Below are 115343 nucleotides of genomic sequence, written 5' to 3' on the forward strand. Positions count from 1 at the left end.
CGGACACATGACCGCCTGATGGTCGAGAACCGCGCCGGTTCGGCAAACCTCGCCGAAACCGCAGCCTTCATGGACGACCTCAAGCGCATCCTCGTCTTCTCGGATGCCGGCGGCACGGGGCGCAGTTACCACGCCGAACTGTCGGCGCGGAACCGGCGTCTGCGGGTGCACTACCTGCTCGAACCCGGCTGGAAGGCCGATGCAGCAATCCAGGGCCTCGGCCGAACCAACCGGACCAATCAGGCGCAGCCGCCGTTGTTTCGTCCGATTGCGACCGACGTGAAGGCCGAGAAGCGCTTTCTCAGCACGATTGCGCGCCGCCTCGATACGCTCGGCGCCATCACCCGCGGTCAGCGTCAGACCGGGGGGCAGGGGCTGTTTCGGCCCGAGGATAATCTCGAGAGCATCTATGGCCGTGATGCTCTGCGCCAACTCTATTTGCTCCTGGTTCGCGGCAAGGTGGATGGTTGCTCTCTTGAGATGTTCGAGAATGCGACCGGGCTGAAGCTCGTCGACTCCAATGGCATCAGGGATGACCTGCCGCCGATCACGACTTTCCTCAACCGTCTGCTGGCGCTGACCATCGCGCTGCAAAACGTGCTGTTCACCGCCTTCGAGCAGTTGCTGACGGCGCGGATCGAAGGCGCAATCGCCTCCGGAATCTATGATGCGGGCCTCGAGACCCTTCGCGCCGAAAGCTTCGTCGTCACGCATCGGCGCACCATCTATACCCATCCCGCGACCGGCGCCGAGACACGGCTTCTGACGATCATCCAGCGCGAACGCAACCGCCCGCTCTCGCTGGATGATGCCCTCGGCCTCCTGTCGGATCGCCGCGCCGTCCTGCTGGTGAACGAACGTTCCGGCCGCGCGGCGGTGCAAGTCCCGGCTCCGAGCCTGATGCTGGACGACGGCGAAATCGAACAGCGCGTCAAATTGGTTCGGCCCATGGAAAGCCACAATGTCCCATCCAAGGCCATGGCCGAAAGTCATTGGATCGAGACGGATCGCGAGCAATTCAGTGCAGCCTGGACAGCTGAGCTTGCAGACGTGCCGGCGTTCACCGAGAGCACGATCCACGTCGTGGCCGGGCTGCTCCTGCCGATCTGGAAACGGCTGCCGAAGGAATCGGCCCGCGTCTACCGCCTCCAGACCGACGCCGGCGAGCGGATCATTGGGCGGAAGGTCTCGTCCGCCTGGGTCGCCGACGCGCTTTCGGGTGAGCGGCCGACACTCAAACCCGAAGACGTCTTCGCCGCCTTGCGCGACGGTCGCGCGTTCGTCGAGCTCGCCGAGGGCCTGACACTGCGGCGCGTCCGCGTCATGGGTGCGCATCGCATTGAGCTCGCGGACTTCAACGACACCATGCGCGATCGCTTGCGGACCTACGGACTGTTCAGTGAGATCATCTCCTGGAAGCTGCGCATGTTCGTGCCGACCGATGCAAGCGGGGCCGTCGTGCTGGGCAAGGTGCTCGAATGCTACCCGGTCGAGCGCATCTGCGAACGCGAGGCCGCCTGATGCGGCGCGATGCGTTCGAACTGGCATGCCGCCTCGCGCGTGAGGCCGAGGCTGTGTGCCGCCACTCTTTCTCCAGCCGCAAGGGCGAGGGACGCTGCTGGCTGCCGGGCGATGTCCACAACCGGCCTGGCCGCTTCTTGTTTGTGCGGCTCCACAACTCGTCCAAAGGATCCGCCGGCAAGTGGGCCGAACAGGGCGCGCGGCGGATCAGCTTGCGCGTTTGCGCTTGGGTGCTGCCTCACAGACGGTTGACAGCTCCTGCGCAACCAACTGCCAGCGCAGTGCGGGAGGTTGCGTGATGACCCGCGACGCTTCTGAACTGGCGCGCCGCCTCGCCCGTGATGCCGAGGCGGTCTGCCGCCATTACCTGTCCAATGGACGGCGCCAGGGCCGCTATTGGATCGTCGGCGACGTCCGAAATACGCCCGGCCGCTCGATGTTCGTCCGGCTCAGCGGACCGGACTCTGGTCCCGGCGCCGCCGGGCACTGGCGAGATGCTGCCTCGGGCGAACATGGCGATCTCCTCGACGTGATCCGCGAGAGCTGCGGTTTCGTCGATTTTCGCGATGTCGCAGGCGAGGCACGACGCTTTCTGAGTCTGCCGCGCGCCGAACCGCGCCGTAGCCCAAAGCGCACACCCGTCCCCGCCGGATCGGCGGAAGCGGCACGGCGGCTCTTCGCCATGTCGCAGCCGATCCGCCGCACGCTTGTTGAGACCTACCTCGGCCATCGCGGCATCAAGCCTGTCCACGATGCGGGCGCGCTGCGGTTTCATCCGCGCAGCTACTATCGCCCGGACGACGGTTCGCCGACTGAGACCTGGCCGGCGATGATCGCCGCCGTGACCGATCTTGCGGATCGCATCACCGGCGCACATCGCACCTGGCTCGCGCCCGACGGCTCTCACAAGGCGCCGGTCGACACGCCGCGACGGGCCATGGGCGGTCTCCTCGGCCATGCCGTCCGCTTTGGCGCGGACGACGACGTCCTCGCTGCGGGCGAAGGTATCGAGACGATGCTGTCGCTGCGCTGTGCGCTGCCTGCCATGCCGATGGCCGCTGCGCTCTCGGCCAACCATCTTGCCGCCCTTCTGCTGCCGCCGACGCTGCGTCGGCTCTACGTCGCCCGCGATGCCGATGCCGCGGGTGACACGGCGGTCGCGGCATTGACCCAATGCGCCGAAGCCGCGGGCATTGAGGCGCTTGTCCTGTCTCCGCGGACGGGCGACTTCAACGAGGACCTGCATGCATTCGGCCTCGGCGCCCTACGGGCGGCGCTGTGCATCCAACTCGCGCCGCAGGACGTCGCTCGGTTTATGCTGTTCGCCGATGCCGGGACCGCTTGACCGACCGATCTGCGGTGCCGCCGGCAATTGAAGAGATGATGTCTGTTGTCGGTTATGTTGCGGACCGCAGTTGAGTTTGGAAGAGCGCTACAGCCGGCCTTGCCCAATCGCTGCCGAGATCCGCGGCGCAACCACTCGGCAGCGATCTGAGCGACAGCGACCGTGGCGCTACCGAATTTGGTAGGTCAGCTTTGACCAAAGCAGAACAGTTGATGATCGTAATCGACCTGCGGTTTGTGCTACGCGACGCCTGACGAAAGGGATATCTGATGGCATGGCTATACATACTTCTGGCGGACGTGTTCGAGGTCGCTTGGCCTTTCATGTTGAAGCGCTCGGTCGGGCTTCCGAAATGGACAACAGTGTTTTCGGCGGTGGTCTTCGCTCTTCCGATTTTTCTTCTGTTGGGTGAATCTGTAAAGTGCTTGCCCGCTTCGACGGTTTACGCGGGCTTCGCCGGAATTGCGACCGTGGGGACAGCAATTGTGGGCATTGCGTTTTTCGGCGAGAGCGCAAATCCTGCTCGCCTCTGTTCGGTCATGTTGGTTGTTGTCGGTCTGGTCGGCGTCAAGTTGTTTTCGGAATAGTCTGTATTTGCATCGTTCGTAAACGGATCATCAGCCATGGCGAATGCGGCTGTCATGTGTTATCGAAGCGCGCACATTGCGGAAGTTGACGCGCTATGGAAAAACGCATTCCGGATGACAAGAGTTGAAATGTCGCTGCCGCAGACATCCCGGAGAAGATCCGCTTCCAGCCGGATCTCATGTTGCTGGCTTTAGTAGGGTGGATCCAACCCTGATTTGCAACGCTGTTGCTGAGTTCCTCTCAGAAAACGTCAAGCGGCGTTCTGAATCCGAGTCTCTTGCGTCGTCGCTCGCAGAGGCGTTGCTCGACCCATCGCAGGCGCTCTTCGGTGATGGTGCTGAAGTCGGTGTCGGCAAGTGACTTGCGTGTCAGTCCATTTGCGGTTTCGTTGCTGCCGCGTTGCCAAGCAGCGTATGGATCGGCAAAGTAGAGATCGGCCTGCAGGGCGCTGGCAATGAGTCGCCGTCCTTGCGCCGGCTCAGGGCGGTGTCGCTCATGCTCGCTCCATTCGTCGCATCGGGCGACGGCGTTGCGCCGGATCGGACCGACAGCAGCGCGCGCACCGCCGCCTCCCGCGCGTTCAGGCCGGCGCACGCTTGCCTCCCCCCGCAGCGTCGCTGCGGTAGCGGCCGGTCGAGGTCTGGTAGTACTGCGCGCGCATGGCCGCCATGGCCTCGATCAACGGTCCCCACGGCGCGGGAAAGCGTTCTTCCGCCATCACCCGCTGCAGCATGCGCGTATGGCCGGCCAGCTCGTCGTTGAGGAACTCCACCACAGGCATAGCCGGATAGCGCTGCAGCAGCAGGATCGCCGCGTTGTCGGCCTCGCCGGCCGACCTGTCCTTGTCGCGTCCATGCAGATCGTTCTGCAGGCGCCCTATCGCGGAGATGAGCCGCAGGACCTGGCGAAACGCCGGACGCGCGCGCAAGGTCGCCATGTCCAGCCCCCACAGCAACGACAGGCAACAGAACACGTTCTCGTAGGCGATCGAATCGATACCGTTGTGCAGGTACTCAGCGTAGGACCAGCGTTCCGCCCCTGCCGCCTGCGCGTGTCCGGCGCGCAGCGCCGCGCAGTAGCACAGGGTATCGTCGAGAAGCTGAGCATAGTCGCGACGATCGTAGGCGAGCGCGGCCAGCGAGGCGCGCAGCACAGCGCAGCCCACGAATCCGGGGAGCGCGCACGGCACGCCCTGCGTCAGCGCCTGCTCCACCGCGGCGAGCTGCTCCGGCGCGATCAGGCCAAGGTCGTTGCAATCGTCGAGCCAGAACAGCAGCGCCAGTTCGCGATAGAACGCCACGATCAGCGTTTCGTCCTGCGGATCGCGGCCGGTGCGGGCGCTGGTGTCGCGCAGGCTCGGGTGGATGCGCTGCAGGATGTACTGGCCGCCCCTGACCGCTTCTACGGCATGCTCGTCGGCGAACCCGGTCAGGGAGCGCCCCCACTCCAGCACCTGCTGCAGCGCGCGTTCGGTCTGGATCATGGCGCCGCTCCTGCTCCCTCGGCCAGGACGCGCCGCCCCCAACGAAGCGCCAGCCACAACCCGGCGAGTTCGGCCACACGCACGACCCGGGTGGGGCAAAACAGTTCCTTACCGATCCACAGCGGCGTCTGCGGCAATGCATGCGCCGCATGGCGGGCGAGCATCCAATCCAGCGCACGCGCCACCGCCTGCGCGATGCGCCGGCGCCCTGTCGGCTCTTCGCTCCCGTCCATCACGTGCAACGCGAACAGCGCATAGGCGGTTTCCTCGAATGTGGACGCGCGACCGGCGCCCCAACCGCCGTCGTCACGCTGCGCCTGCAGCAGCGCCGCCAGCGCGCGCTCGTCGCGCCGCTGGGGCTTGCCTTGCGCCAGCGCAGCGACCGCATGCGCGGTGGGATACAGCCACGAAACGTGCCATTTTTCGTTGTCCCATAGACCGTGCGGGTTGCGATGGGCCTCGACGTAGGCGCTGGTGCCGGCGGCGGGCTTTCCCAACAGTCGCAACGCATGCAGGGCATGGATGTTGGTCGACACCGAGGCATTGCGCTCGCCGGGGAAGGTGACGAACAGCTCGCCGATTTCGAAATGGCGCAACGCATCGACCGCCGGGTCGCGGCCTGCAAGGCGCAGGACGCACAACGCAATTGCGGTGTCGTCCGCATCGGCCGCGAAGTGCAAGGCCGGGCCCAGACCGCGCACGCCCAGGCGGGCGTCGAGCTGCGCGACGATCACGCGCACCGCCTCGGCGAGCGCGGGATGCGCGAACAGCCCGGCCAGATGCAGGGTGTACAGCGACCAGCATGGCTCGAACACATTGATCGGCCAGACGTTGGGAACGACACCTTCGATGCCGCTGCGCGTCGCCCGCGATGCCGCCTGCAGATACGCGTCGGCGCGCTCGACCTGCGGCGTGCTCCCCTGTGTCACGGCGTGCGCACGCCACGCGGCGGTGGCCGCCGGACTGATGCCGATGCTGCCGTCATCATCCGGGCATGTGGTGGTCGGCGACGTCCCCCAGGCTTCCCAGGAGTGCAGCAACGGATGGCCGCTCGGCAACGTCGCCATGGCCCCCAGCTCGGCCCCCAGCTTGACCAGGCGCGCGTCCCGCAACGGCAACAGCGCCGGGTGGCGCGGAAACGCCACGCCGCCCGGCAGGGATGCGGCCTCGCCGCAAAATTGCGGCAGGATCAGCTCCGCGCCGATTGGCGCGTCTTCCGGCACCGCATGCGCGTAGGGATCGGGGTGGCGCTGGAGGAACCGGGTTGCAGCCTGGACTGCGTCGGCAGCGCCGGGAAGAGGATCGGCACGCTGCAATGCCAGCATCGCCGCCCATGTGGGCGCATGGCGGAACAGCGGGAAGTCTGCGCTTCCCCATCCGCCATCGGCCTGTTGCTGCGCGATGAGCCACGCGTATGCGTCCTGCCGATCGGTGACGTTGCCGTGGAACTGCAGAGCTCGCGCCGTGTCGTAGACGGACGGACCGACGCTGCCGCCATCGCTCATCTCGCTCAGCAGGTGGCGCAATTCGGAAAGGATCTGTTCGGACAGCGCGTTCACGCGGGATGTTCCTTCTGCAGACGGTTGACGAGAACCAGGATCGGGCAGATGCCGCGCACGTCGCCGCAGGCCCGTCGCGGCCCGGCGTATGTTCGGCGCAGAGAAGACGCGCCAGCGCCTGTTCGACCCGTTTTGCGCCGTGCTCATCCAGATCTCCGGCAGCAGCCCGCTGGATGCGCCGCGCGCGTGCGCGCGCAATCCGCCGAGCGCGGAAACGCCAGGTCGGTCGTCGTGTAGCGTCGAACCGGTCTGCATGTTGTTCATGTCCTCGTACCTGACAGGAGACGGCCACGGCGAGCGGCGAGCCGCCGCGGTGTTGCCGGCGTCGCACCAAGCGCGCGCGCCGAGTGCAGCAATGCCGCGCGTCGCCGGTGCCGCTGCCTCGCCACACGGGGTATGCGATGTCGGTTCATGAGAATCCGATCCGGATTGTCATGGACGGATGTGCGGTCGGGTAATAGCGCTGGCCCTCGACGCCGCTCAGCAACCGCGGCCGTACCCCGGCCTTGTGCATGGTCAGCGCCAAGGCGATAGAGAACTGCACCAGTTCCAGCCATACCAGGTGGTAGCCGATGCAGACGTGTGGGCCGGTACCGAACTGCAGCATGTCCACCGGCCGGATCGGCTCCGTGCGTTGCAGCCACCGCGCCAGGCTGAACTGATCAGGCGCCTCGTGCAGCAGCGCCGAGGTCGAGAAATGCAGCAGCGGGATGCACAGATCAGTGCCCGCGGGAATGCGCCGTTGGCCGAGTTGCAAGTCCTGCAGCGCGCGACGCGGCAGGACCGTGGTCGCCGGATGCAGGCGCAGCGTCTCGCGGAACAGCGCCTCGGCGACCGGACATTGCGCCAGGTCCGCGTGCCGGGTCGGCACCGCGCCCACACGTTGCGCCTCCTCGACCAGGGTGTCCCACAGCATAGGTTGCCGCGCCAGCTCGATCACCATCCAGGCCATCGTCGAGGCGGTGGTGTCGTGACCGCCAAGCAGCAGCAAGCGGATATTGGCGACCAGGACGTCATCGGAGAGCGCATCGTCGCTGCGATCGAAGGCGCTCACCATGTCGTTGATCAACCCGGTGCGCGCGGCATGCGCGCGCGCGTCGCGGACGTACTGGCGCAACTGCGTGTCGATCCAGTCGCGGGCGGCGCGGCCGCGCCGCAAGGGCAGTCCGGGCAGGTCGACCGGGGGCGCGACGATCAACTGCAGCAGTTGCCGGTACTTGCGATGCCATCCCGGCAGGTCCTGCGCGGGGATTCCCATGAGGCTGAAGATGAGCTTGAGCATCAGGTCGCCGGTTTCGCGCAGGATGGTGACGTCGCCGCGGTCGCGCCACGCCTGCACCCGCGCCCGGATGACGGGCGCGAACAGATCGCCGATGCCGGCCTGGGTCAGCCCCTTGGGCAGGAACGCCGCCTTGATCGCATCGCGCGCCTGCCGGTGCGCGCCGCCGTCCTGGGTGACCAACGTTCCGCGAAACAATTCGGGCGCGATGTCTTCGATCAGCGCGGAGGACACGTCCTTGTGCCGGAGCAGTGCGAACGCATCCGGATCCACGCAGGTCATCAGGTGTCCGGCAGGGCCGAAATCCAGCCAGAAGTGGCTGCCCAGCGTCCGTTCCGCGCGCCGCAGCAGGCGCGGCAGGTCGCAGACGATGGCGGGAAGATGCCCGACCAGGGGGTAAGCGCCGGGCACGACCGGGATGTCGCACCGCAGCCGGTGCCGACGGTCCAGCGGGTTGAGCAGCATGTCCATCAGAGCCGCGCCGCCGCGGCGGCTTCGGCGGTGTCGCCGGCAGGCCGCGCGGCGGGGCTGTTGCCACCGTCGGCGTATGTCGGCACATGCGCCAGCATGCCGCCGTCGATGCACAGCACCTGGCCGGTGATGAACGCAGCATCGTCGGAGAGCAGGAACGTCACCAGCGCGGCCACGTCCTCGGGGCGGCCGACGCGCGGCAGGAGCTGGTGCCGGCGCAGATGCCGTTGCATGCACTCGTCCAGCTTGGCGAGGAGACGCTCGGTCATGATGAGACCCGGCGCAACCGCGTTGCAGCGGATCTGCGCATGACCGTACTGGGTGGCGAGCGAGGCCGACAGCATGTTCATCGCCGCCTTCGACGCGGCGTAGGACGTCAGCGCGGTGTCACCGCTGAGCCCCTGGCACGACGACATGTTGACGATCGCGCCACCGCCGCGGGCGATCATCCGTGGGACGGCCTGCCGGCAGCAGAGCAGCGTGCCGCGCAGATTGGTCGCCATGGTCTGATCCCAGACCGCCAGGTCCAGGTCAAGGATCGCGCCGTCGCGCGGGGTCAGATGCATGGCGCTCGCGTTGTTCACCAGCAGGTCGACCCCGCCGAAGTGCCGCTCCGCCGTCTCGAACAGCGTTGCCACCGCCTGCGCATCGGCGATGTCCATGGCCAGAGCCAGCGCGTGGCCCGCTTCGGCCGCGATCTGCGCGGTGCAGGCGATGGCCGCCGAGCCATCAATGTCGGCCACCACCACTCTGCCGCCCTCGCGCGCGATGGCGAGGGCGCATGCCTTGCCGATGCCGGCGCCGGCGCCGGTCACCACGGCCACCTTGCCTTCAAACCGTCCCATCGTGTCCTCCTGGATTGCGTTGGTCTTTCGCGGCATGCAGCTCGGCCTCCGCCGGAGAAGGCGCAGGGTCGGCGCTGGCGCGCTCGTCATCGCCAGCGTCGCTTTCGATGACCCGAATGGCGGCGACCGGGCACTGGCTGGCCGCGAGCCGCACGGCGGCGTACAGCGCCTGCGGGACCGTCGCCACGCACACTTCGGCCACGCCGTCCGGCTCGCGCTGGCGAAAGGTGCCCGGCAGCGTCAGCACGCACTGCCCGGTGGTTCCGCACAGATCCTGGTCGACCACGACGTGCATCTCAGCCACCCCGCGCATGCAGCCGCACCGGCAGCGCGCGGAACGTCCTAAGGAACGCGGAGGGCTCCCGGGTCGGCTGCTCGGCTAATGCCAGTGCGGGGAAGCGCGCCTGGATCCGCGGCAGGCTCTCGGCCAACTGCACCCGGGCCAGTTGCGCACCGAGGCAGAAGTGGATGCCGTGGCCGAAGCTCAGCATGATCTTCCCGTCGGTCGACATGCCGGGACTGGTGCCGTAGAACCGCGCGGGATCGAAGCGGTCGGGATCGGCGAAGGCGTCCGGGTCGCGATTGCCGGCCGCGATCAGCACGCGCACGTCCGCGTTCTTCGGGATCACCACGCCGCCCAGTTCGATGTCGCGCTGGGCGATACGCGGAATGGAGCTGAACATGGCGGGCGCGTCGCAGCGCAGGACTTCTTCGACGAATGCCTTCACCCTCACGGCGTCTCCCTGCAGCCAGTGCCGCTGTTCGGGATACGCCAGCATCGCCAGGACCGCATGGTCGATGGTCGCAGCCGTGGTGGCGAAGCCGCCCAGCAGCATGCCCCACAGCATGCTGATCAACTCCGCATCCGACAGCGTGTCGGCATCGTCGTCGTGTGCGCCGACCAGCATCGACACGATGTCGTGGCGGGGATCGGTGCGCTTGCGCTGTATGAGGTCGCCGAAATAGGCCTTTACCCTGGCGCTCGCCGCGTCCGCCGCGGCAAGCTGGCGATCGCTGGCGTGCGGGCTCAGGCCTTCCAGAATGGCGCCGATGCCGGCGGCGAGCCCGAACATGTCGTCCTGGGGCATGCCGAACAGTTCGGCGAAGACCAGCATGGGCAAGGCCAGCGCGAATTCCCGATGCAGGTCCACCGCCTCCCCGCGCTCCAGCGCGGGCGCCATGCCGTCCAGGCGCGCTGCGACGATGCGCGCGATGCTCGGCCGCAGGTTGTCGATCTGGCGTATGGTGAAATCGCGCGAGATCAACCGGCGCAGACGCGTATGCGTCGGTGGGTCCTTCATCCCCAGCGTGGACGCCAGCAGATTGAGCGACAGGCTGGTCGCCGCGCGCGGGAAATAGCGCGCCAGTTCGCCCGGCGCCGGTCCCCGAAACGCATCGCCCGTGGCCTCGAGCGCCCAGTAGATGTCGGCGTGGCGGCTCAACAGAAAGCGGCCCGACGCCGCGCGATGCACCGGATCATGCTCGCGCAACCACCGCATGAACGGATACGGGTCGTGGATGCACGCTGGCGACGCCAGTTCGGCGAAGGCGTCCCGGCATGCTGCCGTGGTGTCTGGCACGTCCATCTCTTACCTGTTGGCTGGCTGATCTGACCGGCGCGCGCCAGGCGTGCCGGCAAATTGCGGAGACGATCGCGATCCCCGGCGGCGTCCGCGCATCACCAGAGCACCGGGAACTCCTCGAACCCGCCAGTGATGATCTCCTTGCGCAACTTCAGTTCTTCGGGCGCCACAGCCAGGCGCAGCGCGGGAAAGCGCTGGAAGATCGAACCGAACACCAATTTGAGTTCGAGCCTCGCCAGCGCCACGCCGATGCACTGGTGCGGCCCGTGGGAGAACGCCAGGTGCGGCTCCCCGTCGCGTCCGATGTCGAAGATTTCCGGGTCGTCGAAATGGCGCGGATCGAACGACGTCGCCGGCAGGCCGACCAGCACCTTGCTCTCCGCGGGAATATGCACGCCCGCGATGGTCACGTCGGTCCTCGGATAGCGCATGATGCCGTCCCAGCCCGCGCCCGGCGGGTACATGCGCAGGATTTCCTCCACCGCCTTATCCAGCAGGGATGGATCGCCGACCAGGCGTTCGCGCTGTTGCGGATGGCGGAGCATGGCCAGCAGGCCGAATTCGATCTGCGCGACGGTGCTCTCGTGCCCCGCCACCAGCATGCCCGCGGCCAGGCCGATCGCCTCTTCCTCGGTCGCCTTGCCCTGGTCGACCGCCGCGAGCAGATCCGTCAGCAGGTTGTCGCCCGGATCCTGGCGCTTGTCCCGCATCTTGCCGCGAATGTAGGCGCGCAGTTCGTCCCAGGCCAGGCGCGACGCGCTGCGCGGGCCGCTTTCATGCTGGTGCGTCATCACCTCGTCGGACAGCCCGGCGAAAAAGACGTGATCCTCGTAGAGCACGCCCATCAGCGCGCTGATGACCATGGCCGGAAGCGGAAAGGAGAGGTGGCGCCGCAGGTCGGCGGGCTGGGGCTGGGCCGCCAGCGTCTCGAACAAGTGCGCGGCGATCGCTTCGGCCTGCTGCGTTAGCAGCTTCATCCTGCGGTTGCCGAAGGCCGGCGCCACGATCGTGCGTAACCGGGCATGCTCGCCCCCCTCGTGCGAGACCAGCCATCCCGGCGAACCGAGAATCACCGAATCCGGGGTGAATGCCGCCGGCGGCATTCCCGCGGGCCGGAACGCCGCGTCGGACAGCACCGCCTTGGCCTCGTCGTAGCCTGTCACCCACCAGCCTTCATGCCCGGACGGGAAGCGCACGCGGTGGATCGGACCGTTGGCGCTTAGCGCCAACATCTCGGGCGAGGGCTCGATGTGATCGACGCGCCACATCGGCAGCGTCGGCAAAGGTTGTTCGGACATCAAGGGTTGTTCGGACATGGTGGCACTTCACTCTCTCAGCGATGGAAGGGCGGAAGGTGACCGGCAGGCGCTGCGGGCAGTGAATGACGTAAGACGGCATGTCGACGACGTCCTCCGCGGCGATGGTCAGCGCCAGATCCTCCAGCCGCACGAACAGGGCGGGAAAGGCGCATCGCAATTCCAGGCGTGCTAGCCGCGGCGCCCAGGCAGAAATGCGCCCCTAGCCGAACGACAAATGCGGGTTGTGCCGGCGGGTGACATCGAACCTGGCGGCATCGCCATAGATCGACTGACCGTAGGATTGGTGAAGGAGGTTCGACCGTCCCCGCCCACCGACGTGTCTGCCAATATAGCCTCCGGACGAGTCCCACACCGCCGGTGGCAGTTTCACGCCTGGCTCAAGGTCTGCCGCTTTGGTTGCATCGCTCGCGAGGAGCGCAATTGTCGTGGCTCCCAAAAGAAGAACTCCAGATCGCATCCAACACTTCCCTGCATTTTCTCGGTCCACAACCGAGCGCCAAGTCATTGCCACAGCAAACCGCCGGAACGGACCAGACGCGAACAGCGACGCGCGCCGTGTCCGTCCCGAAGACCATCGCACTGCGATTGGTGATGATGCCGTGAACACAGCAAATCGCGTGCCGAAGTGAATTCGCAGGCCGAGCAGGCACTTCGTAGCGGCGCGTAGTGTCAGGTTTCCGGCATTGGTCTCAATGCCGACAACCGGCGCAGCAAGTGTCCGACAAAGGCCTGCTCTTGCGGAATATGCGCGAGCATGTCGTCGAATATTTTCAAGGCGGCGGTCACGCGTCAGATCTATGGTCTGTCGAGATTGCCGAGAACAGAGCAACTGTCATGCCGGGTCGAAAATGCTGATACTCCAGGGATGAGCATCAGGGATGAGCATCGAATCGACGGCAATGGACGCAAAGCTGACAATCGTGTGCGATTGCACACATTCTCAGGCTGGTTCGATCAGTTGGGATGACTGGAGGCAGCACACCGCACGCTGCTTGTAGGTCCTGGAGCGGCATGACGCGAGCGCGGCGTGCTGCATTTGAAAGGTGCTCGACCTGATTAGCTCGCATATTGCTGGGTTATCCTGCAGACTGGTCGCTCGGAGATTTGACGGTGTTCATCCGTATCTGGCCGGTGACACAATGTCCGCAACTCAACCTTTGAACCTCGGGGCTCGCACCGGCGCGGCGCACCCGTCGTCGCCATTGACGCATTCACTGCACAGATGCTCTGGTGGCACACCAATTGCTAATTAGGTCCCAGATCCCTGACCGGTCAGTCGTTCCGGTCCAAGCTCCAGTCGCGACTATCAACCATGACCAATAGCTTGAGATGTCAGCCTATCTGCGCAAGCTCTTTCGCGCAAAGGATAAGGCGAACAGGCATCGTCAACTTCATCGACCGCTGAGCTGAAGGAGTCAACTATCAAAGGTTCGAGATTCGGCCGTCCCATCAGGCTCTACGGTTTCTCGATTGAAAAGCATCATGATCCGCCGGCGTCGCCGCGTCGGCTGATGAGAATTCTCGGCCCGATTGTTGAGAGATTTGTGCCAGCGATGTTCGGCGTGAACGCCCATCTTCGCCCTCGTCACGCCGTACGAACCGAGCTTGTCAGCGATCATCACGCGCGGCGGCGTGCCGGCGAATTTAAAGAGCTTCGTGATGAGCCGTTGCGCAGCGCGCGAGTTTCTTCGGCTTTGGATCAGGACGTCGAGAACGACGCCATTCTGGTCGACAACGAGCCGGAGCCAATGTTGTTCGCGTGATCGAGATAACGAATTCGTCCAGATGCCATGTCGCCGCGAGTGGGAGTGCGCCGGGCGATCCCGATGGGAGAACGCCTGCCGAGTTTGCGCCCCCACTGACGCCCGGTTTCATAGGTCACGCCAATACCACGCGCCGCCAGCGTTTCGTCGACCATGCGAAAGCTTAAGGAAAGCCGGAAATACAACCAGACGGCATAGCTGATCACTTCCGATGGGAAACGATGCGCCGATAAAGAGGGCCCCGTGCGGTCGGCATGCCGGTCGCCAACCCCTTGGCCGTTCCAATTCGTTGACTTGACGGTGCCCCAGAATCTGAAGAGACGCAAAATTGGCCTTTCATTCGGCACCGGTTGAACCACGCCCTATTCCGGTTTTTGTCTCAAAAGTGGAGATGCGATATGATTTCGAGTCACCCAGTCGATGTGGTTGGCGGTAGCGACGAGCTCATCGAGCAGGCGCTGCGAGCCGCGATGGGTAGTGCTCTGAGTCCGGAGTCGCCGACTCACCTGCGGGAAGCGCTAGAAGCGGCAGTGTTTCCAGGTGGCGCCCGGATGCGCCCCAAGCTCTGCTTGAAAGTCTTCAATGCATCCGGCGCAAGCCATCCGGAGCTGGCTGCAAGAGCTGCGGCAGCAATCGAATTGCTGCACTGTGCCTCGTTGGTCCATGACGACCTGCCTTGCTTCGATAACGCCGCGCTGCGCCGCGGCAAACCGACGGTGCACCGGCTCTTCGGAGAGCCGACCGCCGTTCTGGCCGGCGATGCCTTGATCGTGACGGCTTTCAAATACCTCAGCCGGCAGGCTGCGCGGGCACCTGAGTTGGTCGCGCGCATGATCGAGGTGGTCGCGGAGGCGGTCGGCCCCAGTCATGGACTGATCGCCGGACAGTCGATGGAGGCCATGACGCACGTCCCAATCGACCGCTATCACCATTACAAGACCGGCGCCCTCTTTGTGGCGGCGGCCACGTGCGGCGCCCTGACAGGTGGTGCTGACCCGGCCCTATGGGCGAAGGTGGGGGAACTGCTCGGGCATGCGTACCAGATCGCCGACGACATCGCAGACACGGTCGGCCGCGCCGAGGCGCTTGGCAAATTGCCTGCCGTGGACACGCAACTGAATCGACCCAATATCGTTCGCAGCCAAGGGTTGGATAGCGCAGCCGCCAAATTTTACGCCTATCTCGAACAGATAAGTGACACCATTCCTGCCGGCCCTCACAAAGGGTCCTTCGTTGACTGGCTGAACCAGGCGCTTTGCAAGGGCATAGCGGGCCCGGGAAAAGCCGGACTGATACAACAAGCGGCGCTGGAATGCGTCCAACCTTGATGAGAAATGAATTACAGCAAGGAAATCTGGTCGTTGGCTCCGTCATGGCTGGATACAATCGACATCGAGGCTCGATCTTTCCGATCGCCGTGCTGAACTCTCACCGGAAAAGCTAGAGGACAGGAGCTCATTGCTCGTGCAGAAGCGCGGCTTGCGACACTCGGCTGCGTCAAAGTCAATCTACAAGTGGTCGAAATCCAACTCAGCCTTGCGCGCACAACGCGTGCCCGAGGATCGCCCGCGTTCTGCCGCGTCCAAGGGGCGCTACGGGATAGCGCCAAGCAATTTGAACTCGATATCGTCATGACCGGTCATTGCGTGGGCAGCCTTTGCCGGGCGGGGCGCGCCCAGGGCCTTCTAGCGGGCGATCGGACGGCAAGCGGCCCGGCCCGGCAATGGCAGAGGTGCGGCTATTTTCCGCCGGCGCTCACGCGCCTTTGCATCGCGAAACAAAATAGCCGCACCTCTGCCATCCTCCGCTTCGCTGCGGCCCTGCGCTTCCACCTGCGCCCTGCGGGCTTCGGCGGATTGATCGCTCCGGGTTCTGGTCCGTTCCGCCCGCCGTCTGGTGATCGCCACGAAGGCCGCGATGGGCGCGGCCGAACGGCAAAGGACCCTAAGCCATGATGACCGAACACGACGACAGCCAGTTCGAACCGCCGCACGGCTCATCACCGACCGATCATATCCTTAACGAGCTTCAGCTCTATGGCCATCGTCCCTTTCACGACGAGCCTGATCCAAGGCCGCTCCCGGAAGCCAAGGCCATCACAGGCGCGATCGCCGACATCTTTGATGCGCTTGTGGCGACCCTGAGCGACACACGGCTTGAACCCGACCTCGAAGATCTCCTCTGGTCGACCGTCAATCTCTTCCATCGCGCCACGGGCCGCATCGAGCGCGAACTCGACGACAACGAAAAAGCCCAGCAAAAGAGCCAGCGCGAGCAGAATGGATCGGAGGTGCGATCGGTCGAACTGGAAAGGCTCACGGCCGAAGGCGTCACTTTGGTCGAACGCCGCAACGCCATGGAGCTGTTCCGCGATCTGGCGACTGAGCAATTCGAGCTTCATACCGGCTCGCCCTGGCGCCCCCGGTCCGGATCACTCGTCAATCATCGCACGCTCACCTCTGCGATGATCGACAGCCGCGATTTCCTGGCTGCCAAACGTCGCGCGGACACAGAGGCGTTGCTGCCGTCGGGACCCAAGATCGCGCTTACCGGTGGACTCGATTTTGACGACGTCTCACTGATCTGGGACCGCCTCGACAAGGCCCATGCCAAGCATCCGGACATGGTGCTGCTGCATGGTGGCTCGCCGAAGGGCGCCGAGCTGATCGCCGCCAAATGGGCGACCAACCGCAAGGTTCCCCAGGTCGCCTTCAAGCCGGACTGGACGAAGCACGGCAAGGCAGCTCCGTTCAAGCGCAACGACGCCATGCTTGCAGTGCTGCCGATCGGTCTCATGCACTTTCCGGGCACCGGGATACAGGACAACCTTGCCGACAAGGCCAGGAAGCTCGGCATTCCCGTCTGGAAGTTCGGCGGCGCGTAAGCGCCATCGGCGCTTCTTCATCGAGGACCAAGTTCGCCCGCGCAGATCAATGCAATTCTGTGATCGCGACCGATACGGAGCTCGAGCAGAAGCTTCGGGTCTTGTCCGATTCGACGAACGAGGCCACGCACTCGCACAGCGGCTCATTCTGCGCTATTATTCTCATCGCGCCGTGGTGGTGGTGGAAGGCGCGAGCGTCATGTCTTTTGCCGCGGAGCCACCCCCATGCTTATCATCGCACTCGTCCTCAATATGCTTGGCTTCGGCCTGTTCTGCTGGCTAGGTCTCACCCTTGCTGTCTACGCGCTGCCATGTTTCGTTGCGCTTTCTGCAGGATTGGCGGCTGTTCACGCTGGGGCAAGCATTGCCTCCGCAGCTCTGGTCGCAATTCTTGCCGGCGCCGTGACCATTCTCATCGGTCAAACCGCCTTGATCTGGGCTCGATCCAGCTTCGTGCGCGCGGTGATTGCCGCAGCTTTCACCGTCCCGGCGGCTGTCGCGGGCTATCACCTCGCCCATGGCCTGTCGCAAATCGCGATGCCATCCTCACTTTGGCGGGAGATCTTCAGCTGGACCGGCGCTTTTGCCATCGCCGGCATGGCTTGGAGACGGATAACCAGCTTTGCCGAGCCTCCGGCATTGGGCGAGGCTTTGCTGGAGGAACATCAGTAGCCCCTCTCGGCCAAGACGCGAAAGGATAAGCCTTGGGTCTCGACGCTGAGGCTGCTCAGTTCCAAGCGCTGGCTGGGTCGAAGAGCTTGAGCGAGAGATAGTCGCGGCGTTCTCGAAAGGCTTTGGCACCCGGCACCTGACCTCCCGGCGGAAGGCACCAGCCAGGGGCATCTCATCGCCGATGGTTCACGGCAAACGCGATCGCCTTTTCTTCGCTTTTGTTTCCAACTCTACGCCTGAGCGCAGCGACCTCTTGTGCAGCCGAACCGAGCGGCGCCACAACTTCTTCCGGGGTTGCTGTTCAGCGCACGGACCACCTGGCCTCTTGATGGCTCGATCTGGCCGAAGAGCGGCTGCGCCTCGATCGCCTGAACGCAACGCCAGCGGTTCGACTTTCTTCCCCTGGGCTACGCCCATTCCTCGCGAGGCAAGAAAGTCGCCCCGCTGGCGTCCTCCGCTGCGCTGCGGCCCGCGGGCGGGTGCGTCGTCGATCGTCTTCGGCCTGTAGATCGCCATCGAGGCCGCGGTGGTCGCGGCTCGAAACAGCAAAGGAGAAGTAACATGGCTAACATCGGTTCTTTCAAGAAGATCGGCAGCGACTTCCAGGGCGAGATCGTCACCCTCAGCCTCCAGACCAAGGGCGTCCGCATCGTGCCCGAGGCCAACCGCACCAACGAGAACGCCCCCAGCCACCGCGTCTTCGTCGGCCGGGCCGAGATCGGGGCCGCCTGGTCGAAGCGCTCCGAGGAGGGCCGCGACTATCTCTCGCTCAAGCTCGATGACCCCTCGTTCAACGCACCGATCTACGCCAACCTGTTCAACGACGAGGACGGCGACGGCTTCAGCCTGATCTGGTCGCGGCCCCGTAAGAACGGCGACTGAGGTCGCCAAAAAGCCCCGCCCGGTCCGCCGGGCGGGGCTTCTCAATTCGAGGTAACTGCGAGTTCGGACGCGTGCGGGCGGGTCGAGCCGCTCGGGTCCCACTGGTATTCAGTCTGCCGCGCGTCTTTTGTTGGCCCGTGCGTATGGCGACGCGATCGGTGTTGAAATCTGTGAGATCGGTCGATTCTTGCGCCATTATAACTATCCGGCCCTTGGTAGTGTAGGCGCTCGTCAACCCCGCCCGAGGTCTGAAGGGGCGAAAGCTAAACTATATCGATCGACTTTTTGATCTCGGCGAGTATCTGCTCGAATGTCGGCCTACCGGCGTAATAGAGCGCTCTGCTGCGCTCATAGGCGTCGGTGTAGAGTGCGCGCGTTTTCGCGTCCCTCAAGATGAACGCTTCGTTTTCAGCAATGTTCTGATTGTCGTCCTTGCGAAAGCGCGCCTGCTTGTGGGTCTTGTAGGCATCAGTGCCAATAAACTTCTGAACCTCGGGCCGTCGCAACAGCTCATAGACATCGTAGTAGTGGCGCATGAATCCGACCGGATCGCTACGGTCGGCCTGCTGCTTGCGGAATTTCGTAGAGATCGTTTGCAGTTTTTCGACAAAAGTGTAGCCGGGGTCGTAGCAAGGAACCGCTTTGGCTCGGTTGTCGATGACATCCACATTGCTAGCAACGGCCCGGTCGTAAAGCCAGGAACTGATGTCTTTTGGCGTGTTTGGGGCCACGGTGTCGAAGCCGACCTCCAGCAGGACGCCTTCGCGCAGACCTTCCATGGCCTCGACGACCGTTGTGTGGTTCAGCTTGATGCCCGCGCTCCGATAGTTCGGCACATCATCGAACGCGGTGTCCCTTTCGACTGCCGTAATGCCGTCGATCTTGATCGTCTGCGTCAGCCAGTCGTAGAATTCGGTCCGTGTCTTGATTTGCGCTGCACTGTTCTGATTCTTCCCCGGTTTCACATCCCGGTCCTTCGGAGGCTCAATCAGGATATCGATATCCTCCGAAAACCGGTTGATGATCTGATGTCCCTTGGAAAGGGATGTGCCGCCCTTCAGCTGAAATGTGAAGCCAAGCTGCCGAAGCCCGCAAAGGCAATGCATGATCCAGTAGTCTTTTTCGACGAGTGCGGGATCAATGCCCTTTTCTTCCGCCACGATCCGGATCAGGTCGGCAAATTGCGGATGGTTGTGGAGGGAATCACGCGGCATGCAGTTCGTCCGCTCTCAGCACACGATCGAAGAACTTCTTCGTTCTTTCGTTTCCATAATCGCGAACCGCGCGGCGTAAGCGCCGCCGGTCGGTCGATGCGGCACGCTGCATCACCCGCTTCAAGACGTCATCCTTGGCTTCCGCAAGCTGATCGACGTTGTTGACGAGATCGACAAGCAGAAACTCCTTCGTGAGCGACTTCGGAAAGCGCGGCTTCACGCGAAACGCGAACTTGCGGTTGCCAAGCTGAAACTCGCCGTGGCGCTTGTGATTGTAGACGACCGTCTTGTCATAGAGCTGCGTCGTTCCCACACCGAGGCTGTTGTAAGCATTGGGGGAGGCCAGCAGAAACGGATCGTTCTTGAGGAAAGCGCCGACCACTTCCTTGTCGGAAGCCGGCGCCGGGCCGAACGCGGTTTCCTTCGGATAGGCGTAAAGTCCGCCCGAAAGCTTCTTGAGCATGCCGCTCTCAACCAGCTGCTTGAGGTGCCGATCGACGGATGTCGACCAGCGGGCCAAATCCGCTCGCCGATAGGCTTGGCCGGGCTTCAGGCGCTTCTTGAGGGCATCGAGCTTCGTCATGGCTTGGAGTATAAGTCAGAACTGACTGTTTGCAAGTTATTTCATTGAAAAATCATGCATCGACTTGGCATAAGGTACTGAAATTTCAACCGAACCCTGGCTCGATCCGGAAGGCTCCTACGTCAAAGACACAGAGCTTCCGAACGCTTAGACTTCGGCACTTCATCTTGATCACATCGCGCACGTGGCGCATCGCAAGCCTCTCCGTCGGCATCCAGGTCCCCCTTCGCAAAGCCGAAAGGGCGGATCTATGGGAGCCGAAGAGGCCTCGTCATCTTGGCGGCATCATCCCGGAATGGTGGGCGCCATCATCTCGGAACGGGCGGGCGAGATCAAATCGGAACGGTGGGCGGGATCATTCCGGAATGCTGGGCGACATCGAGCGGAATCAGCGCGCGCGATCTGCGCAATCGTACAATTCGCCTCGTGCAGACGGGAACAGATCTGCTGAGCTGGGCGACGACGCCCAAAACTTCATGGAAATGGGACAGGGCCTTCACTCGGTAATAGTCGCTTTGATCCCGCAAGGCGCTTCGTCATCGTTTCTGGCTCACAACAGACGTGGGTCAAGAACGAAAGGCTCGACAGAGATCACAGAGATCCGCGCCGCGCCCTTGTGAGTGTGGTTGATCAGGATGTTGACGTCGGGGGACTGATCTACAGGGACGATGGCAGAGGGAACGCGGAGGAGGGGTGTCGCGAGCGAGGCGTGCCATTGATCACCTCGTTGCTGGGTCCAAACTTCCTGGCGCCGCCAATCGGCGGGCAGATCGCTTAAGCCCAGCGTCTCGACGCCAAGGTCATCTGGCCCATCGTAGCGCACCATCATAAGCGCGGGCATGAGAGCTGGATCCTCGATATGGACCAGTTTTTCCAACACGCACAGCGCAGGCGACGTGCTGCAGTAGGTGACAGGCCGTCCGACCGTATTCCAGCGTCCGTCAAAAAGCGGGCCATAGCCACCATCGAACGTCTTGGCATGCTGTATGCCCGACAAACGCCAAAGAAGCATCAGGCGGCGGCGCCCCACGCGATCTTGCCGAGTATGGTCTCGATGACGCGGGCGCCAGTTTCGGTTTGTGCTACCGCCAACGGCGTCTCGCCATGAAGTTCTGCTAACGAACGCCGGAGCCATATATTGGCCTTGTCGGCGTCGCCGAAGGTCTCCTCGGCAAGTGTCTGCACCCGCAGCAATCGCACTGCCCGGTCGGATTCTTCCACGGTGAGCGGTTGCTTTTTCTCCGCGCGATGCCGGCGCGTTCGTTGCGGAATGACGAACAATTCGATTTCCTGATCACTAAGTCCCGCCTTCGCCAGCCCATGCAGCGCGGTCAGGGGAAGCCGCTTTCGTACCGCCAGGGCGAGGTCCGCCTGCGAGCGTATGACCCCTCCAAGGACCGAGCGTCCACCCAGCTTCCTTGCTACGATTTCGACGATGGACACAGGGGCCTCCCAGAACCTGGCGGCAATATGCCGTATAGATAGCGGCATATTGCCGAATTTGCAAGGGCTCCACACAGGCCCGCCTGCGAGGAGCCGGAGTGGGGACAGGGTCGTCGGGGCAGGTACTTTCGATGCAGGGGCATGTTGGCACCGCTGGCAACCGCATCCACGCACCGGGAACCGTCCTGAACGACAAGTTTGGGAGCGCAGATCTTGGAGCGACTATCTTACCGCGCTTCAGAGCCGAAATCCGGTCATTCGAGCGCGCGGGATCATCGACACTGCAGCCTTTCGACCTATCGGCGCGTTATCGAAGAGAAAGGCAAAGGCCGTCTTCCGCAATGCAATCTGATTTCTCCACCAGGATCTCCCTATCGGATTCGCTCTCCTCGAGCTCCTCCAACAGCTTGTCCACGCACGCAATCTCATCAGAAAGCTGGTCGCCGTCGGCCGATCTGAACTCAAGCTCCTGTCTATCCTTTCAAGGGCCTTGTATTGGCCCACACGAAGGCAGGCAGGGCATTGCAGGGCGAATTATTCCAGGCAATCGAATCCATCTCTTCCTTCGCTAGTGTTGTTTTCTCCACGCCTGAGCGTAGCGACCTCTTGTGCAGCCCAACCGAGCGGCGCCACAACTTCTTCCGGGGATGCTGTTCAGCGCACGGACCACCTGGCCTCTTGATGGCTCGATCTGGCCGAAGAGCGGCTGCGCCTCGATCGCCTGAACGCAACGCCAGCGGCTCGACTTTCTTCCCCTGGGCTACGCCCATTCCTCGCGAGGCAAGAAAGTCGCCCCGCTGGCGTCCTCCGCTGCGCTGCGGCCCGCGGGCGGGTGCGTCGTCGATCGTCTTCGGCCTGTAGATCGCCATCGAGGCCGCGGTGGTCGCGGCTCGAAACAGCAAGGAGAAGTAACATGGCTAACATCGGTTCTTTCAAGAAGATCGGCAGCGACTTCCAGGGCGAGATCGTCACCCTCAGCCTCCAGACCAAGGGCGTCCGCATCGTGCCCGAGGCCAACCGCACCAACGAGAACGCCCCGAGCCACCGCGTCTTCGTCGGCCGGGCCGAGATCGGGGCCGCCTGGTCGAAGCGCTCCGAGGAGGGCCGCGACTATCTCTCGCTCAAGCTCGACGACCCCTCGTTCAACGCACCGATCTACGCCAACCTGTTCAACGACGAGGACGGCGACGGCTTCAGCCTGATCTGGTCGCGGCCCCGTAAGAACGGCGACTGAGGTCGCCAAAAAGCCCCGCCCGGTCCGCCGGGCGGGGCGTTTCGCTCGCCCGGGCATCAAAGAATAGTCGCGAGGCCACTGCGCTTCAGCGCCTCGCGTTGATCGACTTTCGCGGTCCTGTCCGTGAACGATCTGCGGATCGTCGACATCCTTTCATCCGGCGAGGAAGCACCGTGCCGGTTCGATTCCTCCGACGCCTCTCGTCGCGGAAAAATGCGGCAGGATTCGTTGAGCGCTCCAACGGTTCATCCGCTGATGGCAACTCGGTATCAACTGGGATGCATAACGCGAGAGCGCTTGCACTCTGCCGCGCCCGATCGGGTTACTTGTGCAGCGATCAGTGCAATCACGATGATCACGATGAGCATCTAATCGCACGCTGTCGGGGGTTAGAGAGGCTTCAAAGTCGCAACGATCGATGGATCGGCCAACTGGAACTGCGCCAAAAAGCGCTGCAGCCCTAAGGTCCGGCATTACGAACATCATCCCTGAACGGATGTACGCGTTAGATTCAGAAATAGCCGCCGTTACTCAAGACTCGGGTTGTCGTGTTCGGTCGTGTCCGCTCGAAGACGTTTATGTCCCTAATCGGACGCGCGAGGCGCAAGTCTTCCGTCTTTGCCGCTCGCAGCATATGTTTTTGGGTTCTCTCCAAGCAAGGCGCGCTCGCTTCTGGTGGCACGCCAATTGCTGGTCCACAGTGATGGAGTTTGTTGGGCCGTGTCGCTCAGCGCAAGCATGCAACGGCGCGCCAATGTCGGCCCCGATTTGGAGGAAGCCAGATGAAGCTTGGTGTCCGTTTCGAACTTCGATTGCTCCCCAGGGGTGAGGGGGACCGGACAGAAGTTGTGCGCGAGCCCGCTGGACCGGGCCGAGTTCGCCCAGCGATTCCGCTTTCGTCACATCTGGGGGCTCGCGCATCATTTTTCGAGGAATCCTTCAGCGCCGTGTTTGAAGCATCGGGTGCCGCTTCGCGACAGACGAACAATGTTCGCCTCGGCTGCGAGGTCTGATTATCGTCGTCGAACGAACTCAGCCGCCATCGTGTCCTGCCCCGCACGCAAACGCTGAAGGAGTCCAAAAGATGCGCGCGCCAAGCTATTCCGAAGCCTTGGAGTTCGCGATCGATCGGTCGTACGACATCAACATTGACATGTTGAGGTCGCGAAATTTGCACCTTGACACGTTTAACGATTATCTCGTCGGTACATATCCGCCTCTTAAGGCAATGGGGGACTTCAATCCCGAAAAGTTGTTGGATCGGATTGCCCCGTCAATTGATCTGTATTTTCACATCCCCTTCTGCCATCAAAATTGTACCTTTTGCCACTTCGGCAAGCAGATTAATCCACCTCGCGGGCGAATCGAACGTTACTTGGCAGCTCTAGAAAAGGAGATGAGTTGGTCGGAGGCGGCGCTTGCCGGCAGAACCATTGAGACAGCCTTCATTGGAGGCGGCACCCCTTCATTTTTGACGAACGATCAACTCAAAACGCTGTTTGGTATGATCAAGCAGCGCTTTGATTTGTCCAAGTCCGAAGTGAGTTTCGAATTACATCCCGCTCTCGGGAAGCAAGTGGACGCTGTAGATCGCGTGTCGGCTTTACTGAGAGGCGGCGTAAATCGCTTCGTTCTCGGTGTTCAAACTCTCGATCGAAGTATTTTGCGCATCCTCAACCGCGGGCACGGTGTAGACGAGGTGATGCAGACAGTGAAATTGCTGAACGACATGGGCGTTGGGAATCTATCCCTCGACCTCATGTATGGGTTGCCGCAGCAAACGCTTCGGAGTTGGTACGACTCCCTCATCGGCCTCATCGTTATGGGAATAGAGAAGTTCAATGTATTCCCATTGATGTTCAAATCGACGGACCTCGTAGCCCGCCATTTGGCTAGCGGACGATATCAATTCGCCGGGGCTAAGGAGCGCATTATAATGCATTTCATGGCGGAGCACATCCTTACGAGCCTCGGCTATCGCCATGGGCCGATTTTCTATTGGACTAAGAGGTCGCAGCCGCACTCCGTTCAACAGGCCCGCAAATACGATTCCTGGAACGACAATAACCTGGTCCCGTTTGGAGTTAGCGGATTTGGTTACATGAGTGAGTGCCAGTTCTATAACGAGGTAGATTTGGATCGCTACTTGGACAAGGTTGAGGCGGGCGAGAAACCGGTGTGGAAGGGTGCCGTCTTGTCGCGAGACGATCTCATGCGCAGAACGGTCATATTCGCTTTGCGAAGCAGCGGCGTGTTGCTCTCCCGTTTCGAGCAGGAATTTGGGGTGTCCCTCGAGGGGTACTTTGCTCGCGAGCTTAAAATCCTGAATGAGGCAGGACTCATCTGCATTTCAAATGATGGCCTGCTTTCGTTAACAGCTTCCGGCATTGTCAATTCGGGCGCAGTGTCATTGCGATTTTTCTCGGATAGCGTGCTTGAGCAGGTCGCGTACAATGACAGCAGGATAAAAGACAAACGAACTGATCCTCTCGAAAAGCACGACTACTCGCCGGCCGCAAGATACGGGTCAAGCGCCGAGATGAAGGCTGTTTTTCAATGAGGTAGGTATCCTCAGCTATGATCGATACTGGTTCGTTTGCCGCCCCAGAACCGCCGCTCCTGGCGTCGCGGGACATATTCTCTCATCTGACCGACACCATCGATCGTAAGCAGCGAAAACGCCCGCTTGGATTGTTCAGTGATTTTGTCGTCGATCAATTGCCCCACCGTATTGCGGACATCAAATGCAGTGAACGACCGAGCGAAGCGGTTAAGGCCCTTCGTCGTACCATAAACGCAATTACTGCGGAGGTGGACTATGATGCGCTGCTGCTGAGTTTGCCGAAGTCCGATTTCGAGGTCGCCAAGACAGACGTCCAGTACCTCGTCAATTGTGCTTATCAGGTGTCCGCGTTCGCCGGCCTCCATCCCTGGGACGCCGAACAGACCGTGGGAGTGGCATTGAGTCGTCTGGCGCGCTTGACTCTTGAACGGCAGCCTAGCATCGGGGTCCTCTCCTATGAAGATATGATCCTTACGAATCCGGTGCAAAGCGACCCTCGCGTATATTGCCTTGGCGCGGCTGGGGTCGAGGAGCGCGACTTTTGCTTAGGCCATCAACTGATCGAGACCGAACTGCAGTCAGCAATTGAGGCGCTGGTTGAGTTGCGTGATGTCGCCGACGCGGATGCAGGTCAATGTCTTTCGCGATGTCTAGAGCGCCTTGAGTCGGCAAATTGTGTACTGACGCGCTTTTACGAACATATGTCGCCGGACCTATTTGGCCAGTTTCGCGTGTTCTACGAAAAAAATCCTTACAAAAATACACTTGGCCCAAGCGGCCGTTTCTCAGCCCGCGTTGTGGCAGTCTCGGTGCTGTTGATCGGCGAAGAGCTGTTCCGCCAAAGGCCCCAATTTTATAGGGACGTATATCGGCTGTCTGAATACTATCCGCAGGGATGCATTCGCGAGGTATTCCGTTGGCTGTCGCCAGACAAGGAGAGCGCCTGGGTCAAGCCAGGTTGGCTAGAAGGGAAAATGAACTTTCCTAGGTCTGCAACCATTTCGCCCGTGACGGAGCATCCTCACGGTGAAATCGCGAGGTTGCGCGCGTCCTGCGTTTGTGCGTTGGATCGGTTTACGCGGATGCACCGTGGTGCGGCTTTAAAATACACGGTTGGGCCAGGCCGATCAATTGTCGGCGTTGAGGTGTCGGAAACTGTCGAGGCTGTACTGTCTCAGCGGTTGTTGACTCCAGCGCGTCCGTAAGCCGGGCGTGGTATTGTCCTCGGCAGACGCCAGGGGTGGCAGAGAGGGGTAGCAGAGTCTTGGGCGTTCCGATGCAACTTGGAAGGTGATTGGTCAATGTCTCAGGACGAAGTGGTCTTTCGTCGCTTTGAGTCAGCCGATACCGATGACGTGTGGCATCTGCATAGAACCGCATCGGAGGATGTTGGTGTGTGTGGCCCGGAAGGTAAATGGGAGGATGATTTACGGAATATCGGGGAGGTCTACATTGCGTCAGGCGGTGACTTCATACTGGCGCATATTGGTTCCCGTCTCGTTGCAATGGCTGGGCTGAGACCTATTGATGATGATGTCGCAGAGTTAAAGCGTATGCGGGTCGATCCCGCCCTCCAAGGACGGGGACTTGGAAGAAGGATTCTTGGTGCTTTGGAAGCGCGAGCCGTTGTGCTGGAATTCAAGTCGATCGTGCTCGACACGACAACGATCCAAGTAGGGGCTCAAAGACTTTATGAGAGCTCTGGCTATGTTCGACGCAAGAAAGGGATGCGACACGGATATGCGGTGATCTTTTACGAGAAGCGGCTCACGGGCCAGGATGATCCCTTCTGGCCAACCAAATAAGGTTGGCGGCTGCGTAATCCTGTCGCGCTGCAGATGACTCTATAACGCAGATCCGCCAATCAAGGCTATCAAGTGAGTGGATGGACAACTGGCGTAGCTGGGGCTGCCGTGGCTCTCTCGCAACGTTCCTATTGCGGGAGGTCGTGCGGAAAGGATCGTGAATTAGAGCCACTTCATGGAAAACCCGGTTGCGCGGGGAGCCCGAGGAGGAGCCGGCCGGCGCTCTGCAGCGTTCCCTCGCTGAGAAAGGCGTGCTGGGCTACCACAAAACTGTCGCACATCGCCCGCGCCAGATTGTGCGTTGCGTAAACTGATCTGGTTCCGGCGAGACCGCAGGCGATCTTAGCGACTTCGGCGCTGCATCGTGCGGCATTCGTCGCAGCGAGCCGCATCAGCATCACCGTGGTCGGATTTGCAAGACCATTGAGCGCTTCGTTCCACAGCTCCTCGGTGGCCTCATAGAAGAAGGAACGGGCGGAGCGCAGCATGGCCTCCGCTCTGGCTATCTCCAGCTGGATGTAGCCGCGCTCGGCCATAGCGGGTGCTCCAGTGATCGAGGGGCCGCTCCCGGCCATGGCGATGACATCGTCCAGCGCGGAGCGCGCAATACCGATGCCGACGATCGCAAGCACCTGCGCGGCGAACGCCACGGACGGATAGCGGTAGATCGCTGCATCGAGCGACGACCGGCCGCCGCGGATCAGGGTCCATTCCTCGGGCACTGCGACATCCCTGACCACGAGCTCGTGGCTGCCGGTGCCTTGCAGTCCGATCACGTCCCAATTGGAGCGGATTGTCACTTTGTCGGCCGGCATCACGGCAACACGCGGAAGGCCCTCGGTTGAGACGCCTTTCACTGTGATGCCGACGCCGATCAGGTCCGCGCCGGGCGAGCCGCTGCCGAACTGCCACACCCCGTTGACGATAAAGCCGTCGGTGCTGCGCCGGGCCGGCTGCAGCGGGAAAAGCCCGCCTGCGTACACCACGTCGGGTCCATTCGCATAGATCTTGCGAAGCGTCTCAACGGGAAGCGCGGCGAGATAGCAAGCGGCACTCCCGAAGCTTGCCACCCAACCTGCGGAGCCGTCCGCCTCGGAAATGCGCTCGATCACGCGGCAAAACTGCGCTGGCGTTCGCTCCTCGCCGCCGAAACACTTGGCGACCATTGCTCGATAGACGCCAAGCCGCTTAAAGCCGTGGATGATGTCGTCTGGGATCTTCTGCGCGATGACGAACTCAGACCGACGCGCCCGGATCTCGGCGAGCAGGTTCGACAGAGTTATCCCGCCTGACTTGCTTGTCGTCGCACGCTTATCCGGCTCTTTTTCCTGGGTGCTCATAACGGCACTCCGCCTGCTAGACCCTTTTCGAGAAAACGTTTCGCGTTATTGCCGAGCATAAAATTCTTGTGCCAAGCCGATAACGAGCCGATTAGTGCGCGTCACGCCTTCACGTATCCTCAGCGCAGTCTAGGTGCCGCCTCATGAAGACAATTAGGGAGCCAGACTCCTTGTTTCCTCGGAACCGACGGAATGACATGCCGCGCTCGGTTTGACAGTGGGCAACATTAACCAGTCAACGATCCGGCCTAAACCCACCTAGGCCAATGTATGCCTTTCCGCTTCCTTGATGAGTGCTACTTCATGAAGTTAGCATCCGTCCGCTCCAGCATCCGCCTGAAGGCGGCCCATTCGATATCAGATGTCCCCTGCACTTCGATGCTGTCGTAAAGATTGGCGTATTGCTGGGCGGTGTAACGGGCGACTCCTTCGGAGACAGGCGCAATTGCGGCCCCCGTAGCCTGGATCGCGAGCTGCGCACGGCAGGACCGCTCGAGATTGTGCATCAATTTGAAGGCTTCGGCGACCGAGCGTCCGCAGGTGACCAAGCCGTGGTTGCGCAACACCATCACGAACTTGTCGCCGAGATCGGCAACCAGACGAACGCGCTCATCGAGATCGAGCGCGACTCCTTCGTAATCATGGTAGGCGACACGCTCGGTGAACTGCAATGACCATTGATTGAGCGGCAACAGCCCCTCCTTCAGCGATGAGACCGCAACGCCCGCAATCGTGTGGGTGTGCAGCACGCAAATCGCATCTTTGCGCGCTGAGTGGATCGCGCTGTGAATGGTGAAGCCGGCCGGATTTATGCCGAGCCGGAGGGGATCGTCGACAATGTTGCCGTCCATATCGACCGTGACAAGGTTGGAGGCGGTCACCTCTTCGAAGCGCAGGCCGAACGGATTGATCAAAAACCGATCATGAGCGTCGGGAATGCTGACCGAGATGTGGGTGTAGATGCCGTCATCGAGACCGAGCCGGTGTACCAGCCGATAGGCTGCGGCTAGGTCGATCCGCCTCTCCTGCACTACGTCTCTGACGGCGGACAACGGCGCATCTCTCGTCATGGCTTCTCAAAACTTTCCGTTTGTGACGGTAGCCGCCGGGCCACTGCGGACCAAATCAAAGGATTCCTCGGCCGGTGAGTGTTGGATCGCCCCGATCGTACGAATACTTGGCCGTGTTACAGCAATCGACGTGCCAGCAAAGATGTTGTGCGTGCCTTGCTTGAACTGAGCAAAGATCATGTGATTCGTGCCGGGTCGACAGAAGGCTCGTGGCTCAGTGTCTGGTTCCGGACATAAACATCGCCAAGTGGACACGGCGAGCTGAACACGACAGCGCGGAGGTTGAATGATAACGTCGCCTCTCAGCCCGAACTCGAACGTTCGTTCGAGGATGTCTTCAATTGCGATCCGGACTTCAGACATGGTCGCTGCACTGCGCAACTGAAGCAATGGAGCAGAACCTAGCCTTCCGGATCAGATCGTCGGTCTCGTGTTGAGCGAGGGACAGCGTCTCTGTTTGTCCCGGGGCGAGTGGATATCTGATGTCCCTGGACCTAAGCGCTCTCCCGCTTCTTGCGCTTCGTTCGGATCGGCTTTCGACCCTTAGGCAGCGTCTTGGGGGGCGCGGCTCCTTTGGGTGGCTGAACAAAGAACTCTGATAGTTCAACATCTAGCGTTTCGGCCAGTCGATCGAGCAGATCAATCGTCGGGTTCTCCGTTTGCCGCTCAAGACCGCCCATGTATGAGCGATCGATCCCGGCATCGTATGCCAATTGCTCCTGCGGAATGCCGCGATCAACGCGTATCCGGCGGACATTCCAGGCAACAAGCGCACGAGCTTTCATGCGCAAAAGCAGCCATTCAGTGGGCCATCAAACCACTGGCTATAACCGACCTATTGCGTTAGGTTGCTCGACGAGACAGGCATAGGCTCCAACAGCTGCTGTACACCCATATGAAAGGACCGCCAGTAGATCCCGATGTCGCCGATATGGCGCCGAACGAGCCGACGCTGACAGCCTATGATGAACAGCATGTCGTCACATACATTCGCCTTCTGCAGGCGGAGGCTGAGGGGGCGGACTGGCGGGAAGTAGCTCGAATCGTCTTGCATATCGATCCGGAGCGGGAGCCGGACCGTGCGCGCAACGCTTACCAGAGTCATCGTGCGCGCGCCAAATGGGTGACCGAGCAGGGGCGCCTCTTACGTGGCGTGGGCTCAAAATAGAAAGTTGCCGACTAGAATTTTGCGGCTAAACTATTTTCCGTGGTCATTTTCGCGCACCACGTGGTGCCAAACGAGGGACTTCCTGCAACTCAATCGTTCAGAATTATTGCTCCGCAATCCTTGTTGGTCGTATGCAATGGGAGCGGAAGCAATGCCTGAATTCGACTGGCGGTCGCGAGATTTGTTGAGAAGCCTACCGGGCTGCGCAAAGATCGAAAGATTGAAGTGTCGCTCCAGATAGGCCGCGGGCGAGCGTCCAAACAGACCTGAGGGCGCGACTTTGATGTCGCGCGCCTGCCCAAGCGGGTCCTGAAGATGAAAGGCGTTCCCGCGTCGGTCGGCGCCAGCAGCGCGTCGAGAATGGACCACGCGGCATGGGCGGCGCCGGGTATCTACAGCACCTCCCGAATGCCGGCATCCTCGATATCGGGAACTTCAAGCTCGACGGTCGGGCCGGCGGTCAGGCTCGCCGCTGCAGGATCGAAGCTATGAAGGAATGTCCGTGTCAAAGCGCCAGCGCTCGTTTGAGATCGTCGTGCTCGAAAGCGCTGGCCATGCGATTGATCTCGGCCGCGCGGGCGCCGGCTGCTTTGGCCGTGTCGCGCCAGGTCGCGGTCGCGGTCGCGACTTCCTTAATGATTGCGCGGGCCTGCGGCAGCGTAAGCCCAAAATACTCCGACGCGGCCTCAAGCAGGTCGAGCGAGCAGGTGCCTTCGTCGAGATCGATGTTCGTCGTCAGCACCCGCGCCTTCACATCAGTAGGCACGGGATTGAGATCGTAAGCCGGAGAGAGCGACCATCCCGCCTTTCCCAACCACAGGAAACCGTGTTGCGCAGATGATCATCGACATTGGAGATCAGCACATTGAAGACGACACGCCTGTAGAGGGCATGGGCGTCCGTCTTTCCTTGCGCACCATGTTGCGCGAGAGCGTCGACAATCTCCGGGTAGCTGCCGCGCTCGCCGTCTTTCGCGCCCATCATCGCCATGGCGGACAGGAACGGGACGCGGACGGCGTCGTTGCGATCGAAGCGGCGCGACATCATGACGGCCTTGCCGGCCACTTCGATCAGTTCGTGTTGCGGGGTGGCGATCCCGGCCTTGCTGGCGAGCCGCAGCGCAATCTCCTCCCAGGTCTCCATGCTGTAGTCGTCGGTCTCCTTTGGAAACTTGGCGATCGAGAGATTGCCGTGTTGGTCGATGACCGAGGCCTTCGGCCGCCCGCCACCGAGGGAGGAGCCGGGCGCAAAGATGAGCTGGAGATCTTCCTCCGTTTCCTCATCGCGGAGAATGCGCTCGGTGATCTGGAGCAGCCGCCCGAGGTCGATGTGGGGCGGTACACCGGCGCGGGTCGGCGCCTGGAAAGTTTCGTCGCCGACCCAGCGGAAGTGCGCCAAGTCGCGCTTCGTCGGCAACGCCGAGCAAATAGTCGCTTTCTGCAAGCGTGCGAACGGCGCGGCCTTCGCGGTCGGCGAGGCGGCGTTCGGCGCGCTGCATGAGGCGGCGACCCCAGGTGTCAGGCGCGGAGTCGCCGATCGAGCCGAAAGTCGCCAGTCCGGCAGGAGGAGCAAAGGCGCCGCGCGTCAGGGCGAGGGCGGGTTCCAGGGAGACCGGTCCGAGTCATCAAGCCATGCACCATCGTACTCGAAGAGGATGGTCTCCGAGCCTCGAGCACGGTTGCTCCTCGCCAGTCAGATGCGGCGCGTGCGGCGGCCGAGATCGATATGCACCTCGAAGTCAGCCATCACGTGAGGCTCCGGTCTTGCGTTTGAGGTGGATATGCTTGGGTAGCTCGGCGCTGGCGAGCGCTTGGCCGACGCTGTCGTTGCTGATGTCGGCGAGCTTGATCAGGCCGTCGAGCAGGCCGAGCGCCTGGAGAACGCCGGCATAGATGCCGATGCTGACGTTGGTGTCGCCGGATTCGACTCTCTGTAGCGTCGAGCGGGACGTGAAGGCGCGCTCGGCGACGACGGCCATCGGCAGCCGCCGACGCCGCCGCGCGTCATGGATGTCCGCGCCGAGCTTGCGCAAGGCCCGCCGAACGGCGGCAGGGGGATTGTGGGGGTGGGCATTTGTATCCTTCACACTCCATATCTCGCGAATATGTAGCACGAAGATTACAAATTTCCTGGTCCAGCAGGGTCGGTGCCCTAGTGTGGGGACGGCTAAGCGTTCGACCGAGTTCCCGAAGAATGCGCGCAAGACCCCGCAGAGTGAGGCGGCGATCGAAGCTTATGCGGCGAGTCGCCGCCAAGGGTATCTTGCAGAATCTGGTGGTCGAACCGGAGTTGGACAGAAGGGCGGCCACGGGGTTTGCAGACGGCTTGCCCGGCTGCTGAGAGTGATGCGCAAGGAGATCAACAAGACCGAGCCGATCCGCTGCATCGACACTGCGAACGATCCGCACGAAATCAGTCTAGACGAGAACGTCACGCGGGAAAATGTACATCCGCCGATCTGTTCGAGGCCTTTCAAGAAGCTAGCGGAAAAGCGCGGTTTTGGTGCGGAAGAAATCGCCGCCCGCTTCGGCATGACGTCGCATGTTGTCCTGCGGCTCGGCGCGGTCTCCCCGAAACTGATGCAGGTCTATCGCGATGGCGATCTGACCCTTGAACATCGTCGAAACCGTTTTGGGCGAAGCACATCGCAAGCCGGAAAGCAGTTTTGATTTCGTGCAAGGCACGCGCCTTGACCTGGAAGGCAAAGCAAAGCGCTTGATGGAAAGGACTGTCTGAACTTGGGCCGCGTGCTGGGGCGCCGGTTGCGCGGCCTTGAATCCGGGCCGCATGCGCCGCCGCCGATCCGGCTTGCCGGCAGCGACGCGCGGTCCGCGTCCGGCGCTCGCTGGGCCATTGGCCCGGCTCGCGGATTGGGCCGCGCTATTTGGCGCGACCTCTCTTTGCCGTCCGTTTTAGGAACTCATCAGGCTCGACTTCGAGCTTGTCGGCAAGGCGGCCAATGACCTTTATGCTGACGTAGTACACGCCCTTCTCGAGCTGGCTCAGATAGCTCCGGCTTATCTCAGCCTCCAAGGCAAGTTCGTCTTGAGACCATCCCCTCGCATTGCGTAGACGACGCAAGTTAGTGGCGAATGTCTCCCGCAAATCCATGCGGGCAAAGATGCCGCTTGTTCAGTATATTGCACCTCGATATACTTAACAAAGTGCGGCCCATGAACCGTTAGACAGTAAACTCCGCGACCGTGAGATCATGCAAATGCCGCCGCTCGATCCTAACGTGGTTGACCTGGCTCCCAGCGGGCCAGTGTTGACATCCTACGACGAGGAGCACGTTGTCACGTACATTCGCCTTTTGCAGGCGGAGGGTCAGGGAGCGGACTGGCAGGAGGTCGCTCGAATCGTCTTGCACATCGATCCGGATCGAGAGCCGGACCGTGCGCGGACTGCATACCAGAGTCATCTTGCGCGCGCCAAATGGGTGACCGAGCAGGGGCGCCTCTTACGCGGCGCCGGCTCAAAATAGACGAAAATCGCCGACTAGAGACCTGCAGCTAAAACGACTTTCTCCCGCTAACCGATGGTCATTCTCAAGCACCACGTGGTGCCAAACTAGAGGCTTCCTACAACCGCTTCGTTCATAACTAATGCGCCGCAATCTTTGTTGGCTGCGTGCAATGGGACGGAAGCAATGCCTGAATTCGACTGGCGATCGCCAGATTCGTTTAAGAGCCTGGAGAATGCTGAGATCACTCACATCGCCTGGGAAGGCCTTCGTATGAACGTGGACTATCAACGCGACTACGAAGCGATGATTGCGAACAGCCCAGATGGCGAAGTGACCGAGGAATTCAGGAGGAGGTGGGGTATCTGCTTTCGCCCATGACCCGCAAAAGTCCTCCAAAGAACAGGTCATCTTTTGGACACCTGAGGTTCTGGCGTCCGTTGTCCCCGTGACAACCGCGCCGCCTCTTTCTCACAAATCAGCATCTCAGCCGCTGCTCGATTTTACTGCCGGCCAGGTGTGCCGCGCCGCCGGCGGTTGGCATGCGGTGCTGCGCATCGGCTCGGTTGACCATCGCATCTGGTCAAAACAGCCGCTGACCGCAGGCACTTACTATGCGGCTGAGTTGCCGCTTGACCGCGATTTCGAAGCGCGCGCGCACGCTGCCACGCGGCTATGGCGCGCGATGAATGGACGCGCGCCAGGACCTGCCTTCCGTCGCTTGTCAAAACAGCGGCGCGAACGAATATGCGCAGCCCTTCGCGCAGTCGCCGCATATTTCGCCGGCGCGACCTATCGCAGCATCGCAGAGGCTCTGTTCGGCGAAAAGCGTATGCCGGATCGCGTCTGGAAAACGCACGATTTGCGCAGCCGAACAATCCGCCTCGTACAAAGCGGCCTTGCGCTCGTGCGCGGAGGCTATCGCAAACTTCTGCGGCCCGGGCGCAGGGACAAGTAGCGCTGCCCCCCAGGGGGTGCCGAAAATCCGCCCCCCGATATTCGGCATCCTCCTCCGAGAACTTGCTTCTCCATGATGACCGCATACACGCCGATGCCGCCATCCGCGGTGCGCTGTCCTCTTGGAGTTCTCAAATGCCCGATCCGATGGCCGGCCTACCCCCGCGCTTCCTGCGCACATCGGAGGCCGCGCGTTATCTTGGCCTTTCCGGTCGCACGCTGGAGAAGCACCGCACGTACGGTACCGGGCCGACGTATCGGAAGATTGGCGGGCGTGTCGTCTACGCCGTAGATGACCTGAAAGCATGGGCTGATCTCGGCGCCAAAACCTCGACCTCCGATCCCGGCAAAGGGACTGTGCTGCCCGCAAAGAAGCACCCGACGCTGCGCCGCTATGCGGGCCAGGAACGTCGCTGATCCCTGTTTGAGAGCGATGGTCATGCGACGCAAACACCATTCCGAGCGCAACCAGCTTGAACTCTTCCGCGCACTGCCCGGCGATCTCGCGCCCCGCGACGCGCAGGATCTGATGGCTTATCCATTCTTCTCGCTCGCGAAAACAAAGCGTATTGTGCCGATCGATTTTCGTACTGGTGCGATCGCAATTCGGGTCGAAGCGGTGCCGGAACACGGCATGGCGACCATTTGGGATGCGGATGTTTTGATCTGGGCCGCTTCCCAGATCGTCGAAGCCCGTGACGCCGGCTTGAAGACGTCGCGCCTGATGGCTGCAACGCCTTACGAGATTCTGACGTTCGCCGGCCGTGGCACCAGCTCGCGCGACTACGACCGCCTGAAGGCGGGGCTCGACAGGTTGCAATCGACGACCGTGTTGACGTCAATTCGCCAGATTGCGGTGCGACGGCGGCATCGTTTCTCGTGGATCAACGAATGGAAGGAGACGGCTGACGCAAACGGACGCCCGTTCGGGCTCGAACTGATCTTGCCCGATTGGTTCTATTCCGGCGTGATCGATGACGCGCTCGTGCTCACGATTGATCGCGCGTATTTCGATCTGACGGGTGGACTTGAGCGCTGGCTTTACCGCCTCGTGCGCAAGCATGGCGGCCGGCAGCAGGGCGGCTGGAGTTTCGATCTTGTGCATCTCCATGCCAAGTCCGGCGGTCTCTCGCCTCTCAAGCATTTTGCATACGACGTGCGCCAGATTGTCCAGCGCCAGGCATTGCCTGGCTACCAACTCGTGCTCACGCGCGATCGCGACGGCGCCGAGCGGTTGAAGTTCGCGCCCGCGCCCATCAATCCATTCACCGAGAGGCTTCGCAGACGCGATCTCCTTCCGAAATCGGGAGGCAACCTGTGAATCAGCTCGTGCTATCGGGGACCGCAACCCTCGTGCCATCAGGGACCCGACCCTCGTGCTATCGGGGACCGGAATCGGATCGAAGTCCTTGGCCTTTAGCGCTTTCCAGCCGCCGTAACTCTTCTAACCAGAAATCCTTCGGATTTCTTCTAACGGACCGCGCCTTCGGGCCTGATGAGGATAACCACCACGGTCCGCCTGTTCTGCCTCGCCACAGTGAGGGCGAGGGCGAGGACGCGCTGTCGCAATTCCGCTCCCGCCAGGCAACCAGAACCTTTCTGTACTCGGAGTGCACCATGAACAATTTCACCGAAGTCGAACTCCTTTGGCTCGAGAAGCGCATTGAGAACCGCATCCGGTTCGGCCATTCCGTCGAGGAGAGAATCCTCGATCGCCGCCGACGCGTGCAGTCCTTTGCGCCCGGCAGCATCTTCGCGTTCGTACGCTGGACATCAAACGACTTCGGAACGGCGATCTCACGGATCGATATTCTGCGCGCGGTGGCACCGGGACAACGATGCTCCACGGTGCCCTATGTGAAGCCCGGCGGGGACATTCTCCTGCGCCTATCCGGCTGGCCCAAAGTCGAACGGGTACTTCAGTTGATCGATGCAGTCGAGGCGCTCGACATCGATCCCGCGGACGCTGCGCCCGATTACTGGCATCACGTTCATAACCGCATGTCGGTCAATGAAAACCCCCGCCCCTACACAAAAGCGAGACACCAGGCGTGGCTTCAACGGCAGAGGACCATGCGATGACAGGTTCCTGGAAGACCTTGGTCACGATGTTCGGCGGCGCTGCTGCTCTTCTCGCACCAAAGAGTCTCGACCTGACGCCACTCTACGTCTGGAATGCATCTGACAGCGTGCCAATCGGCCTGTATCGTTTGCAACCTGCGGAAAAGCTGTTCGTGACGGAGCTGCTCGCCATTCAGCCGCCGGAGCCGCTTGCAACCTTCCTCGACGTGAGCGGCTATCTGCCGGCCGGGATACCGATGCTCAAACGGGTGCTGGCACTTCCGGGGCAGACCGTCTGTAGAACCGGGCTCGCAGTGACCGTCGACGCGATCGAAATGGGCGAGGCAAGAGATCGCGATGGCCGCGGCCGTCCCCTCCCGAAATGGCAGGGTTGCCGCGTCGTCGGCGAGGGCGAACTCTTTGTCATGAACTGGCAATCCGCCGACTCGCTGGACGGAAGATATTTCGGCTTTCTGCCGGCATCCGCCGTCCTTGGGCGTGCGCTCCCCGTGTGGGCCTGGGAGGACTGAGCGTGCGCGTGTTGGGATTCCGATCTGCTATTCCGCTGGTCGACCGAATGCTCCACCGTTCCTCCGTCCCGGCCAACGATCGTGGAGCTGTCGCGCGCAGGGCCAGTCCGGACTCTGCCCCGGAATTTGTTCGCAGGCGGCCGACAAGCCGGCGCCACGAGACCTTACCCCGGAGGAGCACGAACACGAGGGCATGCTGGCGTTCAGCCGAAACAAGCCTTCGCTCGGTCGTGCCGTTGTTCCTCGCACTGACGATCAGTGATGCTGCGGCTTTCGCCGAGACACGATCGGCAGAGCATACAGCGAGCTCTCAAACCAGCGAACCGTTTGCGCCGATTATTAACGAGGCCTCGCGGCGCTTCGGCTTACCAGTGTACTGGATACGCGCCGTCTTGGAAGTCGAGAGCGCTGGAGACGTGTGGGCTAAATCTCCGAAAGGTGCCATGGGGCTGATGCAGATCATGCCGCAGACTTGGGCCGAGCTGCGCCTGCGATACCAGCTTGGCAACGATCCCTACGATCCCCACGACAACATCCTTGCTGGTGCGGCCTATCTCCGGGAACTGCAGGACCGATACGGTTCGGCGGGCTTCCTCGCAGCCTACAATGCGGGACCTGGTCGCTACGAAGAACATCTCGCTGGTCGAGCATTGCCTGCTGAAACCCGAGCTTATTTGCAGAAGCTTGCACCAACGATCGGCAGCGATATTTCCGCTCCTGCGGCGGTCGCCAGGTTGCAGCCGTCGGGAGCGACGCTATTCGCTGTGCGGTCCGAAAGCCTCAAGAGCATCACGTCGGCGCAGCGCGCCTCATGCTGGATCACACTCCGATCGCGGGCGTTGCACACGACATTTCAGCCATCGTACCCCAAGCAACCGGGCTTTTTTCCGCGAGCTTTGTTGCGGGAGGTCGGCGATGAGCGAATGCATAAGCGCGCATGCATTAGCGTGCCGTAGAGAGAAATGGGCGGATAGGAGAGGACGGTCGGAAGACACGACGTTAGCGTCCGGCTCTTGCACGTTGGTCAGGTATTGACATGATTCGTCGGTTTCCAGGTCCACGGCAGCAGTTCGTCGAGACGGTTGACCGGATGTCCGTCGACCATGCACGTGAGCACGTCGCGCAGGTATGCGTAAGGCTCGACGTCATTGAGCTTGCACGTTTCGATCAGCGAACAGAGGATTGCCCATCGTTCCCCGCCGCCATCGCTACCGGCGAACAGATGGTTCTTGCGGCCGAGCGCCACAGGTCGGATCGCCCGCTCGACGGGATTCGTGTCGAGTTCGATGCGCCCGTCGTGCAGGAAGCGGGTCAATCCATCCCAACGCGACAGGGCATACCGGATCGCTTCGGCGAGATTGCCGCGCCCGGGCAGTTGCGGAAGCTGCACCTCGAGCCAAAGGCGAAGGCTGTCAACGATCTGCCTGGCGAGGGCGCGCCGCGCGGCCAGCCGAAGCGCCGGCGATTGACCACGCACCTGCGCTTCGACAGCATAGAGGCTAGCGATGCGACGCAGGGCCTCGTGCGCGATGGGCGTGTCCTCGGCTTGCGCAACCTCGTAGAACTTGCGCCTGGTGTGCGCCCAACAGGCGGCGAGAGTGATCTTTCCGGCAACCGTCAGCCGCTCGAATCCCGCGTAACCGTCGACGTGCAGAACGCCCTTGAAGTGCGTCAGATGCGCCGCCGGGCGCTCCGCTTTCCGGTCGGGCGCGAACACATAAACTGCTGCCGGCGGCTCCGGCCCAGCCCAGCCGCGTTGTTCGCGGGCATACACCCACAGTCGTCCGATCTTGGTGCGGCCTCGGCCCGGATCGAGCACAGGGATTGGAGTGTCGTCGGCAAACAGGTGATCCGACGAGAAGATGTGCTTGCACAGCCGGTCGTGCAGGGCCTCAAACCACCAGCACGCGCCGCCAACCCATCCGGCGAGTGTCGAGCGCTCCAATTCGACGCCATGACGGGCAAAAATCTGCGCCTGTCGATAGAGCGGTGTATGGTCGCAATATTTGCTGACCAGCACCTGCGCGAGCAGGGCTGGCGTGGCCAAACCGCCGGCGATCGGTCGCTCAGGCGCCGGAGCCTGGATGATCGTTCCGCAGCCGCGGCAGGCATATTTCGGACGGCAGACGCGCACCACGCGCAACTGTGCTGGCACCCAGTCCAACATCTCGCTGATGCTCTCACCGATCGCATGCAGCGCGCGACCGCAACAGGCGCAGCTTTCGCTATCGACGTTGAGCACGACCTCTTCGCGGGGCAGATGATCCGGCAGCGGTTTGCGCTTCGGCTGCAGCTTCTGCGTCGGCGCGGACACCTCCACCAAGGCTTGATCTGCCTCGACAGCCGACAGATCGATGTCCAGGTCTTCAAGCCCAAGGGCGAGTTGAGCGGCGTCGAGACGCTCGGAACGACGCCCAAATTGTGCGCGCTGAAGCTGTTTGATGATCGCTTCAAGACGCTGGATCTCGCTGTTCCGATGCGCGATGACCGAGGCAATGTCGCGCACCAGGCGATGCAGAAGCGCTGTGTCCGACGGCAGATTGTTGAGGTCGAGCTGCATGACCGATTCTACTCGGGCATGCTGATTCGACGAAGCAGATTCCCTATATTTTATGCTGTTTTTTGCAATTCAGCCCGCGATGGACGGGCGCCATCGACGTTCCGGCGTGCGCCAGTCGATGCCTTCGATCAGCATGGCAAGCTGTGCTGGAGACAGCGTCACCGTGCCGCCGGGATCGCTCATTCTCGGCCAGATGAAGCCGCCTTGATCGAGCCTCTTGCTGAACAAGCAAAGCCCATTGCCGTCCCAGAACAGGATCTTCAGCGTGCTCGCCTTCTTGCCTCGGAAGGCAAACAAGTGGCCGGAGAATGGATCCTTCTTGAGGTGTTCCTGAACGAGCGCGGCGAGGCCATCCAGGCCCTTCCGCATGTCGGTATACCCCAAAGCCAGGTGCACCTTCACGCCGGCCGGCACGATCATCATCGGGCTGTCTCCTGCTCAATGACGTGGCGACGAACCGCATCCGGATCGCTGCCGATCGGTGCGAAGACGCGACGCCCATCGTGCAGTTCGACAACCGTCATGCCGTCAGGCGGCTGCAATAGATCGTTCAGGATGAGCGTTGCGGATTGTGCGCCAGCGACCTTCACAGCCGCCAATTTCGCCGGCACTCGCTTGCTGAACCCGAACTGTACTCTCCACCGGAACAACATGCTGGTTACGATGCTGTGGCGCCGGCAAACCTCGGCAGCGGTGGCACCGGGGAGCTCGGACTCGGTCACGATCGCGAGCTTTTCCTCCTCACTGAAGCGACGCCGGTTGGCGCGTTCGTCGCTCGGCGGATCGACGGTTGGTGCAACTGTCAAGCGGCTTCTGGCGCAAGACCCCTTAGCAGCGCTGCTAACACTAGTGCTTATTAATGGGCGGGCACTCGGATGAAGTTGCGTTCGCCAGTCGATTTGCACCTCATTGGCGTCGATCAGATCGCGCCACCGCTTCAGGCTGTGCTGCGATATGCCATGTGCCCGGGCGTAGGCTTGCATGCTCAGTCCGCACCACCTCATCGCTTCAACGTGCATTGCCCAGAACGCTTGGACGCCTCTGCAGCGGAGGTCCTTCGACACTGGAGCACGCTTCTTGCGGTGCCGCTCCCGACGTTCCTCGCGACGCAATTCCGCACGTACTTTCAGCGTTTCAGCGTCAATCAGATGCCGCAGCCAGCGATCGAATGTGCCGCCACTGAGACGATGCTGACGACAATATTTCCGCTTGCTGAGACCGCTTCGCCGCCACGCCTCAACGTGGACCGACCAAAAAGAGCGACGCGCTTCGTTCTTGAAATATTCCGTACCCACCGGAGATCCTCCAATGCAGCAAGGAACCCGATATGGAACGACAACGCACTCTCGGAAAGTCGTGCGGGATCCGGACGCTTACGACACGACAGCAGGACGGCGAGATAAAAGGGGCTCGCCTGTCGGACCGCAAGCCATTGACATGGCTTGGGTCCTGGCGTGCCGGTCGGTCGGGGCGCGTGCCGCGCCGTGCGTTTTCACGAATGCAATCAATGACAATTTCGGCACTGTGACTGCTTTTGATCGCCCGGAGGCCTGGCAGTGACCAATGGCGACAGCGATCTGCGCATTCGGCCCGGGCGCATACGCAGCACCCAGGCTCCCAAGCCAAAGAGCTTCATCAATCAGGTGTTGCGCGCCGCAAGGAAAGCCGGACACTCCTCGGCTCACGTTGCTGGCAGGCGTTCTTCCGCGGGCTATGGGCGCTCGACGTTTGGCCGGGGCCGGCTCGCTTTTGGCCGCAGCCGGTTGTTCAGCCCGACGCGGCGCGTTGTGGTGAAGGCGCGCATCGTGCGTCACAAGGGACGTTCGTTCCGCTCGGCGCCGCTGACGGCTCATCTTTCATACCTCAAGCGCGACGGAGTAACCCGGAACGGCGAGCGGGCCGAGATGTTCGATGCTGGCAGCGATCGAGCTGACGGCGTGGCCTTCGCAGAACGATGCCAGGGTGACCGCCATCATTTTCGATTCATTGTCTCGCCCGAGGATGCCGCCGACATGACTGACCTCAGGGCCTTCACCCGTGATCTGGCCAAGCAGATGGAGATCGATCTCGGAACGCGGCTCGAATGGGTGGCCGTCGATCACTGGAACACGGACAACCCTCACGTCCATCTTCTCGTTCGGGGAGTCGATGAGACAGGCGCAGACCTCGTGATCTCCCGCGACTACATCAGCCGCGGCCTGCGCTCACGCGCCGAGGAGTTGGTCGCCATCGAACTCGGTCCAAGACCGGAGCATGAAATCCGCAATTCGCTGGAAAGGGAAGTCACTGCAGAGCGATGGACACGGCTCGATCAGGAGATTCGGCTGGCAGCCGACGAAACCGGCTATATCGATCTTCGCCCCGAGAATCCCGGCAGCTCCGATCCCGAAATCCGGCGCCTGATGGTCGGCCGCCTTCAGCACCTTGAGAAGATGGGCCTTGCTGCGTCAGCTGCGCCAGGGGAGTGGATGGTCGGGCTCGAGGCTGAACGCAATCTCCGCGACCTCGGCATGCGCGGCGACATAATCAAGACTATGCATCGCGCCTTCGGCGAGCGCGGGGAGGCGCGCGGGGTTGCCGACTATGTCATCGAAGGTGGACAGCCGACGTCCCAGATTATCGGGCGACTGGTCGATCGAGGATTGCATGACGAATTGACCGGCGAGGCCTACGCCCTGATCGACGGAACAGACGGGCGCGCGCACCACGTCCGGTTCCGAGGAATCGAAGCTTTCGAACATGCACCATCCGTCGGCGGTATCGTCGAGGTCCGGCGCTTCGGTCCGGCCGATGATCCGCGTCCGACATTGGTCCTTGCCGCCCGTTCTGATCTCGATCTTGGAGAGCAGGTCGCCGCGAAAGGCGCCACCTGGCTCGACCACCGGTTGGTGGAATCCAGCACCATGCCGCTCGCCATGGGCGGCTTCGGTCGCCAGACGCGCGACGCTCTCGAAGCTCGCACCGAGCATTTGGTTCGGGAAGGTCTGGCGCGGCGGCAGGGCCAGCGCATCACCTTCCAGCGTGATCTCCTGAACACGTTGCGCCGACGCGAACTGGACGAGGTGGCGGCAAGAATCTCGGCGGAGACCGGCCTGCCCCACGTGAAGGGCGCCGCCGGCGAGCACGTGGCGGGCACGTATCGTCAGCGGTTGACGCTCGCCTCGGGGCGTTTCGCCATGATCGATGACGGGCTCGGATTTCAGCTGGTGCCCTGGTCGCGCGAGCTCGAGAAAAGGTTGGGCCAGCACGTTGCCGGCACCACGAAGGAGGGCGGCGGGATCGAATGGAGCTTCGGCCGGAAGCGCGACCTCAGCCTGTAGCTATCTTGTCAATTGCTCGAAAGGTGTTCGGGATGTCCGGAACCAAAATCCTGTGGGGACAGGTGATTGTCGTCGGCCTGATCGTCTTGCTCGCTATTTGGGGTGCGACCGAGTGGACGGCCTGGCGCCTCGCCTATCAGCCGGAGCTTGGGCAGCCCTGGTTCGAGTTGTCGGGTTTCAAGATCTATTACCCGCCCGTCTTCTTCTGGTGGTGGTTCGTCTACGACGCCTATGCGCCTCAGGTCTTTGTCGAGGGTGCCTTCATCGCGGCCTCGGGGACCTTTGTTTCGATCGCGGTCGCGATCGGCATGTCGGTGTGGCGGGCGCGCGAGGCCAAGAATGTCCAGACCTACGGCTCGGCGCGGTGGGCCGATCCGCGGGAGGTGCAGGCGGCCGGACTTTTGGGTGGGGACGGGGTCGTGCTTGGTAGGCTGGCGGAGGATTACCTTCGCCACAACGGACCGGAGCATGTGCTCTGCTTTGCGCCGACCCGGTCCGGCAAGGGCGTTGGCCTTGTTGTTCCTTCCCTCCTCACGTGGCCAGACTCGGCAATCGTGCACGACATCAAGGGCGAGAACTGGCAGCTCACGGCCGGGTTTCGGTCCCGACATGGCCGGGTGTTGCTGTTCGATCCGACCAATCCAAAATCGTCTGCCTACAACCCACTTCTCGAAGTACGCCGCGGCGAATGGGAGGTTCGGGACGTCCAGAATGTTGCGGACGTGCTGGTCGATCCGGAAGGGTCGCTCGACAAGCGGAACCACTGGGAGAAGACCAGCCATTCGCTGCTTGTCGGAGCCATCCTGCACGTCCTCTACGCAGAACCTGACAAGTCGCTCGCCGGGGTCGCGGCCTTTTTGTCGGACCCAAAGCGCCCAATCGAGGTCACGCTGAAGGCAATGATGACAAGCTCGCACCTTGGTGAGCAGGGGCCACATCCGGTTGTCGCCTCAACCGCGCGAGAACTGCTGAATAAGTCTGAGAACGAACGCTCTGGCGTGCTCTCGACCGCGATGTCGTTCCTTGGACTCTATCGGGATCCGGTGGTGGCGCAGGTCACGAGCCGATGTGACTGGCGGATCGCGGACCTGATTGCCGATGCTCGTCCGACGACGCTCTATCTTGTCGTGCCTCCGTCCGACATCTCCCGGACGAAGCCGCTCATACGTCTCGTGCTCAATCAAATTGGCCGTCGCATCACCGAAGATCTGCAAGCCAAGAACCGGCGCCACCGCGTTCTGATGATGTTGGACGAGTTCCCGGCCCTGGGACGTCTCGATTTTTTCGAGTCGGCGCTCGCGTTCATGGCCGGATACGGGATCAAGGCCTTCCTGATCGCGCAGTCGTTGAACCAGATCGAGAAGGCCTACGGCCCCAACAATGCGATTTTGGACAATTGCCATGTCCGCGTGAGCTTCGCAACAAACGACGAGCGGACCGCGAGACGCGTTTCGGACGCGCTTGGGACTGCGACCGAGATGCGAGCCATGAAGAACTATGCCGGCCATCGGCTGAACCCGTGGCTTGGCCATCTGATGGTCTCGCGGCAGGAGACCGCACGCGCCTTGCTCACGCCCGGCGAGGTGATGCAGCTTCCTCCCACCGACGAAATCGTAATGGTGGCCGGGACGGCGCCGATCCGAGCCAGGAAGGTGCGCTACTACGAAGATAGGCGCTTTACCGAGCGCATTCTCTCACCGCCAGAGCCGGCCAGGCTGGGGCGGTCTTCCCGGGAAGATAGCTGGTCCAGCCTCAAGCTCCCCGGGCGGAATGACGCAACCGTCCAGACCGAAGACTCCGAAACCGATGCCGCCAACAGCGGTCTGCGCCGGGAACCCGAGCTTCCTGACCACGTCGCCATCGTCAAAGAGACAACCGATGTGACGCCGACAGAAGAGTTTGCCGTCCTGGACGACGACGATGAGGCCGTGCGTCAAGCCCGGCTTCTTCGCCAGCAGATGCGTGGCGTGGCCCGCCAGGCGGCGCTTGACCCGAACGATGGCATTGATCTCTGAGGTCCCATGCGCAACCGCATGAACGTGTATTTCCCGCCGGAGCTTCTGAAGGAGATCTCCGACCTTGCCGATCGCAAAAACCTGTCGCGATCAGCCATCGTCGAGGCGGCCGTCGTCACGTTTCTGTCACCCGATGGAGTGGATCGCAGAGAGGCGGCGTTCGCCCGCCGTCTCGACCGGTTGTCCCGGCAAGTGCAGAGACTTGAGCGGGATGTCGGACTGACAGCCGAGACCTTGGCCCTGTTTGTTCGATTTTGGCTGACGATCACGCCTCCCTTGCCGAACGAAGCCCAGGCCGCCGCTCAGATCAAGGGACGTGAGCGCTTTGAAGGCTTCGTCGAGACATTGGGCCGCCGCCTGCAAAAGGGCCAAAGCTTCTTGCGGGAGATTCCGGACGATATCGCTCGTGGAGAGCCCGAGGCTTCCGCCAAATGATTGCGCCAGCCTTGCTGGCTGCTCCGGCCTTTCTCTTTCTACGCCAGGCTACGACGAAGATGATCGCCTTGTTGCAGGAAGGTCCTTGGTGGTTTTTCTAATCATCCCCATCCGAGGGCGTTGCTTTAGCCCTCGATCGGTGGGGGCAGGCAGTGGCAATCCATTCTCTTCAGTCGGAGGCGATCTCGCGCGGCGCGCGGATGCTCCGCAGCGCGCTGGGGCTCGCCATCGCGCGCTACCTCGAAGACGATGCGATCGTCGAGGTGATGCTGAACCCTGACGGCCGATTGTGGATCGACCGGCTCTCCAGCGGACTGACTGATACAGGTGAACAACTCTCCGCCGCCGATGGCGAGCGCATCATTCGCCTGGTGGCACATCATGTGGGGGCCGAGGTCCACGCCGCCGCGCCCCGCATTTCTGCTGAACTCCCCGAGACCGGAGAGCGGTTTGAAGGCCTGTTGCCTCCTGTCGTCGCGGCACCAGCGTTCGCCATTCGCAAGCCCGCCGTCGCGGTCTTTACGCTCGACGACTATGCCAAGGCGGGCATCATGACGGCCGATCACGCCATGTCACTGCGCCAGGCCGTCGCCTCGCGCAAAAACATCCTGGTCGCTGGCGGCACATCAACGGGCAAGACCACGCTCACAAACGCATTGCTTGCCGAGGTCGCGAAGACCAGTGACCGGGTCGTGCTGATCGAGGACACCCGCGAGCTGCAATGCAAAGCACCGAATCTGGTCGCGCTGCGCACCAAGGATGGCGTGGTCTCGCTCTCGGATCTCGTGCGCTCCTCACTTCGACTGCGTCCAGACCGCATTCCCATTGGCGAGGTGCGGGGCGCTGAGGCTCTTGATTTGCTCAAGGCCTGGGGAACCGGTCACCCCGGCGGTATCGGCACCATCCATGCGGGCACTGCGCTCGGCGCTTTACGCCGGCTGGAGCAGCTCATCCAGGAAGCCGTGATGACCGTGCCGCGCGCCCTGATCGCCGAAACCATCAACGTCGTTGCGGTCCTGTCCGGGCGCGGTGCCGAGCGCCGGCTTGCCGAACTCGCGCGCGTCAACGGCCTCGGAGCGGCCGGGGATTACAGCCTTTCACCAGCAGGAGACTTCACATGAGCAATCGAAACATGAGCAATCGAAACCGAGTTCCGCATTGGAGCGTTTCCATCGCCGCGCTGGGTGCGGTCCTGCTCATGAGTCCGCCCGCCTGGGCCGCCGGCTCCAACATGCCATGGGAGCAGCCGCTCAATCAGATCCTGCAGTCAGTTGAAGGACCGGTCGCCAAGATCATCGCCGTCATCATCATCGTCGTCACCGGCCTGACGCTTGCTTTTGGCGATTCCTCGGGCGGCTTTCGCAGGCTGATTCAGATCGTGTTCGGGCTTTCGATTGCGTTTGCAGCCTCGAGCTTCTTCTTGTCGTTTTTCTCATTCGGCGGCGGCGTGGTGGTGTGATGGACGAGCCCGTCGCAGGATTTATCGCGCCGGTGCACCGGGCTCTGACGGAGCCGATCCTGATGGGCGGAGCACCCCGGTCGGTCGCCATCGTCAACGGGACGCTCGCCGCAGCCCTTGGGCTCGGATTGCGCTTGTGGATCGCCGGTCTCCTGCTCTGGGCCATTGGGCACGCGGCGGCTGTATGGGCCGCCAAGCGAGACCCCGCGTTCGTCGAAGTGGTGCGCCGTCACCTGCGCGTCCCAGCCCATCTCAACATCTAGAGCTCTTTCCATGATGAATCTTACGGAATACCGCCGATCGAGCACGCGGCTTGCCGATTTCTTGCCGTGGGCGGCCCTGGTCGACGCGGGCATTGTGTTGAACAAAGACGGCTCGTTCCAGCGAACGGCCAGATTCCGCGGACCAGACCTCGACAGTGCCGTTCCGGCCGAGCTCGTGGCCGTGGCCGGTCGTCTCAACAACGCTCTGCGCCGCCTCGGATCCGGCTGGGCCGTCTTTGTGGAGGCGCAGCGCCATTCCGCAGGAGCGTATCCGCCTAACACATTTCCGGACGTCGCATCCGCGCTGGTTGATGCCGAGCGCCGGGCGCAGTTTGAGGAAGAGGGCGCCCATTACGACTCGAGCTATTACCTGACTTTCGCCTACCTGCCGCCGGCCGAGGATGCGGCCAGGGCGGAGCGGCTTCTTTATGAAGGCAGCAGTCGCACGCCAAGTGCCGACGCGCGCGAAGTGCTCAGCGGCTTTGTCGATCGAACCGATCGCGTGCTGCAGCTTGTCGAGGGCGTTATGCCTGAATGCGCCTGGCTCGACGACGAGGCGACGCTAACTTACCTGCATTCGACGATCTCGACCAAACGGCATCGGGTTCGCGTGCCCGAGATCCCCATGTATCTCGACGCGATGCTCGCTGACCAGCCCTTAACCGGAGGTATCGAGCCGATGTTGGGCGCGGCGCACCTGCGCGTTCTGTCCGTCATCGGGTTTCCGACAGCGACCACGCCCGGAATTCTCGATGACCTCAATCGTCTCGCTTTCCCGTACCGCTGGTCGACCCGGGCGATCATGCTCGACAAAACGGATGCGACAAAGCTCCTGACGAAAATCCGGCGGCAGTGGTTCGCCAAGCGGAAGTCAATCGCCGCGATCCTGAAGGAGGTGATGACCAACGAGGCCTCCTCGCTTCTCGATACCGACGCTCACAACAAGGCGATGGATGCGGACGCGGCGCTTCAGGAGCTTGGTTCGGACCAGATCGGCGAGGCCTTCGTGACGGCGAGCGTAACCGTTTGGGGCCGAGATGCGCGCTCGGCCGACGAGAGATTGCGGCTCGTCGAGAAGGTCATTCAGGGACGTGACTTCACCTGCATGATCGAGACGGTGAACGCTATCGAAGCGTGGCTCGGCAGCCTGCCTGGACAGGTATATGCCAACGTCCGGCAGCCGCCCCTCTCGACCCTCAACCTTGCTCACATGATTCCGCTGTCGGCCGTGTGGTCCGGAGAGGCGCGTGATCATCATTTCAACGCTCCGCCCCTGTTCTTTGGCAAGACGGAAGGGTCAACTCCCTTCCGTTTCGCGCTTCACGTCGGCGACGTCGGACACACGCTTGTGGTTGGCCCGACCGGTGCCGGCAAGTCGGTCCTGCTGGCGCTGATGGCGCTCCAGTTCCGCCGCTATCCCCAGTCTCAGGTCTTCGCCTTTGATTTTGGAGGCTCAATCCGGGCGGCAGCCCTCGCTATGGGCGGCGATTGGCACGATCTCGGCGGCGCGCTGTCGCAAGACGCGTCCGAACCGGTCGCGTTGCAGCCATTGGCCTGGATCGACGACACGGCGGAACGGGCCTGGGCCACGGACTGGGTTGCCTCGATCCTTGCCCGCGAGAAGATCGAGATCACGCCGGAAGCGAAGGATCATTTATGGTCCGCGCTGACCTCCCTTGCTTCAGCGCGCCTCCCGGAGCGGACCCTGACAGGGCTGTCCGTTCTGCTCCAGTCGACGACCCTGAAACGCGCTTTGCAACCCTATTGCCTCGGTGGGCCCTATGGGCGGCTGCTCGATGCAGAATTCGAGCGAATTGGCGAGGGGGCGGTCCAGGCGTTCGAGACCGAAGGACTAATTGGAACGGACGCGGCGCCCGCGGTGCTGGCCTATCTGTTCCACCGCATTGGCGACCGCCTCGATGGCAGGCCGACGCTCATGATCGTCGACGAAGGCTGGCTTGCGCTTGATGACGCGGATTTTGCCGGCCAGCTCCGCGAATGGTTGAAGACGCTGCGCAAGAAGAACGCGTCTGTGGTGTTCGCCACACAGTCTTTGTCGGACATCGATGGATCTGACATCGCTCCTGCCATCATCGAGAGTTGCCCGACGCGATTGCTTCTTCCGAACGAGCGGGCGATCGAGCCTCAGATCACCGCGATCTATCGCCGTTTTGGGCTCAACGATCGCCAGATCGAGCTCTTGAGCCGCGCGACGCCGAAAAGGGACTACTACTGCCAATCCCGCCGCGGCAACCGCATGTTCGAGCTCGGGCTCGGTGAAGTCGCGCTCGCCTTTGCGGCTGCATCCTCCAAGACAGACCAGGCCGCAATCGACCGATTGGTCACAGAGCACGGCCGCGAAGCCTTTGTGCCTGCTTGGCTCCAGCACCGCGGAGCCGGTTGGGCCGTGGACCTCATTCCCAATCTTGGCAATCTGGAGAAGTCGCAATGAGCCGTCGTCGTCTCGGCCTGGCGATCAGCATCGTTGCTGTCTCGCTTCTGGCAACCGCGCCCAGCCGGGCGCAATGGATCGTCTTTGATCCCAACAACTACGTCCAGAATGTCCTGACCGCGGCACGAGAGCTGCAGCAGATCAACAATCAGATCACCTCGTTGCAGAACGAGGCGCAGATGTTGATCAACCAGGCGAAGAACCTGGCAAGCCTGCCATACTCCTCGCTGCAGCAGCTCCAGAGCTCCATTCAACGCACCCAGCAGCTTCTCAGCCAGGCCCAGCGCATCGGCTATGACGTGCAGCAGATCGATCGGGCCTTCGCCACCAGCTACGGACCGGCAACCGCCAGCCAATCCGATTCAGCGTTGATCGCAGGTGCGCAATCGCGCTGGCAGGACTCGGTCGCGGGATTTCAGGACGCACTTCGTGTGCAAGCCGGCGTTGTCGGAAATCTCGACACAAACCGCATTCAGACCTCGGCACTGGTAAGCTCAAGCCAGGGTGCAAGCGGGGCCCTGCAGGCCACGCAAGCCGGGAACCAGATCCTCGCACTCCAGGCAGAGCAGCTCGCCGACTTGACTGCGGCCATGGCGGCGCAGGGCAGGGCTCAATCTCTGGAATCTGCCCGACGCGCCGCTGCTCAGGACCAAGCTCGCGAGCAGCTTCGGCGCTTTCTTACGAGCGGTCAGGGTTATCAATCCTCCAACGTGCAGATGTTTCATTGATGAGCAATCAAAAGGCGTTCCAAGCATTGTCGCTCGCCATCACGGCGATTGGCGGAACGGCGCTCATCGTCGCATGCACGATCCAGCTACGCGGTCCGGACAAAGTCACGAGTCCGAAGCCATCGAGCGCAACAGCCAGCAGCCAAATGGAATCCGATCTCACCCGCTGCCGTACTGTGACGTCAGAGCATTCTCCGGCGTATCAGGATTGCCAAAGGATCTGGGCCGAGAACCGGCGCCGGTTCTTCGGCCAAGGGGTGAGCGCGACCGGTTCCGCTGTCAACGATCGAGCCAGCTCGCCGTTGCTGTCAGCGCCGAAAGATCAGAGCCGAATGCCTCAAGGCGATTCCTCCGTCGCGTCACCCGAGGGAGGTAATCAATGACGGGCACGGGAATTATCGATCAGTTCCTCGAGACCTTCACCCGCTACATCGACAATGGCTTTGGGCTTCTTGGCGGCGAGGTGGGCTATCTTGCGACAACGCTGGCTGCGATCGATATCACCCTGGCCGCGCTGTTCTGGAGCTGGGGCACCGATGAGGACATCGTCGCGCGGCTCGTCAAGAAAACCCTGTTCGTCGGTGTCTTCGCCTACCTGATCGGCAATTGGAATAATCTCGCCCGTATCGTCTTCGAAAGCTTCGCCGGTCTCGGATTGAAGGCCTCAGGTACGGGCCTTTCGGCAGGCGATTTCGTTCACCCCGGAAAAATTGCACAAGTCGGGCTCGATGCCGGCCGGCCGATCCTGGATTCGATCTCAAACCTGATGGGCTACATCAGCTTTTTTGAGGACTTTGTCCAGATCGTGGTCCTGCTGTTCGCCTGGGCCGTCGTCCTGCTCGCCTTCTTCATTCTGGCGATCCAGCTCTTCGTCACACTGATTGAGTTCAAGCTGACGACGCTGGCAGGGTTCGTGCTGCTTCCGTTCGGGCTGTTCGGCAAGACGGCGTTTGCGGCCGAACGCGTCCTTGGCAATGTCGTGTCGTCCGGCATCAAGGTGCTGGTGCTGGCCGTGATCGTCGGTATCGGCTCGACCTTGTTTTCCCAGTTCACCTCCGGCTTCAATGGCGGCCAGCCGACGATCGAAGATGCCATGACTCTGGTCTTGGCCGCGTTGTCGCTTCTGGGTCTTGGAATCTTTGGACCCGGAATCGCGAACGGGCTGGTATCTGGTGGTCCGCAACTCGGTGCGGGCAGCGCGGTCGGTACGGGACTTGCGGCCGGCGGGATGGCTGCAGCAGGAGCCGGTCTGGCCGCCGGCGGTGTCGGTCTCGCCGGCGGAGCGATCGCAGGTGCGGCGCGGGGCGGCAGCGCGATCGCAAGCGGCGCGGCGGCCGCCTACCGGAGCGGCGGCATAGGTGGTGTTGCCGAGGCTGCTGCTTCAGCTTCTGTCAGTCCGCTCCGCAGAGCCTCCGCGGCGATCCATAGCGGCAGCCGGTCCACCAGCACCACCTCTGTCAACTCGGGCGAAGGTCCGCCGGATTGGGCGCAGCGCATGAAGCGCGCGCAGACAATCAGCCATGGAGTTTCGGCGGCAACTCATGCCGTTCGGTCGGGAGACCATGGTGGAAGTGGCAGCTCGATCGATCTGTCTGACGGAGGGCGCTAGATGTCAAAGTGCCCGTTTGCTGAGAAGCCGTGCGAATATGACCACAGGACTGACCAGCCAAGTTCAAACGCGCGCCCTGGTCGGCGCGCTTGGCATGGTCCGGCCTGGCAAGCTCTGGTGCTGGCTTCTCAAGCACTCTCGTTGAGCCTTACGCCCGCGCTTCTCTGGCAGGCCACGCATGACCAGTCCGCGTCAGTGAGAGCGCCACTGCGCGAGAGCCAACAAGTGTTCGAGATGTCGGCCATGCAAGATCGGCCGGACGCCTTCCTTACGCTGCCTCTCGTGCATTTGCTGCCTGACCTCCGGGGTTTGAGCTCAAGCGTTCGCAGACGGCAATGCAGGGCCTGCCGTGTCTCGCGCTGCCTTTGCGTGTTCAGACACCTCGTGCGCGTCGAGCAAGCGACGTGATTGCAACCCTCCGCACTCGCCGCCTGGCCATCGAGCGAAATGCAAGTCTCAATTGTGGTTTCTTGGGGAAATGACTGATGTTCAAGAGGTCTTCGGTTCACTACGGGCGGACGCCCGCGCCCGTGACGCCCTATCAGAAGGCGGCGCAAGCGTGGGACGAGCGCATCGGTTCGGCACGTGTGCAAGCCAGAAATTGGCGGCTGATGGCATTCAGCTGTCTGACGCTCTCGTGTGGCCTCGCAGGAGGCCTGGTCTGGCAATCAACGCAAGGAACAATCACGCCGTGGGTCGTCGAGGTCGATCGTCTCGGCCAGGCACAAAGAATAGCTCCCGCGACCTCCGATTTCGAACCCAGCGATGCTCAGATTGCCTATCACTTGGCTCGCTTTATCGAGGACGTCCGCGGTCTGCCGGCAGACGGCATTGTCCTGCGCCAGAACTGGCTCAGGGCGTACGACTTCACCACCGACCGCGGGGCCGCCGCTCTGAACGAATACGCCAGGAGCAATGATCCCTTCGCAAGGCTCGGAAAGACGCAAGTCTCGGTCGAGGTCTCGAGCGTCATCCGCGCCTCAACTGAAAGCTTCCGCGTCGCCTGGGTTGAGCGCGGCTACGAGAACGGATCGCTTGGTTCAACGGAGCGCTGGACCGCCATTCTGACGATCGTCATTCAGGCGCCTCGCGATGCCGATCGGTTGCGCAAGAATCCTCTCGGCGTCTACGTCAATGCAATCAGCTGGTCGAAGGAGCTCGGGCAATGAAGCCGCAATCCTCTCAAGTCCCGACTGGCGTCTCTCCAGGGTTATCGGGCAGGGCGGCCGTTTCAGTGCTCGCGGTCCTCGCGTGCATGCTTGGCGCCTGCTCGACCTATATTCCGCCCCAAATCACCTACGACTCCGACGTGCCGCCACTGCCGCCGCTACCGGCCGATGTCGATGATCGGAGCCGTCCACTTCACGTCCCGCCCGCCTGGAAGCCGGCGCTCGGCGGCAAATCGGGGGCAAAGGAGCAAGCCGAACCGGTCGACAGGGTCGACGCGGCCAATAGCGCCGCTCGCGTCCAGCCGCGCAAACGCGGGTATTTCAACGCCGCGCAGATCTACAGCTTCAGTCCCGGTGCCCTGTACCAGGTCTATGCAGCGCCGGGTCAAATCACGGACATCGCGCTGGAGGAGGGCGAACAGCTGGTCGGGTCCGGCCCGATCGCGGCTGGCGACACGGTGCGTTGGGTCGTCGGGGATACCGAGAACGGAAGCGGCGACACCCGCCGCGTCCATGTTCTGGTCAAGCCGACGCGCGCGTCGATCGAGACGAACCTCGTCATCAACACGGATCGGCGCACCTATCTGATTGAGCTTCGCTCGCGCGAAAAGCCCTACATGCCGTTGGTTGCTTGGTACTACCCGCAAGATCGGCAGGGGAAAAGACAATCGGCATCTTTGACACCTGCGTTGCCCGACATCACGCAACGCCGCTTCCGTTACCGAATCGAAGGTGACAACGCTCCCTGGCGTCCCATTGCGGCTTATGATGATGGTCGCAAGGTCTACATCGAATTCCCGCAAGGCATCGTACAGGGCGAAATGCCGCCCCTGTTTGCCCTCGGTCCTGACGGCAAGACCGAGATCGTCAACTATCGGGCCTATGGCAATCTGCTGATTGTCGATCGGCTGTTCGCAGCCGCCGAACTCCGCCTGGGCGGAGAGCACCAGCAGAAGGTCAGAATTGTCCGGACCGACGGGAGCTCGACATGACCGACCGTCAGGATGAAGAACAACCGGCCAGCACGCAACAGCCGCCTCAGGAGCAGACAGAGCTGTTTCGGCTCCGGCCAGAATACCCGCGCGTGACCCGCCTTTCGCGCAAGGTCCTGTTGACCGGCAGCTCTCTCGCAGTATTCCTTGTTGCTGGTGCGACCTTCTGGGCGCTGCAGAAAAATCAGGCACGCGGTCCCAGGCCAGAAGAGCTCTACAGCACGGATCATCACAACGTTGCGGAGAGCATCACTGCGCTTCCGCAGGATTACGCGAAGGTGCCACGCCAGGTGCCGCAGTTGGGCCCGCCGCTTCCCGGCGATCTCGGCCGCCCGATCCTCGCTGCTCAGGGGCAGCCGGCTGGTGCCGCGGCTGGTTCGGCCGATCAGGAGCGGCAACGCGAGAGCCAGGAGGCAGAGGCGGCGCGCATCAGCCGTCTGTTTGCCTCCACGAATACCCGAGAGGCCTCAAATCCGATAGGCGTCGGGCAAGCAGTTGATCGCGCGAACATGGCTGCGCCGGGGGTCAACAACGACGAGGGAACTGCGCAGAATGCGCAGGACCGGAAGCTTGCGTTCGTGAATGCTGCCGTGGACAGGCGTACCACGAGTCCGGATCGGATCACGAAAGCTGCTTCACCTTATGTGGTGCAGGCAGGAACGGTTATTCCCGGAGCTCTGATCACGGGCATCCGCTCCGACCTGCCGGGACAGCTCACGGCTCAAGTCACCGAGCACGTGTATGACTCGCCGACGGGGCGCTTCCTGCTAATTCCGCAGGGTACGCGTCTCATAGGGGTCTATGACAGCCAGATCAGCTTCGGCCAGTCACGCGTGTTGCTTGTCTGGACGCGGCTGATCATGCCCAACGGGCGCTCCATTGTCCTCGAGCGGCAACCCGGCGCGGATCCATCGGGGTATGCAGGGCTTGAAGACGAGGTCGACAACCACTGGGGTGAACTCTTCAAGGCAGCCGCCCTCTCAACCTTCCTGGCCGTCGGCACAGAACTGGGAGCTGGCTCCGATACAAACAGCAACGATAGTGCGATCATTCAGGCGTTGCGACATGGCGCATCGGATTCGCTCAACCAAACCGGACAGCAAGTGGTTCGGCGCAGTCTCAACATCCAGCCCACACTCACTGTTCGGCCCGGGTTTCCGATCCGCGTCAACATCAACCGCGATCTCGTTCTGGAGCCATATAAAGGGTGATGCACATGTCAAAACTCAAAATCGGAGCGATACCAGATGAAAAACCCGTCAAGATCAGTCTTGATCTGCCGGCGTCCGTGCATCGCGATCTTGTTGCCTATGCCGAGACCCTTTCGCGTGAATCGAGCCAATCTGTAGAGCCCGCCAAGCTGATTGCGCCGATGCTGGCACGGTTTATGGCCACCGATCGCGGTTTCAGAAAGCTTAGGCGTTCAAGTCACCCCTCTGCCGTTGAAGGCGGCGCAGGATAGCGTTCGGCCAAGAGATCCAGGAAGCGCGTAAGCGCCGGGTTCTCATTGTCCTTACGCCAGTACGCGTTAAAGCCCATACGGCTTGGTCCAGAACCGTCCTGGATTTCCCGATAGACCACGCCGGTGAAGTTGGCTCCCACGTCAGCTTCAAGGACCAGACTTATTCCAAGCTCCAAGCTGACGAGGCTCTTGATGATGCCTCGGCTGACATCATGCCGCTCGATTTTTGGCCGCCTCTCATTGGCAACCAGCTTTGAAACCAACAGCTCTTTCAAATCGCTTCCCGGATCACGTTGGCTTAGCAGAACTGTCTCGTTGTGAAGATCGGTCCAGTGGATAGCGTCGCGGATGAGTAGAGGATGATCCTTTGGAAGCACAATGAGAATGCGTTCGCTCCAAACCGGCAGCCTCTTCTGACCGGATAGCGTATGTCCTCCAGGAACGACGGCGACATCGATGGTGCCAATGCGAACAGAATCCATCAGACGCGTGCGCGGCTGTTCGGCTGTGGTGAGTGCGACCATGGGAGTTCGCTTCCTGAACTCCGCGAGGGTGGCTCGTAGATTGCCTGCAGATATTGAGGTGCAGAAACCCACGGAAAGGTGGCCCGCCTCGCCGCGGCCGCTCGATCGGCCCGTTGCGACCAGTGTGTCGAGCTGCTCAAGGATCATTCGCGACATTTGCAGGATCGTTCGCCCGGCGGGCGTTGGCGCAACTCCGCCGGTCGAACGGTCAAAGAGAGCCACTCCGACCAGGTGCTCAAACTGACTGATCGAGCGACTGAGCACCGAATGCTGCACGGCCAGGCATTCGGCCGCCTGTCGAAAACTTCCGCAGTCCGCCGCAGCGACCGCCGATCGCAAATGATGCAGACTGATATTGGTTGATTGCACAGGGCGAGACATGTCTCTTGAGATCGCGGCCGGCAATTTTGGGGAGGTTGAGGGGTTGAACATGCGAGATCTCTACGCAGCTTTCAGCGCCGGTTCCCAGAGCACAGGTGAGCGAAGTGTTCCGGTGTCGCGGACCCGGGATAGTGCGGCCGCGGAAATCTCGAGATAACCAGCGACTGCTTGGGTGTTTCCCAATGTCCTTGCCTGGCCCGCCCGTCGCAAGGGCCACCCAGCGCGTCGCAAGATGCGCTCCATCCGGGCGTCGGTCACCGTTATAATTTCTGTTAGCCGCCTCGAAACGCCGAATTCGATCATGCCAGCGAAGAGCTCGTAGGTCGCGCTGGTCAGCCCGCGCATCGTTCCGCGCGCTCCAGCGTCAACATTCAGCGCAAAACGGCTGCTTTCCCAGACCGAAGGAGTCGCTTTAAAGGGCTGTCCATCGAGCAGCACAGGGAAGGTATCGCGCAACATCGTCGGTCCGGTAGATGGAAGCAGTCGTACGCAGCCCTGAACGCTATAGTTGCTCGACCGCTGAATCAGGTAGACGGGACCGAGTGCATCGAATTCATCGATTTCCATGTCCCCGCTGGTCTGAACGTCCCATGCGAGTCGTTCCTTGAAAACCCTGTATCTAAGTCGGTGCATCTCACAAAGGTCTTCAGCAAAGGCCCCATAGAACTCCTGTGTGATGATCTGCATCATGACCGTGCCTCCAAAGCCGCAGGGCGGGTATTGAAGGGGAATTGCTGGGGATGTGCAGCCTCCTCAGTTAAGGAGGGTGTGATACCGAAATCCGACGCACACATCGGGCGACCCCGGAATAGCAGGACGGTGCCGCGCGAGCATATTTAGTCGGTCTTCGCCCGTGGTGTCGCCGAACATCCTCAGAGCACTATCGACGAGTTTTTACTGTTCGGCCTATATGGAGTGGCTAGAACTCGGGAACGAGACCTAGAGTTTGAGGGGACATTCTATCGAGGATGACACACACCATGTCAGAAATCTCATGGCGACAGGATTGGGTCGATCCCGGCTGGTTCATCGCTGAGGGCATCGGATCAGTCCGAAGCACGGCCAGCTACGGACGACCATGAGGCTGGTGGTTCCTTCCTGCCTGGTTGCCTGACACTGAAGAGAACGACATCGGACCATTCAGGACAAAAGCTGCAGCATTAAAAGAAGCCGAACGTCTGGCTGCCGCCCAAGATCAAATCGCCGGGAATTAATCGCGGTTTGCAGCTCGGGCGTGATGCCGGAACATCGTTTACCCTCGTTAGCTCATCTTGGTCGGCAAGCTGATGGACTCAAGCCGCATGGCGACGCTTTGAGGGCGCCAATTCCAAGGTCGAAGTGCTGGATGCGCTTGGCGGGATGACCCGGCAGACGGGCCAGTATGTCTGCGAGCCGGGCCTGGGGATCGATGTCGTTGAGCTTGGCGGAAGTGATGACGGTGTAGATGGCCGCGGCGCGCCGGCCGCCCGCATCTAGGTCTTTCGGCCAGCGGCAACAAAACGCGCGACGGCCTGGATCGTCGATCGAACGCCCAGCTTGGTCCTGGCGTTGTCCAGGTGAAATGCGACCGTATGGTGAGAGATGCCCATGATGCGGCCAATTTCCCAGGAAGACTTGCCCTGAACGGCCCAATTCAGACATTGGATCTCCCGCCGAGAAAGCGAGACACCATCAATCTGATCGCAGGCACGCAGCTTACGTTGTGCATGTGCATGGAAAACCGTTGCCATAAAAGGAAGTATACGAGCATGCCGCCGTAGGGAACGTCCGAAGGACGCAGCTCGTTCGTTGGCGGCAAATGTGACCGTGGCAACAGCGACGCCGCTCTCGTGAATCGGAACGGTGAAGCCGCAGCGAATGCCAAATCGGGCGGCCTCCTCGAAAACCTGGCGGGCAGGCTCCGAATGTACTTCTGGTCCAAGACCAAGGCCCCACTCAAAGGCCTTGTCCCGGCGAAGGGATTGGATAATCACGGGGTCGAACCGATGATACTGCTGCTGGACGTAATGCGAAGTCCAACTTGATGGATAGGTCGAAATCAGAAGCGGCTGCGCGTCTGGTCTGGAAGGTAAAGTGAGGTAGGCGAAACAACACAGATCGAGCGCGGCAGCAGTTTCGGCCATCCCCAGCCTAAGGTCGTCGACGTCAGTACTTTCGATGAGTTGATCGATGAAAGCTTGGAAAACGTAACGCATTGTCCTTCTCGCTGCAGGCACTCGAAAAATCACACGTTTGACTTTCGCCTCAATCGGTAAACTCAGACATAGGGCTCTTACTCCTTGATCGCTTCATGCCGCACGGACAACGCCTGGATGCAACCCGGATAATGCGCGATTGCGGTGAAATCTGAGCGCTTGCCTCCAATGATGAGATCAAGTCGTACAAGGTCAAGTCGTGCTTGATATCTTGTGATTGTTTTGATGCGGCGTCCCATAGCCGCGCGATCGCAGTGGCAAACAGTCTCCGCTCGACACGAGAATTCGGTCCGGTCATTCGCCACTTACGGCGGCTCGTCGACGATTGCTATGTCGGTCTCGTGCGCTTCTTTGAAATCCTGCGTGATTGCACAAAGAATCGCGGAATTTCAGCGCGACTTGGCTCCACTTTCGCAAGTTTGCACCGCGATTCCCATTAGAAGGGGGCCGTCCAAGAGGAGATTCCAAATGAAGGTCGGTGTTCCCAAGGAGATCAAGACGCACGAATACCGCGTGGGCCTGACTCCTGGGGCTGTCCGCGAATATGTGGCCGCGGGCCACAGCGTGCTGATCGAGACCACGGCCGGTGCTGGCATCGGCGCAACAGACGACCAGTACCGCAAGGCTGGCGCGACGATCCTGGGGTCCGCTCACGATGTATTCGCATCGAGCGAGATGGTCGTAAAGGTCAAGGAGCCCCAGCCTTCGGAATGGACCCAGCTGCGAGAGAACCAGATCCTCTTCACATATCTGCATCTGGCGCCGGACCCCGAACAGGCTAAGGGCCTCATAAAGTCCGGATGTACCGCCATAGCCTACGAGACCGTGACTGGTCCGGCTGGCGGGCTTCCGCTGCTTGCGCCGATGAGCGAAGTTGCGGGCAGGCTTGCGATCGAAGCCGCGGGTGCGGCGCTGAGGCGGTACGCAGGCGGGCGGGGGCTGTTGATCGGCGGCGTGCCCGGTGTGCAGCCGGCCCGTATCGTTGTGATCGGAGGCGGGGTTGTTGGTGCACATGCCGCTCGGATGGCGGCGGGATTGGGTGCCGAGGTCACGATCCTCGATCGTTCGATTCCCCGGCTTCGCGAACTCGACGAACTATTCGAGGGACGCGTTCGCACCAGGTTCTCGACCATAGACGCCGTTGAGGAGGAAGTCTTTGCAGCGGACGTTGTCATCGGGGCGGTGCTCGTTCCCGGCGCCAGCGCGCCGAAGCTGGTCAGTCGCGGCATGTTGAGCTCGATGCGCAAGGGCTCCGTCATCGTGGACGTAGCTATCGATCAGGGCGGATGCTTCGAGACCTCGCGTCCGACGACGCATGCGGATCCAACCTACGAGGTGGACGGCGTCATTCATTACTGCGTCGCCAATATGCCCGGAGCTGTCCCGCTCACCTCAAGCCAGGCATTAAACAATGCCACGCTGCCCTTTGGTTTGGCTCTCGCCAACAAGGGATTTGCAGCAGTGCTCGAGAATCCGCATCTGCGCGCAGGCCTCAATGTCTATCGGGGCCGGCTAACTTATAAGGCCGTGGCCGAGAGTCTCGGCCTGCCCTTCTCACCGATCGAACAGGCCGCGGCCTGATCCCCAGAGGCTCCTTAGGGGGCGTTTTCCTCCCTTACTTGGGCCACTCCTTCCTCCGGAGTGGCCCTTTTTTTGGAGGAGAGCCAGCGCAACTCCGCGCAAGACAGCGTGACTTGCCCTCAGGCTGCGATTTCGCACGACCATCACCGCTGATGGGGGCGCCGGGCGTCGGCATCGGCCAGAAGCGGTGGACCCGTTCGCGCGCGAGCGACATTGCTTGCGACGAGATCGAACCGCTGCCGAGCCAATCACAGCGATCCGCCAGTTGGCTCGATCTTGGCCCAGGAAGCCTCCGTCAGGCGTAGGAAGTTCATAAGCAGCACGTGCCCTTGTTCCGTGAGTATCGATTCCGGATGAAACTGCACGCCAAATGTTGGTTGGAAACGATGTGCGAGCGCCATGACCTCGCCTTCGTCCGAACGCGCTGTCACCGTAAGATGCGAGGCGCGAGCCTCATCGAGCTCAACAACAAGAGAATGGTAGCGTCCAACGCGAAGTGGGGATGGGAGCTCCTTGAACAGCCCTCGACCATCATGCGTGACATACGAGGACCGACCGTGCATAGGGCGATGTGCACGCGCCACGCCTCCGCCGAAAACGCTCCCGATACATTGGTGTCCGAGGCAAATGCCGAGAAGCGGTACGCGACCTGAAAGCTCGCGAACCACGGCCGTGGATATTCCGGCCTCAAGTGGAGTGCAGGGACCCGGTGAGATAACCACTGCGCGCGGCTTCAAGCCAACAAGGTCCCTGACGCTGATCTCGTCGTTCCGGACCACCTTCGTTGCCTCACCAAGGTTGCGGAAATAGCGGGCAATGTTGAAGACGAAGGAATCGTAGTTGTCGATGATGACAATCAAACTGCACCGGATCGTTCAGCACGAAACGCATCGAAGATGCGCTTCGCCTTGGCGAGCGTCTCCTCGTATTCGGCCTCTGGGTCCGACATCGCCGTTATCCCGCTGCCTGCATGAAAGACAGCCACATCGCCGTCGATCGTTACAGTGCGAATCGCAATGTTCGTGTCCATGTGCCCATTAAAACCAATGAAGCCGATCGCCCCGCAATAGAGCTCGCGTGCCACACGCTCGATTTCCGCTATGATTTCCATCGAGCGCACCTTTGGCGCTCCTGTAATGGAACCGCCGGGAAAGCAAGCGCGAAGTAAGGTAACGGCGTCCTGGTCTCCTGCAAGTTCACCCGTAACGACCGACACGAGGTGGTGCACCGAGGCATAGGATTCGAGATCGCACAGCGCTGGAACTTCGATCGAACGCCCAGTGCAGACACGTGACAGATCGTTGCGTAGGAGGTCGACGATCATGACGTTCTCGGCGCGGTCCTTTTCGGACGCAACGAGGATTTCACCTCGGCGTTGGTCTTCCTTCCAATCGGCGGAACGCGCGATCGTGCCCTTGATGGGGCGTGTTTCGACCCGGCCTCCACCGAGCTTCAGGAAACGCTCCGGCGAGCTCGATGCGACGGTCAGCTTGCCATAGCGCAGAAGCGCCCCAAAAGGTGCGGGGTTCGATGATCGTAGCTGGCTGTAGAAGGTGAGGGGGTCGAAGGAAGTTGGCACCCTGGCGTTGAAGCGCTGCGCAATGTTGGCTTGGAAGACGTCTCCGGCCAGAATCAAGCCGACGACGCGCTTGACCGCCGCAACATAGTCCTCGCGGCTGAAGTTCGAATGCCAGGCGCCCACGCTGCCGGAGGATGCATCCCGCGGCGTCTCTGGGTTGGCAAGCAGTGCTGCAAATTCGTCGGCTCGACGGCGTGCACGCTCTGCGCGACGTATAGGATCCTGCTCCGGCCATCCGGTGGAAATGATCCGGCATTTGTTGTGCCGGTGATCATAGCTCACGACTACGTCATAGAAATGCAGGAGCGATTGGGGCAATCCCTGCCCGGGAATTGCGGGCGTCGGCAAGTGCTCTAACGTCCTGTTTAAATCGTAAGCAAGGAAGCCGGCTGCGCCTCCCTGGAACGGGGGGAGATCGGAGCGATGCTCTTGCAAATAGTTGGCGAGAAGGGCGCGAAGAGCTTCCCACGGGTCGCCTTCAAGAGGCTCTCCATTCCAACTCGCCTGTCCGTCCGCGACCATAAAAGTACTGAACGGATCGCAGCTCAGATATGAATAGCGGCCGAGCAATTCATGCTTGGCCGCGCTATCGAGAAACGTAAGCTGCGGTCGATGAGCCAGACATCGCATCGCCATGACGGGCTCGATCCACGGCAGCTCGCGGACGTGCACTGGGCTGTCAGTCACCGATGACTTGCTGTGAGATGTGTTCAGATTGTGATCCCGAGCCGACCGAGAGCGCTGGTCTGGGACCCGGGGACCCTTGAGGCCGATTGTCAGGTTAGCCCCCGCCAGTCGGCTCGAGGCGCCGAGCAACTTGACCTGTTGCAGCCGTTGAGGCCAAGCGCGCATCCGTTGATACGGTGTAATCGGCCGCAAACCGCAGCTCGCGGAGCGGTCGCACCCGGCTAATCGATTCCTGGTATAGGTCGTGAGCCCTGTAGGCTGCGAGTTCCCTTTCATTGTCGAACTCACCGTAGACCACTACGTCGATATCGTTGCCGAACTGGTCGGTCTTGCGATTGCGACCAACCTCGAGCAGGCGTGCATGTGGGATTGTGGTGAGAACTGACAGGCCTTCGATCATTTCGTCGATCTGGGCCTTATCCTTGGTGGTAAACAAAACGATGTGACGAATCATGATGGGCCTGGGGTGATAGGGAAGTAGGCGCATAACTATCTTGGCCTTGAGCGCGCTGCAACATTACCGCAGCGGGGCGCAATCGCCACAACGGCCTTGCTGCTAGAGCTTCTGCCCGCGGTCAAGCGGGGCGCCATTTGCGGCAGGCCTAGCGCAAGCCAGATCCCGCGACGTGAGGCGCCGGCACTCGGGCGGTCATCGTTGCCTCGGTGTCAGGGTGAAACCGCCCTCAAACCCAGCCACACGTCATCGGTGTTGCAGGTTTTCTTGTTGGGATCTCCGTAGACGAAGGTGCCCCGTGAATTCGTCGTTCGTCCATGCGCGTAGCGGTAGTCAACAGCACGATCGGCTCTCCCGGGAGGCATGTGGTGCAACTCACATCGGCGTTTTGAGGCGGTTGATGGTCGCGGCACGTGAGCGCTCCAGCTTTGTCGAGACGGCGTCGCGATCGGGCCGGCCACGACCTAGGCGACACGCTCAAGACGTCGTCCTCAATAGGTCCGTCACGCGCAGCCACTCTCGGGGGTGCAGAAGCACCTTTGGGCGACCGATTTACGATCGGGCTGAGCTGGTCGGATGTCAGCCGATCGTCCCTCTGCGGTAAGGCCGCTATGCCGGACCAATAGTCGATTTCTGCGATGAATTTCTGCGCTAAATAGAGAAACGTCGCATGACGTATGCGCTGGCAGGAAGGAGATTGGCGAATTTCTTCTAGAACAAAGAGATAAACTTTGCGCTTATCGACGGTGCCCGATCGAACGGTGGGCAGGTCAAGGTCAAAGCAACGAGTGCAGGCGGAAATGGATGCCGAAGCGCGACGCGGATTGAGCTACGTCGCGCCCCGCCGCTCGTCGCAAGCCTGAGCCCTCCAACGCGCAATGGGAGATGCAGGAATTGGAGACGGACATGTCCAAAGACCATCAAAAACTTCAGCGCAACACCGTCAAACGGTGCGCCATTTGCGCCGGAAAGTTTGGCCTTATTCGTTACTACTCTTCGCGAACCGCCCTCTGCTCAAAGAGGTGCGTTGAACACTTCAAGTCCCGTTGCGAAGCGGACAGCAATTGGTTGCGGCGATTACCCGCCGCCTGAGCGGTCATCGGCGGTAGAGACGGCACCCGATCCGGAGGACGCGTCTCCTACTGCGGTCCGGAGTGCCGCATGTTTACTGCGGCGCCGAAATCGTTGACGTCGAACAGCGCGCGACAATCTCGCGAGCTGCGCCCCGACCGCAGGGAAGGCGTGGATCTCCATCATGAAGTTTGTATTGGTCAATCACAGGGCCCCGCTCAACAGCGCGGTCTGCACCGCGTGCGCGGAAGTTCTCGGTACCGGATACCTGCGGGACGTGTCGACGCAGAGGCCGTACTGTGGTTACGATTGCTACCTTCGCTACGAAGCCAGGAGCCTGCTGATGCCCTGGCTGAAAATGTCATGTGCCGAAGCGGATGCCTCGAAGCGTCACGCCTCGCCGCTCGAACTCATGACGTCGTTTGCCGCAGCATCCTACTGGTATTCGATCTCACTTGCAGCCTTGCGGGTGGGGGAGCTCATGGCCGTAGAGGTGTCCAACACTGTGCGTGAGGGAACATGGACGTTTGGTTCACCCCCGTGGCGCGGCTACGGAGGTGGCCCCAGCCCGCCGCAATGAGGTCGCTGAGCTTGATGCGTCGATACAGATACCAAGAAGCAGCTCCGTTATTGCAAGCTGGTTTCAGGAATACCAAAAATGGCGGAGCATAGCTTCTGGCGCTTCTCGCGTACGTTGCATCGCGCGATCAATGACCGGCATTTTGAGGACATCGAGGCCCTCCTCGACGAGGAGGTCGACTGGGCGCTCTATGGTCCGATCGACATGTTTCCATTTCTCGGCGCTCGGCATGGCAAGCACGCCGTGCTCGACGTCATCCGGGAGATCTCTGACAATGTCCAGATTCGCCGTTTCGACCGCGAGAGGACTATGCTCGGCGTCGATTCCGCAGCCTCCATGCTGCGCTGTTCCCTGGCGGCGCGCAAATCCGACAAGTCCATCTCGCTGCGCGCGGCGCAGTTCGCTCAGTTCAAGGCTGGCGGCCTCATCAGCATGCGTGTGCTCGTCGACACCTTTGATCTCGTCGAGCAGGCACTTGGCCGGAAAATTCATCTCCCGAAGATGACAAACTGAGATGAGCGGCGCCAGCGGGTCTCTCCCTGTCTTGGGGTCGACAATGGCGCGCGCGCGATGCTTACGCCGGACGCGATCGCGTCTTCAGGGTGACGATGGCGATCGGCGTCAACGTAGACAACTTCGTAAACGGACCGGAGGCCTCTTCCAGTCAGGAGGCGGGAAGGGCGAGGCGCTCAATGGTTTGAATGTGACGCGCGAGCAGGGTGCAGGCTTGATCGACGTTGCGGGCTCGCAGTGCCTGCAAAATCAGCCGGTGATCCTGATTGGACCGCGGTCGCCAGCCGGCACTTCGCGCCATTGCAAACACCAGCCGCGAATTTGCAAGCTGCAGTCCATCGAGACTGGCGAGCAGGCGCGGCATTGCGCAGGGTGCCACCAGCGCGTGGTGAAAGGCGCGGTTGGCCATTTCAAAATCCTCAATTGTCTCGGCATTATCTCCTTCAATGAGGGCGAGCTCGATCCGTGCCAAGTGAGCCGATGTAAGCTTTGGAGCCGCATTGCGCAATGCGACCACTTCGAGCGCGGCCCGCATCTCGGCGATCTCCTTCATCGACTTGGTGTCGAGAGGAGCAACCCGCACACCGCGACGGGGCCGAGCTACGACAAGGTGTTGGGCTTCCAACTGCCGAAAGGCCTCGCGGACCGGAACGTGACTGGAATGGAACTGCCGCGCAACATGATCCTGCCGGAGTGGAGCGTCTGGCTGCAGCGCGCCGCTGATAATGCGCTCACCGATCGAGTCAGCGATGCGGCCGGCAACCGTCGTGTTCTCGTCCATCACCATAGATTATCTACCAGAAAAACGAATGCGCTCACTTAGGACATCCTCTAGCATTGGTCGAGGGTAGTTATCATAGATAATCTCTCGCTTTATCTATGACTGATCGTGAATGGGGGCGTGGCTCTGATGGTTGCTGCTGTGGACGTGAAGCGAAGCGATGGAGCCAACAGCCCGCAGCTCCGCGGAGACTGGACGCGCGCCGAGGTTGAAGTGCTCTATAGCCTGCCGTTTGCCGAGTTGATGTTTCAGGCGCAGAGCGTTCATCGGGCCAACTTCAATCCAAACCACGTCGAAACCGCAAGCCTGCTCAGCATCAAGACCGGCGGCTGTCCGGAGGACTGCGGCTACTGCTCGCAGAGCGCGCATTACGATACCGGGCTGAAAGCCACCCGCCTGATGAATCGCGCCGATGTGGTCGCGACCGCGCAGCGAGCCAAGTACGCCGGAGCGACCCGCTTCTGCATGGCCGCGGCCTGGCGCAGTCCAAAAGACCGCGATCTTGATCAGGTCTGCGACATGGTCAGTGCGGTCAAGGGTCTCGGCATGGAGACCTGCGTCACGCTCGGTATGCTGACGCCGAAGCAGGCTGCGCGGCTCTCAGAGGCCGGTCTCGACTTCTACAACCACAACGTCGATACCTCGGCGCAGTTCTACGGCAAGATCATCACCACGCGCACCTTACAGGATCGGATCGCCACACTTGCATATGTGCGCGAGGCGGGCATCAAGGTCTGCTGCGGCGGCATTATCGGCATGGGCGAGCTCGTCGAGGATCGCCTCGCCATGCTCGTCCTGCTTGCCAACCTACCCAGTCATCCGGAAAGCGTTCCGATCAACCTGTGGAACGAGGTCAAGGGCGTGCCGGTGAATGACACCGCAGAGCGCCCCGATCCCATCGCGGTGGCGCGTCTGGTCGCGACGACCCGCATCATGATGCCCAAGAGCGTGGTGCGGTTGTCTGCTGGACGTCAATACATGAGCGACGAACTGCAGGCGCTGTGCTTCCTGGCGGGCGCAAATTCGATCTTCATCGGCGATGTGCTGTTGACCACCAAAAACCCGAAAGCCGACCGCGACACGAATTTGCTGGACCGGCTCGGCATCACGTCCCGACTCAACGAACACAGCAGCGCGCATGCTGCGCGCCAATTGCATCGAAGGTGACCAATGCAGATTACAGTGATGAAGGGCAAAATCCACAGCGCCTCGGTGACTGAAGCCGATCTGCACTATGAAGGCTCGATTTCGATTGACCACGCGTTGTTGGACGCTGCGGGGTTCTTGATCAACGAACGCGTCGAAATCTACAACATCGACACCGGAGCGCGCTTTGCCACCTATGTGATCGAGGCGCCCCGGGGGTCCGGCATAATAGGGCTGAATGGTGCCGCCGCGCGACTTGCGATGCCTGGAGATAAGGTCATCATTGTTGCGTATGCGACCCTTGATGAGGCGAAAGCGAAATCGTTCAGGCCGCGCGTCGTGCTGGTCGACCGAGAAAACCGCATCCGGTCAGGTTGAAAACCAAAAGATCGGTCTTGGCGCCATTGTCCTTGGCGGCCAATGGAAGTTCCGCGCGATGATCCTAACAGCGAAGAATGAACTCAATCCATATGCCTAAAGTTGTCGACTATGCCGCGGCCTTGCATGCGCTGAAAGAAGACGATCGGCTGCGCAGCCTCAAGCCGCGCGCAGGTATCGATTTCGTATCGAACGACTATCTTGCGCTTGCGAGCGCTCCGCGCATGAAAAAGGCAGTGTTGGCGGCGCTCGAGGCTGACACACCGATCGGAGCGGGTGGGTCGCGGCTTCTGCGCGGCAATTGCGAGGAGCACGAACGTCTCGAAGCGGAAGCGGCACAGTTCTTTGGAGCCGAGACGGCGCTCTTCTTCAGCGGCGGGTATGTCGCAAATTTTGCTGTTTTGACAACGTTGCCGCAGCGCGGCGATCTCCTCGTTCTGGATGCTCTCGTGCACGCGAGCATCCACGAAGGCGCGCGGGCTGGCCGGGCCGACTTTCGCATAAGCGCCCACAACGAGCCTCAGTCGGTCGAAAACACAATCCGCGACTGGCGCGACCAGGGCGGAATGGGCCGGGTCTGGATCGTGGTTGAAAGTCTCTACAGCATGGATGGCGACTTCGCGCCGCTCGAAGACCTCGTCGCTATCGCGGACCGGCACGACGGGTTCCTGATGGTCGATGAGGCCCATGCCACAGGCGTCTACGGGGAGCTGGGACGAGGACTTGCCGCCTCCTATGAGGGGCGAGGAAATCTGTTGGTCGTTCATACCTGCGGCAAAGCGCTGGGCGCTGCAGGCGCGCTCGTCACCGCCTCAACGGCTATGCGCGACTTTATGGTCAATCGCTGCCGCCCGTTTATCTTTGCCACTGCGCCCTCACCATTGATGGCCGTTGCCGTGCGGGAAGCCCTGTTCATCCTGCAGCAGGAACCCGAGCGGCAGCAACGTCTGGCCAAGCTTGTCGCCTTCACGCATCGGGAGATCGGCGTGCGCGGCGGGCAAATTCCTTCGGCCTCGCAGATCGTGCCTTATATCGTTGGCGACAACGCGCGGGCGATGCGGCTCGCATCGAGACTGCAGGCTCGCGGTTTCGATATCCGCGGAATCCGGCCGCCAACCGTTCCCGCGGGCACGGCCCGTTTGCGAATTTCACTGACACTCAACGTCGGGGAGGATGACGTGCGTGCAATGCTCGATGCGCTGTTCGAGGAGACGAGAGGTGAAGCCAGATGAGCCAGCAGATCGTCGTGACAGGCACAGATACCGGGATCGGAAAAACGGTGTTTTCCGCGGGCCTCGCCAATCTCCTCGGCGCGAATTACTGGAAGCCGATTCAGGCCGGCCTCGAGGGAGAGACCGATACTGAGGTCGTAACCCGGCTGGGCAGTATCTCAGCCGATCGCATCGTGCCGGAGGCTTACCGTCTTCGGACGCCCGCTTCTCCGCACTATTCCGCCGAAATCGACGGAGTTCGCATCGACGCGGATTCGCTCCATGTGCCGCAGACCGGCGAGCGACCGCTCGTGATCGAGGGTGCCGGCGGGCTAATGGTACCACTGAACGGCAGCACACTTTATATCGACATCTTCGAGCGTTGGCGGCTCCCCGTCCTGCTTTGCGCCAGCACGCGACTAGGGACGATCAATCACTCGCTGCTCTCGATCGAGGCTCTGCGAAAACGCCAGATCCATATTCTTGGGATAGCATTCATTGGCGAAAGAAATGCAGAAACGCAGAGTGCAATTCGCGAGATGGGTCGGGTGCGTTGGTTGGGGCGACTGCCCTGGCTTTCGCCGCTCACACCAGACACGTTGCAGGACGCGTTCAAGAGCTCGTTCCGAGCCGACGATTTCAGGCCATGATGCCAATCAACATGACCTCAACCCAAGAAGTCGTCGATCTGGCATCGGTTCACGCAGTACTGGATGACAGCTTGGTTTCAAAAAAGCTGGTCTGAGTCTCGGCTCATGGTCATAGACCCTGCAAATGGTGAAGCTCGCCGCGTCCCCTTCAATCCGCCGCTCGAAGCAAGATACATGTCGGTTGACGGCTGCTTCGCAGGCAACTGCCTCGTTCTGAACACGGGCGAGGATGGCGCTCTCCTTGAGAATATTCCGCCAACGCTGGATGAGTTCTTTTTGATCTTCACTTCAGCGGCAAGGCCGGTTTTACGACGATGCAAGAGAGCATGGGTTCGGGGCAGCACGATGAATGTCGACTATCATCGCTAGCTGCGCAAGGCATATGTAGGAAGCAAATAAAGGAGCAACAATGCGCCGCTTCTGCGTCAACCAGATCAATGCCTTCATGGCGGAAGCAATGAATGAGCACGATTTGCGAGAGCGGTCGGGTGTGCGTTGGCGAGCGCGAGTGCTCGGGCCGTCCCCTCTCGTTGCAAACACACCAAGGCCCGCGTTCAAGACCTCATTCCGTGCTGAAGATTTCAAGCCATGACGCCAAAGAAGACGTCGGCGATCTGGCATCCGTTCACACAACACGCGATTCAGGGCGAGATGACAAAGGTTGTGCGTGGCGACGGTACTTATCTCTACACCGCGGATGATCGCCGCATCATCGATGCAATCTCATCCTGGTGGGTCGTGACCCACGGTCATTGCCAACCGCACATTGTCAGTGCGATTCAGGAACAGGCGGGCAAGCTCAACCAGATCATCTTTGCCGGCTATACCCACGATCCGGCTGAGGAGGTCGCGGCGCTACTCTTGAAGCTCGCACCCCCTGGGCTCGACCATGTCTTCTTCTCCGACAGCGGCTCCACGAGCGTGGAAGTCGCCTTGAAAATGGCGATCGGCTATTGGAATAATACCGGCGAGCCGCGGACACGCATTGTCGTGATGCAACATTCCTATCACGGCGATACAATTGGGGCGATGTCGGTGGGAGCCCGGGGCGTGTTCAATGACGCATACGGGCCCTTGCTGTTCGATGTTACCGCAATTCCGTTCCCTGCAGAAGGTCGTGAACAAGCAACCCTCGATGCGCTCGCCTCCGCATGCCGAAACGAAAGCCCCGCAGCCTTTATTGTGGAGCCTTTGATCTTGGGGGCGGGCGGGATGCTGATGTACCCCGCTTGGGTGCTAAGACAAATGAAGCGGATCTGCGAGGCCTCTGGCGTCCTGTTCATTGCCGACGAGGTCATGACGGGCTGGGGCCGTACCGGAACACTATTCGCCTGCGAGCAAGCCAATATCACTCCAGATATCGCCTGCTATTCGAAAGGCCTCACCGGAGGGGCGCTCCCACTGGCAGTGACGCTCTGCCGCGCGGACATATTCGATGCGCATTACTCAAAAGATCGTACGCGTACGTTCTTTCATTCGAGTTCATATACAGCGAATCCGGTGGCCTGCGCCGCCGCAAAAGCGAATCTGGATCTGTGGCAAGATCCGGAATCTCGCCAGCGCGTCGCGTCTGTCGCCACAATGCAAGAGCATGCAATCGAGCCATTCCGCGCCGACCCGCGCTTTGCAAACGTCCGTCGGACCGGCACCATCACAGCGCTCGATCTGAAAACGAGCGATCCGGGGTATCTGGCAAACATCGGTCCGAAGCTTCAGGCCTTCTTCGAGCGCCGAAATCTCCTGCTGCGACCACTCGGCAACACGATCTACGTGATGCCACCTTATTGCGTCAGGGCGGTCGATCTTGATCAGATCTACGCTGGTGTCAGGGATGCTGCCGATGCGCTGGCTTGAAAGTGCGGCTCGAGCGCGAGCTAATGGAACCCAGCTGCTGCCGTAAGATGAATATGCTGGCCGAACCTGAACCTGCCGGTAGCTTTGGCAAAGCATCCGAGCCGCTGTCGCAGATATGCCAATGCTGGGCCCGGCAGCAACTCGCCAGATGTGAGAAGTTCGGTAGCGCGCTGTCGCGGTGGGGAGCCGGCGCGATGCAAAGTCGCTCCGCATAAATGTGGTGGTTGAAAAGCCTCCGCTTCTGATGATTGCGCAATCATTAGACGTTTCTATCTGTCCGCCGCTAGCTTTGGAAATGTGCCTTTCCGTTTCGCCTCCACCATTGACAGTGTTCTCTCAGCTTCCGTAGGTAGCCCCGAGCCCGGGGATGCGGGCGGTGGAGCGATCGGGATCTAAAGATGAGCCACATTTCGGAGCAGCCTGTTGAACGTGTCACGATTCCAGTTCTGCAGCGATGCAAGGAGGAGGGGCGCCGCATCGTCATGACCACCGCTTACGACGCGGTTACGGCGCGCATCGCCGATCCCATCGTCGATGTCATCCTCATCGGGGACAGTGTTGGCAACGTCTGCCTCGGATTTGACAACACGCTACCGGTCAGTATGGCCATGATGAACCACCACCTGGATGCTGTTGCGCGCACGAGAGCGCGTGCCTTGCTCGTTGCCGATATGCCCTTTCTCAGTTTTCACCTCAGCATTGAGGAGACGATACGCAACGCCGGGGGCTTTCTGCAGCGTGGCGCGGCAGCGGTTAAGCTCGAAGGCGGAGCGAAGCGCATCGAAATGGTCCGTGCCCTGGTCGATTGCGAAATTCCTGTGATGGGGCATCTGGGCCTCACTCCGCAGAGCGTCAATGTAATGGGTGGTTTCAAGGTGCAGGGCCGGAAGGCCGACGACGCTCTGCGCCTGCTCGACGACGCCCACCGTCTGCAGGAGGCCGGATGCTTCGCTCTGGTGCTGGAGGGCGTTCCGGCGGAGCTCGCCGCGCGCGCGACGGAAATCCTGACGATACCGACCATTGGAATTGGCGCGGGTCCCAGTTGCTCGGGCCAGGTGCTCGTATTCCATGATGTGCTCGGATTGACTGAAGGTCATCGGCCTAAATTCGTTCGTGCCTATGCAGAGGGTTTTCAGCTGTTGCAGGAGGCGCTGTCGCGCTGGGCCGCAGATGTCCGCAGCGGTGCGTTCCCGGGACCGCAGGAGTCCTACGGGCTACCCCAAGGTCTTGGCGAAACGATCGCAAACTGGGCTCCCACCTAACCTGATGTGCAGCAAAGCAATGCAGACAATCACGACAGTCGCCGAACTTCGTCGCGCTCTTTCAAACGCCCGCAGGGCCGGTAAACGCGTCGGATTCGTGCCGACCATGGGCTATCTACACGACGGTCATCTGGCGCTGGTCGAGGCGAGCCGGGCGCAATCTGACGTCACCGTTCTCAGCATCTTCGTGAATCCCACTCAATTCGGACCGAACGAGGATCTCAGCACCTATCCGCGTGACTTCACGCGCGATGAGAGGCTGTGCCGCGATGCCGATGTTGCCATCGTCTTTGCGCCGGATGCCGGCGAAGTCTATCCGGCTCAATTTGAGACCGTTGTCGAGCCGGGCGACCTCGCAAAGCCACTCTGCGGAGCGTTCAGGCCTGGGCACTTTCGCGGTGTCGCGACGGTCGTCTGCAAACTGTTCAACATGGTGCAGCCGGATGTCGCGTTTTTCGGGCAGAAGGATTTTCAGCAATGCGCGGTCGTGCGTCACATGGCAGTTGATCTCGATCTTCCGATCGAGATCGTTACCGTGCCGACGGTCCGGGAAGCGGATGGGCTCGCGATGAGCAGTCGCAACCGCTATCTCAGCGAGCAAGAACGTCGACGCGCTCTTGCCATCAGCCGTGGATTGTTCGCCGCAGCGGACAAGTTTGGCTCAGGAGAACGCGACGTCGAAAAGCTGCTTGCAATCGCCAAAGGGCATTTGAACGAGCTCGACCGGCTGCAATACCTTGAGCTTGTCGACCATGACTCGCTCAAGGCGGCCGAAAGTCCCCTACGCCGCCCGGCGGCACTGTGTGCCGCGGCCTATGTAGGCTCGACGCGGCTGATCGACAATGTGATCCTGGCGTGAGCGACTTCCTAGCGCCAGCAGAGCGGATTGGGTGCGGTGAAATCCGTCGGTAAATTCGCGCGAGCGCGGAAGTTAAGCGCCGAGTCGAGATAAATTGCATTAATCAGCATCCAGATGTCCTTACTATGCAGGGTTAGGCGCAACCCCGTTTTACGAGCCGACGTTTTACGAGCCGACGTTTGACGGGCCGACAACAATGACGTGGTCAAATCCCTCTCAATTCCGGTGACGCGGCATAGGAGCAGGACATGGCAAGCCATTTCTACCGGTTCCGCATGGGCACGTATGCCGAGACATTGTTTCAGCGCAGCAAGCGCGAGAAGCAGCAAATGATTTGGCTGCAGTACAACTTGATGCGGCTCGGGGGTGAAGTCGTGCGGTCCGAGCGCTGGTCTATCGCGGCGGAGCGGCCAGTTCGGCATGAACAGGGCTCGGCCAAAATCGCCCGTAGAGGTGAGACGACCCTTGACGACCTCAAACACATCGGCTGCGAAGCGTTTCCCGAAGCGCCGACCATGTGGCGGCAGGCGTGAACGATAGCAGGTTGTCGTTCTCTGAACATCCTGGTGAGCTGTCCACTGGGCCAAGCCCCAACGTCTTCATGCTCTTCGACACAAACCGATCATGCAGAGAGTTGTAACGCGACCCGCTGCGTCGTGCCCGTGCTGCTGGAAGAAAAGTGTGTGCCTATAAGCGCGAATTCAGAATTCCGAAATCAATCTAAATTAGCAAGCCACTCATCGACGAGCAGAGCAGGCCAGCTCCAGTTCTGCTGGATACTGAATAATCGTCCGTCGGATCAGCGACAACCAGCACCGTACCGGGCGCATAAAACTCATCACGGGGTACAAGGGTACAATGACCGGAGTAGCGAGCAGACTTATTGGGCGGTTGAGGAGTTGGCGGCGCTTCCGCATTGGGTTGCGCGGCCAAATGGCACTGCTCGGGATTTCGGGAGTTGTTGTCACAGGTGCACTCTGCGCTGCCGCCCTGAACTACGCGAGCCTGGTCCAGAGCGAGGCGAATGACAGCAACAAGTTCAAAGCTCATGTCGCATCGTTGTCACAAAGCTTCCTGGAGTCACGACAAATCACGAGCGACTTCCTGCGCAAGCCCAGCGAAACGGCGATCACGAAGTATGCGAAGAGCCATGAGGAGCAGCTCGCAGACCTCAGCCGGGTCGAAGCATTTGTATCGGCTCTGCCCGACGACGACCCACGGAAGGAAGCGACCGCGTTGCGATCTGTGATCAGTCTCTACGCGACTCGCTTTCAAAACGTAGTCTCAGCGCAGCGCAACCTCGGCTTCAACGAAGATGATGGGTTCCAGGGTAAGCTGCGCAAGGCCGTGCACGCCGTCGAGCAACGTCTAGCCGACCTGAGCCAGCCACGCCTCACGATCTTGATGCTGACGATGCGCCGGCACGAGAAAGACTTCATTCTCCGTTGCGAAGACAAAGATGGCGATCAACTGGCCGACCGGGAGGCGGAATTCGAAACCGCGCTTGCGCAGGCGAGCCTACCCGCGGAAATAAAATCCCAGCTCCTTGAACTGATCCGCGCATATAAGTCGAGCTTTACGTCGTTCATGGTGACGCAGCAGGCGCTGAGCGATCAGGCCGACGATCTCGGACAAATCTACGACCGCATCAGCCCGGCGCTCGCAAAGATCATGGCCGCCGCTGACATGCACTCGCGGGCTGCGGAAATGCAAGCAGAACAAATCCAGCGGAAGCTGATTTGGCTGATCGGGCTTGCAACGCTGCTCGTTGGCCTGCTCGCGTTGCTGTTCGGCCGGCGTGTCGCGAAGACAGTCGCTTCGATGACAGCGGCCATGCGCCAGCTCGGCGACGGCCGGTTCGACGTCGTTCTGCCAGGCCTTGGCCGTAAGGATGAACTTGGCGAGATGGCCGAAGCGGTCGAACTGTTCAAGCTGAGAGCGCGCGAGAGGGCGCAAGCCGAAATCGATGCAAAGGCTGAACAGGATCGTACCGCCGCCGAGCAGCGGAAGGCCGATATCGCTCGGCTCGCCAGCGAATTCGAAACCGCTGTGGGCAAGGTTATCGATATGGTCTCCTCTGCCTCCTCAAACCTTGAAGCCTCCGCCCGCAGCCTTACTTGCACGGCTGATCACAGCCGGCAACTTTCGGTCGAAGTCGCCAGCTCATCGGAGCAAGCATCTGGCAATGTTCAGCTTGTCGCGACAGCGACGGACGAAATGGCGGCAACGATCGTCAACATCGGCCGGCAGGTCGAAGAGGCCGCCGATATCGCGCGCGAAGCGGTTCGCAGGGCCGAACTCAGCGACCAGCGCATGGTCGGTCTGGCGGCTGCGGCGGAGCGGATCGGCAACGTGGTCCAGCTGATCGCCACGATTGCGCGCCAGACCAATTTGCTCGCGCTGAACGCGACAATCGAAGCGGCGCGCGCGGGCGATTTCGGCAGAGGTTTCGCGGTTGTCGCTGATGAAGTGAAGTCTCTCGCAACGCAAACGGCGCACGCGACGGTCGAGATCAGCGAGCACATTCACGGCATTCAGACGGCAACGACTGACTCGGTCAGCGCAATTGCCGACATCGGCGTCATTATCGGCCGCATCTCGGAGATCGCCGTGACCGTGGTCAACTCCATCGCAGAGCAGGGCGCAACGAGCAAGAGCATCGCGTCCAATTTGCAGGAAGCGGCAGCCAGAACCAGCCAGGTGGCGGCGAGCGCCATTGAAGTGACCAACGGCGCAAAGGAGACAGGAGGGGCGTCGATGCAGGTGCTGATGTCTGCCGAGCTGTTGTCTGGGGAAAGCGCGCGGCTGAGGCGCGAGCTCGGCAGTTTCCTCGGGAGGGTCCAGGCGGCTTAAGCTGGCACCTCAACGTCATGAGCGGCCGGAGCCGGAACATCGATGCGTTTTCTAAGATTGCGCCAGTTTGCTCAAGGCAAGCGTGCGGGCGAAAGCGTCGTCACGTGCGCGACCAAAGGCATCGCACGTCCTGTCCTTCGAACAACGGCCTGCACAGGAGTTGACCGCCAACTCACCTCATCTTGGTCCATATTCCATTGTTTTTTGATCGCTCCTGCTCCAGAGCTTCCATACCGTTTCGATGCAGCCAAAGAAGCGCCCTTGCGAGCTGACGAAGATCGTTTCGGCTCGTACCAACGGGCAGTCGTCGTGCGCGACGAAGAGCATCCGCAGCTTGCTTCTCCAATCGCGACAATTCCCGCTCTGTCATCGTCACTTGACCGATCTACACTCACTCATACCGCAACTCGCTGAGTTGGCCCAACGGCACTCATGCGCGGACTCGGACAGACAGCAGTCGCAGATCTCAAGCATGCCGGCAGAGCAATCTGCGTCCGCGCCATGTTTGCAGGCTAGGGTACGTTGACGAGTGGCATGGGCGCGGTCGGTCCCGGCACGAAACCAACCTGGGGTCGGCCATGGACCGTCAGCGCAATTGCAAAGGTTACAAGGAGAATGACGAGTCCACGCATGGCAAAAAGCTTACTCCGGTAGCAGTATCGGATTTATGAAACACCTCGCACTCTGGAGCGTTTGAGAATCGGCGTGCAAACACGGCGACCTCCAAATCAGGCGAGCATGTTGGGCCGCAGAGACAGCCCGGATTAGGCTCGTCCTTCCGGGTCCTCAACGCCCTGTTCGTTGCAAAACGGCGCGCGGTCAACTGAGCGCGCTGGAAAAAAGCATGTCTTTCTGACAACAGCAGAAATAGTGCACGCGATTCGAATAATCATTTATGCGTTCGTCGATCAAACCGCGAAGGCAGCAATGGGGCTCATGGTCTTCGCCGCAACTGAAAGCGATGTATGCCCAATCACGACTTCGTCTCGGGTAGCCTCCTGGCACTGACCGCGGCCGGCGTTGCGCTGCTCTGCTCGAGCCTGCTTGCCTTGGTCTTGATCTAAAGCCAGTGCGCCGGCTTCGGTTTCGTGCCTAGGGCGTGCGGCTTCGGGAGTCTTTTAATCTGAAGCTGCCGGTGAACCCGGCCGGTCAGATACCAATGACTATGGTTGGAACGGGACAACAAGTTCGTTGGATGGATACGGCTGAGGGAAAATGTTCAGATCGATGTTTGCAGCGTGTTTGTTGACTTGGTCCGTTGATGCGGCGCAAGCGCAATACCTCGGACGGGTTATAACCCAAACAACCACGGTGTCTCGGGGCTACACCCGCAGCAATCGGACTCCCGTGCGAATCACTATTAAATTTGCAACCAAGTCGGGGGCGCTCCGCCAAGGCCACCCCCGATCCTGCCAAAACTCAGCTAGGGGCTGACGGCAGCTTTGGTCGGTAACAAGCAGGGCTATAACTCCTGACTCGCCCATATCGTCAAGTCGGCCCCATTTTTGAAAGGGACCAGAATGGCCAACCGCGCGCGCATCCGTTGCATCAACAAAACTGACAGAATGAATCCGCATGAGCGGATCAAAAATGTCGGTGGCCAGAACGCTGACGGCAGTCGCTGGAAGCAATCGGTCGATCAGACGATTCGAGAAATCGAATCCCGCGAATGGGAGTTCTTTGTCACTGAAGGTGGCCTCACCGTTGATGTTATCGTCGCCACACAACGGGAATAAGTACATCAAGACAACTGCTGACGGCGTTCAACCCGACAATCTTCTTTCGCTCCCTGAATGCCCGTGATCTAACCCAGGGGCGAACTGTCGGTTGCCTGAACCTGATGACTACCTGACCAAATAGCTCACGGGCCCAAGCGGCCTCCTACGGTTTTTTTACTCGCGAATTGTGATGCAGACCGTTTTGACAATTATCGGCATATGGCTGTTGATTAACGTGCTTTTTGTCGTCGTTATGATCCCGCCGCGGAAACCGCGAGCGGAGGATCCGCCGCGATCCTCAATGGGCCCCACCTTTGCAACGCTTGAGGGCCACACGCACCACTTCGAAGAAGAAAAGGTCTCAACCCGCCATATCATCATCGCTCTCGCGATGGGAGTTCTGTTCTCATTGACGCCCCCTCTGATCGAAGCGCTCGACGACATTAAGCGTCTGATCAAAACATTCTGGAAGTTCGGTGGCCCCCGGAGATGAAGGCAGTTCCAACAGGGCGCCGTCGCTCGATGACGGCGACTATCCGAAAGACAACTGACCACTACGATCGGCAACGTCGCTAGGGGAGAATAGCCATGACGTGCCCGTTGTGCAAAGGCATCGGCTGGGTCTGCGAGAGACATCCTGATCGTCCGTTTGGCGGCTCCAGTGGCTGCACCTCCGGCTGCGGCGAGATACCGTGCCGGGCCTGCAACGCAGGTTCTATCGTGCCGAGTTGTCCGCGTAAGCCGGGCCTCCCCCTCGCCAAGCGCGCGGTGGCGTTTTTCGAGGAGCTAGCACAAGCTGTATTCTGGATTGAGCCGCCGAGTTCCGCGCCGGACCGTCGGATTCATTAGAGTGCCGTTGCGTCCGCATGCAAAAAGGTCGTCTTTCGCATTAGGCGCCATCGAGATCGCCATTGCCCCGCGATAATCGCCAGTCGCACGGGGCAGACGCAGTCCTCAATTAGGACACGCGCAATTCAAATTGGGACAGAGCCATTTGCCTCGCTAAGCATCTTCCGACGCTCTGATGCAACGACCAGAAAGACGGGCCCGAGCTTTCCTCCGGAGTGCCTCGGGCAGTTGAGCCCTCAGGAAGCAACAACGCCGCTCGCTTGAAATGAGTGCGAGCGGCGTCGCTCCAGCCCCGGGAGGATGATGCAAAATCCCGGTAGCCGCTAAGCTAGCATAACCTGTGCCAAAATACATGTCTTGAGGCGGGACACGCGCGACGGCAGATGAGAACGCAGTATAACTATCCGCGACCATAACGCGCGTTACGCCCCCAGTTATCCTCGCGTGACAGGGAACGTTGGAGCGGCATGGGGCCTGATGCGGAAGTGCTATTGTGCTCTCAGTGCATTGGCGAGGCTTGCAACACCGTGCCGTATCTCTCTTGCTTCAAGTGCAGCATAGCCGAAAACAAACCCAGCTCGCCGTTTCGCGCTTCCTCGCCCATTCTCGTATAGTCCGGAAACAGGATAAATGCCGACGCCTCTGTGCCGGGCGCTTCGTGCGATTGCGTCCTCCTGCGCCGCATCGAGCTTCTTGAACCAGGCCACCACATGGAGCCCGGCCTCGGAACCCTGCACTTCGATAGCGTCACCAAAATGTTCAGCGAATGCTTCAAGCAAGGCTGAGCGGCGCTGCGCGTTCTTTCGCCGCAGCTTTCTCACGTGCCGCTCGTAGGCGCCCGAGTATAGGAAGTTGGCCAGTGCCGCTTGCTCAAGCGTCGGCGAGTGCCGATCGGTAAGGCGCTTGGCCGTGCGGAAAGCGTGGATGAGCTCCGGCGGAACCACGACATACCCTAAACGCAGCAAGGGCGAGAGCGTCTTTGAGAGCGTTCCGAGATAGATGACGTGAGCCCCATCAGCGAAGACATGCAAGGGCTGAATGGGACCAATATCGTATCGGTACTCGCCGTCGTAGTCGTCCTCGATGACATAAGCTCCCTCCTTGCCGGCCCACTGCAGCAGTTGAGCACGACGCTGTGCTGAGAGAACGTGACCTAGCGGAAATTGATGCGAAGGCGTCACATAGCAAAGCCGAGCCGTTTCGACATCCTTAAGGGCTTGTGTCTGCAAGCCTTCTTCATCGACCGGGACGAATTGAGGCGCAGCCCCCACACTCTCAAAAACATGCCGGGCGGCCCAATAGCACGGCGTCTCGATCACGAAGCGATCGCCGGGATCGAGCAATATCCGCGAGCACAAATCGAGACCCTGCTGTGATCCGTTGACGATAATGATCTGGTCGACGCCGCAGCGCAGGCTGCGCGCACGCCACAGATAAGCTTGCAGCGCTGTTCGCAACTCCATTGATCCCTGCGGGTCCTGATAGCGCAGACCGCGCGGACCAGACGTCGTCAGGACTTTCGTCAGAGCGCGCCGCCAGGCCAGGCTCGGGAAATCGGCAGTTGCAACATCGCCGTAGCGAAAGTCGATCCGCAGGGGCTCGGTCGCGATCGGCGGGCCGGACAATTCGAAGAGCCGTCGCCCGAACGCCGATAGACGAGCGGTTCTTGGCGCCTGCTTGCCGGCTGCCCGTGACCGGCTCCCTGGTCGAAGCGCAGGCGCGACGCAGGCCCGGCGACCCTGCCGCGTCTCGATGAAGCCTTCCGCGAGAAGCTGCTCGTAGGCGGCCGTAATCGTGGTTCGAGAGGCTCCAAATTCGGCCGCGAGGGCGCGGGTCGAAGGAAGCTGGTCGCGCGGTCTGTAGACGCCATCCTCGATCTGTGCCTTCAATGCTTCATAAATTTGCCGCGCCCCATTTGGCTTATGGCACCGCTTTCCTGTCTCGGACTGGCCCACCAATATCGCTCCAAACTGGCCCTTCAAAGCGGCCCGTGTGCGGCCTAGATCATCAGGCATCAAGATCCGATCGACGTGTTCGGATGCGGAGGAGTTCTAGCAATGTATGTGCCGCGAGCCTTTCGCGTCGACGACATCGCCGAGATTCATCGGACCATGCGTGAAGCCCGCTCGGCGACCCTTGTCACTGCAACCGAAGAGGGGCTGATCGGAACGCCGGTCCCGATGCTTCTCGACGAAACGGAGGGTCCGAATGGCACGCTTTACGCGCACGTGGCAAGGTCTAATTCACAGTGGAAGCTGCAGCCTTCCTGTGAGGCGATGGCCATCTTTGCGGGGCCTGAGGCCTATGTCACTCCGTCCTGGTACGTGACGAAGCAGGAGACGCACAAGGTCGTGCCGACGTGGAACTACGTTGCGGTACATGCCTACGGCGCGATCGAGTTTTTCGACGATGCGGACCGGCTACTCGACCTCGTAAGACGACTGACGGACCTGCACGAGCAATCGCAAAAGGACCGCTGGGCAGTCGCGGACGCTCCGGCCGATTTCATCCAAGCGCAGCTCAAGGCGATCGTCGGACTGCGCATGCCGATCACAAGGTGCGACGCCAAGCGGAAGATGAGTCAGAACCGCAACGTAGCGGATCGCGCCGGTGTCATCGATGGATTATCGAGGAGCGATCGCTCTGAAGACCATATTGTAGCCGCTCTGATACCCAGAGGATGACGCTGGACCCTGCCGGGATGAGGTGAATGATGGGCGATTTTCAGGCGTTCCTGCTGTTCTTGGGAGCTGCGCTTTTGGTGGCGATCACACCAGGACCCGGGATTTTCTACGTTGCGGCACGAACGTTCGCAGGCGGCCGCCCGCATGGTCTGGCATCGAGCTTTGGTACCGGTGTTGGGGGCCTTGTGCATGTTATTGCCGGGGCGGTCGGGATCTCTGCGCTCGTGATGGCGAGTGCGGAAGCCTTCACTATGATCAAGATCCCCGGAGCCCTCTATCTGATTTGGCTTGGCTTCAAGACATGGAACGAAGCCGAGATCGTCGACCCGATCGGGGTGGAGATAGTCGGTGTCGGACGGGCATTTCGGCAAGGCATTATTGTCGAGGCGCTGAATCCGAAGACGCCTGCATTTTTTCTCGCCTTCATCCCGCAATTTATCGACCCAACCGCCGATGTCGCCCGGCAGTTCGTCATCCTTGGGACCATTTCAGTTGCGCTCAACACTGCTGCTGATGTGGTCGTGACCCATTGGGCCGCCAAAGCAAGAGCGGGCCTGGCCAAGCGACCATCGACCCTCGCCAAAATGCTTCAGGTATCTGGTGCAGCTATGTGTACGCTGGGAGCTTCACTCCTTATTGCGCGGCGGGCTGGTTGATCATCGGGCATCCATCCTGCCAGCTACCGCCTGTCTCCGACGTTGCGGCGCAATCTTTCGGCTTACCGCTCGGGAACGACGACGCCATCTATGAAGCCACAGCGTGCATACGTCGCTCGCCTCGGGGCGCGCTAGTCTGACGAGAGTGGATGTGCGGCATGTGGGTGGTTGGCTCGCTCCGTCGCCGTAACGGCCGGTCGCCAACCTTCACATCCCGAACAGCTCGGACATGAGTCATGAATCAGCCGAACGGCAAGCCGCGTTAGCGTTTTTGGATTTGTTTCGCCGCCCGCAGCTAGATTTAGAATCTTTTCGGCAAGGCATGCTTTTAAGGAAGACGTCCGCGCCGGTTCCGGCATCATTTGGACAGCATTGTCCAGGACGCGTCTCAACATGGCGCGCAGGTGAGCATCTGAATTCGCAGCTGTCATGGAGCTAATCCAACGGATAAAATCTGTGCGGGTTGGCCTCGGCTCTCAGCCAGTGGTCCTGAGAAGATCCGTCGAAGCCCACCGTTCGATAGTCCCGTGTCGTCTAGTGATTGGTGCAGTCGGCTTGGTTGCCGTCACACCCGACACATACAAGAAACATGTTTAGCGGAGGTGACACTGAAGCTTGGAATGCGAATTCTTTGTTGGGTCTGCTTTGCCCAGAACGAAGTCGAGAGGGAGTTGTGTAACGATCGACCGAATCCCAGCAGATCGTGCGGCCTGCAGCTCCGTTCAAGAGCAGTGGTAGAGGTGATCAATGAATCTCCCTTCGGCGACATCTTTCTGCGTCAATTATCCGAACCGGCCGAGTAACGTCGAATGCAAGCAGCTCGTTTGGGTAAGGGCGACATCACGCGGCCGCTTATTCGGCGGCAGAGTCGTTTCCCAAGAACTGCTCAGAACATTGTCGCACTGGAGCAGCAAAGGCCAAGGCATGCCTATCCCACGTGGCGCGATGCGGCGAGCCGGGCCGACAGGCGCTCGTTTTTCGACAACGCCGCCTGAACCGGATACGAGCCCGTGTGGGCAAAGGTAATGCCGGAGACGAGCTCTACCACACCACAAAGGCGTCCTTCACAAGAGTGACGTAGTCAGCTGTTCGTCGATGCCCCGACTGACCCAGGAACGCGTGACATTACCCACAGAAGCCGAACCAAGCGCGCCGCGTTCGACCGAGCCTCTCATGATGGAGAACGTCGGGCCAGTCTAGACCGATCCAAGCTCGCCGATCTGAGCTCGCTGCGATGTAAGGCACGCAAAACCGGACGTCGCCGGATGGTGCAGGAGTTTGGCATCATGTGACGGTGTGGTATTGGTCCGATCAGCCAGATCAGGTTGGAGGTGAGAAATGCCAGTCCCTCGGTAAACAGCTCCGACAGCCGAGCCGGCTAGTTCTCAGTCCGGTTGGCCGGCACGATGATCCCTCGTGTGGCCAGGCAGTTTAGCACCGTATCGGCCAAGCGCTCCGGCTGCTGGTTCAGTGTTGTCAAATGGATCTCCGGCGCGCTCGGCGCCTCGTACGGCGCATCGATGCCGGTAAAATTCTTGATCGTGCCTGATTTCGCCTTGGCGTAGAGCCCCTTCGGATCGCGCCGCACGCATTCGCCGATCGGCGTGTCCACAAAGACCTCGATGAATTCGCCGTCGTCCACGAGATCGCGAACCATGTCTCGCTCGGCCTTGTAGGGTGAGATGAACGAGCAGATCACGAGCAAGCCGCTATCGACCATCAGTTTGGCAACCTCCCCGGCGCGGCGGATGTTTTCAACCCGATCGGATTCGGTGAAGCCGAGATCTCGATTGAGACCGTGCCTGAGATTGTCGCCGTCCAAGAGCATGGTGTGATACGACATCGCAAACAGCTTCTGGTCGACGAGGTTGGCGATGGTCGATTTTCCCGCGCCGGAAAACCCGGTAAACCAGATGATGCAGGGTCTTTGGTGCTTGAGAGCGGCGCGCTCCTTCTTGCCGAGTGAGAGCGGCTGCCAGGCTATGTTGGCGGCACGCCGCAAGGGGAAGGCGATCATGCCAGCGCCGACGGTCCGGTTGGTGTCGCGGTCGATCACGATGAAGGAACCGGTGCGCCGATTCGCTTCATAGGCATCGAAGGCTGCCGGCAGTACGGTTGCAATATTGCAGAAGCCGATTTCATTGAGGCTCAAAGTGCGGGCTGCCACGTGCGCGCCGGTGTTGACGTCGATCCGGTATTTCATCGCCGTGATGCTGCCGGACGCAATCGATTGCGTGCCGATCCGGAAGGCATAGGACCGGCCCGGGACCATGGGCTCCTGGTCCATCCAGATCAGGTGGGCGGCAAACTGATCAGCGACCTCCGGTCGTTCCGTCGGCTTAGCGATGATATCTCCGCGGCCGATGTCGATCTCGTCGGTCAGCGTAATGGTCACCGCATCGCCGGCTTCGGCGCGCACAAGGTCGCCATCGTACGTCACGATCTGCTTGACGCGCGAATTGCGTCCCGATGCCGGAATAACGATTTCGTCGCCGACCGCAATGCTGCCGGAGACCACCGTTCCAGCGTAGCCGCGGAAATCCAAATTCGGCCGGTTCACCCATTGTACCGGGAAACGGAAGGGCAAGCCGGCCGTCTCGGACTGGATGTCGATACTTTCGAGATAGTCCAACAGGCAAGGGCCATGAAACCAGTCGGTATTGCGGGACAGGCGGATGATGTTGTCGCCGTATCGTGCGGAGATCGGGATAGCCGCGATCGACGTGAAGCCGAGGTTCGAAGCGAAATCGACATAGTCGTCCACGATGCGATCAAACACTTCCTTGCGGTAATCGACCAGATCCATCTTGTTCAGGGCCACGACCACGTGCCGGATGCCCAGGAGCGAGCAAATGTAGGAGTGGCGCTTGGTCTGCACCAGGACGCCTTTGCGCGCATCGATCAGGATGACCGCGAGCTGGGCGTTGGAGGCGCCGGTCGCCATGTTACGCGTATACTGTTCGTGACCGGGCGTATCGGCCACCATGAACGATCGGCGCGGCGTGGTGAAGAAGCGATAGGCGACATCGATGGTGATGCCCTGTTCGCGTTCGGCCTCGAGCCCATCGACCAGCAGGGCAAAGTCGATATCATCTCCGGTTGTGCCGTGCTTGACGCTGTCGCGCGCAAGCGCCTGCAGCTGATCCTCATAGATCGCCTTGCTGTCGTGCAGAAACCGGCCGATTAGCGTCGACTTTCCATCGTCCACCGAGCCGCAGGTGATGAAGCGAAGCTGATCCTTGCTGTCGGTGAAGGTGAGCTCTCGCAGCGCATCAGTATCCATTCAGAAGTAGCCTTCCCGCTTCTTTTTCTCCATCGATGCCACTTCATCGGTATCGATCAGCCGTCCCTGACGCTCGGAGAGCGTCGCAACCTGCATTTCCGCGACGATGTCTTTGATGTTGGCGGCGTCAGACTCGATGGCGCCGCTCAGCGGATAGCAACCAAGCGTGCGGAAACGCATCATCTTGAGCTCGGGCGTCTCGTCAGGAGCCAAGGGCAGGCGCTCATCATCCACCATGATCAGCGTGCCATTGCGATGGACCACCCACCGCTGTTTCGCGAAATAAAGCGGAACGACCGGAATGTTCTCCAGCATGATGTATTCCCAAACGTCGAGTTCCGTCCAATTCGAAATGGCGAACACGCGCATTGTCTCGCCTTTCCGGCTGCGAGTGTTGAAGAGATTCCACAGCTCCGGCCTCTGGTTGCGCGGGTCCCAAACATGTCCCTGCGAACGGAAGGAGAAGATGCGCTCCTTCGCCCGGCTTTTTTCCTCATCGCGCCGGGCGCCCCCGAACGCCGCGTCAAAGCCGTAAAGGTCGAGCGCCTGCTTGAGCGCGTCTGTCTTCATCACCTGCGTGTGCAGCGTCGATCCGGAATCTATCGGGTTAATGCCGCGCTCGATCCCGTCCTGGTTCACATGAACGATCAGGTTGATGCCGAGACGCTGGGCCGTCTCGTCGCGAAAGCTGATCATCTCGCGAAACTTCCAGGTCGTGTCGACATGCAACAGCGGAAACGGAACCTTCGCCGGATAGAACGCCTTCTGCGCCAGGTGCAGCATGACGCTCGAATCCTTGCCGATCGAATAGAGCATTACGGGCTTACTAAATTCGGCAACGACTTCGCGCATGATCTCGATGGACTCCGCCTCCAGCCGCCGCAGATGCCGCGGCAGCGTGCGCGTCTGTGGTTTAGTGATATTTTGTGCGTTCATTCTGAACATCTGCGGTTCCCCGCGCGGCAAGTCGCCGTTTCGATAATCTAACTTGCCATAGCTCATGGGGCCGCTCTCAGGGTCCATAACGTTGAATAGCAATCACGCCGATTATCCGCGCGAGCTTTCGAAACTCATCCGGATCAAGTGTCTTGCTTACGTGTAGCTTTCGTTTCCGTGCCACGCCGAACGATCGAGAACGGAAAAGTAGAACAGGTGGCACCAGGAACGAAGCATCTGACCTGAGTGCTCGAAGCCATTGGTTATGAGATGAGGAGATCAAGATCAACACCTGAAGCGGTTGTCTCTATTCAAATTCTGGATGTGCTCCATCGACACAATCGATTTTACCAGCCGTACGAAATGGCGGATAACAAACGCTCAGTTGGAGAAATAGACCATCAAGCCGGTTTGCCTCGTATTCATGTGAGCGCCGTCTCAGATAGCGGTCGTCGGTTCTTGACGCGCCTGTCATCGCGCAGCTTTTCGACGTACGTCATCCGGCGAACGGCATTCATTTGACGTTTTGCAGAAGGCTTCGTGAAGAAATATTGACGCCGCTGTCGACTTGCCTACGCGCAAGTGTTGGGCCGAATTGCTTGAAGCGCATTGTCTATAGAGCAGTCAGCCGCGACAGCGCCTTGTGTTCGTCATGGATATCAGCCTGCTCGTGGCCAAGGTTAACGGCGAATGCCCTCGCCGTAAATGAACCGCCGGTAGTCCTCCCTCTGCCGACGGAAGCTGGTGCGATGTCTTGTAGCATCGCTCCTCCCAGACTGAACTTCGCCCGGCCCCAAAAGGGTCGGGCCCTTTTTAGTGCGGCCGGATCCATCCGGCCCTCAGTGGGGCAGGCTCGCAAGCGAGCTCAACGCCTTTCGGCGTGCCCTTGGGACGCATCTGTCCATTCGAGCCAAGACCAGACTATCTACGGCTGGAATCGTATAGCGATCCGCCTTTGTATCGATGCCGTGGATACATCTGATCATAACAATCGATTTTACCGATCGACTTAAACGCTGGATACTCATCGCGCCGGTGAATTTCGAACTGAGACGCCGCAGGTCGTCAAGGTCGATTGTCGATTGATGAGGCAGTCGGGCAGCCCTACGCAATCGGCTGGCCGGCAGGTCTCAATCTTTTAATTCGCGTGCCAGAAGGGTGCATGGGGCAGTCATGAGTATGAGTGGGGACGGGTCTACCGAAGCAGCCAGTCGAGCGCCTGAAACGAGCGTATCGAGCGACGGTGCTTTGTGCGCGACCCCTTCGACTTCTCTCGTTTCACCCGCGCAGACGCGTCAAAGGTTTTTCGTCGTCCCGGCGAGGACAAGGCCAGTTGAACCGCGCGCTGTAGAACGCATCGGGCCTAGTCCTCGTTGCAACTCGCGTGTCCAGGACCTTAAGCGGAGCATCGAGCTCCAAATCGAAGAGCTGGCAAGGCTAATAAATGACGGCAAAAATGGGCAAGAGGCGACCCAACTGCTGAATGAGCTCACAATCGAGCTCATAACCGCAGCGCTCGGTCTATGGGTAAACCGCGACGAGCGACCCGGCGGCGCGATCATAAGGGGTGGAGCTGGGCGAGTCATACAGGACTACCGCAGCGTATGCGAACCAGAACAGCTATCGGTTTTGGCGCGAATCTTTGATGATGCAGTTGCCGCACTACCGGAAGAAATGCGAACCCCTGCTAACCGAAGGCAGATCGCCGCGCTCATTCTGGGACGTGCAGCCATAGCTGAGTTCGAGCTGGGCTTGCTCGTCAGGTTTGTAGTCGCCGTTGCTTCTGCCGTTTGATCAAATCTTGCTGCGTCGCATGTGGGTTGGATCGAGGTCGGTTTCGTTGTTTAGATATATATAAAAATGCACACGGCGTTGCCGACAGGACAGTCACGTAAGAGAAGTCTTAATTGAGGTTCGATACGACCACTTACGCCGGATTCAATTGGGGAATTAGAAATATGTGGCTCAGTCGGATATCAAGTCTCGCTCTGGCATTGTCTGTCCCGGCAGCGACGGTTGCGGCTAATGCAGACTACCTATCACTTCACTTCTGGGGCGGGCTCGTTCTTGGCGGATTTATGTTGGTCCTTTCCGTCGTGACGTCGAGGAGAGGTGAGGCGTCCGCAGTGACCTTGGACGAAGCGATGGCGATCAAGGCTTTCGAAACGATCAAGGACGGTATCACGGTCTATGATGCGGACAAGTGCGTGCTCGCCAACGACGCTGCAGCCCACATGCTCGGGTTTTCCAGTGGAGAAGAGTTGAAAGGGTTGAGTATCGCCTCGCTTTCGCTGGATCCTCAACCGAACGGCAAGACTGTTGCGCAGATGTTCGAGCAGACCAATGAGGTTGTGACGCGGTCGGGCCACGTGGCGATCGAATGGTGGCTTCAGCGCAAAGATCAATCCTCCATTCCGGTCAGGATAAGTCTTGTTGTTTCGGAATTCAGCGGCCGTCCGGTAGTCGTGTGTGTTTGGCAAGATATAACCGACCTGGTCCGGATGCGGGAAGAGAGGCTGAGTCTTGCGAAGAGGTTTGATAGCGATGTGTCGCGGGTCGTCGACGTTGTGGCGAGCTCAATGCAGGACATGCAAGCGGTCGCATCGGAAATTACAGCTTCAACGGGCGATGTCTGTCTTCGTACTGAAGCCATGACCGAGATTGTGAAAAAGACCGAAGGAAACTCGACCGCCGTTGCTTCGGCCGCTCAGGAGTTCTCGGCTTCGATTTCGGAAATCAGCCGACAAGTTTCGACGGCCGCGAACATTTCGCAAACTGCGCGCGACAAGACCGGACACGCTGAAGCAACGTTAGTTGAGCTCGTTGCTTCGGTGACGAAGATCAGCAGCGTCGTCCAAATGATCGAGGGCATAGCCTCGCAAACCAATTTGCTAGCGCTCAACGCAACCATCGAGGCAGCGCGAGCCGGCGAAGCGGGGCGAGGCTTTGCAGTGGTGGCTGGGGAAGTGAAGAATCTTGCCGCGCAGGCTGCAAAAGCGACGAGCGATGTTGATGCTCAAATTCTTGCCATTCAACAAAGGACGGAACTGGCGACTGCGGCGATGAGTGACATCGCCGGCATCATCGACAAGTTGCAGGAGATATCCAACAGCATATCGGCGGCGATAGAGGAGCAGTCGATCGTGACGAACGACATCTCGCGAAGCATTACCAACATCAGTTCCGATATGCGCGAAGCGTCCCGAGATATTGACCAACTCAACGATGCCTCGCGTGCCTCTGGCTCATCGGCGGGGCAGGCCGTTGGGAAGATGAAGAACTTGAGCAGCAATATCGTTTCATTGCAGGGGCAGGTCAGCGACTTCTTGATCAAGATCTCGGCGTAACATGGAGCGCTCAGTTTAGGTGCAGGTCAAGCAACCAAGTCGCCACGACGTCTGCTGAGTGGGACGTTGGTCGGGCAGGCGGAACTCTATAATCGGATCGATAACCGTTGTCGGTTGATCCGGGCGCGGTTCGTAGGCCAGTTCGGATGCTGGTTCGATAGAGTTGCGATCGAGCGGTGCTGTTGTAAACCTCTGTTTCGACGGTAAGCTGGCACTCAGCGAGTGGTACAGAGTGTGATTGTCTAGCTCTGAGGGGCGACCGGTTGGCGACCTTGCTTTTGAGGTTGCGATGAACGGATGGCGCACCATCATGCGGCCGTCCGCATCCACGCCAGTACGTCGGCTTCGCGGTAGTGCCAATCATTCATGCTGATCTCACTCGCGATCCGAGCTCCCTAGTTATCCGCTTCCAACGCCCTCGCGAGTTCAGTGCGTTCGTCATCCACCGAGACGGTTCCGCGAAGTCGGATGTAGAAAAAGCATCGCCTCGACATGAATCGCCTCCCCGCATGGCCGCCGCCGTTCGGACAAAGTAGGGGACCTGCTACTCTGAAACGCAGCCAGGTTTAAGTTTGGGCCCAGTTCGCCAGAGGAGACAGGCGATGAAGGGAGAGTTCCGGAAGAGCAGTCCATCTAGGTCTTGATGGAACACGCCGCCGGTCGGCTACGCCAGTCGAGCGTCCCGCTAGATCCGGGCTGCGGCAGTAAGTGAACCTTGCAGAAGGACCGTAAAGGGGGAAGAAGGATTGGGCAGGGGAACACCAGGAGCGCCAAGGTGATTGACCATCGATCTTCGTGGGAATCATTGGCACAAACGATGGAAGTCTTGCTTTCAAGTTCTACCCATGGCGCGGTGGATGCACGCCATTTAATTCAAGAGAGTAGCCGATGCTGCGCGCGGACCTGATCCGTAGCGTCGCGGCGGATCGCCTCAAATGTCCGCGCAAGCGATAGATTGCCGCCTCAAGCGCATTGGTCGAGACCTCATGGTCGAATGAATAGATGCTATCCTCCAGTGAGGCGCGCGGCACCGTGCGCCCAGCATGGCTGAGCAGATACTCAAGAACGCACAGTTCACGATGCGCGATGCGGAGCGGCCGTCCGTCCACCCAGGCTTGCCGGGCAATCGGATCGAATTCGACATTCCCAAATATGGTGAGCGGGGCCGTCATTTGCTTCGATCGCCGCAGAATGGCTCGCATCCGGGCGATGAGCTCAACAGTAGACAGCGGCTTTGGCAGGAAATCGTCCGCCCCACCGTTGAAGCTTGCAATTCGGCGATCGAGATCGTTGAGCCCGCTTATCACCATCGCGGGCATCGATCTGCCGTTTCGTCTCAATTGCTTCAGCCAGTCCAAGCCGTCTCCATCCGGCAGAGCCAACTCGAGAAGAAGAATGTCATAGCATGCGCAATCAAGAGCTGCCGCCGCTTCGTCCAGAGTGCGTGTCACATCGACGGCGAACCCACACTCCACGAGTGCTCCTTGGACAGCCCGCGCAAAGGCGGTTTGATGATCAACCAGTAGCGTTCGCATTTCATCGTCTTTCGCCAATCTACGACGGGATGATTGAGCGGCTCATCGTCGACCGTGAGGCCACGCGGTTCTTGTAAAGCTCTCCCTTTGGAGTGAACGCCGGAAGCCGGGATTGGCGCGGAGCAACAGTCGTCAACGGCCAATCTATCCGATCCGTCCATCGGCCTATGGGTAGCTTCGGCCGTCCGCTTTGGATCGCATGCGTTCTCCTCAACGCTTGCGGTAATCTTGGCGTCAGCAGGGAGGCTCCGAATCATTGAAGGGATCGAGGGCCGTGAAGATATCCTCGCGCATTTGCCCGCCAACGCTCCCAACGAGACAATATACGTCTTTCGAAAACACATGCCGAACCCTGGCGATCCGCAAAACCGAGTCACGTGCGCTCCCGACGCTGCAGCCTATCGAGAGACCGTGAACATTGGCCGGTGCATCCCGGCATTGGCACCAGTCACGCATGTGGTGCGAGCCAGCGTGGCCTGCATTCACCTCGCCTAACGAATACTGGCATAGCCTCGGATGTGGAACTTGAATTCTGATCGTTCTCCCATCCGGCAGGGGCGAGGCGAAGACGGCCATCCCTGCTCTCCAAGTGACCGACTTGCGCCCGGCGCAAGGCCGGTGGCGATGGTTCTCCCGCCTGGCGCATCGGCCATTTCAACAACGTGCCGCCGCGAGGCGCGTGATGAGTTTGCAGCGCAACCTTAAGAGCTTCAGGCATTCGCAATTCTTGCTCGCTGTCAGGATGGTTTGGCGCGGCCGAGAGAGTCTCGCAGCCCGTGTCGGAAAACCTACAATCTGACGCTACGTACGATTCAAGTCCATCCGCGGGCCGGGTCAGAAATTTCCCAACATTCGCAGGCCCGCTTAAGCAGCGAGAGCAAGATATTGACCGGCGCAAGGCGTCGAGCGTCGGCAGAATTGGCTTGGAGCGCCCAGATATCGCCTCTCCGTCGGTTATCAGGATAACGGGCTTCGAGGCTGCGCTTCAGCAGGAGCAAATCAAAAAGACAGTCAAGGTGCCTCGTTAGGGGCGGGCCTTTCGAAAGCGTCGGAGCGTGCTGCCATTCGAGATCAAGCCCGTGCCTCGAGTGTCGGGGTTGGGACACACTGCTCGGCCGCATACGCCCCGCTAGACCCAAAGATACGCCAACCATGGCGCGTTGGCATTGGCACGAGCCTTGAAGGGGAGAAGGCGTCCGGCATCGCATTTTCAGGAAATCACCATTATGGCGTACAAGATAGTCGCGTCCCAGTGCACCGCCTGTGGCGCATGTGAGTTTGAGTGCCCCAACGGGGCAGTCAACCTCAAGCGCGACGTATATGTGATCGATCCGAAGACGTGCACCGAATGCGAGGGGCATTTCGGCACGCCGCAATGCGCTGCTGTCTGCCCGGTTCCCAACACGTGTGTCCCGGCTTAGCGGAGTGGCGATGCGCATGGTCGGCACCAGCAGCACGGTCGAGACACAATTGAGCCCTGCGGCCTTCCTTGTTGGTGACCTGGTTAGAGTGACGGTCCGTTCCGCGTTAGGCCTGATTGAGTCGCTGGCCTATACGGTCGAGGGGGGACGCCATAACCGTTGCCGGACGTGGCCGGAATGGTCTCTGCGCGTGCGGAGGCGCCAATGGTAGCCGTACAAGAGACGATCGAGTGCGTGAGGCGCATCGACGTCGACCAGTATCGTTATGGGTTTGAGACCTTGATCGACTCCGAAAGGCTCCAAAGAGGTTGTCGGAAGATACCGTCAAATTCATCTCGCAGAAGACAGAACGAACCGGCCTGGATGCTCCTGTGGCAGGCTCGAAGCCTGTCGCCGCCGGGTGACCATGATCGCGCCGACCTGGGCACGCTCCAGCGCGGCCTCACGCAGAAGGAGGCGGTCGGCCCCGTCGTCAACGGCTTCGTCAAGGACGGCTCCAGCAGCTGCCGATGGAATTCGCAGTGGAGGCGCAGAAGCTGAACTCGATCCTGCTGGAAGGAGCGGTCGGCTAGCTCTGACCGCATCCTGAGGAGGCCGCGCAAGCGGCCGTCTCGAAGGATGGATACCGGATTGATTGTTGCCCTCATCCTTCGAGACGCGCCTTCGGTACCCCTCAGGAGGAGATAGACGGAACGACACAATGGCATTGCTTGCAGTGAAAGGCCTGAAGGTTCGTGTCAAGGAGCGTGAGATCCTCCGCGGGCTGACCCTGACCGTGAACGAGGGCGAGATTCACGCGATCATGGGGCCGAACGGCTCGGGCAAATCGACGCTCTCCCATGTGATCGCCGGCAAGCCCGGTTATGAGGTCACCGACGGCCAGATCGTGTTCAAGGGCGAGGACCTCCTGAAGATGGATCCGGAAGAGCGCGTCGCGAAGGGGGTGTTCCTGGCTTTCCAGTATCCGGTCGAGATCCCCGGCGTTGCCATCATGACCTTCCTGCGCACCGCGCTGAACGCGCAACGCAAAGCGCGCGGCGAGAGCGAATTTACGACTCCGGACTTTCTCAAGAAGGTTCGCGAGGTCTCCAAGTCGCTGAACATCCCGCAGGACATGCTCAAGCGTGGCGTCAATGTCGGCTTCTCCGGCGGCGAGAAGAAGCGCAACGAGGTGCTGCAGATGGCGCTGTTCGAGCCGAGCCTGTGCATCCTCGACGAGATGGATTCCGGCCTCGATATCGACGCACTGCGCATTGCAGCCGACTGCGTCAACGCGCTGCGTTCGCCGGGCCGCGCCATGGTCGTCATCACCCATTATCAGCGGCTCCTCAATTGCATCGTGCCTGACGTCGTGCACGTGATGTCGAAGGGCCGTGTCGTGAAGAGCGGCGGCAAGGAACTGGCGCTGGAGCTGGAAGCGTCCGGCTATGCCAATTTTCGAGGACGCGGCTTGGCCGTGTTGCGGATATTCCGATGACCCTGGCTCTGGCGAATACCAATCCCGAATGCCCGGCGAGAGACGTCTTTACCGCCGCGCTGGGACGATTACCCGGCGCGGGAGCTGTTGCCTATGCTCGCGCCCGCGCTTTCGACGCATTCGAGCGCGCTGGCCTGCCGCACCAGCGCCTTGAGGAGTGGACATGCACTGACCTTCGCGTGCTGATGCGCGCGGTCCTGCCGCTAGCGCCGTTACCGGACGTTGCCGCGCTGGTGCGCGCAAAAGCGGCAGTTGCGCAGACGGCACTCGAAGGCGCGGCTAAGCTGGTGCTGGTCGACGGAGTGTTCGCGCCTGACCTGTCGGACCTGGCGGCGTTCGGCGAGGGCGTCGATGTCAAGACGGTGCCCGAGTTTCTGGAGTATCCAGCCGGGGCCGATCTGCTGATAACCTTCGCGACGGATCCGATGATCTCACTGAATGCCGCGATGGTGACTGACGGTGTCGTGGTCACGCTTGGCGATGGTGTCGCGCTGAGCCCTCCGATCCAGATCATTCACGTCGCGACTCAGGCTTTATCGTCTGCGTTCACACGCTCGCATCTGAAACTTGGCAAGAGCGCACAGGCGACCCTGGTCGAAAGCTTTGTTGCTGCCGATGGCGCGAGCGCCTATCAGGTTCACGACGCGGTGATCGCCCAGATTGGGGAAGGAGCGAATCTTTCGCATTTGCGCGTGGTGGCTGACGCAGCTGACGCCACGAACATCTCGTCAAGGATAATGACCGTCCACGAGAAAGCGACGGTCAGTTCCTTCAATATGACCTATGGCGGAACTGTCACTCGCTACCAGGGCTTCATCACATTGGCGGGTGCGCGGTCCGAGCTCTCCATCAACTGCGTCAACCTGCTCAACGATACCCAGCACGGGGACACCACGCTGGTGATTGATCACGCCGCACCTCGTTGCACGAGCGAAGGGAATTTCCGCTGCGTGGTGGACGATCGCGGCCATTCCGTGTTCCAGGGACGGATCATCGCCAAAGCGCAGAAATCGCAGGGCACGATGATGACGCGGGCGCTGCTCCTGTCTGACGAGGCCAAGGCCGATAACAAGCCGGACCTGCAAATCTTCGCGGATGATGTCACCTGCGGCCATGCCGCGACATCAGGCGCGCTCGACGACAGCCTCTTGTTCTATCTGCGCGCGCGCGGCCTGCCCGAGAAGGAGGCGCAGGCGCTTTTGATCCAGGCGTTTCTCGGCGAGGCGATCGAGGAGATCGCAGACGCTGGTCTGCGCGAGTTCGTGAGCGCGCGGGTCGCGCGCTGGCTGGAGACGCGGCGATGAGCACGCATCCGGCCGTTCGCGGTTCCGCTTATGACGTGATGCGCGTTCGTGAGGAGTTTCCGGCGCTTGCCATTCGGGTGTATGGCAAGCCGCTCGTCTATCTCGACAATGCTGCCTCGGCCCAGAAACCCAGGGCGGTGCTCGACCGCCTCATGCGGGCCTATACAAGTGAATATGCCAATGTGCATCGCGGCCTGCATTACCTCGCCAATGTCGCGACCGAAGCCTATGAGGGGGCGCGGACCAAGGTGGCGCAGTTCGTCAACGCCCGCCGTTCAGAAGAGATTATCTTCACCCGCAATGCCACCGAGGCGATCAACCTCGTGGCCTCTTCCTATGGGCAGCCGAATATCGGCAACGGAGACGAGATCGTGCTCTCGGTCATGGAGCACCACTCCAACATCGTGCCCTGGCATTTTCTGCGGGAACGCCACGGCGTCGTGATCAAATGGGCGCCGGTTGACGGCGACGGCAATTTTATCATCGAGGAACTCGAAAAGCTCCTCACCGCCCGCACCAAGCTGGTCGCAATCACGCACATGTCGAACGCGCTGGGCACTATCGTGCCGGTCAAGGACGTGGTCAGGCTGGCGCACGCCCGCGGCATCAAAGTGCTGGTCGATGGTGCGCAGGGCGCCGTGCACCTGCCGGTGGACCTGCAAGACATCGGTTGCGATTTCTACGTCTTCACCGGTCACAAGCTCTACGGGCCGACCGGGATCGGTATGCTCTACGGCAGGCATGAGCTGCTTGCTGCGATGCGGCCCTTCAATGGCGGGGGCGAGATGATACGTGATGTGGCGCAGGACCGGGTCACGTATGGTGATCCTCCGCACAAGTTCGAGGCCGGCACGCCGCCGATGGTCCAGGCGATCGGACTGGGGGCCGCCATCGACTATGTCAACTCGATCGGTAAGGAGCGCATCGCCGCGCATGAGCAGGATCTTGCCGAGTACGCGCACGAGCGCTTGGGTGAAATCAAGTCGCTGCGGCTGATCGGCATGGCGAAGGATAAGGGGCCGCTGATCTCCTTCGAGCTGAAGGGCGTCTATCCCCACGATGTCGCGACGATCATCGATCGGCAGGGGGTTGCAGTGCGCGCCGGCACGCATTGCGCGATGCCGTTGATCAAGCGGTTCGGTGTGCCAGCAACGTGCCGTGCGTCATTGGCGCTCTACAACACGTATGCAGACGTTGATGCACTCGCGCAGGCCGTTATTGCGGCCGATGAATTGCTCGCATGAACAGGCGACCGCGCCCCAAGCGATAAGGGATGGGTCCGTCGCATCGCCGCACCAATACGTGAAATCCTCATTAGCGTGTGGCCTCTGCCGGCGCGGGTGAGGCGGTTCTTTGGCGCAACCAAACGAGGGCATGCGTGCTGGTGGACATGGCGCGGCATTGGCTGATGCGATCGAAATCGAAATCCGGCGGTAGAGGTTCAGCTTCACAATCATCCCTGCTAAGTCACGTTTCAATCCGCAGGCCGTGCTCGCGGTCATGCGCGCTGGCTAGCGACATGGTGGGTCTTGGCGCGGCAAGGGAGATTTTGAGTCCCCTTAGTTGGTGCCATAACTATTTGATTTCACCGCATAAAACTGTTTTTCAAGAGGGTGGAATGGATGATTGAGATCCGGGAAGGGCAAGAAGGTCATCGCGGTGCTGCAGAGGGCGGTCGTGAACCACGAGGCAGAGAACTATTCCCTCTTCACCGATCCGGATTGCCACACCTTGAAGGACTATAGGATGCGCGGGATCCAGACCGGCTTTCGCCCTTGCTGCTGTCGGGGTGAAGACGGTGGCCGCTATTTTGCCACCACAACCGACCGAACCGGAATCCCGGACTGCGCTTTCATGTCATTCGACGTGAAACGTACTGCGGCTTCGGTGACATCATCCTGATCTCGGACAGAGGCGAAAAGGTCAACTGACGACAGCAAACTCATTGATTGGAATTGGGGTGTTTTCCCGACGCGCTTCAGGAGGATCGGGTCTGCGGCCAGCGCGCGAGGCACAGCTTCATCAAGCTGAACACGCTGTGCCTGCCACTGCCCTGGCAAGCAGCGGAAAGGGAAAGCGCCCGCCGGTGGGGCGGGCGCAGGGTTCAGCACGGGTTTTGGAGTCAGTGGAATGTGAAGTTTCCTGCGGTCAGGCCCAAGCTGGCCAAGCCGTCCACGCTGTGCACATTGCTCAGGTGGGCGAACTCGTCAACGTGGTTCGCGGAGGTGACGTAGGCCAGATTCGCAGTCATGCTCTTGTATCCAAAGTAGACGATCATGTCGCCGGGGGCCGCGGAAATGGCACTGGCTGCGTCAGAGCCGTTGGAGAAACCCCGATCGGTGATCACCACGACATGTTCCCCATGAGCACCTGAGGCAGGGCCACTGTAGAAGGTGTCCACCTGATTGCCAGACCGCATGCTGACGTGATTGAGGAAGTTCGCGTTAAGACCGTCGCTGCCAAAGCCGACCGCGTCGAATGCGAACGTGTCCTGTGCCGGGTCGAAATCCACGATAGTGGTGTGGTCGGGGTCCGAGCCGTACCGTGGGTCGAATCCGGGGATCGGGTTGTGGAACTGGAACGCAAAGGTGTCGTTGCCGGTGCCTCCCGTCAGGGAATCCCTGCCGTCACCGGCGAAGAGGACGTCGTCGCCGGGACCGCCGTAGAGTTTATCATTGCCCTCATTAACGATTCGCGGTTTGTCGGGGCCGTTGTCGCCATAGAGGAAGTCGTTACCCTCCTCGCCGAAGACGTTGTCATTGCCCGCGCCACCGAAGACTCGGTCATTGCCCTCGCCGGCCGAGATGACGTCGTTTCCGGCACGACCGTCGATCCAGTCATCGCCCTTGGGGTCGGTGATTATATCGTCACCGTCGCCGCCAAAGAGACTATTGCTGCCCGGACCGCCAAGAATTGGTTTGTCCATCGCGAATACTCCTTGTTAGACAGCCCCGCCACGCCACCTGGCCCGTTCATATTGCTCATCGGCCAATTGGAATAATTCATTGTTTTGATAGAACGCATCGGCATGGCGGATACATCCATGTGCGCTTCTCTGGCGCACCTCAGCGCATCAGCTGGTGCGACCCGGTTTGAGCGGTTGGCCGCCGGGCTATGACGCAGTCGCCAGCGGGCGCGTCACGCCCACCCACCCCAAGGCTACCGTTTTGCAGCCGAATATCAGCGGTGCAATGCCACGCGCGCTGCTCGTTGTTTTCTATCGAACAGGCGCAAGCGAGTCTGTCCATGGAGAAGTCCCGATGTCGGGTTTGCAACACAGTCCGGCCGGGGCTTGCCGACAACGCTATGTTCTTCCGACTCCGATGGTTTTTGCGCTTGCATGCGGCTGGCACGGTCGTTGCTAAACTCTCGGCTGAGCGCCGTCTCGCTAACTCTCAAAGGATATCAGCATGAGCTTCGCTACGACCGAAAGCATTGAGGAGATCAAGGCCCGCAATAAGGAACTCATCCAGGAAGTGTTGACGGTCTATCCCGACAAGACCGCGAAACGGCGCGCCAAGCACCTGAACGTTCACGAGGCCGGGAAGGCGGATTGCGGAGTTAAGTCCAATCTCAAATCCATCCCCGGCGTGATGACGATCCGCGGCTGCGCCTATGCGGGCTCCAAGGGCGTGGTCTGGGGACCGATCAAGGACATGATCCATATCAGCCATGGTCCGGTCGGGTGTGGCCAGTACTCCTGGGGGTCGCGGCGCAACTACTACGCCGGTACGACCGGTATCGATACGTTCGTGACCTTGCAGTTCACGTCCGACTTCCAGGAAAAGGATATCGTGTTCGGCGGCGACAAGAAGCTCGTCAAACTCATTGATGAGCTGCAGGAGCTGTTCCCGCTCAACAACGGCATTACCATCCAGTCGGAATGCCCGATCGGCCTGATCGGCGACGACATCGAGGCGGTATCCAAGGCCAAGTCGAAGGAATATGGCGGCAAGACGATCGTGCCGGTTCGCTGCGAGGGCTTCCGCGGCGTCTCGCAGTCGCTCGGGCACCATATTGCTAACGATGCCGTGCGCGATTGGGTCTTCGACAAGCTCACGCCCGAGAAGTCCCGCTTCGAGTCAACGCCCTACGACGTTGCGATCATCGGGGACTATAACATCGGCGGGGATGCCTGGTCGTCTCGAATCCTGCTGGAAGAAATGGGGCTGCGCGTGATCGCCCAGTGGTCGGGAGACGGGTCGCTGGCCGAGCTCGAGGCTACACCGAAGGCGAAGCTCAACATCCTGCATTGCTACCGCTCGATGAACTACATCTCCCGTCACATGGAGGAGAAGTTCGGGATTCCGTGGTGCGAATACAATTTCTTCGGTCCCTCAAAAATCGCGGAGTCACTGCGCAAGATAGCGGGCTATTTCGACGACAGGATCAAGGAAGGAGCCGAGCGGGTGATCGCAAAGTATCAGCCGCTTGTTGATGCGGTGGTCGCAAAATACCGCCCCCGCCTGGAAGGCAAGACCGTGATGCTGTTCGTCGGCGGATTGCGTCCACGCCATGTGATCGGAGCCTACGAGGACCTCGGCATGGAAGTCATCGGCACCGGCTATGAGTTCGGCCACAACGATGATTATCAGCGAACCGCCCAGCATTACGTCAAGGACGGCACGCTCATCTACGATGATGTCAACGGTTATGAGTTCGAGCGCTTCGTTGAGAAGATGCAGCCTGACCTGGTTGGCTCGGGCATCAAGGAAAAATATGTGTTCCAGAAGATGGGTGTGCCGTTCCGGCAAATGCACTCCTGGGACTATTCGGGTCCGTACCACGGCTATGACGGCTTTCCGATCTTCGCGCGCGACATGGACATGGCTATCAACTCGCCAATCTGGGGGAAGACCAAAGCGCCCTGGAAGGCTGTCGCAGAACCGAGGCTTCTGGCTGCGGAATAAGCGGCCTCTTCGCCTCTCGTCCGAGGCGTCGAGCCGACATTGACCACGATTTTCAAGAGGATTCCCACGAAATGGCGCAGAATGCAGAACACGTGCTCGATCATGTCGAGCTGTTCCGCGGTCCGGAATACCAGCAGATGCTGGCGAACAAGAAGAAGATGTTCGAGAATGCTCGAGATCCCGCGGAGGTCGAACGCATCAGGGAATGGTCGAAGACGCCCGAATACCGCGAAAAGAACTTTGCGCGGGAAGCGCTGACGATAAACCCGGCCAAGGCTTGCCAGCCGCTCGGTGCGGTCTTCGCCTCCGTTGGATTCGAAGGCACGCTGCCCTTCGTTCACGGTTCCCAGGGCTGCGTCGCTTATTACCGCAGCCATCTGTCGCGGCACTTCAAGGAGCCGAGTTCCTGCGTCTCCTCGTCGATGACGGAAGATGCTGCAGTCTTCGGCGGCCTGAACAACATGGCCGATGGGCTCGCCAACAGCTATAACATGTACAAGCCCAAGATGATCGCGGTCTCCACGACCTGTATGGCGGAGGTGATCGGGGACGACCTCAACGCCTTTATCAAGACCTCCAAGGAGAGAGGGTCTGTCCCAGAGCATTTCGACGTGCCGTTCGCGCACACGCCCGCCTTCGTCGGCAGCCACATCACCGGCTATGACAATGCGCTGAAGGGTATCCTCGAGCATTTCTGGGACGGAAAAGCCGGGACAGCACCGAAGCTCGAGCGCACCCCCAACGCGAAGATCAACTTTATCGGCGGCTTTGACGGCTACACTGTTGGCAATACCCGTGAAATCAAGCGCATCTTCGACCTGATGGACGTCCAGTACACCATCCTCGCCGACAATTCCGATGTGTTCGATACGCCGACCGACGGCGAGTTCAGGATGTATGACGGCGGTACCACGCTGGAAGACGCCGCGAAGGCGGTTCACGCCAAGGCGACGATATCTGCGCAGCAATGGTGCACGGAAAAGACGCTTGCGTTCATCGCCGGCCATGGCCAGGAGGTCCTGGCTTTCAACCATCCGGTCGGCGTCTCCGCGACCGACGAGCTGCTCATGGCGTTATCGCGCATCAGCGGCAAGGACATCCCCGAGGCCCTGGCGCGAGAGCGCGGCCGCCTGGTCGACGCGATGGCCGACTCCAGCGCGCATATCCATGGCAAAAAATTTGCGATCTACGGCGACCCAGACCTATGTTATGGGCTGACTGACTTCCTGCTCGAATTGGGCGCCGAACCGGTCCATGTGCTGTCCACGAATGGGAACAAGGCCTGGCACGATAAAATGCAGGCCTTGTTTGCGAGCTCGCCGTTCGGCCAGAACTGCCATGCCTATCCAGGGCGAGACCTCTGGCACATGCGCTCGCTGCTCTTCACGGAGCCGGTCGACTTCCTGATCGGCAACACGCATGGCAAATATCTGGAGCGCGATACCGGCACCCCGCTGATCCGCATCGGTTTCCCCATTTTTGATCGGCATCACCATCACCGCTCTCCGGTGTGGGGCTATCAAGGCGGCATGAACGTTTTGGTGAAGATCCTCGACAAGATCTTCGACGAGATCGACAGGAAGACCAGCGTGGCAGGCACCGACTATAGCTTTGACATCATTCGTTGATGACGAAAGACGCTTGAGTCATCGCCGGCAAACATCGGCGGTGGCTTAGCGCGCGATGGCCGATCTCACATAATCGCGATTGAGAGGAGAAACCGATGAGTTCGCTTTCGGCCAGAATCCTGGATGTCTTCAACGAGCCGGGCTGCGCCAAGAATGCCGACAAGTCGGAGGCTGATCGCAAAAAGGGCTGCACCAAGCAACCTAAGCCGGGCAGCGCGGCGGGCGGGTGCGCCTTCGACGGCGCCAAGATCGCGCTGCAGCCCTTCACCGATGTGGCCCATCTGGTGCACGGCCCGATCGCTTGTGAGGGCAATTCCTGGGACAACCGCGGTTCAGCTTCGTCCGGTGCCAGCATCTGGCGCACCGGTTTCACCACTGACATGAACGAAACCGACATCGTGTTCGGCGGCGAGAAGCGTCTTTACAAGGCGATCAGGGAGATCTTGGAGAAATACAATCCGGCGGCGATCTTTGTCTATCAGACCTGCATTCCGGCCATGATCGGCGACGACATCCATGCCGTCTGCAAGGCGGCTTCTCAGAAATTCGGTAAGCCCGTGATTCCGGTCAATTCGCCCGGCTTCGTGGGTTCGAAAAACCTCGGCAACAAGCTGGCCGGGCAAGCGTTGCTTGATCATGTCATCGGCACCGAAGAGCCGGACCACACCACGCCGTGCGACATCAACCTGATCGGCGAATACAACCTGTCGGGCGAATTGTGGCAGGTCAAGCCGCTGTTTGACGAACTCGGCATCCGCATCCTGTCCTGCATTTCCGGAGATGGGAAATATCGTGAAGTTGCCTCATCGCATCGGGCGCGCGCCGCCATGCTGGTGTGTTCGAAGTCGATGATCAATGTCGCGCGCAAAATGCAAGAGCGCTACGGCATCCCGTTCTTCGAAGGCTCGTTCTACGGCATCCAGGACTCCAGCAATGCACTGCGCAACCTTGCACGCGTTTTGGTCGAGCGCGGGGCCCCGGCAGATCTGATTGGCCGTACCGAGGCGGTGATAGCGCGGGAGGAGGCACGTGCGTGGGCGGAAATCGGATCCTACAGGCCCCGCTTGGCCGGGAAGAGGGCCCTTCTCATCACGGGGGGCGTGAAATCCTGGTCCGTGCCGGCCGCGTTGCAGGAGGCCGGCCTTGAGCTGGTCGGCACCAGCGTCAAAAAATCCACGGACGAAGACAAGGAGCGCATCAAGCAGCGGATGGGGCAGGACGTCCACATGATCGACGACATGGCGCCACGCGACATGTACAAGATGTTGAAGGGCGCAAAAGCGGACATCATGCTCTCCGGCGGCAAGTCGCAATTCGTCGCGCTGAAGGCGGCGATGCCCTGGCTCGACATCAACCAGGAGCGCTCTCATGCCTATATGGGCTATTTGGGGATCGTTAAGCTGGTCGAGGAGATCGATAAGGCGCTGTACAACCCGATGTGGGAGCAGCTGCGCCGGCCGGCCCCATGGGACGATACCGCCAGGGATGGCCACCCCATGGCCCTTGCGCGGACGGACGGGCAGGCCGCCGAGACCCCTGCGCTTTTGGAGCCAAGCCGCCGCGCAAAAAGGGTCTGTCTCTGCAACACAGTCGATCGCGGTACGATCGAGGATGCAATCCGCTTTCACGGTCTGACCAGCGTCGAGGCTGTCAGAGAGCACACCGACGCATACGGGGGATGCTGCAGGCGCCGCATCCAGGACATCCTGAGGGCGATGTCGGTCTCCGAGCCGCCTGCCATGCGGCAGGCCGCGGAATAGGATGGTGCCATGGCTATCGTCAGCACGCCGAGCAAGGCCTGCACGATCAACCCGCTGAAGATGAGCCAGCCCATCGGCGGCGCCTTAGCGTTCATGGGCCTGCGCGGAGCGATGCCGGTTCTCCACGGCTCGCAAGGCTGCACATCCTTTGGGCTCACGCTGTTCGTGCGGCATTTCAAGGAGGCGGTCCCGCTGCAGACTACCGCGATGAGCGAGGTGACAACCGTGCTCGGCGGGTATGAAAATATCGAGCAGGCCATCCTCAACATCCACCATCGAACCAAGCCGGAGATCATCGGGATCTGCTCGACCGGGGTGACGGAAACGAATGGCGACGATATCGACGGTTACATCAAGCTGATCCGCAAGACGCATCCGCAACTCGCCAATTTTCCTCTGGTCCATGTCTCGACGCCCGATTTCAAGGATGCATTTCAGGACGGCTGGGAAAAGGCAGTAGCGCGCATGGTCGAGGCGCTGGTAAGAGCGCCGACCAGCGAGGCAGAGCGCGATCCGGCGCGGGTGAATGTCCTACCCGGATGTCACCTGACGCCCGCCGACCTCGATGAGGTCAGGACGATTCTGGAGGATTTCGGGCTAAAGCCAAGCTTCCTGCCTGACTTGGCGGGATCGCTGGACGGGCATATCCCTGACGAGTTTAAGTCGACGACCATCGGCGGCATCGGCATTGAGGAAATCGCCAGCATGGGCCAGTCCGGCTGGACCATTGCCATCGGTGCGCAGATGCGGCGGGCGGCAGAAGCCATGCAGACCAGGACCGGCGTGCCGTTTCGCCTGTTTGAGCGATTGTGTGGCCTCATCCCCAACGATGAATTCATCGCGTTCTTGAGCGAGATCTCCGGCCGCCCCGTGCCAACCAAATACCGGCGCCAGCGCGGGCAGCTCGCCGATGCGATGCTGGATGCCCATTTCCATATCGGCGGCCGTAAGCTCGCGATCGGTGCAGAGCCTGATCTCCTGTTCGACCTGTCCAGCATGCTGCACGACATGGGCGCGCAGGTCACGGCGGCCGTGACGACCACGCCCTCGCCCGTGCTGGAGCGGGTCAGGACCAAGGAGGTCCTGATCGGCGATCTCGAGGATCTGGAAGAGCGAGCTCGGAGAGGGAATTGCGATCTGCTGATCACGCATTCGCACGGCCGCCAAGCCGCGGCACGGCTGAAGATCCCGTTTCATCGCGCGGGATTTCCGATGTTCGACCGAATTGGCGCAGGCCACCAGCTCTCCGTTGGCTATCGCGGCACGCGCGATCTGATCTTCCATATCGCCAATCTCCTCATCGCCGACCGCGAGGAAAATCATCAGCCTCAGCCCGATAGCTGGCGGACCTCGATGTCGCCTCTCGGGTCTTCCGGCCGCAGCTTCGTCGACGCAACAGAGAGTTCGATTGCATGAAAGTCGCATTCGCTACCCAGGATTTGAGCCGCGTCGATGCGCATTTCGGCTGGGCCAAGAACATTGTCATCTATGACGTCGGGCCGGACGGGCACGTCTTTCTGAGGGCGGTGCAGTTCGACGGCGATCTTTCGGAAAACGGCAACGAGGATAAGCTCGCGCCCAAGATCGAGGCGATCAGGGATTGCGCCATCCTCTATGTCGTTGCCATTGGCGGCTCCGGTGCGGCGCGGGTGGTGGCGAATAAAATCCACCCCATCAAAGTGGACAAACCCGAGAACATCCTGGAGCTGCTGCAAAAGCTCCAAAGGATGCTGAGGGGAACGCCGCCCCCCTGGATCCGCAAGGCCCTGGCCAAAGCCAAGGAGCGGACGCTTGATTTCGAGGAATGAGGATCACATGTCTGAGGTCGCAGAAGTGGGGCAAACCGGCAATGCGCTTGATGCGCCGTTCCTCAAGCAGCTGGTCACGATCTGGCGTGCTGAGGACAGCCATGGGACGTGGGAGGGCAAGAGCGATCTCGACTTGCTCGAACCCTATATCTTGGACAAGGAGAAGCGGCACGCGCTGCCGATCGTGGGTGATCCCGATCCGGACACGGTGTGGCGCCTGGAGTTGTTCTTCAATGCGGTCGCGCTCTCGATCGAGAAGGCGACCGGCGTGATGGTCCAGCCGATGCTGAAGATGCATCATGAAGGCTTTGGCCGCATGGTGCTGATCGCAGGCCGCCTGATCGTCGTCAATAAGCAGCTGCGCGATGTGCATCGCTTCGGGTTCGACGGTCTTACGAAGCTCGCCGCCGAGGGCGAAAAGTATGTCGCGGACGGGATCGGCATGATCCGGAAATTCCCAGACGCGGCGAACTATTGAGGGCGGGACATGAGCGAACTTGAAATGCTGAAGGCAGACATCAAGAAGCTGTCGGCCAAGGCGACGCAGGCCAAGATGGATCTGCACGACCTGTCAGAGGACCTGCCGCTCAACTGGAACTCGATCATGGCGGTGGCGCAAAGAGCGCATGAGGCGTTTACCGAACTTGAGAAAAAACGCGAGGCTCTCAAGGCGCAGGACAAGGCGTAAGGGTATACAAGCATGTCATTTGCAACGCGCGACGGCCGCGACTGGATACCCAATTATCTCGCATCGATCGACTCTGGGAAATGCATCGGATGCGGCCGCTGCTTCAAGGTCTGTGGCCGAAAGGTTATGACATTGAAGGGCATCAACGAGGAGGGCGATCTTGTCGACCTTGGCAGCGACGAAGACGATGAGATCGAGAAAAAGATCATGGTGATGGATGATGAGGGCGCCTGTATTGGCTGCGGCGCCTGCGCCCGGGTCTGTCCGGCCAACTGCCAGACTCACGTGCCCGCCGCGGCAGAAAGGGCTTGACGGCCGCCTCCGTCGTCTGTGCAGGAAGGAGACTTGGTGCGAAGGTGTGGTTGAGAGAATTCCGGCGGCCGCAACTTCACCAGCGTGTTCGTGGCGCAACGAGCCGCCGGCCGCGGACAATAGCTGGGCCGCGTCAATGAGTATCCGAACACACGAACATGCCCTTATCCTCTGTCCTGATGATGAAGTCCGGTCCGTAAAGGTGCGCTCACTTCAGTTGCGGTGATCAATGGGCGGACGAAAAAGACCGGCAAGGACTTACCTCAGCGAGGGGCTTGCTCAGCGAATGGGACAATGGAGATTGTCTCCGCGCGCGGCGTGAACTGCATTGCCGCCGCGGTCCCCGTCTCGCCTCATAGAGCAGCGGATCCCCCCGATGTTCGACTGAACCTCGCGGTGGCCGGGCGGCGGCAGGGTTCTTGCGCAGCTCGCGCTTAGAACTCGGCGGCTGCTTCCGGCGCGGTACTCGCGGCAGAATCCAGCAACGGATTTAGAAGAATACTGATGTCGATACCAAGACGTTCAGGGCATGTCCGGTTTGGCGTGTGTATGTCATGGTTGTCGGATGATTGATGTATAGCAGGCCCAGGGTTGCATGAACCCCGGGCGCCAGCCGCGCTGTATATCTTCCCCAGATTGCCGTGCTATCGCGATGGACGAGATCGCCTTGAGCCAGGGCCGCATCGACTGCAAAGTGGCTCCAAGCGATATTGGTGGCAGCAATGGCAATCTGATCACGGGGCCGGCTGCTAAATAGTCCTTTCGCATAAAGACGAAGCTCGAGATAGCGGCTGGCCTTGTTGACGTCAGACGGAGCGTACATTGCGGAGAACCCACCATAGATACCCCGAGCTGGCGAACCTTGTGGATCGGCTTGCCAAAACTGCCGGTCCGCGGCCACGTAGTAGGCGCTGTTCGCGTTGGCTCTCGATTGGAGCGGATACGCCAAGTGCGGATAGCGACTGTCATTGAAACCGATTCCGGCCCGCAGCCAGGTCTCGGGCGATCCCTGAGCCGCCTTGTTTTTATATCCAGCTTCATCGAGCAATAGAATGCCGGCGTTGGCCGTGCGCCAGCCCAAGCCAGTGGGATTTTCGGTTATGTGCGCCAATTGGCCATCCGGACTGACCGAGCGCTGGATCGAAAACTTGGTGTAGAGGCGATCGTCAAAATTGTACTTCACGTTGAGAGCCGGCGTCGGCGCGGAATTGTTGCTCATTCCAACTTGGGACAAGATGATCGGCGTCGGCCCAAATGGATTCATTCCCAAGAACTCGTCATGATTTCTGAGGTAACCCATCTTGAGTTCGAGCGTCCTGTCGAAAAACGTCTGGTAATAGGCAATTGTATTGATCCCCACTCTATCGGGCCCGGCGGGCTTCCAGGTCCAATATTGTTGCTCGGCTCCTACGGTGATCTGACCATCGGGAATTCCAAATCGGCCGAGATCGTAGGTCACGATCATGAAATTGACCGTACCGAATGTCGGACTCTCGCCAATATAGCGCTGATTGAAGATGGTGCTTTTGGAAGCATGCGGCAGTCGGTTGTCGATCAAGCTGTTTTGCGTCCAGCCCACATAGCCGATCCCGAGATCCGCCAGCGCAGATCTCACCCCACCCTTGTCCTGATCGATCGTATCCGCAGGCCCGGGTATATTGAGCCAAATGCCTTTTTCACGCAGGTTATCGAACTTCGCGAACGGGTCGATCTTCTCTGGGGGCTTGGTCTCAGCAACTTTGTCTGGACGATCGTGCCTCGAGTCGGGGGCATTGGTCGCTTGTGCCAGCGCCGAGCGGGCGGCGAGAGGCGCTGTTCGCTTGAGCTGACGGCGTCGGACAGTGACGGCCGCGCCGCTCTGCTTTTGAATTGTTGGTCCAGGAGCCTCATCCGGCGTCTCGTTCGTGGTGTCTGATGCTTTCTCAGCTCCCGCCAACGCCGGACTGCAGACGAGACCCGCCGCAAAGGATACGGCGATGGCAAGCCCGGTTTGCGTCAGAGTAGATCGAGCGCCGAAGACCCGAGCCGCTGTCGAGCGAGTTCGAACCGACATAGCCACGCCCGCATGCGACGTGAGTTTCCCCTCCTTGCTGCTAGCCTTGATAGATTGGGCGCCGACCAGTTCGGCCTGGAGCTTACTCGCAACGTCCGGAAGCAGCTGCATCAGTAAGCGTGTCATGGACGTCCATGAGCAAGGGGAGATCGCGGTCGGAGGAGGTATCATCGCTCAAAGGCGCCGGGACTGGACATTGTTCAATGCCGACAGCGGACCATGCTCGTGGATGCCGTAAGAGCAAACGAGCGGAAGAGACTGCGTCGGCGGGATCTTTGACGTCTCTGAGGAGCCTTAAGCGACCTACGCGGGCGGCTCCTTGGCGGCCATTATGCGCATCGAGCTCAATCGACCATCGGTGCTGACGGGCACCTCGCCAGCGACGGTGGCACGGCGAACGACACGACGCTGGTCGCCGTAATCCCTGACCGCATAATGTTGCGTGGCGCGGTTGTCCCAGATCGCCACATCGCCCACCTTCCAACTCCACCGCACGGTGTTTTCGGGCGCGGTGATATGGGACTGGAAAAGGGTGAATAGCCTCTGGCCGTCATATTTCGGGATGCCAACCAAGCGTTGCACCACATCGCCGAGCACCAGCGCGCGTTCTCCGGTTTCGGGATGGACACGCACGACGGGATGCTCGGTCTCATAGACCGTCCTGGCGAACACCTCGTCGAGATGCTTTTTGTCGGCCTCGCTGTTGGCCATGACGGAGTAGTCGAACGCATTGCTGTGAACCGCCCAGAGTTCGTCGGCAAGCCGTTGCAGCGGCGCGGAGAGGTCCAGATAGGCGGTCGCGGTGTTTGACCAGATCGTATCGCCGCCAAATTGTGGGATCACAACGCCTCGCAGGACCGCGATTTTAGGATAAGCCTCGAAGAAGGTCCCGTCGCTGTGCCAGAGGTCGGCTCGGCGAGGGGGGCGCGCGGAATCAATCTCGATCATCGATACCGTTCCCTCGACGACAGCGAGTATCGGATACGCCATAAGCGTTCCGAAACGAAGGGCAACGCGCTCCTGCTCTGCGTTGTCGAGATGGCCCTGATCGCGAAAGAAGAGAACCTTGTGCTCGAGCAGCAGGCTGTTGATCGCGGTAATCGTCTCCGCCGGCAAATCGCCCGACAGCTTGATGTTCCTGATTTCAGCGCCGATCCGCGCCGCGCGCTTTGCGATATCGGCTTGCGGAATGATACTGTCGATCGAGGATAACTTGGTCATGCTGTCATTCTCCTGAAAACGCATCTGTTCGCAAAACGAACCTTTCGGGCTGGGACGCGAATGAGTAAGTCGCAGAATCGGACGGCACATGCAGCGTTATCAGGTGCCGCTGCGAATGGACCCGTTGCCGCGGGTTTAACGCGATATCAACGAGACCACGATTGACCTGCACGACGTCTCATTTTCCGGTCGTTTGACACGCCCGGTCACCTCGAACAATTGCGAAGATTGGTAGTTGACCGAGACCCAGGCCTATCCACGTTCATGCGGGATCGACGAGGGAATGCTGCCGTCAGGTTCTTTGTATCCCCATGGCCACGACTCAGCAGGCGGGGCAGTAGAAGAGCTGATGATCTCGTTGTATTGCGTGGCCGCAGGTGTTTGACGATGTGCCATTGGCGCAAGCGGCGATACAGCGCGCCATTCGTAGCGACTAAGGCTTCATTGCGCGCGTGTGGCGCGGGTGCCCGCGCACGCATTGCCGACGCCGGGTTGTTTCCCGATCGCGTGCTATTCGTGGGCGAGAAGGTCAAATCCATGCGGCGGTGAGTGGGATCATGGAGACGCCGCAAAAGAACGGCAGATCCAGCTCTTGACGGTCCGAATGTTCTTCTGGCCCCTGCGTTGGATGATGTTCAACACCAGCCAAAGTTACGACGGTTTGGAACGTCACGGACGCGACTTGCGACAAACCGGTCGTGGACCGCCGCAACCGGCCGCTTGTGTGAGCGAAATCGAATTGCGATGTGATTTCTATTGGGCGTCGTGGCCCATACCGCCGCTCACGAATGACGCCGGCCACACCTGAGCATAAAAGGCCCGCACGGCGGAGCCCCCGTGCGGGCCTTCCTGGAATCGGTCAATCTGGTTACCTCCGCCAGTCTAGACCGATCCAAGCTCGCTACCATGAAAGGCTCGCAAAGCTGGAAGTTGCAAGCGGCTTGGGAGTTCAACGGCTTTCTGTGCTTGAAACCGAGAGAGTAGCTGAGGACGGGCGGCGATTTAGCCGGCCGCCTGACAATGCATGTCTAGGTTATGAGTCGTATGTCGTATGGGATGAAGGAGATGAATGGGCTCCCATGACAGGCGCAGATCGAACGGATGAGTGAGAAGAGAGCGCCCCAGCATCGCAAACGGGGCCTCCGTCTCGATGGTCGGTGTTTGCTTGACCGAGCACTTCGGCGGAGGCGTCTCGTTCGCGACCTACAGTCGATCGTCACCTGCCGTGCGCCTCGAAGCGCTTGGCCTTGTGGTTCCGCGTTCGGATGGGGCGTTTGGCCGAGCGCTCCGTGCTCTAACGGTGTCGCCGCGATGTTCTTGACCGTCATCATGTGAATACTACCTCAAGCTAGACGCGTGCCTGTCATTTCGGTGGCGCGATACGCAATGCAAATCGCTTGCCGAAGGCAATGTGGTGCTTGACCGGCGAATCCAAAAAGGGTGGGCGGGGTGTCGCAACGCCTCACAAGCCCTCCGTCAGCAGCCCTGCAGCGTACCTTGCGGTAACCGAGGCGAGACTGACTTTTGCGACATGCGAGGAGAATTTGCACGGCCACCTCTTGTCTGAGAGGGGTTATGACTTTCAGGCTTAACCCTCAGACAAGAGGCGTTCCGATGGCTCTCAGCGTCCTCCGACGCTTGATCGATGAGACGACTGTCCGCAATTCGCCACCGCCGACTCCGGGCCAATCAGGATGCTCAGGGTTCGGACGCTAAGATGTGCTCACTCAGAGCTTGTAACAACCGCGTTACGTGCGCCCGCAGGAACGCCCTGCGCGCCGGTCAACTACTAACCTTAGCAATTGATGGTTTCGGCACACACATGGCAATCGTGGGGGCATGGCGCTGCGCATGTCATGCGTCGAGGAAATCGGAATGCAATTGATGTCTGTGCGCGCGAACGAGCCTGATGGACATGTCGACTGGTCGTCTGCAACGACAAGGGGTACTCCAAGTGCTATCTCTTCTTTCTCACGGAAAGCCATGATGGACGTTTGGTCGCTGCCGCGGGGCAGGTGCGCGACGCCATGCTTTCCGATGACTGCGATCCCTCAAAGGAGAAGTCTTCTCGCGAGCGGGATGCTATGGAGGAGAAAAGGCCGAAGACGTATGGTGGAAGAGGCGGGGCGTTCCCGGTCGTCTCAGAATGCCAGGCTTCCAGGTCCGGCCAACTTGGGCTGTTGGCGTCGAGCGTCTCGCTCGGCCGAGGGGGCGGGCCGACCAGCGGTGATCCGTCGCGCCTTTGCGACGCTGCGGGTAATTCAGATAGAGCCGGCTTGCGCGGTGAGAATGGCCAGATTGCGCTATGACCGCTCCAGCTGATAAACCTCCTACCGCGATGCGGGTCGTGTTGCCCTTCGTGTTCCGGCATTGGCTGAAGCAGCCAGGGCGTACCCTTATCGTGGCCGGCGGCCTACTAGGTGCGACCCTCGCCGATCTTTTCATGCCGGTGTTCTCGGGGCACCTGATCGATGGGCTGACGCGCGGCCCGTCCGATCCAGACGCGCGCCATGCGACATTGGTCGCATTCGGCGCCATCGTTGCGCTGGGCGCAGCGTCGATGGTGCTGCGACTGATCGGCCTGCAGGTGATCGTGCCGTTCACGCTGAAGACCATGTCTGACGTGGCGCAGGATGCGTTCACCCGCGTGCAGCGCTTCTCGACCGATTGGCACGCCAACTCCTTTGCGGGCTCCACGGTGCGCAAGATCACCCGCGGCATGTGGGCGCTCGACCTGTTGAACCATACCATCCTGACGGCGCTGGCGCCTTCAGTGCTGGTGCTGATCGGATCGACAATCCTGCTCGGCGTGCATTGGGCTTCGCTCGGCCTCGTGGTCGCGCTCGGTGCGCTCGCCTATGTCACGATGACGGTGCTGTTCTCGACGCGCTACATCGCGCCGGCCGCGCGCGTCTCCAACGCCTGGGACACCAAGGTCGGCGGCACGCTGGCGGACGCGCTGACCTGCAACGCCGTGGTGAAATCCTTCGGCGCCGAAGCGCGCGAGGATACGCGGCTCGCCCGCGTCATCAACCGCTGGAGCGTGCGGGTGCGGCGGACCTGGCTGCGCCACAATTGCGCCGCCCTGTCGCAGCTGTTGCTGCTGTTGTGCCTGCGCGGCTCGGTGATCGGCGGCTCGGTGCTGCTGTGGATGGCGGGGAACGCCACGCCAGGCGACGTCACCTATGTGCTGACCAGCTACTACGTCATCCACGCCTATTTGCGTGATGTCGGCATGCACATCAACAACCTCCAGCGCTCGGTCAACGACATGGACGAGCTAGTGGCGATCCATGACGAGCCGATTGGCATCGCCGATGCTGCTGGCGCGCGGCCGATCGCGATCGAGCGCGGCGAGATCGTGTTCGACGACGTCACGTTCCACTATGGCGGCCATATCGCGCCGCTCTACGACGGGCTGTCGGTGACGATCCGCGCCGGCGAGCGGGTCGGTCTCGTCGGCCGCTCCGGCGCTGGCAAGACAACCTTCGTCAAGCTGGTGCAGCGGCTCTACGACGTCTCCGATGGTCGCGTTCTGATCGACGGCCAGGACATCGCGCTGGCCACGCAGCAATCGCTGCGCAGCCAGATCGCGATCGTGCAGCAGGATCCGATCCTGTTCCACCGCTCGCTTACCGAGAACATCGCCTATGGCCGGCCGGGGGCCAGCCGGGAGGCGATCGAGCAGGCAGCGCGGTTCGCAAACGCGCACGACTTCATCCTGCGGCTGCCGAGGGGCTACGGCACGCTGGTTGGCGAGCGCGGCGTCAAGCTCTCGGGCGGCGAACGGCAGCGCGTGGCGCTGGCGCGCGCCTTCCTGGCGGACGCACCGGTGCTGATCCTGGACGAGGCAACCTCGAGCCTGGATTCGGAATCGGAGGCGCTGATCCAGCAGGCGATGGAGCGGCTGATGAAGGGGCGCACCTCGATCGTGATCGCACACCGCCTGTCGACGGTGCGCGGCCTCGACCGCATTTTGGTATTCGATCGTGGCGGTATCGTCGAGCAGGGCACACATGTTGCCCTGACCAAGCGGCCCGGCGGCATCTATCGCGGGCTGTTCGAGAGGCAGGTCACCGACTTCGGCCATATTTCGGCGGCAGGCTAGCCGTCGGCATCATTGCATTTGAGATCTCGGTCGTTTGAGACGAGGTCGCTGGTTTGCTCAGCGGAACCTCAAACGCCGCGATGCTGTTGGGATTGTCTTCAAATTGAGCTTCGCGCAGCTCGCGCATCTCGCCAGAGGGGACAGCTTTCGCGCTGGTTGTGAGCGTTAGTCCATCTGGCTGAGGTGCTGGGGATGTCCAGATCGGCGGTTTGATGATGAAAGCTCGTCGCCGGGATGGAAACCTGCGGGGATGGCGAAACTGCTGTCGATGGTGCTTCGCGAACGGGTGCTTGTCTATATTTGGAGCGGTGTTTCAGGTCGGGAGGTGACGGAGCGTTTTGGCGTCAGCGCGGCGCGTGTAAGTCACTCGCGAACGCGCGAGCGGGAGCAAGGCGAAGTCCAGCCGCCAGAGCTCGGGGCGGTGATCGCTGGTCTCGCCGGATTGATGACACAGCCGAATTTCAAGGCAGCCCACTTGCATCAGGCAACCCATCACGGCCGGCGCTTGCCGGTTGTGGTTGCCTTCCACAAACGTCGTCCGCAATGGATTAATAGGGTGAGCGGTCCAGATAAGCGTCGAATGCGGCAGCGACAGTGCGGAGCAAGAAGCGGTGTTCCTGCCTCACGCGGATCATGCCGCTTTCGATGTCCACGACCCCGTCCTCGGCAAGCATCGGCAAGCGTTCAGCCGAATCGAGCAGGGGAACCGGATCAAAATCAAAGGCCGCACAGATTGCCGGAACATCAGCCTCCAGGTCGCACATCAGCCGCTCGATGATCGCGGCCCGGACGCGGTCTTCGTTGCAGAGAGGATAGCCCTTTGACGTCGCCAGACGGCCAGCGCGGATGTGCCGCGTGTAGGAACCCGTTGCAACCTCGTTCAGGACATAGCCGTGGCCGACACGGCCGATGGCCGAGGCACCGAGGCCGATAACGGTTTGACACGTATCAGCCGAGTACCCCAACGAGTTACGTCGCAAGCGACCGGTCTTCTGCG

The 115343-nt window shown here is 60.7% G+C and carries 97 protein-coding genes and 8 pseudogenes (2 of these 105 cut by a window edge); 66 read left to right on the plus strand and 39 right to left on the minus strand.

Annotated elements, in window-relative coordinates; all coding sequences use genetic code 11:
- The 3 genes from K3F49_RS33610 to K3F49_RS33625 form a co-directional block, all read left to right on the plus strand.
- Window positions 1–1521: the end of a bifunctional class I SAM-dependent methyltransferase/DEAD/DEAH box helicase gene (locus tag K3F49_RS33610; RefSeq protein ID WP_234685170.1), read on the plus strand. It extends 2775 nt beyond the left edge of the window; 1521 of the gene's 4296 nt are visible here — the last part of the coding sequence; its start codon lies beyond the left edge, outside the window; the stop codon is at window positions 1519–1521.
- Window positions 1522–1819: 298 nt separating this feature from the next.
- Window positions 1820–2866, plus strand: coding sequence for a DUF7146 domain-containing protein (locus K3F49_RS33620; RefSeq protein WP_234685171.1), 1047 nt, complete (start codon window positions 1820–1822; stop codon window positions 2864–2866).
- Window positions 2867–3135: 269 nt separating this feature from the next.
- Window positions 3136–3453: a DMT family transporter gene (locus tag K3F49_RS33625; protein WP_027545387.1), complete on the plus strand. Its 318-nt coding sequence runs from the start codon at window positions 3136–3138 to the stop codon at window positions 3451–3453.
- A gap of 241 nt (window positions 3454–3694) precedes the next feature.
- Here the strand turns inward: K3F49_RS33625 and K3F49_RS33630 are convergent.
- The 10 genes and pseudogenes from K3F49_RS33630 to K3F49_RS33675 all read right to left on the minus strand — a co-directional run.
- Window positions 3695–3916 (minus strand): annotated as a pseudogene (locus tag K3F49_RS33630) (IS30 family transposase); the annotation flags it as partial.
- A gap of 118 nt (window positions 3917–4034) precedes the next feature.
- Window positions 4035–4937, minus strand: a complete 903-nt coding sequence (locus K3F49_RS33635) for a terpene synthase family protein (RefSeq protein WP_234685172.1) — start codon at window positions 4935–4937, stop codon at window positions 4035–4037.
- Window positions 4934–6496, minus strand: coding sequence for a hypothetical protein (locus K3F49_RS33640; RefSeq protein WP_234685173.1), 1563 nt, complete (start codon window positions 6494–6496; stop codon window positions 4934–4936). The genes K3F49_RS33635 and K3F49_RS33640 overlap by 4 nt, the downstream gene beginning before the upstream one ends.
- A 91-nt stretch (window positions 6497–6587) precedes the next feature.
- A pseudogene (locus K3F49_RS39535) lies at window positions 6588–6751 on the minus strand (polyprenyl synthetase family protein); the annotation flags it as partial.
- Window positions 6752–6905: 154 nt separating this feature from the next.
- Window positions 6906–8246 carry a cytochrome P450 gene (locus K3F49_RS33650; RefSeq protein WP_234685174.1) on the minus strand — a complete coding sequence of 447 codons (1341 nt, stop codon included), beginning with the start codon at window positions 8244–8246 and terminating at the stop codon, window positions 6906–6908.
- Entirely contained in the window at window positions 8246–9091 is an 846-nt protein-coding gene (locus tag K3F49_RS33655; protein WP_234685271.1) for an SDR family oxidoreductase, read from the minus strand. The genes K3F49_RS33650 and K3F49_RS33655 overlap by 1 nt, the downstream gene beginning before the upstream one ends.
- Window positions 9078–9386, minus strand: a complete 309-nt coding sequence (locus K3F49_RS33660; RefSeq protein WP_234685175.1) for a ferredoxin — start codon at window positions 9384–9386, stop codon at window positions 9078–9080. Before K3F49_RS33660 ends, K3F49_RS33655 begins: the two co-directional genes overlap by 14 nt.
- Before the next feature lies 1 nt (window position 9387).
- On the minus strand, window positions 9388–10677 hold the full coding sequence (locus K3F49_RS33665) for a cytochrome P450 (protein ID WP_234685176.1): 1290 nt from the start codon (window positions 10675–10677) through the stop codon (window positions 9388–9390).
- A gap of 92 nt (window positions 10678–10769) precedes the next feature.
- Entirely contained in the window at window positions 10770–11972 is a 1203-nt protein-coding gene (locus tag K3F49_RS33670; RefSeq protein ID WP_234685272.1) for a cytochrome P450, read from the minus strand.
- A gap of 1493 nt (window positions 11973–13465) precedes the next feature.
- A pseudogene (locus K3F49_RS33675) lies at window positions 13466–14012 on the minus strand (IS6 family transposase); the annotation flags it as partial.
- A 142-nt stretch (window positions 14013–14154) separates the two neighbouring features.
- Here K3F49_RS33675 and K3F49_RS33680 point away from each other — a divergent pair.
- The 4 genes from K3F49_RS33680 (at window position 14155) to K3F49_RS33695 (ending at window position 18194) form a co-directional block, all read left to right on the plus strand.
- A complete protein-coding gene (locus tag K3F49_RS33680; RefSeq protein WP_234685177.1) occupies window positions 14155–15084 on the plus strand; it encodes a polyprenyl synthetase family protein in 930 nt (309 codons plus the stop codon).
- Window positions 15085–15710: 626 nt separating this feature from the next.
- Window positions 15711–16640 (plus strand): DUF2493 domain-containing protein, encoded by a 930-nt coding sequence (locus K3F49_RS33685; RefSeq protein WP_234685273.1) that lies wholly within the window; start codon window positions 15711–15713, stop codon window positions 16638–16640.
- A gap of 225 nt (window positions 16641–16865) precedes the next feature.
- Complete coding sequence (locus K3F49_RS33690) at window positions 16866–17312, plus strand: hypothetical protein (protein WP_234685178.1); 447 nt, start codon at window positions 16866–16868, stop codon at window positions 17310–17312.
- A gap of 561 nt (window positions 17313–17873) precedes the next feature.
- On the plus strand, window positions 17874–18194 hold the full coding sequence (locus K3F49_RS33695; RefSeq protein WP_234685179.1) for a DUF736 domain-containing protein: 321 nt from the start codon (window positions 17874–17876) through the stop codon (window positions 18192–18194).
- 263 nt (window positions 18195–18457) lie between these two features.
- Here the strand turns inward: K3F49_RS33695 and K3F49_RS33700 are convergent, their stop codons facing one another.
- From K3F49_RS33700 to parS, 4 genes are all read right to left on the minus strand, one after another.
- Window positions 18458–19408, minus strand: coding sequence for a nucleotidyl transferase AbiEii/AbiGii toxin family protein (locus K3F49_RS33700; RefSeq protein WP_234685180.1), 951 nt, complete (start codon window positions 19406–19408; stop codon window positions 18458–18460).
- The gene (locus K3F49_RS33705; RefSeq protein WP_027548482.1) at window positions 19398–19991 is read right to left on the minus strand and encodes a hypothetical protein; all 594 of its coding nucleotides are present in this window, start codon (window positions 19989–19991) and stop codon (window positions 19398–19400) included. Before K3F49_RS33705 ends, K3F49_RS33700 begins: the two co-directional genes overlap by 11 nt.
- A 550-nt stretch (window positions 19992–20541) precedes the next feature.
- The gene (locus K3F49_RS33710) at window positions 20542–21003 is read right to left on the minus strand and encodes an RES family NAD+ phosphorylase (protein ID WP_234685181.1); all 462 of its coding nucleotides are present in this window, start codon (window positions 21001–21003) and stop codon (window positions 20542–20544) included.
- Window positions 21003–21434 (minus strand): type II RES/Xre toxin-antitoxin system antitoxin, encoded by a 432-nt coding sequence (gene parS, locus K3F49_RS33715; RefSeq protein WP_234685182.1) that lies wholly within the window; start codon window positions 21432–21434, stop codon window positions 21003–21005. Before parS ends, K3F49_RS33710 begins: the two co-directional genes overlap by 1 nt.
- 913 nt (window positions 21435–22347) lie before the next feature.
- Here parS and K3F49_RS33720 point away from each other — a divergent pair.
- The 4 genes from K3F49_RS33720 to K3F49_RS33735 all read left to right on the plus strand — a co-directional run bounded on the left by K3F49_RS33720 (window position 22348) and on the right by K3F49_RS33735 (window position 27036).
- Window positions 22348–22668 (plus strand): DUF736 domain-containing protein, encoded by a 321-nt coding sequence (locus K3F49_RS33720; protein ID WP_234685179.1) that lies wholly within the window; start codon window positions 22348–22350, stop codon window positions 22666–22668.
- 1084 nt (window positions 22669–23752) lie between these two features.
- Complete coding sequence (locus K3F49_RS33725; protein ID WP_234685183.1) at window positions 23753–25228, plus strand: coproporphyrinogen-III oxidase family protein; 1476 nt, start codon at window positions 23753–23755, stop codon at window positions 25226–25228.
- Between the two features lie 17 nt (window positions 25229–25245).
- Window positions 25246–26436 carry a hypothetical protein gene (locus K3F49_RS33730; protein ID WP_234685184.1) on the plus strand — a complete coding sequence of 397 codons (1191 nt, stop codon included), beginning with the start codon at window positions 25246–25248 and terminating at the stop codon, window positions 26434–26436.
- A gap of 96 nt (window positions 26437–26532) precedes the next feature.
- On the plus strand, window positions 26533–27036 hold the full coding sequence (locus tag K3F49_RS33735; protein ID WP_234685185.1) for a GNAT family N-acetyltransferase: 504 nt from the start codon (window positions 26533–26535) through the stop codon (window positions 27034–27036).
- A 173-nt stretch (window positions 27037–27209) separates the two neighbouring features.
- On the opposite strand, the gene K3F49_RS33740 is transcribed toward K3F49_RS33735, so the two are convergent.
- The 3 genes from K3F49_RS33740 to K3F49_RS33750 all read right to left on the minus strand — a co-directional run bounded on the left by K3F49_RS33740 (window position 27210) and on the right by K3F49_RS33750 (window position 30231).
- Window positions 27210–28376 carry an acyl-CoA dehydrogenase family protein gene (locus tag K3F49_RS33740; RefSeq protein WP_234685186.1) on the minus strand — a complete coding sequence of 389 codons (1167 nt, stop codon included), beginning with the start codon at window positions 28374–28376 and terminating at the stop codon, window positions 27210–27212.
- A gap of 296 nt (window positions 28377–28672) precedes the next feature.
- The gene (locus tag K3F49_RS33745; protein WP_234685187.1) at window positions 28673–29446 is read right to left on the minus strand and encodes a class II aldolase/adducin family protein; all 774 of its coding nucleotides are present in this window, start codon (window positions 29444–29446) and stop codon (window positions 28673–28675) included.
- Window positions 29447–29940: 494 nt separating this feature from the next.
- The gene (locus K3F49_RS33750; RefSeq protein ID WP_234685188.1) at window positions 29941–30231 is read right to left on the minus strand and encodes a helix-turn-helix domain-containing protein; all 291 of its coding nucleotides are present in this window, start codon (window positions 30229–30231) and stop codon (window positions 29941–29943) included.
- 110 nt (window positions 30232–30341) lie between these two features.
- On the opposite strand from K3F49_RS33750, the gene K3F49_RS33755 reads away from it, so the two are divergent.
- The gene (locus tag K3F49_RS33755) at window positions 30342–30614 is read left to right on the plus strand and encodes a DUF2285 domain-containing protein (protein ID WP_234685189.1); all 273 of its coding nucleotides are present in this window, start codon (window positions 30342–30344) and stop codon (window positions 30612–30614) included.
- Between the two features lie 505 nt (window positions 30615–31119).
- Here the strand turns inward: K3F49_RS33755 and K3F49_RS33760 are convergent.
- Both K3F49_RS33760 and K3F49_RS33765 read right to left on the minus strand, forming a co-directional pair.
- Window positions 31120–32306, minus strand: a pseudogene (locus tag K3F49_RS33760) (type II toxin-antitoxin system HipA family toxin).
- 46 nt (window positions 32307–32352) lie between these two features.
- The gene (locus K3F49_RS33765; RefSeq protein ID WP_234685190.1) at window positions 32353–32700 is read right to left on the minus strand and encodes a helix-turn-helix domain-containing protein; all 348 of its coding nucleotides are present in this window, start codon (window positions 32698–32700) and stop codon (window positions 32353–32355) included.
- Window positions 32701–32800: 100 nt separating this feature from the next.
- On the opposite strand from K3F49_RS33765, the pseudogene K3F49_RS33770 reads away from it, so the two are divergent.
- Window positions 32801–33229 (plus strand): annotated as a pseudogene (locus K3F49_RS33770) (ParB/RepB/Spo0J family partition protein); the annotation flags it as partial.
- A gap of 265 nt (window positions 33230–33494) precedes the next feature.
- Here K3F49_RS33770 and K3F49_RS33775 read toward each other — a convergent pair.
- Window positions 33495–33725, minus strand: coding sequence for a helix-turn-helix domain-containing protein (locus tag K3F49_RS33775; protein ID WP_234685191.1), 231 nt, complete (start codon window positions 33723–33725; stop codon window positions 33495–33497).
- A 100-nt stretch (window positions 33726–33825) separates the two neighbouring features.
- On the opposite strand from K3F49_RS33775, the gene K3F49_RS33780 reads away from it, so the two are divergent.
- The 8 genes from K3F49_RS33780 (at window position 33826) to K3F49_RS33815 (ending at window position 38581) form a co-directional block, all read left to right on the plus strand.
- A complete protein-coding gene (locus K3F49_RS33780) occupies window positions 33826–34098 on the plus strand; it encodes a DUF2285 domain-containing protein (protein WP_234685192.1) in 273 nt (90 codons plus the stop codon).
- Window positions 34099–34263: 165 nt separating this feature from the next.
- The gene (locus K3F49_RS33785) at window positions 34264–34458 is read left to right on the plus strand and encodes a transcriptional regulator domain-containing protein (RefSeq protein WP_200471987.1); all 195 of its coding nucleotides are present in this window, start codon (window positions 34264–34266) and stop codon (window positions 34456–34458) included.
- 67 nt (window positions 34459–34525) lie between these two features.
- Window positions 34526–35035: a DUF2285 domain-containing protein gene (locus tag K3F49_RS33790; RefSeq protein ID WP_234685193.1), complete on the plus strand. Its 510-nt coding sequence runs from the start codon at window positions 34526–34528 to the stop codon at window positions 35033–35035.
- A gap of 134 nt (window positions 35036–35169) precedes the next feature.
- A complete protein-coding gene (locus tag K3F49_RS33795) occupies window positions 35170–35451 on the plus strand; it encodes a helix-turn-helix transcriptional regulator (protein ID WP_234685194.1) in 282 nt (93 codons plus the stop codon).
- 22 nt (window positions 35452–35473) lie between these two features.
- On the plus strand, window positions 35474–36355 hold the full coding sequence (locus tag K3F49_RS33800; protein WP_234685274.1) for a replication initiator protein A: 882 nt from the start codon (window positions 35474–35476) through the stop codon (window positions 36353–36355).
- Between the two features lie 296 nt (window positions 36356–36651).
- Complete coding sequence (locus K3F49_RS33805; RefSeq protein ID WP_234685195.1) at window positions 36652–37116, plus strand: DUF2840 domain-containing protein; 465 nt, start codon at window positions 36652–36654, stop codon at window positions 37114–37116.
- Entirely contained in the window at window positions 37113–37625 is a 513-nt protein-coding gene (locus K3F49_RS33810) for a S26 family signal peptidase (protein WP_234685196.1), read from the plus strand. Before K3F49_RS33805 ends, K3F49_RS33810 begins: the two co-directional genes overlap by 4 nt.
- 236 nt (window positions 37626–37861) lie before the next feature.
- Window positions 37862–38581 (plus strand): lytic transglycosylase domain-containing protein, encoded by a 720-nt coding sequence (locus K3F49_RS33815; RefSeq protein WP_234685197.1) that lies wholly within the window; start codon window positions 37862–37864, stop codon window positions 38579–38581.
- A gap of 68 nt (window positions 38582–38649) precedes the next feature.
- Here the strand turns inward: K3F49_RS33815 and tnpC are convergent, their stop codons facing one another.
- From tnpC to tnpA, 3 genes are all read right to left on the minus strand, one after another.
- The gene (gene tnpC, locus K3F49_RS33820; RefSeq protein WP_234685198.1) at window positions 38650–40185 is read right to left on the minus strand and encodes an IS66 family transposase; all 1536 of its coding nucleotides are present in this window, start codon (window positions 40183–40185) and stop codon (window positions 38650–38652) included.
- 69 nt (window positions 40186–40254) lie between these two features.
- Window positions 40255–40608, minus strand: a complete 354-nt coding sequence (tnpB, locus tag K3F49_RS33825; protein ID WP_234685199.1) for an IS66 family insertion sequence element accessory protein TnpB — start codon at window positions 40606–40608, stop codon at window positions 40255–40257.
- The gene (gene tnpA / locus K3F49_RS33830) at window positions 40605–41480 is read right to left on the minus strand and encodes an IS66 family insertion sequence element accessory protein TnpA (protein ID WP_234685200.1); all 876 of its coding nucleotides are present in this window, start codon (window positions 41478–41480) and stop codon (window positions 40605–40607) included. The genes tnpB and tnpA overlap by 4 nt, the downstream gene beginning before the upstream one ends.
- Before the next feature lie 261 nt (window positions 41481–41741).
- Between tnpA and K3F49_RS33835 the strand changes: the two genes are divergently transcribed.
- The 14 genes from K3F49_RS33835 (at window position 41742) to K3F49_RS33900 (ending at window position 56089) form a co-directional block, all read left to right on the plus strand.
- Window positions 41742–43505, plus strand: a complete 1764-nt coding sequence (locus tag K3F49_RS33835; protein WP_234685201.1) for a DUF3363 domain-containing protein — start codon at window positions 41742–41744, stop codon at window positions 43503–43505.
- A 32-nt stretch (window positions 43506–43537) separates the two neighbouring features.
- Complete coding sequence (locus tag K3F49_RS33840; RefSeq protein WP_234685202.1) at window positions 43538–45520, plus strand: conjugal transfer protein TraG; 1983 nt, start codon at window positions 43538–43540, stop codon at window positions 45518–45520.
- A gap of 6 nt (window positions 45521–45526) precedes the next feature.
- The gene (locus K3F49_RS33845; RefSeq protein WP_234685203.1) at window positions 45527–45955 is read left to right on the plus strand and encodes a CopG family transcriptional regulator; all 429 of its coding nucleotides are present in this window, start codon (window positions 45527–45529) and stop codon (window positions 45953–45955) included.
- Window positions 45956–46155: 200 nt separating this feature from the next.
- Window positions 46156–47076 carry a P-type conjugative transfer ATPase TrbB gene (trbB, locus tag K3F49_RS33850; RefSeq protein WP_249795052.1) on the plus strand — a complete coding sequence of 307 codons (921 nt, stop codon included), beginning with the start codon at window positions 46156–46158 and terminating at the stop codon, window positions 47074–47076.
- Window positions 47073–47414 (plus strand): TrbC/VirB2 family protein, encoded by a 342-nt coding sequence (locus K3F49_RS33855; protein WP_452101142.1) that lies wholly within the window; start codon window positions 47073–47075, stop codon window positions 47412–47414. Before trbB ends, K3F49_RS33855 begins: the two co-directional genes overlap by 4 nt.
- Window positions 47414–47677 carry a VirB3 family type IV secretion system protein gene (locus K3F49_RS33860; protein ID WP_027534830.1) on the plus strand — a complete coding sequence of 88 codons (264 nt, stop codon included), beginning with the start codon at window positions 47414–47416 and terminating at the stop codon, window positions 47675–47677. The genes K3F49_RS33855 and K3F49_RS33860 overlap by 1 nt, the downstream gene beginning before the upstream one ends.
- A gap of 10 nt (window positions 47678–47687) precedes the next feature.
- Window positions 47688–50129: a conjugal transfer protein TrbE gene (trbE, locus tag K3F49_RS33865; RefSeq protein ID WP_234685276.1), complete on the plus strand. Its 2442-nt coding sequence runs from the start codon at window positions 47688–47690 to the stop codon at window positions 50127–50129.
- On the plus strand, window positions 50126–50857 hold the full coding sequence (gene trbJ, locus K3F49_RS33870) for a P-type conjugative transfer protein TrbJ (RefSeq protein ID WP_234685205.1): 732 nt from the start codon (window positions 50126–50128) through the stop codon (window positions 50855–50857). Before trbE ends, trbJ begins: the two co-directional genes overlap by 4 nt.
- On the plus strand, window positions 50857–51240 hold the full coding sequence (gene trbK-alt, locus K3F49_RS33875; protein ID WP_234685206.1) for a putative entry exclusion protein TrbK-alt: 384 nt from the start codon (window positions 50857–50859) through the stop codon (window positions 51238–51240). Before trbJ ends, trbK-alt begins: the two co-directional genes overlap by 1 nt.
- Window positions 51237–52466, plus strand: a complete 1230-nt coding sequence (gene trbL / locus K3F49_RS33880) for a P-type conjugative transfer protein TrbL (protein ID WP_234685207.1) — start codon at window positions 51237–51239, stop codon at window positions 52464–52466. Before trbK-alt ends, trbL begins: the two co-directional genes overlap by 4 nt.
- A gap of 485 nt (window positions 52467–52951) precedes the next feature.
- Window positions 52952–53635, plus strand: coding sequence for a conjugal transfer protein TrbF (trbF, locus tag K3F49_RS33885; protein WP_027545494.1), 684 nt, complete (start codon window positions 52952–52954; stop codon window positions 53633–53635).
- On the plus strand, window positions 53632–54627 hold the full coding sequence (gene trbG, locus K3F49_RS33890; RefSeq protein ID WP_234685208.1) for a P-type conjugative transfer protein TrbG: 996 nt from the start codon (window positions 53632–53634) through the stop codon (window positions 54625–54627). The genes trbF and trbG overlap by 4 nt, the downstream gene beginning before the upstream one ends.
- On the plus strand, window positions 54624–55838 hold the full coding sequence (locus tag K3F49_RS33895; RefSeq protein ID WP_234685209.1) for a TrbI/VirB10 family protein: 1215 nt from the start codon (window positions 54624–54626) through the stop codon (window positions 55836–55838). The genes trbG and K3F49_RS33895 overlap by 4 nt, the downstream gene beginning before the upstream one ends.
- 5 nt (window positions 55839–55843) lie before the next feature.
- Window positions 55844–56089 (plus strand): DUF2274 domain-containing protein, encoded by a 246-nt coding sequence (locus K3F49_RS33900; RefSeq protein WP_234685210.1) that lies wholly within the window; start codon window positions 55844–55846, stop codon window positions 56087–56089.
- Here the strand turns inward: K3F49_RS33900 and K3F49_RS33905 are convergent.
- The 4 genes and pseudogenes from K3F49_RS33905 to K3F49_RS33920 all read right to left on the minus strand — a co-directional run bounded on the left by K3F49_RS33905 (window position 56056) and on the right by K3F49_RS33920 (window position 59189).
- Window positions 56056–57045, minus strand: a complete 990-nt coding sequence (locus K3F49_RS33905; protein ID WP_346657379.1) for a LysR family transcriptional regulator — start codon at window positions 57043–57045, stop codon at window positions 56056–56058. The two genes, K3F49_RS33900 and K3F49_RS33905, sit on opposite strands and share 34 nt — an antisense overlap.
- 9 nt (window positions 57046–57054) lie before the next feature.
- Window positions 57055–57684 carry an acyl-homoserine-lactone synthase gene (locus K3F49_RS33910; RefSeq protein ID WP_234685211.1) on the minus strand — a complete coding sequence of 210 codons (630 nt, stop codon included), beginning with the start codon at window positions 57682–57684 and terminating at the stop codon, window positions 57055–57057.
- Window positions 57685–58255: 571 nt separating this feature from the next.
- Window positions 58256–58467 (minus strand): annotated as a pseudogene (locus K3F49_RS33915) (transposase domain-containing protein); the annotation flags it as partial.
- Entirely contained in the window at window positions 58467–59189 is a 723-nt protein-coding gene (locus tag K3F49_RS33920; protein ID WP_234685212.1) for a LuxR family transcriptional regulator, read from the minus strand. The gene K3F49_RS33920 and the pseudogene K3F49_RS33915, both read right to left, overlap by 1 nt.
- Window positions 59190–59657: 468 nt before the next feature.
- Between K3F49_RS33920 and ald the strand changes: the two genes are divergently transcribed.
- The gene (ald, locus tag K3F49_RS33925; protein WP_234685213.1) at window positions 59658–60770 is read left to right on the plus strand and encodes an alanine dehydrogenase; all 1113 of its coding nucleotides are present in this window, start codon (window positions 59658–59660) and stop codon (window positions 60768–60770) included.
- Window positions 60771–61018: 248 nt separating this feature from the next.
- Here ald and K3F49_RS33930 read toward each other — a convergent pair whose 3' ends face one another.
- The 3 genes from K3F49_RS33930 to K3F49_RS33940 form a co-directional block, all read right to left on the minus strand.
- A complete protein-coding gene (locus K3F49_RS33930; protein ID WP_234685214.1) occupies window positions 61019–61630 on the minus strand; it encodes an anthranilate synthase component II in 612 nt (203 codons plus the stop codon).
- On the minus strand, window positions 61627–63036 hold the full coding sequence (gene pabB / locus K3F49_RS33935) for an aminodeoxychorismate synthase component I (RefSeq protein WP_234685215.1): 1410 nt from the start codon (window positions 63034–63036) through the stop codon (window positions 61627–61629). Before pabB ends, K3F49_RS33930 begins: the two co-directional genes overlap by 4 nt.
- Before the next feature lie 94 nt (window positions 63037–63130).
- Window positions 63131–63490: a Dabb family protein gene (locus tag K3F49_RS33940; protein WP_234685216.1), complete on the minus strand. Its 360-nt coding sequence runs from the start codon at window positions 63488–63490 to the stop codon at window positions 63131–63133.
- Window positions 63491–64745: 1255 nt separating this feature from the next.
- On the opposite strand from K3F49_RS33940, the gene K3F49_RS33945 reads away from it, so the two are divergent.
- Both K3F49_RS33945 and K3F49_RS33950 read left to right on the plus strand, forming a co-directional pair.
- Window positions 64746–65141 (plus strand): hypothetical protein, encoded by a 396-nt coding sequence (locus K3F49_RS33945; protein ID WP_234685217.1) that lies wholly within the window; start codon window positions 64746–64748, stop codon window positions 65139–65141.
- A gap of 78 nt (window positions 65142–65219) precedes the next feature.
- Window positions 65220–65654 (plus strand): nuclear transport factor 2 family protein, encoded by a 435-nt coding sequence (locus K3F49_RS33950; RefSeq protein ID WP_234685218.1) that lies wholly within the window; start codon window positions 65220–65222, stop codon window positions 65652–65654.
- A 151-nt stretch (window positions 65655–65805) separates the two neighbouring features.
- Here K3F49_RS33950 and K3F49_RS33955 read toward each other — a convergent pair whose 3' ends face one another.
- Window positions 65806–66441, minus strand: coding sequence for a GntR family transcriptional regulator (locus tag K3F49_RS33955; RefSeq protein ID WP_234685219.1), 636 nt, complete (start codon window positions 66439–66441; stop codon window positions 65806–65808).
- Between the two features lie 123 nt (window positions 66442–66564).
- Between K3F49_RS33955 and bioB the strand changes: the two genes are divergently transcribed.
- The 11 genes and pseudogenes from bioB to K3F49_RS34010 all read left to right on the plus strand — a co-directional run bounded on the left by bioB (window position 66565) and on the right by K3F49_RS34010 (window position 78859).
- On the plus strand, window positions 66565–67602 hold the full coding sequence (bioB, locus tag K3F49_RS33960) for a biotin synthase BioB (protein ID WP_234685278.1): 1038 nt from the start codon (window positions 66565–66567) through the stop codon (window positions 67600–67602).
- 3 nt (window positions 67603–67605) lie between these two features.
- The gene (gene panD / locus K3F49_RS33965) at window positions 67606–67959 is read left to right on the plus strand and encodes an aspartate 1-decarboxylase (protein WP_234685220.1); all 354 of its coding nucleotides are present in this window, start codon (window positions 67606–67608) and stop codon (window positions 67957–67959) included.
- A gap of 77 nt (window positions 67960–68036) precedes the next feature.
- Window positions 68037–69191: an 8-amino-7-oxononanoate synthase gene (locus K3F49_RS33970; protein WP_234685221.1), complete on the plus strand. Its 1155-nt coding sequence runs from the start codon at window positions 68037–68039 to the stop codon at window positions 69189–69191.
- The gene (bioD, locus tag K3F49_RS33975; RefSeq protein WP_234685222.1) at window positions 69188–69820 is read left to right on the plus strand and encodes a dethiobiotin synthase; all 633 of its coding nucleotides are present in this window, start codon (window positions 69188–69190) and stop codon (window positions 69818–69820) included. The genes K3F49_RS33970 and bioD overlap by 4 nt, the downstream gene beginning before the upstream one ends.
- 588 nt (window positions 69821–70408) lie before the next feature.
- Window positions 70409–71674 carry an adenosylmethionine--8-amino-7-oxononanoate transaminase gene (locus K3F49_RS33980; protein WP_234685223.1) on the plus strand — a complete coding sequence of 422 codons (1266 nt, stop codon included), beginning with the start codon at window positions 70409–70411 and terminating at the stop codon, window positions 71672–71674.
- Between the two features lie 398 nt (window positions 71675–72072).
- Window positions 72073–72936: a 3-methyl-2-oxobutanoate hydroxymethyltransferase gene (gene panB, locus K3F49_RS33985; RefSeq protein ID WP_234685224.1), complete on the plus strand. Its 864-nt coding sequence runs from the start codon at window positions 72073–72075 to the stop codon at window positions 72934–72936.
- 19 nt (window positions 72937–72955) lie between these two features.
- Window positions 72956–73795, plus strand: a complete 840-nt coding sequence (gene panC, locus K3F49_RS33990) for a pantoate--beta-alanine ligase (RefSeq protein WP_234685279.1) — start codon at window positions 72956–72958, stop codon at window positions 73793–73795.
- 248 nt (window positions 73796–74043) lie between these two features.
- Complete coding sequence (locus K3F49_RS33995) at window positions 74044–74328, plus strand: hypothetical protein (protein WP_234685225.1); 285 nt, start codon at window positions 74044–74046, stop codon at window positions 74326–74328.
- A gap of 400 nt (window positions 74329–74728) precedes the next feature.
- On the plus strand, window positions 74729–76648 hold the full coding sequence (locus K3F49_RS34000) for a methyl-accepting chemotaxis protein (protein WP_234685226.1): 1920 nt from the start codon (window positions 74729–74731) through the stop codon (window positions 76646–76648).
- 1520 nt (window positions 76649–78168) lie between these two features.
- A pseudogene (locus K3F49_RS34005) lies at window positions 78169–78451 on the plus strand (DUF3892 domain-containing protein).
- 105 nt (window positions 78452–78556) lie between these two features.
- Window positions 78557–78859, plus strand: coding sequence for a hypothetical protein (locus K3F49_RS34010; RefSeq protein ID WP_234685227.1), 303 nt, complete (start codon window positions 78557–78559; stop codon window positions 78857–78859).
- Between the two features lie 844 nt (window positions 78860–79703).
- Here K3F49_RS34010 and pdxR read toward each other — a convergent pair.
- Window positions 79704–81170: a MocR-like pyridoxine biosynthesis transcription factor PdxR gene (gene pdxR / locus K3F49_RS34015; RefSeq protein WP_234685228.1), complete on the minus strand. Its 1467-nt coding sequence runs from the start codon at window positions 81168–81170 to the stop codon at window positions 79704–79706.
- 102 nt (window positions 81171–81272) lie between these two features.
- On the opposite strand from pdxR, the gene K3F49_RS34020 reads away from it, so the two are divergent.
- Window positions 81273–81899, plus strand: coding sequence for an FMN-binding negative transcriptional regulator (locus K3F49_RS34020; RefSeq protein ID WP_234685229.1), 627 nt, complete (start codon window positions 81273–81275; stop codon window positions 81897–81899).
- Between the two features lie 29 nt (window positions 81900–81928).
- Window positions 81929–82555 carry a LysE family translocator gene (locus K3F49_RS34025; RefSeq protein WP_452101148.1) on the plus strand — a complete coding sequence of 209 codons (627 nt, stop codon included), beginning with the start codon at window positions 81929–81931 and terminating at the stop codon, window positions 82553–82555.
- A 1378-nt stretch (window positions 82556–83933) separates the two neighbouring features.
- Here K3F49_RS34025 and cysN read toward each other — a convergent pair.
- On the minus strand, window positions 83934–85838 hold the full coding sequence (gene cysN / locus K3F49_RS34030; RefSeq protein ID WP_234685231.1) for a sulfate adenylyltransferase subunit CysN: 1905 nt from the start codon (window positions 85836–85838) through the stop codon (window positions 83934–83936).
- Complete coding sequence (gene cysD / locus K3F49_RS34035; protein ID WP_234685280.1) at window positions 85839–86774, minus strand: sulfate adenylyltransferase subunit CysD; 936 nt, start codon at window positions 86772–86774, stop codon at window positions 85839–85841.
- 2126 nt (window positions 86775–88900) lie between these two features.
- On the opposite strand from cysD, the gene K3F49_RS34040 reads away from it, so the two are divergent.
- Complete coding sequence (locus tag K3F49_RS34040; protein WP_234685232.1) at window positions 88901–90121, plus strand: methyl-accepting chemotaxis protein; 1221 nt, start codon at window positions 88901–88903, stop codon at window positions 90119–90121.
- Between the two features lie 839 nt (window positions 90122–90960).
- Here K3F49_RS34040 and K3F49_RS34045 read toward each other — a convergent pair.
- Window positions 90961–91656, minus strand: a complete 696-nt coding sequence (locus K3F49_RS34045) for a response regulator (RefSeq protein ID WP_234685233.1) — start codon at window positions 91654–91656, stop codon at window positions 90961–90963.
- Window positions 91657–92882: 1226 nt separating this feature from the next.
- On the opposite strand from K3F49_RS34045, the gene K3F49_RS34050 reads away from it, so the two are divergent.
- The 5 genes and pseudogenes from K3F49_RS34050 to K3F49_RS34070 all read left to right on the plus strand — a co-directional run bounded on the left by K3F49_RS34050 (window position 92883) and on the right by K3F49_RS34070 (window position 97102).
- Window positions 92883–93077, plus strand: coding sequence for a 4Fe-4S dicluster domain-containing protein (locus tag K3F49_RS34050; protein ID WP_234685234.1), 195 nt, complete (start codon window positions 92883–92885; stop codon window positions 93075–93077).
- A 204-nt stretch (window positions 93078–93281) separates the two neighbouring features.
- A pseudogene (locus K3F49_RS34055) lies at window positions 93282–93507 on the plus strand (Fe-S cluster assembly protein SufB); the annotation flags it as partial.
- A gap of 270 nt (window positions 93508–93777) precedes the next feature.
- Complete coding sequence (sufC, locus tag K3F49_RS34060) at window positions 93778–94554, plus strand: Fe-S cluster assembly ATPase SufC (protein ID WP_234685235.1); 777 nt, start codon at window positions 93778–93780, stop codon at window positions 94552–94554.
- Window positions 94551–95858 (plus strand): Fe-S cluster assembly protein SufD, encoded by a 1308-nt coding sequence (gene sufD / locus K3F49_RS34065; RefSeq protein WP_234685236.1) that lies wholly within the window; start codon window positions 94551–94553, stop codon window positions 95856–95858. The genes sufC and sufD overlap by 4 nt, the downstream gene beginning before the upstream one ends.
- Window positions 95855–97102 carry a cysteine desulfurase gene (locus tag K3F49_RS34070; RefSeq protein WP_234685237.1) on the plus strand — a complete coding sequence of 416 codons (1248 nt, stop codon included), beginning with the start codon at window positions 95855–95857 and terminating at the stop codon, window positions 97100–97102. The genes sufD and K3F49_RS34070 overlap by 4 nt, the downstream gene beginning before the upstream one ends.
- 878 nt (window positions 97103–97980) lie before the next feature.
- On the opposite strand, the gene K3F49_RS34075 is transcribed toward K3F49_RS34070, so the two are convergent.
- A complete protein-coding gene (locus K3F49_RS34075; RefSeq protein ID WP_234685238.1) occupies window positions 97981–98784 on the minus strand; it encodes a calcium-binding protein in 804 nt (267 codons plus the stop codon).
- A 484-nt stretch (window positions 98785–99268) separates the two neighbouring features.
- On the opposite strand from K3F49_RS34075, the gene nifD reads away from it, so the two are divergent.
- The 8 genes from nifD (at window position 99269) to fdxB (ending at window position 106964) form a co-directional block, all read left to right on the plus strand.
- The gene (nifD, locus tag K3F49_RS34080) at window positions 99269–100768 is read left to right on the plus strand and encodes a nitrogenase molybdenum-iron protein alpha chain (RefSeq protein WP_234685239.1); all 1500 of its coding nucleotides are present in this window, start codon (window positions 99269–99271) and stop codon (window positions 100766–100768) included.
- Window positions 100769–100839: 71 nt separating this feature from the next.
- On the plus strand, window positions 100840–102396 hold the full coding sequence (gene nifK / locus K3F49_RS34085; RefSeq protein ID WP_234685240.1) for a nitrogenase molybdenum-iron protein subunit beta: 1557 nt from the start codon (window positions 100840–100842) through the stop codon (window positions 102394–102396).
- Between the two features lie 95 nt (window positions 102397–102491).
- Window positions 102492–104156 (plus strand): nitrogenase iron-molybdenum cofactor biosynthesis protein NifE, encoded by a 1665-nt coding sequence (gene nifE, locus K3F49_RS34090; protein ID WP_234685241.1) that lies wholly within the window; start codon window positions 102492–102494, stop codon window positions 104154–104156.
- A gap of 9 nt (window positions 104157–104165) precedes the next feature.
- A complete protein-coding gene (gene nifN, locus K3F49_RS34095; protein WP_234685242.1) occupies window positions 104166–105572 on the plus strand; it encodes a nitrogenase iron-molybdenum cofactor biosynthesis protein NifN in 1407 nt (468 codons plus the stop codon).
- Window positions 105569–105964 carry a nitrogen fixation protein NifX gene (nifX, locus tag K3F49_RS34100; RefSeq protein WP_234685243.1) on the plus strand — a complete coding sequence of 132 codons (396 nt, stop codon included), beginning with the start codon at window positions 105569–105571 and terminating at the stop codon, window positions 105962–105964. Before nifN ends, nifX begins: the two co-directional genes overlap by 4 nt.
- 7 nt (window positions 105965–105971) lie before the next feature.
- Entirely contained in the window at window positions 105972–106442 is a 471-nt protein-coding gene (locus K3F49_RS34105; protein WP_234685244.1) for a NifX-associated nitrogen fixation protein, read from the plus strand.
- A 9-nt stretch (window positions 106443–106451) separates the two neighbouring features.
- On the plus strand, window positions 106452–106652 hold the full coding sequence (locus tag K3F49_RS34110) for a CCE_0567 family metalloprotein (protein WP_234685245.1): 201 nt from the start codon (window positions 106452–106454) through the stop codon (window positions 106650–106652).
- A 12-nt stretch (window positions 106653–106664) separates the two neighbouring features.
- A complete protein-coding gene (gene fdxB, locus K3F49_RS34115; RefSeq protein ID WP_234685246.1) occupies window positions 106665–106964 on the plus strand; it encodes a ferredoxin III, nif-specific in 300 nt (99 codons plus the stop codon).
- A 490-nt stretch (window positions 106965–107454) separates the two neighbouring features.
- Here the strand turns inward: fdxB and K3F49_RS34120 are convergent, their stop codons facing one another.
- Entirely contained in the window at window positions 107455–109143 is a 1689-nt protein-coding gene (locus tag K3F49_RS34120; RefSeq protein WP_234685247.1) for a carbohydrate porin, read from the minus strand.
- A gap of 177 nt (window positions 109144–109320) precedes the next feature.
- Window positions 109321–110238 (minus strand): TauD/TfdA dioxygenase family protein, encoded by a 918-nt coding sequence (locus K3F49_RS34125; RefSeq protein WP_234685248.1) that lies wholly within the window; start codon window positions 110236–110238, stop codon window positions 109321–109323.
- A 2305-nt stretch (window positions 110239–112543) separates the two neighbouring features.
- Here K3F49_RS34125 and K3F49_RS34130 point away from each other — a divergent pair.
- On the plus strand, window positions 112544–114346 hold the full coding sequence (locus K3F49_RS34130) for an ABC transporter ATP-binding protein (RefSeq protein WP_234685249.1): 1803 nt from the start codon (window positions 112544–112546) through the stop codon (window positions 114344–114346).
- Window positions 114347–114894: 548 nt separating this feature from the next.
- Here K3F49_RS34130 and hemN read toward each other — a convergent pair.
- Window positions 114895–115343, minus strand: partial view of an oxygen-independent coproporphyrinogen III oxidase gene (gene hemN / locus K3F49_RS34135; protein ID WP_234685250.1) — the final stretch only. 886 nt of this gene lie beyond the right edge of the window; 449 of the gene's 1335 nt are visible here — the last part of the coding sequence; its start codon lies beyond the right edge, outside the window — the gene reads right to left on this strand; it ends in the stop codon at window positions 114895–114897.

The organism is Bradyrhizobium monzae (genome assembly GCF_021458635.1).
Lineage (GTDB): Bacteria > Pseudomonadota > Alphaproteobacteria > Rhizobiales > Xanthobacteraceae > Bradyrhizobium.

Bases quoted from the DNA above. Each gene is read 5' to 3' on its own strand.
- bioB (WP_234685278.1), top strand. From the start codon at position 66,565: ATGGTTGCTGCTGTGGACGTGAAGCGAAGCGATGGAGCCAACAGCCCG.
- cysD (WP_234685280.1), bottom strand. From the start codon at position 86,774: ATGAACGCACAAAATATCACTAAACCACAGACGCGCACGCTGCCGCGG.
- K3F49_RS33905 (WP_346657379.1), bottom strand. From the start codon at position 57,045: ATGTTCAACCCCTCAACCTCCCCAAAATTGCCGGCCGCGATCTCAAGA.
- K3F49_RS33780 (WP_234685192.1), top strand. From the start codon at position 33,826: ATGCAAATGCCGCCGCTCGATCCTAACGTGGTTGACCTGGCTCCCAGC.
- K3F49_RS33730 (WP_234685184.1), top strand. From the start codon at position 25,246: ATGATCGATACTGGTTCGTTTGCCGCCCCAGAACCGCCGCTCCTGGCG.
- K3F49_RS34130 (WP_234685249.1), top strand. From the start codon at position 112,544: ATGACCGCTCCAGCTGATAAACCTCCTACCGCGATGCGGGTCGTGTTG.
- tnpC (WP_234685198.1), bottom strand. From the start codon at position 40,185: ATGCAGCTCGACCTCAACAATCTGCCGTCGGACACAGCGCTTCTGCAT.
- K3F49_RS33980 (WP_234685223.1), top strand. From the start codon at position 70,409: ATGACGCCAAAGAAGACGTCGGCGATCTGGCATCCGTTCACACAACAC.
- panD (WP_234685220.1), top strand. From the start codon at position 67,606: ATGCAGATTACAGTGATGAAGGGCAAAATCCACAGCGCCTCGGTGACT.
- nifK (WP_234685240.1), top strand. From the start codon at position 100,840: ATGGCGCAGAATGCAGAACACGTGCTCGATCATGTCGAGCTGTTCCGC.
- K3F49_RS33955 (WP_234685219.1), bottom strand. From the start codon at position 66,441: ATGGTGATGGACGAGAACACGACGGTTGCCGGCCGCATCGCTGACTCG.
- K3F49_RS34000 (WP_234685226.1), top strand. From the start codon at position 74,729: ATGGCACTGCTCGGGATTTCGGGAGTTGTTGTCACAGGTGCACTCTGC.
- K3F49_RS34010 (WP_234685227.1), top strand. From the start codon at position 78,557: ATGCAGACCGTTTTGACAATTATCGGCATATGGCTGTTGATTAACGTG.
- K3F49_RS33775 (WP_234685191.1), bottom strand. From the start codon at position 33,725: ATGGATTTGCGGGAGACATTCGCCACTAACTTGCGTCGTCTACGCAAT.
- tnpB (WP_234685199.1), bottom strand. From the start codon at position 40,608: ATGATGATCGTGCCGGCCGGCGTGAAGGTGCACCTGGCTTTGGGGTAT.
- K3F49_RS33845 (WP_234685203.1), top strand. From the start codon at position 45,527: ATGCGCAACCGCATGAACGTGTATTTCCCGCCGGAGCTTCTGAAGGAG.
- trbE (WP_234685276.1), top strand. From the start codon at position 47,688: ATGATGAATCTTACGGAATACCGCCGATCGAGCACGCGGCTTGCCGAT.
- fdxB (WP_234685246.1), top strand. From the start codon at position 106,665: ATGTCATTTGCAACGCGCGACGGCCGCGACTGGATACCCAATTATCTC.
- ald (WP_234685213.1), top strand. From the start codon at position 59,658: ATGAAGGTCGGTGTTCCCAAGGAGATCAAGACGCACGAATACCGCGTG.
- K3F49_RS33950 (WP_234685218.1), top strand. From the start codon at position 65,220: ATGGCGGAGCATAGCTTCTGGCGCTTCTCGCGTACGTTGCATCGCGCG.
- K3F49_RS33660 (WP_234685175.1), bottom strand. From the start codon at position 9,386: ATGCACGTCGTGGTCGACCAGGATCTGTGCGGAACCACCGGGCAGTGC.
- cysN (WP_234685231.1), bottom strand. From the start codon at position 85,838: ATGGATACTGATGCGCTGCGAGAGCTCACCTTCACCGACAGCAAGGAT.
- nifX (WP_234685243.1), top strand. From the start codon at position 105,569: ATGAAAGTCGCATTCGCTACCCAGGATTTGAGCCGCGTCGATGCGCAT.
- K3F49_RS34075 (WP_234685238.1), bottom strand. From the start codon at position 98,784: ATGGACAAACCAATTCTTGGCGGTCCGGGCAGCAATAGTCTCTTTGGC.
- K3F49_RS33620 (WP_234685171.1), top strand. From the start codon at position 1,820: ATGACCCGCGACGCTTCTGAACTGGCGCGCCGCCTCGCCCGTGATGCC.
- K3F49_RS33725 (WP_234685183.1), top strand. From the start codon at position 23,753: ATGCGCGCGCCAAGCTATTCCGAAGCCTTGGAGTTCGCGATCGATCGG.
- K3F49_RS33700 (WP_234685180.1), bottom strand. From the start codon at position 19,408: ATGCCGCGTGATTCCCTCCACAACCATCCGCAATTTGCCGACCTGATC.
- sufD (WP_234685236.1), top strand. From the start codon at position 94,551: ATGACCCTGGCTCTGGCGAATACCAATCCCGAATGCCCGGCGAGAGAC.
- K3F49_RS33895 (WP_234685209.1), top strand. From the start codon at position 54,624: ATGACCGACCGTCAGGATGAAGAACAACCGGCCAGCACGCAACAGCCG.
- K3F49_RS33635 (WP_234685172.1), bottom strand. From the start codon at position 4,937: ATGATCCAGACCGAACGCGCGCTGCAGCAGGTGCTGGAGTGGGGGCGC.
- trbJ (WP_234685205.1), top strand. From the start codon at position 50,126: ATGAGCCGTCGTCGTCTCGGCCTGGCGATCAGCATCGTTGCTGTCTCG.
- K3F49_RS33945 (WP_234685217.1), top strand. From the start codon at position 64,746: ATGAAGTTTGTATTGGTCAATCACAGGGCCCCGCTCAACAGCGCGGTC.
- K3F49_RS34020 (WP_234685229.1), top strand. From the start codon at position 81,273: ATGTATGTGCCGCGAGCCTTTCGCGTCGACGACATCGCCGAGATTCAT.
- K3F49_RS34125 (WP_234685248.1), bottom strand. From the start codon at position 110,238: ATGACCAAGTTATCCTCGATCGACAGTATCATTCCGCAAGCCGATATC.
- K3F49_RS33720 (WP_234685179.1), top strand. From the start codon at position 22,348: ATGGCTAACATCGGTTCTTTCAAGAAGATCGGCAGCGACTTCCAGGGC.
- K3F49_RS33740 (WP_234685186.1), bottom strand. From the start codon at position 28,376: ATGAGCACCCAGGAAAAAGAGCCGGATAAGCGTGCGACGACAAGCAAG.
- panB (WP_234685224.1), top strand. From the start codon at position 72,073: ATGAGCCACATTTCGGAGCAGCCTGTTGAACGTGTCACGATTCCAGTT.
- K3F49_RS33695 (WP_234685179.1), top strand. From the start codon at position 17,874: ATGGCTAACATCGGTTCTTTCAAGAAGATCGGCAGCGACTTCCAGGGC.
- K3F49_RS33860 (WP_027534830.1), top strand. From the start codon at position 47,414: ATGGACGAGCCCGTCGCAGGATTTATCGCGCCGGTGCACCGGGCTCTG.
- K3F49_RS34070 (WP_234685237.1), top strand. From the start codon at position 95,855: ATGAGCACGCATCCGGCCGTTCGCGGTTCCGCTTATGACGTGATGCGC.
- nifE (WP_234685241.1), top strand. From the start codon at position 102,492: ATGAGTTCGCTTTCGGCCAGAATCCTGGATGTCTTCAACGAGCCGGGC.
- K3F49_RS34025 (WP_452101148.1), top strand. From the start codon at position 81,929: ATGGGCGATTTTCAGGCGTTCCTGCTGTTCTTGGGAGCTGCGCTTTTG.
- nifN (WP_234685242.1), top strand. From the start codon at position 104,166: ATGGCTATCGTCAGCACGCCGAGCAAGGCCTGCACGATCAACCCGCTG.
- K3F49_RS33920 (WP_234685212.1), bottom strand. From the start codon at position 59,189: ATGCGTTACGTTTTCCAAGCTTTCATCGATCAACTCATCGAAAGTACT.
- K3F49_RS33900 (WP_234685210.1), top strand. From the start codon at position 55,844: ATGTCAAAACTCAAAATCGGAGCGATACCAGATGAAAAACCCGTCAAG.
- K3F49_RS33670 (WP_234685272.1), bottom strand. From the start codon at position 11,972: ATGTCCGAACAACCTTTGCCGACGCTGCCGATGTGGCGCGTCGATCAC.
- K3F49_RS33705 (WP_027548482.1), bottom strand. From the start codon at position 19,991: ATGACGAAGCTCGATGCCCTCAAGAAGCGCCTGAAGCCCGGCCAAGCC.
- bioD (WP_234685222.1), top strand. From the start codon at position 69,188: ATGAGCCAGCAGATCGTCGTGACAGGCACAGATACCGGGATCGGAAAA.
- K3F49_RS33710 (WP_234685181.1), bottom strand. From the start codon at position 21,003: ATGCTTCTTTGGCGTTTGTCGGGCATACAGCATGCCAAGACGTTCGAT.
- K3F49_RS33655 (WP_234685271.1), bottom strand. From the start codon at position 9,091: ATGGGACGGTTTGAAGGCAAGGTGGCCGTGGTGACCGGCGCCGGCGCC.
- K3F49_RS33665 (WP_234685176.1), bottom strand. From the start codon at position 10,677: ATGGACGTGCCAGACACCACGGCAGCATGCCGGGACGCCTTCGCCGAA.
- nifD (WP_234685239.1), top strand. From the start codon at position 99,269: ATGAGCTTCGCTACGACCGAAAGCATTGAGGAGATCAAGGCCCGCAAT.
- sufC (WP_234685235.1), top strand. From the start codon at position 93,778: ATGGCATTGCTTGCAGTGAAAGGCCTGAAGGTTCGTGTCAAGGAGCGT.
- K3F49_RS33810 (WP_234685196.1), top strand. From the start codon at position 37,113: ATGACAGGTTCCTGGAAGACCTTGGTCACGATGTTCGGCGGCGCTGCT.
- K3F49_RS34120 (WP_234685247.1), bottom strand. From the start codon at position 109,143: ATGACACGCTTACTGATGCAGCTGCTTCCGGACGTTGCGAGTAAGCTC.
- K3F49_RS33650 (WP_234685174.1), bottom strand. From the start codon at position 8,246: ATGGACATGCTGCTCAACCCGCTGGACCGTCGGCACCGGCTGCGGTGC.
- K3F49_RS33685 (WP_234685273.1), top strand. From the start codon at position 15,711: ATGACCGAACACGACGACAGCCAGTTCGAACCGCCGCACGGCTCATCA.
- K3F49_RS33800 (WP_234685274.1), top strand. From the start codon at position 35,474: ATGCGACGCAAACACCATTCCGAGCGCAACCAGCTTGAACTCTTCCGC.
- panC (WP_234685279.1), top strand. From the start codon at position 72,956: ATGCAGACAATCACGACAGTCGCCGAACTTCGTCGCGCTCTTTCAAAC.
- K3F49_RS33625 (WP_027545387.1), top strand. From the start codon at position 3,136: ATGGCATGGCTATACATACTTCTGGCGGACGTGTTCGAGGTCGCTTGG.
- K3F49_RS34105 (WP_234685244.1), top strand. From the start codon at position 105,972: ATGTCTGAGGTCGCAGAAGTGGGGCAAACCGGCAATGCGCTTGATGCG.
- K3F49_RS33735 (WP_234685185.1), top strand. From the start codon at position 26,533: ATGTCTCAGGACGAAGTGGTCTTTCGTCGCTTTGAGTCAGCCGATACC.
- K3F49_RS33995 (WP_234685225.1), top strand. From the start codon at position 74,044: ATGGCAAGCCATTTCTACCGGTTCCGCATGGGCACGTATGCCGAGACA.
- K3F49_RS33805 (WP_234685195.1), top strand. From the start codon at position 36,652: ATGAACAATTTCACCGAAGTCGAACTCCTTTGGCTCGAGAAGCGCATT.
- trbB (WP_249795052.1), top strand. From the start codon at position 46,156: ATGCTCCGCAGCGCGCTGGGGCTCGCCATCGCGCGCTACCTCGAAGAC.
- K3F49_RS34110 (WP_234685245.1), top strand. From the start codon at position 106,452: ATGAGCGAACTTGAAATGCTGAAGGCAGACATCAAGAAGCTGTCGGCC.
- trbK-alt (WP_234685206.1), top strand. From the start codon at position 50,857: ATGAGCAATCAAAAGGCGTTCCAAGCATTGTCGCTCGCCATCACGGCG.
- trbG (WP_234685208.1), top strand. From the start codon at position 53,632: ATGAAGCCGCAATCCTCTCAAGTCCCGACTGGCGTCTCTCCAGGGTTA.
- K3F49_RS33840 (WP_234685202.1), top strand. From the start codon at position 43,538: ATGTCCGGAACCAAAATCCTGTGGGGACAGGTGATTGTCGTCGGCCTG.
- K3F49_RS33745 (WP_234685187.1), bottom strand. From the start codon at position 29,446: ATGACGAGAGATGCGCCGTTGTCCGCCGTCAGAGACGTAGTGCAGGAG.
- K3F49_RS33970 (WP_234685221.1), top strand. From the start codon at position 68,037: ATGAACTCAATCCATATGCCTAAAGTTGTCGACTATGCCGCGGCCTTG.
- K3F49_RS33940 (WP_234685216.1), bottom strand. From the start codon at position 63,490: ATGATTCGTCACATCGTTTTGTTTACCACCAAGGATAAGGCCCAGATC.
- K3F49_RS33680 (WP_234685177.1), top strand. From the start codon at position 14,155: ATGATTTCGAGTCACCCAGTCGATGTGGTTGGCGGTAGCGACGAGCTC.
- K3F49_RS34045 (WP_234685233.1), bottom strand. From the start codon at position 91,656: ATGCGAACGCTACTGGTTGATCATCAAACCGCCTTTGCGCGGGCTGTC.
- K3F49_RS33690 (WP_234685178.1), top strand. From the start codon at position 16,866: ATGCTTATCATCGCACTCGTCCTCAATATGCTTGGCTTCGGCCTGTTC.
- trbL (WP_234685207.1), top strand. From the start codon at position 51,237: ATGACGGGCACGGGAATTATCGATCAGTTCCTCGAGACCTTCACCCGC.
- K3F49_RS34050 (WP_234685234.1), top strand. From the start codon at position 92,883: ATGGCGTACAAGATAGTCGCGTCCCAGTGCACCGCCTGTGGCGCATGT.
- K3F49_RS33785 (WP_200471987.1), top strand. From the start codon at position 34,264: ATGCCTGAATTCGACTGGCGATCGCCAGATTCGTTTAAGAGCCTGGAG.
- trbF (WP_027545494.1), top strand. From the start codon at position 52,952: ATGTTCAAGAGGTCTTCGGTTCACTACGGGCGGACGCCCGCGCCCGTG.
- K3F49_RS33855 (WP_452101142.1), top strand. From the start codon at position 47,073: ATGAGCAATCGAAACATGAGCAATCGAAACCGAGTTCCGCATTGGAGC.
- K3F49_RS33750 (WP_234685188.1), bottom strand. From the start codon at position 30,231: ATGAAAGCTCGTGCGCTTGTTGCCTGGAATGTCCGCCGGATACGCGTT.
- K3F49_RS33755 (WP_234685189.1), top strand. From the start codon at position 30,342: ATGAAAGGACCGCCAGTAGATCCCGATGTCGCCGATATGGCGCCGAAC.
- K3F49_RS33910 (WP_234685211.1), bottom strand. From the start codon at position 57,684: ATGATGCAGATCATCACACAGGAGTTCTATGGGGCCTTTGCTGAAGAC.
- K3F49_RS33795 (WP_234685194.1), top strand. From the start codon at position 35,170: ATGCCCGATCCGATGGCCGGCCTACCCCCGCGCTTCCTGCGCACATCG.